Origin of the sequence: Reyranella sp., from assembly GCF_052439685.1 — a bacterium.
In the GTDB taxonomy this organism is placed as follows: Bacteria; Pseudomonadota; Alphaproteobacteria; order Reyranellales; family Reyranellaceae; genus Reyranella.
Map to the genome: position 1 here is coordinate 49,884 of NZ_JBQVQG010000008.1, position 110,516 is coordinate 160,399.

Genomic DNA, 110,516 nt, shown 5'->3' on the forward strand with positions numbered 1-110,516 from the left:
CCACTGGAGTGGCGCGCTCCTATGAGACTATTTCGACTGCGCGGTGACGTCGTGGGGCGGGGACGCGGAGGCCGGCGGGGCCTCCTTCGTGCCGCCCAACAGGTTCGTCAGATCGCGCTGGCGGCCGGTGTCGATCTTCACGGTCGCGGTCATGCCGGCGCGCAGCGGCGGTTCGCCGACATGGGGCAGCAACCGTAGTTTCACCGGCAGACGCTGCACGACCTTGACCCAGTTCCCGCTGGCGTTCTGCGGCGGCAGGATCGCGAACTCAGCTCCCGTTGCCGGACTCACGCTTTCCACCAGCGCCTCCCAGGTCACGTCGGGATAGGTGTCCAGCATTACGGTGGCCTTCTGGCCGACCCTCACATGGGTGAGCTCGGTCTCCTTGAAGTTCGCCTCGACCCAGGGCCGACTCAGGACGACCAGCGAGAAGAGCGGCGTCGCCGCCCTGACCAGCTCGCCCTGCTGCAGCCGCATGTTGACGACCACGCCATCGACCGGGGCACGTATCGTCGTGCGGGCGAGATCGAGCGCCGCCCGCTCGCGCGCCGCCGCCTTTTCCCGCACCAGCGGATGCGCCTCTACGGCAAGCTGCGGATCGCCGTTCAGCGCCGCCAGCACGCGCCGCAGCTTCTCCCGCGCCGTCGCCACGCGATCCGCTGCCGCGCTTGCATCGTTCTGCGATTCGTCGCGCTTGCTGGCGGAGGCCACGCCTTTCGATGCGAGCTCTTCCTGGCGCTGGGCCTGCCGCTGGAAATAATCGGCGCGGGCTTCGGCGGCGGCCAGTTCGGCGACCGCCTCCCGCCAGATGCCCCGCAGGTTCTCGACATGGGCGCGCGCGGAATCGAGTTCGGCCTCGGCACTGTCGAGCGCCAGCCGGAACGGCCGGGACTCGATGGTGAACAGCTGGGCGCCCGCCTCGACGGAGGCATGATCCCGGGCGAGGACTCGCCGGACCTGCCCGGAGACTTCCGGCGCGATCTGGACGATATGCGCCTTCACATAGGCATTGTCGGTGGAGACGTAGCGGCCACCCGAAAGCCACCACCAACCCGCCCCGCCGGCCGCCAGCAACGGTACCGCAAACAGCAGCACCAGCCGCAGGACGGGGACCGGGCGCCGGCTCATGTACCGTGGGCTCCCGCCATCGACTGGAGCTGGCCCTTCACCCGCGCCGCCAGGCGCGTGAACTGTTCGCGCTCGGTGGAAGAAAGCGGCGCCAGCGCGTCGTCAACCGTGGTCTCGGCGATCGTCCACATGTCCTTGTGGGCGCGGTGTGCGTCGGCCGTCAGATACAGGCGGTTGATGCGGCGGTCCTCGCTGTCGGCGCGCCGCTCGACCCAGCCGTTCTTCTGCATACGGTCGATCATGCGGCCGGCACTGGCGCGGTCGATCTCCAGCATGTCGGCGAGTTCGGTCTGGCTGGCGCCGGGACGGCGATAGAGCCGCGTCAGCACCAGCCACTGGGCGCGGGTCAGGCCGATGTCACGCACGCGCCGGTCGAACACGGTGCGGATCAGGCGCGCAACGTCCGATAGCACGTAGCCGATATATTCGTCGTCGTCCGGGCCCAAGGCTGCTCGCTCGAGATTGTTGTCTAGGCTACAATAGCCCAGGCCATGAGTTCAAGCGCGACCACCGCCGACGCCGCCCCGCCAGCCGCCGAGACCGAAACCTCGCTCGGCAGGCGAATCCTGATTCTCGTCATGGTGGTCCTGGGTTCGACCCTCTACGCGACCACCTTGCTCATTGCCTCGACCCTGCTGCCGCAGATGCAGGGCACCATGTCGGCCACTCAGGACGAGATCGCCTGGGCCATGACCTTCAACATCCTGGCAACCGCCGTCGCGACGCCCATGACCGGCTGGCTGACGGCGCGCTTCGGCCGCCGCGAGACCATGATCTGGTCGGTGCTGGCGTTCACGCTCACCACCCTGATGTGCGGCCTCGCCGATTCGCTCGAGAGCCTGATCCTGTGGCGGGTGCTGCAGGGCGCCCTGGGCGCACCGGTGATCCCGCTGTCGCAGACCATCCTGCTCGACACCTTTCCCAAGCGGCAGCAGGGGCTCGTGACCTCGATCTTCGGCATGGCCGTGGTCATCGGGCCGGTGATCGGTCCCACCGTCGGCAGCATGCTGTCGGAGATCTACAGCTGGCGCTGGGCCTTCTATATGATCGTGCCCGTCGGCGTGCTGTCGTTCGCCGGGCTGCGTCTCACCCTGCCCTATGACCGGCCGACCGGTCAGGCCCGGCTCGACTGGACCGGATTCCTCTCGCTCTCGATCGCCATCGCCTGCGTCCAGCTCGTCCTGTCGCGAGGCCAGCGCCTCGACTGGTTCGAGTCGGCCGAGATCCAGATCGAGGCTTTCGTCGCCGTCGTCTCGTTCTGGATCTTCCTCGCCCACAGCCTCACGGCCGAGCGGCCGTTTCTGAACCTGAAGCTCCTGCTCGACCGCAACTACGCGATCGGCCTCGTCCTCGTGCTGATCTACGGCATGCTGAACTTCACGCCGATGGTGCTGCTGCCGCCGCTCCTGCAGCAGCATGCCGGCTTCCCCGATTCCCTGATCGGCGAAGTCATCGCGGCGCGCGGCGTCGGCGCCACCATCGGCTTCTTCCTCGCGATCTTCGTGGGCCGCATGGATCCGCGCATCGGCCTGATCGCAGGCTTCCTGTTGCAGACCCTGTCCGGCGTCTGGCTGATGGCGATCGATCTCAACGTCGACATGAACACGCTGATGCTCAATAGTCTGCTGCAGGGCATTGCCGTGGGCGTCATCTGGGTGCCGCTCACCCTCGTCACCTTCTCGAACATGAGCGGGGCGAACCTGGCCGAGGGCACCGCGGTCTATCACCTGCTGCGCAACATCGGCTCCAGCTTCTTCATCTCGATCTGCGTCGCCGAAATCGTGCGGGCGACCAGCACCAACTACAGTCGCATGGTCGAGCTGGTGAACCCCTACAACAAGTCGCTCGCCCTGCCCTGGGTGACCGGCGGCTGGGACTACGAAACCGTATCGGGGCTTGCGAAACTGTCGAAGGAAATCAATCGGCAGGCGGCGATGATCGGCTACATCAACGCCTTCGGCCTCTATACGGCGGCCTCGGCGATGGCGATCCCGCTGATCCTGCTGATCGGCCGGCGCGCCAGAAAATAACGGAGGAAACGACGATGGCCATCAAGGTCTTGGAGATCCATCACACCGGCTACCGGCTCGATACCGGCGCGGAAAAGCTCGAGGATACGGCGAGTTTCTACAGCGACGTGCTGGGCCTGCATCGCGACCAGGGCCGCCCGACCATTCCCGGGATCCCGGGACTATGGATCAACGTCGGCGAAGTCGGCCAGATCCATCTGTTCGGAGGGAACCAGCCCTCGCCCGTGGCGAAGGGACCGGGCAAGGATCCGACCTTGCCACACATCGCCCTGGCCGGGGCCGACATCGTCGAGAGCCGCAAGGAGCTGGAGCGACTGGGCGTGCAGTACTGGGCGATCGAAGGCCTCACCAGTCCGGACTCGTTGCAGCTCTTCCTCAACGATCCGTGCGGCAACATGGTCGAACTGCATCAGGTCGACAAATGCCGCTGCACGGCGCGCAATCGCCTGTAGCCGCGCGCTGAAAGGTCCGGAATCCGGACGCCTAAACGAAATAAACGCAATAAACGAAACAACCGAAGCCGGTGTCGCACCCTCGAAGCAGATGCGGCCATCGCAACAATATTACGTATTGGTCTTTTCCTCCGACCTATTTGAACGATACGGGCGTGGCTTCCCGGCTCACGGGATCACCGTCCCGCTCGCGCCATCTCGCGGACCACGAGCCGCGCGGCCGGGCCGCTGCGCACTGCCGAATCCGGCTTCAGCAGATTGCCGATCTCGAAGCGCAGGAGATGAACTTCGGGATGCATCACCGCCGCCCGGCGCATTGCCTCGCTTCCCTGGACCATCTGCTCGAACCGGGCCGGGCGTTCGCCCACGGTGCGCGGATATTCGAGATCGGCCATCGCCGCCAGCGACCAGGCCTGGCGGCTGACCTCGGCGGCCCGCGGCAGGTAGACCGCGGCAATCGCGTCTAGGTCCGAGGTTTCCGCTAGAACATCGCGCAGGGCGACGGCATGTCCGGCGGCGACCGACATCCCCTGACCGAAGGTCGGGTTGAAGTTCGAGATACAGTCGCCGATCGGCAGCACCCGCGGCGGCAGTCCTGCTGCCCGGTCATAGTGCCGCCACCGCGCCTCGGCGATGCGGTAGCGATGCACCGGCGTCAGGGGCACGGCCTCGCGCAGCCGCTCGGCAATGTCGGGCACCGGCAGCGCCGCGGCATAGGCCCTGAAACCCTCCAGATCGTCCGGCACGCGGTTGTCGAAGCGACTGCTCAGGGTGATCAGCCACTCGTCATTCTCGACCGGACAGACCAGCCCGTAACGATCGTCCGGCGGCTTGGGGATGCAGGCGATGAAGCGCCCCTCGCCGCGGAAGCACGCTGGCTTGGCGAAGCGCGCCGAGCTGTAGTTCACCTCGAGGCCAAGCATGGTCTCCGGCACTTCGATACCCGCCAGCAGCCTGTCGCCCCGGCCGGTTGCGATCACCGTCAGGTCGGCATCGGACGGCAGCACCTCGACAGGGCTGCGATCGCGGATCGCGACATTGCCGAGCTTCAGCACCTGCTGCCGGAGCATGAACTCCAGAGCGGGGCGGCTCATCATGAGCTGGCTGTAGCCCAGGTCCCGCGTCGCCTGCCAGGAATCGCGCTCCCAGATCGAGACGTCCCGGCTCTGCCGCACCTCGGTGGCGCCCGCCTGCAGCAATGCTGCGCGTGTGCCGGGTATCAAACGCTCGAGACCGAGTTCACCGCCCTTCAGCAGAATATGCACCTGCAGGTCCTGCGGAATACCCTTTCGCGGACGCGGTCCGCGTGGCAGCTCGTCCTTGTCCCAGACTTCTACTGTTTCGAAGAACGATGCGAGCGCAGCCGCTGCCGCGAGGCCTGCAATACCGGCTCCGACGATGACGGCGCGTGCACCCAGCCTGCCCCCGGTTATCATGCGGCAACACTAGACGGTAACGGGAGGTTTCACGACATGAAGTCGGTCACGCGACGCACGACGATCACGATGCTGCTGGCGGCCTTGCCCGCCGGCCACGCCTTCGCGCAGGCCGCCTATCCCGACAAGCCCATCCGGCTCGTCGTGCCGTTCGCACCAGGAGGTAATGCAGATCTCACGGGCCGCCTCTTCGCCGAGGCGTTGGCCAAGCGGCTGGGTCAGCAGGTGATCGTCGAGAATCGCGGTGGGGCCGGCGGCGCGATCGGCGCCGAGGCGGTCGCGAAATCCGTGCCCGACGGATACTCGCTGGTCTTGGGCTCGACCGGCACCTTCCTCGTGAGCCCGCGTATGACCGGCGGCAAGCCGCCCTACACCTTGGCGAGCTTCGCGCCGGTCGCGTTGCTCAGCACGTCGCCGATGGATATCGTGGTCAACGCCAACAACCCGATCCGCGACTGGCCCGCAATGCTGGCCTACCTGCGCGCCAATCCGGGCAAGCTCACGATCGGTCATCCCGGCAACGGCAGTACAAATCATCTGGCATTGCTGCAGCTTCAGAAGGCACTCGACGTGCGCTTCAACATCATCCCGTACAAGAGCAACGGCCTGGCGTTGAACGACCTGCTGGCCGGCCAGATCGACGCCGTCATCGACCAGGTACCCGCCTCGATCGGTCATGTGCGCGGTGGACGCCTCCGGGTCATCGTCGTGACGACCGCCCGCCGCGCTGGCCAGCTTCCCGACACGCCGACCCTCCAGGAGATGGGCGTCAAGGATTACGCCAGCACGACCCCCATCGTCCTCATGGCGCCGGTGGGCACGCCGCCCGAGATCGTGAAGAAGCTGAACGATGCGGTGGCCGGCGCACTCTCCGACCCCGCCGTGAGAGAGAAGCTGAACGATCTAGGCGCCGAGACCGAGGCGCTCACGCCGCAGCAGCTCACCAGCTTCCTGCAAAAGGAAGATGCGGCGATCGACGAGCTGCAGAAGAGCGGCCTGCTGAAGGCCGAATAGGGCTATTCGCGGCGCAGCCACGCCGCCCGCATCGGCCGAAGCACGGCGATCCCCAGAAGAGCCGCGACCGCATTGGCGCCGACGGCGATCGCGAAAACCATTTGCCAGTCGCCCGTCGCACGCACTAGCGTGTCCGACAGCGGCACCAGCATGGCGGCGAAGCCTTTTGCCGTATGCAGCATGCCGGCATTGGTGGTGGCGTAGCCCGAGCCGAAATAGTCGGTGCAGGTGGCTGGAAAGAGGCTGGCCACCTCCCCCCAGGCGAAGAACACCAGGCTGGCCAGCAGCACGAACATCACCGGATCGTGTCCCCACCGGGCGAAGGCCAGGATGCTCAGGGCACCCATCGTGAAAGCGAGGAACATCGTGGTTTCGCGCCCGATATAATCCGAGAGCCAGCCGCAAAGCGGCCGCGCGATGCCGTTGGTCACCCTGTCGAGCGCAAGTGCGAAGGTGAGCGCCGGCAGGGTCAGGCCCATCATACTGACCGGCACGTCCGCCACCTGGAAGCTGCGGGCGATGCCGGCCAGGTTCGCAGTGAAGGTCAGCCCGGCCGAGGTCACCAGCAGCGACATCACGAACAGCACCCAGAAGAGCGGCGAGCGCAGCACTTCGCGCGGTGTGTGGTCGTGCCGGGCATGGGGCAGCCGTTCGTGGATCGTGGCCAGAGCGTCGGCCTCCGGCTTTCGCAGCGCCAGCGCCGCGAGACAGACCAGGATTCCCTGCCCCAGGCCGAACCAGAGAAAGGCCGCCTCGTAGCCATAGTGGTCGATCGTATGGTGCATCGGGATAATGGTGATCGCCGAGCCGATCCCGTAGCCCGCGACCGTGAGACCCGCAGCGAGGCCGCGGCGGTCGGGAAACCACTTCAAGGCGTTGCCGAGACACGTGCCGTAGACGCAGCCCGCACCGATGCCACCGAGCGCGGCGCCGAGATAGAGCAGCGGCAGGGAATCGGCGACCGAGTTCAGGCTCCAGGCGATGGCGACCAGCAGGCCGCCGGTGAGGGCCACCGGGAGCGGACCGAATCTGTCGACGACCCAGCCCTCGAACGGAACGAGCCAGGTTTCACTCAGGATGAAGATCGTGAAGGCGACCTGGATGGCCGCCCGGCCCCATTCGTACTTCACGTTGATGGGATGGACGAACAGCGTCCAGCCATGCTGGAGGCTCGAGATCATCACCATGCAGACGATGCCGGCCACGAGCTGCGCCCAGCGATTGGTTAGGGGAGCGGTCATGTTTTAAAATGCGCCGGTGCCCTGGTTTTCACTGGAAAGACAGGCCGGGATGGGCTGCATTGGACGCCTGCAATCATTTGCCGGAACCTAGATGACTAAGCGTCTCGCGTCGATCCTTGGACTTGCCCTGATGGCTGCACTCTGTCTGCCGTCACAACAATCTGCCGCCCAGACGCCCGCAGTCACGGGCACCTGGGCGAACGATCACGGCTCCGTGCTGGTGATCCAGTCGGTCGGCGCCGACGGAAGCGTCAGCGGGACCTACGCCAACAACGCCCCCGGCTACAAATGCGCCGGTGTGACGTTCCCCATCGTCGGCTGGATGGACGGCGCGCGCATCTCCTATACCGTGCGCTGGAAGAACGCGTCGGTGGATTGCGCGTCGATCACGTCGTGGACCGGCTACTTCAACGAGGGCCGCCTCGGGGTCGAGTGGGTTCTCGTCTACGAGGAAAATGGCACGCCCCGCCTACGCGCCGGTTCCGACTCGTATGCGCGGCGGTAGGCCGGGCTCCCCGTCCTTCGCAGGATCACCCCCAGCTTAGCGTAATGGCGACGTCGCCGGGCATGCCGCCCGGATAGTCCACGATGTGATAGCGGATGTGGTAGCCCAGCGGGCGCAGCTTGTTCTTCCAGTACTGGTAGATCTCCTTCGGAATACCGGTGAGGGTGTTCTCCCAGCCTTCTTCGACCTGGTTGATCGCCCGGCCGCCGTCGGTGCAGATGTGATTGGGGAAGCGAAGGACCTGGACCGAGGTGAGGCCATTGGCCATCGCGCGCTCGATCATGATCGAAGCCTTCTCGCTTGCCTGCTCCTCGGTCAGTCCCGACGGTCCCAGCAGATGGTCGATGAATGCCTTCTTCTCCGCTTCGGCTGTTTCATGCGCCTTCAGCGCGGCCGAGGCCTTGGCACTCTCGACCTCGGCCATCTTCATATGCAGTTCCCTGACGCTCAGCAGCTTCGACATTCTCGTCTCCTTCGATCCTGGGATTGGTGACGTGCCTAGAACTTCCGCGCGACGTGGCGACGGTCGGCGATCGAGGCCATGTCGTCATAGGCCCTCTTCTCCGAGCGCCGCGGCAGCCTCACCCTGGCGCGATCGACCTTCTCGTAGGGAATCTGCGCCAGGATATGCGCGATCGTATTCAGGCGCGCCCGTTTCTTGTCGTCCGAACGGACGATATGCCAGGGCGCATGATCGGTATCGGTGTGTTCGAACATCAGGTCGCGCGCCCGCGAGTAGTCGTACCAGCGCGAGTAGGACTGGATGTCCATCGGGCTCAGTTTCCACTGGCGGAGCGGGTCTTCGATCCGTGCCCTGAAGCGGCGGTCCTGTTCCTCCTGACCGACCTCGAGCCAGATCTTGATCAGCCGCAATCCCCCCTCGACGACGAACTTCTCGAAGACGGGGCAGAGTTCGAGGAAGCGCTGATGCTGCTCGGACGTGCAGAATCCCATCACGTATTCGACGCCGGCGCGGTTGTACCAGCTGCGGTCGAAGATCACGATTTCCCCGCCGGCCGGGAAATGCTCGACAAAGCGTTGGATGTACATCTGCGTCTTGTCCCGGTCCGACGGGGCCGGCAGCGCAACGACGCGGAACACGCGCGGACTTACGCGCTCGGTCAGAGCCTTGATCGTTCCGCCCTTGCCGGCCGCGTCACGCCCCTCCAGCACGATGACCACGCGCTCGCCGGAGGCCTTGATCCAGTCCTGCAACCGGCAGAGTTCGACCTGCAGGTCGCGCAGCTCCTTCTCGTAGATCTTGCGCTTGAGCCTTTCCGTTCCCGCGCCGCTTTCCTTCGTCGACATAAGGTCCCTCACTCGAATGGCGTCCTTCCCCGGATCTTCGCCGGCCACCGGGAGCAAGCCACCGCACCAGACTTGGTCAGGCAGAGACGCCTGTCTTTGACCGACATCAAACCGCCGCCGCGAGGGAATTGGCTAACTGGATGGAGGGCCGGCCGGGCGCTTGCGCCGCTTGGTCAACGCTTCGGGAGCTTGCTCGATTCGGCGGTGACGGCGCGATCGATCACGACGAAGAGATAGGCGTCGGGAGCGATCGTACAGCCGCCCTGAACGAGACGGGCGAGCTGGGCTCCCTGCTCGCCGTCGGGGATCGTCACGCCGCGATGCCCCGCGGCATGGTCGGCCAGGAACTCCGCCAGCGCGATGCGCTGGCCTCGGGGCATGGCATGGGCTTCCCGGCAGGTGACATAAGCGGCCCGGTCGAAGGTCAATCCCTGGGTTTGCGCGACGACCGCAGCGGCTCCACACATGAGAACGGCGATCGTGATCGACGCGGCAAACATTCCGGTTCTCATTTGATCGCTCCCCACTCGCTAATTGTTGCCGATGGCGCTGCCGCCGATATAGCCGACGGCGCCGCCGATCAGGCCGGCGCCCACCACCTGACCGAAGCTTCCGCCCGATACGAGGCCAATCCCTGTCCCGAGGGCAGCACCGGTCACGGCTCCCTTCTGGCCTGACGACATATTGTCGAACTGGTCACATCCGCAGGTCATGCCTGCCAGGGCAATCAAGAGGACGATCGTCCGCATCACACTGTCTCCCGTTGGCGGAACCATTGTGCGCGTTCCCATCGTCCCTCGTGTTGACTTAGGTCAAAGGACCTTGCCCGGACGCCTCTAGCGTGCCCACCGTTCAGATTCGAATCGTGGGTATAATGAGAATCGCGCTCTTCCCCGACACCCAAGATGAAAATGGAGCGGCGTCAGCGAGACGTGTTGGTCATCAATTTGAGAGCCTGGGCGGAGCACTCCGCCAGTTCCGCCGCACTGACAAACTGCGCGCAAAAATAGAGCCCGAGATGTTCCTCCAGCCCGGTATTCGGCACTTCGTAGGCGCTCAGGCCAGTGCGCATACGCGCCGCACGCCACGCATGCGAATATTCCGAGCGGAAATTATCGTTCAAGGCCAGGGAATAGAGCCGCGCGAGGCGGACAATGAAGTCGAATGAACATTGTTCGGTTTCGACGCCGCGCGATGTAACCATCCAGTTGATCGAGAGAACTCCAAAGATCAACCGATTGTTGGAGTTTGCAAATACCCCTTCGAGGAAATCCGGCGACGAGTAGCCCGGAACACCGAAGTTCCAGTCATATGTCGATGTCGCATCGTCCCCTCCTTGCCGCGCACTCATGAGTGCATCCAACGATGAATTCTTGATCCTGGGTTCCTGAAACGTGTCGCCGATCGCGACGACAACGGCCGCCTCGTCCACGTTGGTCGTCAATCGCAGACCGATGCGTGTCCGCGCCGCGAGCATCGTTAGTTGCTTTTCCAGCCCGGCCTTGAGGTCCGCGCCACATGTGGCAGTCGGAGGTCGAACGCCTCCTTCGAGAAAGACGAGGGCAACGGAGTTGTTGCGGCCGCGAGCGATCGGGGGCGGGTCGAGCCTGGCATAGAGCGCCGGAGAAATTTCATGGGCGACCTGCCGGAAGAATTTGTCAGCCACTGAAGCTGAGTCGTCGCGGGAACCGGGGGCGCACGACTGCAAGATCAGGCTCGCCGCCACGAGCCACAAGCCAAACCCAGGCCGCTGGAACGCTGGAGGGCTCAGCGAGAAACGAACTCTGCAAATTCGGATCAACGAACATCTCCGACAGAACCGCCAATCCCACTCCGTGCGGCGCAAAATAGCACGGCCCGGCGGGCAATAAGATGATTCGAGATCGATTGTCTTGTGGGGGTAGTCGGTCCAGCAGGCGCTGGCGTTCCCTACGGGATTCGAACCCGTGTCGCCGCCGTGAAAGGGCAGTGTCCTAGGCCTCTAGACGAAGGGAACGAAGCCGAAGAGCGGCTGAGATACCGGCTTGAACGCCAGAAATCAAGCGAGCACAGAGCCTGCGGTCGTCGCGGCATCGTCGATCTGCAGGCGGACCGTCTCACGGCCGCCGAACCGGTCGATTTTGAGCGCGCCGGCCACATGAAGCACGGGCCGCGCAGAATCGAGCAGGGCCGGTCCCAGGGCACTCTGGCCTGCCCGGAAGGCGATGGCGTCGACCCGGCCACGCTCGGCGCCGACCAGGGTGCAGCGAACATGCCCCTCCCCGACCGGCTGGGCGAAGCTCACCCGCACCCCGGTCAACGCGAAACGCGGCTGCGCATTGCCGGCGCCGAACGGACCGACGCGCTCGATCATCGAGACCAATTCCGACGTGGCTGCCGACGGCGCCAGCGCGGCATCGATCCCCAGTTCACGGACTGGCGGTGCGGCCCCCAGTTGCGGGGCGATCCGCTCGTCCAGGAAGCGCGCGAGCTCGGCCAGGGAATCGCGCGCCACCGTCAGACCGGCCGCCATCGCATGGCCGCCGCCGTTCACCAGTAGGCCCGCCTGGCGCGCCGCGATCACCGCCGCGCCGAGATCGACGCCGCGGACCGAGCGTCCCGACCCCTTGCCCATGGCGCCGTCCATGCCGATCACGAAGGCCGGGCGCGCATAGCGCTCGACGAGGCGGCTGGCCACGATGCCGATCACGCCGACATGCCAGCCCTCGCTCTCGACCACCAGCACCGACGGCAGGTCCTTCCCCTCCGGCCCGTAAAGACCGTCGATCCGCGTGATCGCCTGGTCCAGAACGTCGCGCTCGATGGCGCGGCGCTCGGCGTTGAACTCGTCGAGCCGCACCGCCAGCGCCCCGACTTCGTGCGGATCGTCGCTCGACAGCAGGCGTGCACCCAGGTCGGCCTGGCCGACCCGGCCGCCGGCATTGACCCGGGGCCCCAGCAGGAATCCGAGATGATAAGCCTCCGGCGCCTCCTTCATGCGCGCCACGTCGGCCAGCGCCGACAGCCCGGCATTGCGCCGCTGCGCCATCACCTGGAGGCCGGCCTTCACCAGGGCCCGATTGACGCCGAGCAAGGGGACAACGTCGCACACCGTACCCAGGGCCACGAGATCCAGCCATTGCCGCAGGTCGGGCTCGGGCCGCGAGCTGCCGTACCAGCCCGCCTGCCGCAGCGCGCGATTGACGCCCACGCAGAGCAGGAAGGCGACGCCCACGGCGGCGAGATGCTTGTGCGGGCTCTCGTCGTCGAGCCGGTTCGGATCGACCACGGCCACGGCGTCGGGCAGCGCAATCTCCGCCATATGATGGTCGATCACGATGAGATCGAGACCACAGCGCCGCGCCTCGCTCAGCGGCTCGAAGGCGGTGATGCCGCAATCGACCGTGACGACGACGGAGGCGCCCTCCTCCCTGATCCTCAGCAGCGCCGGTGCGTTGGGGCCGTAACCCTCCTTGCGGCGGTCCGGGATATAGACGCCGATAGTGCCGCCGACGGCGCGGAAGAAGCGCAGCAGCAGGGCCGACGAGGTGGCACCGTCTACGTCATAGTCCCCGAACACCACGATGCGCTCGCCCGTCCGGACGGCCCGCACGAGGCGGTCAACCGCGGCGTCCATGTCCATGAGATGCGACGGGTCGGGCAGGAACGTCCGCAGGGTCGGCTCGAGGAAGTCAGCGACCGATTCGAGGCCGACATCGCGCGCCGCCAGGAGGCGGCAGATCGCGTCGGGCAGGCCGTGGCGCTGGGCGATCGCCAGCGCCTGGCGCTCGTCGCCGAGCCGCGTGGCCCAGCGCTTTCCCGTCAGCGAGCGTTCGACGCCCAGAAATGCCGGGCGCTCGATCCTTGAAGAGTCGGACATGCGGCCATCCTAGCCCAAAGCGCGGTGGCCCCGCTTCGGGACGCCGGCCGGCAGTGCCGGGCTTACGCCCAGCTCGGCAGGCCGGTCTTCACCGAGAAATTGTGATGCGCCGACACCCAGCGCACGGTGCCGGTCTTCGACCGCATGACGATCGAATGCGTCTCGGCGCCGTTGTGGAAGCGGCGCACGCCCTTCAGCATCGACCCCGAGGTCACGCCCGTGGCCGCGAACATGACGTCGCCCTTGGCCATGTCGGTCATCGAGTATTTGCGGTTGAGGTCTGTGATGCCCCACTTCTTGGCGCGGGCCTTCTCGTCGTCGTTGCGGAACAGCAGCCGGCCCTGGATCTGGCCGCCGATGGCGCGCAGCGCCGCGGCCGCCAACACGCCTTCCGGCGCGCCGCCCGACCCCATGTAGATGTCGATGCCGGAATCGCCGGTCGAAGTGGCGATCACGCCCGACACGTCGCCGTCGCCGATCAGCATGATACGGGCGCCGGCGGCGCGCACCTTGGCGATCAGGTCGGAGTGACGCGGGCGATCGAGAATGCAGACGACGAGGTCGTTGACGTCGACCTTCTTGGCCTTCGCCAGGTCCTTCAGGTTCTCCGCCACGCTCTTGTCGAGATCGACGATGCCCTCGGGCAGGCCGCCGCCGACGGCGATCTTGTCCATGTAGACGTCGGGCGCATTGAGGAACCCGCCATGCTCGGCCATCGCCATGACGGCGAGCGAATTGGGCAGTCCCTTGGCGGTGATGGTCGTGCCTTCGAGCGGATCGAGGGCGATGTCGATCTTCGGACCACCGCCCATGCCGACCTTCTCGCCGATGTAGAGCATGGGCGCCTCGTCGCGCTCGCCCTCACCGATCACGACGGTGCCTTCGATGGCCAGCGAATTGAGCGTGGTCCGCATGGCGTCGACCGCGGCCTGGTCGGCCATCTTCTCGTCGCCGCGCCCCATCAGCTTGGAGGCCGCGAGGGCCGCCGCCTCTGTCACCCGCACCGCTTCCAGCGCGAGGTTGCGATCCATCTTTCCGGTCTGCTCTTTCGTGTCGGCCATTTTCCCTCCGCGGCGCCTACCGGCGCCCTCTAGAACGTCTCGATCCTGATGACGCAAGGCTCCTCGGCGACAGCACCGAGCTTCGTGATGCGCGCCAGGGCGCGCCGCATCGCAGCCTCTTCGGTCTCATGTGTGGTCAGCACCACCGGCACCTCGCCCGACTCCGAACGGCCACGCTGCAGCATCGATTCGAGAGAGATCCGTTCCTTGGCAAGCGCGCCGGACACGGCGGCAATCACGCCCGGCCGATCCTGTACCATCAGGCGCATGTAGTAGGCGCCGACATGGCGATCGATGGGCGATGCCTTCTTGATCGCAAGCCGGTCGGCTGGCACGACGAAAGCCGGCATATGCCGCCCGCGCGCCACGTCGACGAGATCAGCCACGACGGCGGAGGCTGTCGGCCCCTGGCCGGCGCCGCGGCCCTGGAACATCGTCGTGCCGACGAAATCGCCCTCGACCACGACGGCGTTGAACACGCCCTCGATATGCGCGATCGGCGTGTCGAGCGAAACCATGCAGGGATGCACGCGCTGCTCGATGCCGTGACGCGTCTCGCGCGCCAGTCCCAGCAGCTTGATGCGGTAGCCGAGTTCCTGCGCGAACTGGATGTCCATCGACGTGACACGGCGGATGCCCTCGACGTGCACGCCGGCAAAGTCGACTCGCGCGCCGAAGGCCGCTCCGGTGAGGACCGCGAGCTTGTGGGCGGCGTCGATGCCGTCGACGTCGAACGTGGGATCGGCCTCGGCATATCCCGCCGCCTGCGCCTCGGCCAGCACGACATCGAAGTCGCGGCCGGTCTCGCGCATGGTCGTCAGGATGTAGTTGCAGGTGCCGTTGAGGATTCCGTAGAGCCGCTTCACGCGATTGCCAACCAGGCCCTCGCGCAGCGCCTTGATGATCGGGATGCCGCCGGCCACCGCCGCTTCGAAGGCGAGGATGGATTGCTTCTTCTCGGCCGCCGCCGCGAGTTCCGCGCCGTGCAGCGCCAGCAGCGCCTTGTTGGCGGTGACGACGTGCTTGCCCGAGGCAAGCGCCTTCTGCACCAGCCGACGGGCCACGCCTCCCGAGCCGCCGATGAGCTCGACCACGACGTCGATGTCGGGCGCGGTCGCGAGCGCCATCGGATCCTTCTCCCAGCGCAGCCCGGTGAGATCGATGTCGCGCTTCTTCGCCTTGCTGCGGGCGCTGACGGCGACGACCTTGAGCGGCCGTCCACCACGCAACGCGAGAAGCCGGCCATGTTCGGCCAGCAGCTTCACCACGCCTGCACCCACGGTGCCGAGCCCGGCGATGCCGATCCTGAGAGGAGATTTCATGGGCGCCTGATACGACAGGATAGGGTCAGGCGCGAGCCTTGATCGGTGTGATGTTGTCCCCAACACCGCGCAGGTAGAGATCGATCGACCTCCCCGGATCGGCCAGCACCTGGCGGATATTGCGCACGGCCTGCCGGATACGGTGCTTGTTTTCGACGAGCGCGATGCGGACGTGCGCGTCGCCGTGCTCGCCGAAGCCGATGCCGGGCGACAGGGCCACGTTGGCCTGGGTCAGCAGCAGCTTCGAGAAGGCCAGCGAGCCCAGCTCGGCGAAGTCCTTGGGCAGCGGCGCCCAGGCAAACATGCTGGCCGACGGCGACGGCAGGTCCCAGCCCGCGCCCTTCAGCCCCTCGATCAGCACGTCGCGGCGCTCCCTGTAGGTGTTGCGCGCCTCCTCGATACAGTCCTGCGGCCCGTTCAGCGCCGCCGTCGCCGCCACCTGGATCGGCGTGAAGGCGCCGTAGTCGAGGTAGGACTTGATGCGGGTCAGCGCCTGGATGAGGGTCTTGTTGCCAGCCGCGAACCCCATGCGCCAGCCGGCCATCGAGTAGGTCTTGCTCATCGAGGTGAACTCGATGGCGATGTCGCGTGCGCCCGGTACCTGCAGCACTGACGGCGGCGGCACGCCGTCGAAATAGATCTCGGCATAGGCGAGATCGGACAGGATCCAGATGCCCTGGCGTTTGCAGAAATCGACGATGGCTGCATAGAAATCGAGATCGACGACCTGCGCCGTTGGGTTCGACGGATAGTTCAACACCAGTGCCAGGGGTTTCGGTACCGCATGCCGCACCGCACGTTCGAGCGCCGGCAGGAAATCGTCGATCGAGGTCGAGCCCGGCACCGGAATGTGGCGCACCGAACCTCCGGCGATGATGAAGCCGTAGGGATGGATCGGGTAGCTGGGGTTTGGTACCAGCACGGTGTCCCCGGGCGAGGTGATCGCCTGAGCCAGGTTGGCCAGCCCCTCCTTAGATCCCAAGGTGACGATGATCTCGCTTTCCGGATCCAGCTCAACCCCGAAGCGGCGCGCATAATAGGCCGCCTGCGCCTTGCGCAGGCCGGGAATGCCGCGCGAGGCCGAGTAGCCGTGGGCGCGCGGATTGGCAGCGGCCTCGGCGAGCTTGGCCACGATGTGCGGGGCGGTCGGCAGGTCGGGGTTGCCCATGCCGAGGTCGATGACGTCCTGACCGGCGCCGCGAGCTCGCGCCTTCATCGCGTTCACTTCCGCGAACACATAGGGCGGCAGGCGCTTCAGCCGGTGAAATTCGGAGTCGTCCATGTCGTTCTTCCTTGGGCACCTAGGAGGCGATGACACCGTCGGTGCGACGCAGCACCGTTTTCTTCAGGTATGCCGGCCCGCCCATCGGCGCCGTTTCCGCCTTGTTGGGATCGGCAGGTGAGGTCGGCGCCGCCGGCGGAGCCCAGTCCGGCGGTGGCGTGAAGGCCTTGTTCGGGTCGGCGGGCGTTGCCGGGGCCGCAGGTGGCGGAACGGTGGCAGGCGCTGCCACCGGCGCGACCGGTTCCGGCGCAGCGGACGGAGGCGCGATGGGGGCTGCGGTGACAGGGCCCGGCGGCGGTACCGGCGCGGAGACCGGCGGCTGATCGGAGGTGATCGTGCCGGCGCCGATCGGCGGTGCGCCGACTGGGGCGGAGGTCGGCGCGGGACCGTCGCGCGTTTCCTTGTCCTTCGCCTCCTTCTCGACGGCCTCGCGCTCCAGGCGCTCCTCGCGCGCCTTGCGGTCACGCTCCGCCTGCTCCTTCTCCATGGTCTCTTTTTGAGCCTTCTGCCCGCCCTTGCCCGCGACGACCGACCCGATTGCGGGCGCGTTGCGCTCCTCGACGGCAACGCCGGCATCGTATTGCTGGTTGGCGGGTGGCGGCGGAAGGCTGGCGGAGGGCGGCACGTTGCGTTCGACACCAGGCCGCGGCGGCGGACCGACCGGCGTGCCGCCGTCGATCCAGTCGCAGCCGGCCAGCAAGGCAAGTGCAGACACGCCAAGCAGGCCGAGCCAGCGACCGCTGCCGTTCGTGTCCTGGTGTCGCTGCATCGTCATCACCCGCTGTGTACGCTTGGCCCGATTTCCGCCTGTTTAGCGGAGACCGGGAGGAAATTTGACCCGTCAGTTGTCGCAGCCTACCTATCACAGTCAGGTAGCGGTCGAGTCTGGTACCATTTATGGTACCGTGACCGTGGATTTATCGCAAGAAACGCTAAAAAGGCAATGATTCAGAAGGGGAAAAGCATGTCCGATACGCCCGCCCCCGCAGCCCTCGGCGGCCTCTCTGCGGAGGAATCCGAGAAGCTCCAGGAGGCCTTCAAGGATATCGCGACGCGCAGCCAGAAACTCCTCCAGGATTTTTCCCAGCGCTACCAGTCCGAAGGCCAGTCGGTCGACCCGCTTCACCTCACCCAGACCTTCATGGACTTCACGGCCAAGATGCTGGCCGACCCGAACCGTCTGGTTCAGGCCCAGGTCGAACTCTGGCAGCAGTACATGAAGCTCTGGCAGGTCACCGCCCAGCGCATGATGGGCCAGACGGTCGAGCCGGTGGCCGAGCCCGCGCGCGGCGACAAGCGTTTCAACGCCCCGGCCTGGAAGGACGAGGTCGTCTTCGACTATTTGAAGCAATCCTATCTGCTCACGGCGCGCTGGCTGCAGGGCACGATCAAGCAGGTCGAGGGGGTCGACGACAAAACCGCGCGCAAGGTCGACTTCTACACGCGCCAGTTCATCGATGCCGTGTCGCCGTCGAATTTCGCGCTAACCAATCCGCAGGTGGTGAAGGCCACGGTCGAGTCCAAGGGGGAGAACCTGCTGAAGGGCCTCCAGAACCTGCTGGCCGACCTCGAGCGCGGCAAAGGCCAGCTCGCGATCCGCCAGACCGACATGGACGCCTTCAAGGTCGGCGAGAACATCGCCACCACGCCGGGCAAGGTCGTCTACCAGAACGAGATCATGCAGCTGATCCAGTATGCGCCGGCGACCGAGGAGGTCCACGAGGTGCCGCTGCTGATCGTGCCGCCCTGGATCAACAAGTTCTACATCCTCGACCTCAAGCCCGAGAACTCGTTCATCAAGTGGGCGACCGAGCAGGGCTACACGGTTTTCGTGATCTCCTGGGTCAACCCCGACGAACAGCTCGCTAAGATGGTGTTCGAGGACTACATGAAGCGCGGCCCGCTGGCGGCGCTGGACGCCATCGAGAAGGCCACCGGGCAGCCCAAGGCCTCGGCGATCGGCTACTGCATCGGCGGCACGCTGATGGCCGCGACGCTCGCCTACATGGCCGCCCGCAACGACGACCGGATTGTGGCCTGTACCTTCTTCACGGCCCAGGTGGACTTCAGCGAGCCCGGCGAACTCGGCGTGTTCATCGACGAGGACCAGCTCGCGAGCGTCGAGGATATGATGGGCAAGAAGGGCTATCTCGAGGGCAGTGAGATGGCGACGACCTTCAACATGCTGCGCGCCAACGATCTCATCTGGTCGTTCGTCGTGAACAACTACCTGATGGGCAAGGACCCGTTCCCCTTCGACCTGCTGTACTGGAACGCGGACGCCACGCGCATGCCGGCCGCCCTGCACAGCTACTATCTTCGCAACATGTATCAGAAGAACCTGCTCAGCCAGCAGGGCGGCATCGTGGTCGACGACGTGCCGATCGACCTTCGCAAGGTGACGATTCCGATCTACATCCAGGCCGGCAAGGAGGACCATATCGCGCCCTCACGCTCGGCGTACAAGGCAACGCAGATCTACAGTGGGCCCGTGCGCTTCATGCTGGCCGGATCCGGGCATATTGCGGGCGTGGTCAATCCGCCCCGCAACAAGAAGTACCAGCACTGGCTGAACGAGACCGACAAGAACCCGCCCACCCTCGCCGAATGGCAGGCGGGCGCCAAGGAATTCCCGGGCTCCTGGTGGCACGACTGGGACAAGTGGCTATCGGCCCTGTCCGGTCCGAAAGTTCCGGCGCGCGTGCCGGGTGCAGGCGGATTGCCGGCCATCGAGGATGCTCCCGGCAGTTACGTTAAGGTGCGGTCGGGCGCCTAGCGTTTCCAGTCAGGCCCGGGGATGCCCATCTTCTTGTCGCGAAGAAGTTTTTCCACGATCGCAATCCCGGTGCCATAGTCGCCCTTGTCGCAATCGCTGCGCGCGCCGATGCGGATCATGTTTCGCGCACCGTCGGTCGACCCTTCGCCGCGACTCTGGCCATAGTAGTCGAAGTATTTGATCAACTGATCGCAACGCGCCTTGCTGGGAGGAACCTGTGCAAATGCGGCAGACGCAGCCATCGCCGCGGCGATGAGCAGGAGGAAGATCGACGGGACTAGAAGTGAGTGCATGCGCGACGAACGCCCACGGAGCGCGCCGAGTTCCGCGACGCGCGCTCGTGCCGCGCCCTACTCCGCCGCTTTGGGGCGCTCCCCCCTGTAGGCCTGTCCGAGCCGGACGTAGGCAGCCGCAGACCGTCGGAAGGACTCGATATCCTTCTCGGTGATGTCCCTCATCTTCACGGCAGGATTTCCCGCCCACAGCTCACCCTTGCGGACGATCTTGCGCGGCGTCACCACCGCGCCGGCCGCGACCATGGCCCCCGTCTCGACCACTGCCTCGTCGAGCACCGTCGAGTGCATGCCGATGAAGGCGTCGTCCTGGACCTCGCAGGCATGCAGCAGCGCCAGGTGCCCGACCGTGACGTTGCGGCCAACCACCGTACCGACACCGCGCGCGGCAATGTGGATCACGGTGCCGTCCTGAATGTTGGAGTTCTCGCCGACCCTGATGCCCGGCCCGTCGCCGCGCAGCACGGCGCCGAACCAGATGCTGCAGTTAGCGGCGATCTCGACTTCGCCGATCAGTGTCGCGTTGGGCGCTACGAAAGCCGTGCTGTGGACCTGCGGCACGAAACCGTTGAAGGGCACGATGAGACCGGACATCGGATCGACACTCCAGACAAACGAAGGGCGCCCTGAGGCGCCCTTCGAAGATATCGGAAACGCGGGTTTAGCGCTTCGAGAACTGGAAGCGGCGACGCGCACCGGCGCGGCCGTACTTCTTGCGCTCGACCACGCGGCTGTCGCGGGTGAGGAAGCCGGCAGCCTTGACGCTGCCGCGCAGGCCGGGCTCGAACTTGGTGAGCGCCTGCGAGATGCCGTGACGCACGGCGCCCGCCTGGCCCGACAGACCACCGCCGGAAACCGTGGCGACGACGTCGAACTGGCCGTTACGCTGGGTCACGTCGAACGGCTGCTGGATCATCATCCGCTGCGTGGGACGCGCGAAGTAGATCGTCTGATCGCGGCCGTTGATGGTGATCTTGCCGGTGCCGGGCTTGACCCAGACGCGGGCGACCGCGTTCTTGCGGCGGCCCGTGGCATAGGCACGGCCCTGCGCATCGATTTCCTTCTCGCGCGGTGCGCCCGGGGCCTGGTCGACCGTCGGGGCCTTCTTCAGTTCGGCAAATGACGAAAGTTCGGTAGCCATGTTAGCCGATCCTCGAGTTCTTGCGGTTCATTGCGGCGATGTCGAGCTTCTCGGGCTGCTGGGCCTCCTGCTCGTGGTTCGGTCCGGCGTAGACGCGCAGGTTCTTCATCTGCGCCCGGCCGAGCGGGCCGCGGGTGATCATGCGCTCGACGGCCTTGATCAGGACGCGCTCCGGGAAGCGGCCTTCGAGGCGCTTGCCCAGGGTCTCGCCCTTGATTCCGCCGGGATGACCGGTGTGCCAGTAGAAGACTTCGCGCTCGGCCTTACGGCCCGTGAGGCGCACCTTCTCGGCGTTGATCACGACGATGTTGTCACCGCAATCGATGTGCGGCGTGAACATCGGCTTGTGCTTGCCGCGCAGGCGCATGGCGATGATCGAGGCGAGCCGGCCGAGGACCAGCCCGTCGGCGTCGATCAGAAACCACTTCTTCTGCACTTCGGCAGTCTTGATACTGGCAGTCTGGTGGGTGAGAGCTTGCATGAGTCTTTCTTCCAATGAGCGCGCGCTTATGGGGAGAGACTCGAAGCTTGTCAAATCGCCGGAAAAACTCTCATGATTTCAACAACTTACAATCGCGGTATTATAATACCTCCGGGCTAAACCTTGGGCGGTATGGCATATGTCACGGTGGCGTGTGCCACGGGGTCGGGCTTGCCGTCGCTCCAGATCGTGAAGTCGCCGACCGCCAGCGTCTTGCCGAGCTTCATCAGGCGCCCCTCCCCGATCAGATCGGCCGGCTCCGGCTTACGCATGAAGTTGATGTTGAGGTTGGTCGTGACCGCGAGCGCCACCGGCCCCAGTTGGCCCAGGATCAGGAGATAGAAGCCGCAATCGACCAGCCACATCAGCGTCGGGCCCGAGATCGTGCCGCCCGGCCGCAGATGCCGCTCGTGTGTCGGCAGGCGCAGCCGGATGGTCTTGTCGTCGAGATGCTCGATGGCCAGCCCGAGATGGGCGGCCTGCGGGAAGTGCTCGGCCAGGAAATCCATCAACTCGGCTGGCGACATCACCGGCATGACGCACCTGCCCTCTTCCCATAGACTGCCGCCATGACCGCCGCCTCCAACGAACCCGTCCTGCTGCGCCGCGACGAGGGCCGCGTCGCCTTCCTCACGCTCAATCGACCGCACGCCATGAACGCCCTCTCCGGCGATCTTATAGACGCGCTGCAAGCGGAACTCGACAGGCTGGCCAGGGACACCGGCATCCGCTGCGTGGTGATCGAGGCGCAGGGCGATCGCGCCTTCTCGACCGGCCACGACCTGCGCGAGGTCGCCGCGAGCCGCGACTATGCCGTTCATCACGATCTGATGACGCGCTGCTCGGCGATGATGCTGTCGATCGGCCGCCTCCCCCAGCCGGTGATCGCCAAGGTCAAGGCTGTCGCCACCGCCGCCGGCTGCCAGCTCGTCGCCGCCTGCGACCTCGCGGTCGCTTCGAACACGGCGACCTTCGCGACCTCCGGCATCATCAACGGGCTGTTCTGCGGCACGCCCTCGGTCGCGGTCGGCCGCACTATCGGCCCCAAGCGCGCGCTCGACATGCTGCTCACCGGCCAGTTCGTCGACGCCGCCACGGCGCTGCGCGACGGTCTGGTGAGCCGCGTCGTGCCGGCGGCCGACCTCGACCGCGAGACCAAGGCGCTGGCCGACCATATCGCCGCCCAGCCGCCGCAGCAGATCGCTTCCGGCAAGGCGATGTTCCGCAAGCACGTGGAGATGACCGTCGAGCAGGCCTACGCCTACGCGACGGACTTCATGGCGGGCGCCCTGCAGCGAGAGGACGCGCAGGCCGGCATTGATGCGTTCGTGAACAAGAAGCCGAAGCCGGAGTGGAAGGGGCGATAGGCACTACCATGCGTGGTTTTGCGAGCGGGTTGCTACTTTCCCTCGCTGCCTTTTGCCACTCGCCGGCCACGCTGGCGCTTGACTGCGTCGCCAAGCAAACCAAAGCCGACAGGATTCTTTGCGTTCCGGAGTTTGAGCGACCCGTTGGCAGGCTACTTTTCGAGCTCCGGCAGTTCGCCAATTTCGTTGACGAAGAAGGCTTCCAAGAGATGCGCGCCGAGCAGGATCGATGGCTCGATACCTTGGTAATGTCGTGCGAGCAGCATGAGTTGCAGCGCGACACGAAGAGTTGCCTGGAAACCGGGCTGTTGGAGCGGAGCAATCTGTTGAGTTCCCGGCTCCACGACTTAGCCGGTGCGCGTCAATACGAGCCCATGACTCTGGGCGGCCTGCCCCTCGCCATCGTGAAGCGTGACCACCTTTGTATCGGTGACCTCCTCATCGGTGACACGGTTGTGGCACGATGTGTATATCGCCTCGAACCACAAGCCATCTATCGTAACGCCAAAGTCGACGCTATGGCCCTCGTCGCCAACAGCGGCGGAACTGCCCACAGATGCGCTAACTTTCCCGTTTATGTTGTCTCCGTGACCAGAGACCGGAAAGTCGAGATCGTTGGTGTGCCGGCTCGATATCCCGCGACTGGCGGCGACGATGCCTGCCTCAAGGCGACGCGCTCAAAGAATGGATTCGTGTTCGAAGTCGCCCCTTCGCCGGATAGGGACGGGTGGCACCAGGAATGGAGCGTTCAAGCAGGCCTTTCATCTCCCTCGTTCACGAAATTCGTGCCTATTGCTGGAGCCACTGATCGCCCAACCAAGTAGCGCCCGTTTGATGGCCAGCGAAGCGCTTTAGCGAGCGATCCAACAGTTCGCCGATGGAGCGATGTTTCCCTGCGGGCGCGACAGGCGGTTCCTGTCGGCTGTGATCTGCCTCTCGGCAGCACCGAAACCCTGCCCTCGGACTCCGCCGAGATCGGACGCGAGAGAGAGATCTCGAAGCGGTAGCCTTTCGTCTCTTTCGGGGGACCCGGAACCCATTGACGGCCAAGCATGCGAGTCTGTTAATCCTTATCAGATAAAAAGAAGAGCATTGGGAGAGCGCTCATGAGAGTTTCGAAGTTGTCACGCCGTGCGGCAGTCGCGGCGGCCATGGCGAGCATTGGAGCGGCCGCTGTTCCGGCAGTCGCCCAGGACTTCCAGCCGGGCAAGCCCATCGTCATCGTCGCGCCGTTCGGGCCCGGCACCACCAACGACATCATCGCCCGACTGCTCGCCCAAGACATGACGACCACCCTGGGGCAAAGCGTCATCGTCGAGAACAGGCCTGGCGCCACCGGCAACATCGGGGCCGACTACACGGCCAAGGCACGGCCCGACGGCCATACGGTGGTGATCTCCTCCCTGAGCAACATCATCAACCAGGCCACAGGCAACAACACGGTCAATCTGCTGAACGACCTGACACCCGTCAGCTTCACGGGCGGCGTCTACTATTCGATGTTCGTGCCCAACGAACTGCCTGCAAAGAGCGTCGCCGAACTGGTCGAACTCGCGCGCAAGCAGCCCGGCAAGATCAACTTCTCGGGCTTCGCCGGCGGCGTGCCGCAGTTCTTGGGCGAGATGCTCAATCGCGCCGCCAAGATCGACATGGTGATGGTGCCCTACAAGAGCACCACCGATGCGCTGAACGACCTGCTCACCAACCGCATCCAGGTCTGGTTCACGCCCGTTGCCTCCGGCATTCCGATCCACAACGCAAAGCAGGCACGTTTGCTTGCCGTTACCGGCGAAAGACGCGCTGCAGCACTTCCCGATATCCCGACCTTCAAGGAACTCGGCTATCGCGACATCGTGGCCGATGTGTCGTTCTACATGATGGCGCCCAAGGGAACGCCGCAGCCGATCGTCGACAGGCTCTACCGCGCCGTCGACAAAGCGATGGAAAGTCCCAAGGTCAAGGAGTCCTTCCGCGTACAGGGCATCGAGGACCGGCGCGGTGGTCCCGCCGAGCTGGGCGCCTATATCGCCGCCGAACTCGGCCGCTGGACCGAGATCGTGAAGCTTTCGGCGCCGGTGAAGTAACGCCTGGCTCTCGAATCAGAAGAGCGCGCCTCTCGGCGCGCTCTTTTCGTGTGCACATCGACCAGAGGCTGGCGGATCACTGGCGCCAGTCAGTGCCCTTGCCCTCGATCTGTCGCAGGGCCGCCTTCCAGTAGGTCATGCCGTATTCCGGATTGGCGCGCTGCTGCCTGGCGCGCTCGCCGTACTGGCGGATCACGTCTTCCTCGATCGGCGCGGGTTCCTCGTCGAGGCTGCGGGCGATAACCTCGACCTCGCAGGCGCGCTCGAGCATGTACATGCGCCGCAATGCGCCCTGGATCGTCGAACCGACGGTCAGAAGGCCGTGATTGCGCAGCACCACCGAGTTGCCGCCCTGGCAGGAGACGCCGAGCGCATCGCACTCTTCCTGGGACGTCGGCATGCCGTACTCGTGATAGACGAGATCGTCATAGACCGAGAGCGCGTCCTGGCTGATCGGGCGGATACCCTTCTTCAGGACGGAGACGCCGGTGCCGGCGCGGGTGTGCGTATGCATCACGCAGTTTGCATCCGGCCGCGCCTTGTAGACGCCCGAATGAATGGTGAAGCCGGCGGCATTGAACTTGCCGTCCTTGGCGTAGACGTTGCCGTCGATGTCCATCTTCACGAGGCTCGAGGCAGTGATCTCGTCGAACAGGTCGCCGTAATTGTTGATCAGGAAGCACTTCGGCTCGCCCGGGATGCGCACAGTCATGTGGGTGTCGATCGTGTCGGTCCAGCCGAACTTGTCGGTGATCCGGTAAAGCGCCGCGAGGTCGCAACGGGCCTGCCATTCGGCTTCGGTCATATCGAGCTTGTCGGATTGCATCACCGTATCCATCTCGCGCTCCTGCTGTGTTTCGGCCACGCCGCAGGCTTCATCGTAACGCAACTCGCGTTGCGGTGCGATCCGCTCTTTCCCCTTGGGATGCAGAGCCGCCCTGCGAACGCTCGGCACAGTATTTGCGTCTCGTATGCCGGACAGGCGGCAGCGGAGGGCGTTCGTGGCGACCAACCCATTTCATCTCGCGTGGTTCTTGCAGGGCTCCAGTGTGCAGGCATGGGGCGAACCCTGGACCGGCCACATCGGGACGACCTGGGAGCAGCCTGAACTGTTCCTCGACATGGCGCGCAGCCTGGAACGCGCCTGCTTCGACTATATCCTGCTCGAGGACTCGTCTTACGTAGGAGAAAGCTTCGGCGGCTCGACCGAGATCTACCTGAAAAAGGCCATCGCCGTGCCGCGGCAGGACCCGTCCGTGGTCGCTGCGCTGATGACCCAGGTTACCTCGCGCATCGGGATCGTGCCGACCTTCGGCACCTATGCCTACCACCCGTACCTGCTGGCCCGCCTCATGGCGACGCTCGACCAAGTGTCGGCCGGTCGCGCCGGCTGGAACGCCGTCACCGGCAGCTCCGACTTCGCGGCGATGAACTTCGGCATGCCCGGCATGCCCGAGCATGACCTGCGCTACGACATGGCCGACGAATACATGGAGGTGGTGCGCGGCCTGTGGGGTTCGTGGCAGCCCGGCGCCATGATTGCCGACCGCAAGAGTGGCAACCTGATCGACCATACCAAGGTCCACGCCGTGAACTACGAGGGCAAGTACTTCAAGACCCGCGGGCCGCTCAACTCCGGTCCCAGCCCGCAGGGCCGGCCGGTGATTGCCCAGGCCGGGGGATCGCCGCGCGGTCGACGCTTTGCTGCCGCCCATGCCGACACGATCGTCGTCAACGCCAAGGGCATCGACGCCATGCGCGCCTATCGCGACGACGTGCACAAGCACATGATCGCGCAAGGCCGCAAGCCGAGCGACTGCAAGGTCCTCTACCTGATCAATCCGATCCTCGGCGAGACCATGGAAGAGGCACTGGAGCGCAAGAAGAAGCGCGAGTGCATGGCGCAGGCCAACATCCAGGAGCGCCTCGCCCACTTCGGCAAGGTGACCAACATCGACTTCGGCAGGTTCGACCTCGACAAGCCGCTGCCCGACGACGTGACGACCAACGGCCACCAGCTCAATCTCGAACAGTTCAGGGCCTTGGCCAACGGCCGCTCGATCCGCCAGACGATGGCCTCGTTCAACGCGGTCGACCTCTCGATCGACCTCTGCGGCACCTGCGATTCAGTGGCCGCGCGCATGGGCGAGGTCATGCAGGAGGTCGGCGGCGACGGGTTCCTCTTCTCCATGCCCAACGTCAGCCGCCGCACCCTGGCCGAGATCGAGGATGGCCTGGTGCCCGCCCTCCAGGACCGCGGCCTGGTGCGCAAAGCCTACGAGCACAAGCAGTTCAGGGACAATCTCCTCGCTTACTGATCCAGCCACCGGAAGGAACGCATCCATGGGCAAGAAGATCATCGGCCGGCGAACCACCTTCGGCCTCATCGGAGCCGGCCTCGTGGCAGCCCCGTTCATCCGGCCGAGCTATGGCCAGGCCGCCTGGCCCGAGCAGACGACGGTGCCCGATGTCCTGAAAGGCAGCGGTGAGGTCCGGATCGCCACCTTCGGGGGCACCATGCAGGAGGTTCAACAGAAGGCCTATTTCGAGCCGTTCGAGAAGATCACAGGCATCAAGGTACGCGCCTTCCCAGGCTCCGACGCGACCAAGATCAAGGCCATGGTCGATACGGGCAATGTCGAGTGGGACATGGCCCAGCTCAGCCGCGGTTCGATCATGAACCTCCAGAAGCGCGGCGACTATTTCGAGAAGATCGACTACGACATCGTCGACTCGGGCGTCGAGCCCCAGTACCGCTTCGAGTACGGCCTTGAGATGCTGGTCTGGGCGCAGGTTCTCGCCTACCGCACGGATGCCTTCAAGGGCGCCGTCCCCTCCGGCTGGGCCGACTTCTGGGATACCAAGAAGTTTCCCGGCGATCGCGCCATGTTCGGGACCAATAGCGGCGGCTGGCCTGAAATGGAATTCGCGCTGATGGCCGCCGGCGTGCCGGCCGACAAGCTCTATCCGATCGACGTCGACAAGGCGATGGCGAGCTACGGCAAGATCAAGAAGGACGTCTTCAAGTGGTGGGATACCGGCGCCGTACCGATCCAACTGCTGACCGACCGCGAAGTCACGATGACCACGGTCTGGAACGGCCGCATGGCGGCGCTGCAGGCGGCGGGCGTGCCGGCGGCGATCAGCTGGAACCAGGGCCTGCTGAAGCGCGATGCCTGGGGCATCCCGAAGGGGGCCAAAAACAAGGTCAACGCCATGAAATTCGTGGCCTATTCGACCATGGCCATTCCGCAGGCGCGCGTCTGCCTCGGCATCCCCTATGGCTCGGTGAATGCCAAGTCCAACGAGTACATTCCAGCCGAACGCCTGGCCGTGCTGCCCAGCGCGCCGGACATCAAGAAGCAGCTCGTCAACTACAATTACGATTGGTGGATCGCCAATCGCGAGACGGTCATTCCCAAGTTCAACAAATGGCTGCTGAGCTGAAGCCGTGGCCGGCGCTAGCATGAACGGAGCCGGCTCCGCCTCGGGCAGCGGTGCATCGGTGACGCTCTCCCACCTGGAGAAAACCTACGATCGCGCCAACGCCGCCGCCAAAGCCGTGGACGGCGTCTCGCTCGACATCCGCTCTGGCGAATTCCTGACGATGCTGGGGCCCAGCGGCTCGGGTAAGACCACGACCCTCATGATGATCGCCGGCTTCGAGACGCCCACCGCCGGCGACATCGCGATCGACGGCAAATCGGTCGTCGCCATGCCACCCTACCGCCGCAACATCGGCATGGTGTTCCAGAACTACGCCCTGTTCCCTCACCTGACCGTCGAGGAGAATGTGGGCTTCCCGCTGAAGCAGCGCGGCGTGCCGAAGGCGGAGCGCGCCAAGCTGGTCGCGGAGGCGCTGGACCTGGTGCACCTGCCGGGATACGGCTCGCGCTACCCGCGCCAGCTCTCGGGTGGCCAGCAGCAGAGGGTCGCCGTCGCGCGGGCCGTCGTCTTCAAACCGCGCCTGCTGCTGATGGACGAGCCGCTGGGCGCGCTCGACAAGCAGCTGCGCGAAAATCTCCAGCTCGAGATGCGGCGCCTGCACGCCGATCTCGGCATCACCTTCATCTATGTGACGCACGATCAGGAAGAGGCGCTGACCATGTCCGATCGCATCGCTGTCATGAACGACGGCAAGGTAGCGCAGGTCGGCAGCCCCGAGGATCTCTACGATCGACCCGACAACCGCTTCGTCGCCGGTTTCATCGGCGAATCGAACTTCCTGCCGGCGATCGTGCGCGGGCTGGAGAACGACGTCGTGGTCGCCGAATGCGAGGGCACGCTCATCCGCGCGCTCTGTCCCGCCCGCCCGGGAAGTGGCGACAAGGTTACGCTCACGACGCGGCCCGAGCGCTTGCGGTTTGCCGACGGAGCCTGGGTTGGGGCGGAGACGCAGCATAATCGTCTCAGCGTCACCGTGACCGAAGCCGTTTTCGCCGGCGAGCGCTGCCGTTACATGCTGCAGGCCGGCGACGGTACGTCGATCGTGCTCAAGGAACCATCGAGCGCCGCCATCCGCCGCCGTGCCGTCGGCGAGCGCGCGGAAATCGCGTGGTCCATCGCGGACACGATTCTTGTCTGAGGTGCGCCTTGTCTGAGGTCGTGCAGCCCGCTTCCATTGCCCTCGCGGTCAGCCGGCCCAAGACGGCGCCGTTCGACTGGCGCCGAGCGGTGCCCTTGCTGCTGGCGGCACCGCTGCTGATCTACATGCTGGTCTTCTACGCATTGCCGGTGGTGGCGATGCTGCTGCGCAGCGTGAATGACCCGACCTGGACGCTCGCCAACTACGCTACCCTGTTTGAGGATGTCGTTTTCCAGAAGACCTTCTGGATCACGCTCAACACCTCCGTCATCGTCACCCTGGGCTGCCTGATCCTGGGCTATCCGGTCGCCATGGGCCTCGTGCGCTCAAAGACAATGGCGCCGTTTATCCTGGTGATCATCCTGCTGCCCTTCTGGACCAGCGTTCTGGTCCGCAGCTACGCCTGGATGGTGCTGCTCGGACGCCACGGCCTGGTCAACGAAGCGTTGATGGCACTCGGCATGATCGACCGTCCGATCCGGATCCTGAACACGACGCTCGCGACGCAGATTGCGATGATCCACATCCTTCTTCCGTACATGATCCTGCCCATCGCCAACGCCCTGCGGCAGATCGATCCTTCCCTGATCCGCGCCGCCTCAGGCCTCGGCTCTACGCCGTTCATGACCTTCCGGCAGGTGATCCTGCCGCTCTCCATGTCGGGCGTGGCAGCGGGGACTCTCCTCACCTTCGTGCTGGCGCTGGGCTTCTACATCACGCCCGCCATGGTCGGCGGGCCGCGCGACATCACGCTCTCGATGCTGATTGCCCAGCAGGTCGACCAGCTCAACTGGGCCTATGCCGCGACCCTTTCCGCGATCCTGCTGGCGACGGCGCTGGCCATTCTCGCGGTTGCACGCAAGCTGCCGGGTGTCGGCAACGCCTTCAAGACGAGCCTGCGATGAGGTTGGCGAGCATCCTGCCGGCCAGCATCGTCGGGTTGATTCTGTTCTTCCTGGCCTTCCCCATCGTCGTGGTGGCGATCGCCTCCTTCTCGTCGGCGACCTATCTCACCTTTCCGCCGCCGGCCTTCGGCCTGCGCTGGTACGAAGCGTATTTCAGCAATCCCGACTGGCTGAAACCGACATGGGTCAGCATCTGGGTCGCGTCAGCCGTCGTCGTGCTGGCAACCTTCCTCGGCACCCTGGCCGCGCTCGGCATCGCGCGCCTGCCCAAGGGCATGCGCGTCGTCGCGGCCGGCCTCATCCTGTCGCCGCTGATCGTGCCCGGCATCGTCGTGGCGATCGGAATCTACTATGCCTATTCGCGCTATGGCCTGGTCGGCACGCCCATCGCGATGGTGCTGGCGCACACCTGTCTCGCCGTTCCCTTCGTCGTCACCAGCGTGACGGCGAGCCTCTCCGGCATCGATCCGCGGCTGGAGCAAGCCGCGCTCAGCCTCGGCGCGACGCCCGGCGCCACCTTCTTCCAGGTGACCTTGCCGCTGATCCGACCGGGCGTGCTGGTGGGCGCCCTGTTCGCCTTCATCACCTCGTTCGACGAGTTGATCGTGGCGCTGTTCATTTCAGGCACCGGCGCCGTCACCCTGCCGCGTCGCATGTGGGACGACCTGCGTTTCCAGATCGACCCGACCATTGCCGCCGTCTCCACCCTCACGATCGTGCTGACGGCCGCGCTGATGGGCGCCGCGCATCTCCTGCGCAAGCGCGCCGAGCAGAACCGGATGGCTACTTCTTCTGCAGCGCCTTGACCGCCGCCAAGGTGTTCTCGACATGCTTGTCGGGATTGCGATCGGAGAAGGCGTAAACGATCTTTCCATCCGGCGCGATCACGTAGGAAATGCGATCGGCGATACCGACGCTGCCTACCCGGATCAGGGCGGAGTCATAGGCCTTGATGACCTTGAGATCGGGATCGGCAGCGACCGGGAACTTGCCCGAGCAGGCCTGCGTTGAAAACTTGTGCAGCGTGCCGATGTCGTCAGCCGACATCCCGATCAGGGTCGCGCCCATGGCGTTGAACCGTTCCGCCGCCTCCGCGAACTCATGCGCCTCGGCGGTGCATCCGGTCGTGAAGGCCTTGGGGAAGAAATAGAGCACCACGGGCCCCTTCTTCAGCGCATCGGCCAGCGAGAACGTGTAGTCCTTGCCGTCGAGCGCCGCCTGCGCCGTGAAGACGGGCGCGGTGTCGCCGGGCTTCAAGGCTGCCCAGACCGGGGTCGCCGCGATACAGGCGAGCGCGAGAGCCGTTGCTGCAATCCGCTTCATGATCTTCTCCTTCAGGGGGCGGACCATAACGCGTGGCGGCACTCGCCGGTGTCACGTCCGAGTGAGGCAATGCTTCACTCGGCGTTCAATCCCTTCATGTAGGTCGAGGGTACGACCGACTTCACCGACTGTGCACGCTTGGCCAACCAATAGGCCTGTGCCGGCGGCACCGAGGCGAATTTCGGGTCGACGCCCAGCTTCTGCGCCGCATCCATCGGCCAGTTCGGATTGTAGAGGAGCTCACGCGCCAGGGCGATCAGGTCCGCGCGGCCCTCCTGCAGGATCTTCTCCGCCTGGTCGGCATGCACGATCAGGCCGACGGCCATGCTCAATATGTCGGCGTCGTTCTTCAGCCGATCTGCATAGGGCACCTGATAGCCGTAGGTCACGGGACCGGTGCCCACCACCGGCGCGCCGCGCATGCCGCCCGAGCTGCAGTCGATCACGTCGACGCCCTTGGGCTTCAGGATCTTCGCCAGCGCGACGCTCTGGTCCGGCCCCCACCCGGCATCGTCCTCGACAGAAAAGCGCACGAACAACGGCTTGGAAGCAGGCCAGTGTGCACGCACGCTCTCCACCACCTCGATGGCGAAGCGCATGCGATTGAGCTCGCTGCCGCCATACTGGTCGTTGCGCACATTCGAAAACGGCGAAAGGAACTGATGGATCAGGTAGCCATGCGCCATGTGGATGTCGAGCACGTCGAACCCGGCCTCGCGCGCGCGCCGCGCCGCCTGCCCCCAGCGCTCGACTGCCTCCGGGATCTCCGCCAAGGTGAGCGCCCGCGGCGTCGGATCGGTGCCGGGCGAGTTGATGCCGCTCGAGGAGACGAGCTCCCACTGGTCCCAGTCGTCGATCTCGGGGGACGGCTTCAGCGGCCCGCCGCCTTCCCAAGGCCGGAAGCGCCGTGCTTTGCGTCCCGAGTGTCCGAGTTGGATGCCTGGCACGGAATTGTGCAGCCGGATGAAGTCGACGCAGCGCTTCAGGCCGGGAATGAACGCATCGTCCCACAGGCCGAGGTCGCCGACCGTGCCGCAGCCACGCCGCTCGACCTTGGTAGACTCCATGATCACGAGGCCGGCGCCGCCCGCGGCATAGCGGCCGGCATTCATCAGGTGCCAGTCGGTCGCGAAGCCCCTCTCCGCCGCATATTGGTGCATCGGCGCCACGACCACCCGGTTCTTCAGGGTGACGTCGCGAATGGAAATCGGCTCGAACAGCATCGGACCGGCCATGTATAATCCCCCCATGAAAGCCGCCTTCAGCGACCGTTACGACGATCTCTATCTGCGCAAGATCCTGCGCGACACCCGGACCATCGCCATGGTGGGCGCCTCGGCCAACTGGAATCGTCCCAGCTATTTCGCCATGAAATATCTGCTGGACCGCGGCTACAAGGTCATTCCGGTCAATCCCGCCGCCAAGGGCCAGGAAATCCTCGGCCAGAAGGTCTACGGCTCGCTCGACGAGCTGCCGGTGAAGGTCGACATGGTAGACATCTTCCGCAATTCCGAGGCCGCCGGCGCGATCACCGACGAAGCGATCAAACATGGCGCCAAGGTGGTCTGGATGCAGCTCGGCGTGGTCAACATGGACGCCGCGGCCCGCGCCGAAAAGGCCGGTCTCAAGGTGGTCATGAACCGCTGCCCCAAGATCGAGCACTCCCGCCTTGCGGGCACGATCGAATGGCACGGAATCGCCAGCGGCGTCATTTCCTCGAGGAAGCGCGCGCTCTGAGGCTGGGAGCGCACCACCAGAAAACAGAAGGCCGGCTTGGGCCGGCGGCTCGAAAGGGTTGGGAGGTCCGCAGTACCCACACCTGGCTGCGGACCTCCGCTCCCCCTCATGATCGCGTCTTTCCGGTCTTCGCCTGAAATGACGCGGCCCCCCTGAGAGATGCTGTCGGATGCAGGAAAGCCGGCGATGGTGGGGCCACCGCCGGCTCCTTACTGAGGTCTTGCTAACCGCCCGGGGAGAGATAGCGGCTTCGCTTCAACCTCGAAGACTGACTCGATATCCGGAGAGAAGGCTTCGGTCGGAGCCCGAGGGCTCCGACCGATCGAGAGGTTTGCTAGGCCGCCCGGGGAGAGATAGCGACAAAGCGCGTCATCCCCTCTCGAAACACCTTCATCAGCACCGGCTTGCCGGTGGTCTTCGCTTCCTTGAGCTTCTCGACGGCCGCCTTCGGGCTGTCGACGGCGTCCTTGCCGACCTGCTGGAGGACGTCGCCGGCCTTGAGGCCCTGGTCGTCGGCCGGGCTGCCCGGCTCGACCGTGGCAACGACCACACCCTTCACGTCACCATCCAGACCGAGCTGCTTGCGGGCCTCCGCAGAGAGCGGCGCCAGGGAGACACCGTAGGAGAGCGGCGCCGCCTTGGCGGCTCCGTCCTTGCCATCGGCGCTGGCCTTGACGATCGCGTCGTCCTTCTGGCCACCGACCTTGGCGGTGAGCGTCGTCTCCTTGCCGTCGCGCCACACACCCAGCTTGACCGAGGTGCCCGGCTTGACCGCGGAGATCGTGCGGGTCAGCTCCTTGATGCCGTCGACCTTCTTGCCGTCGACACTGACGATCACGTCACCCGACTGGACACCGGCTGCGAGCGCCGCGCTGTCCGGCTGGACCACCGCCACCAGGGCGCCCTTCTCGCTCTTCAGCGACAGGCTCTCCGCGATCTCCTTGGAGACCGGCTGGATCTGGACACCGAGCAGGCCACGCTCGACCCGGCCGCTGTCCTTCAGCTCCGCGACCACCGGCTGCGCCAGCGACGACGGGATGGCAAAGCCCAGGCCGATGCTGCCGCCGGTCGGCGAGTAGATGGCTGTGTTGATGCCGATCACGTTGCCGTCCATGTCGAACAGCGGGCCGCCGGAGTTGCCGCGGTTGATGGCGGCGTCGGTCTGGATGTAGTCGTCGAACGGCCCGGAGTGGATGTCACGGCCGCGCGCCGACACGATGCCCGTGGTCACGGTGCCACCCAGGCCGAACGGGTTGCCCACCGCCATGACCGGCTGGCCGACGCGCACCTTGGTGGCGTCGCCGAACGAAACAAACGGCAGGGCCTTGTCGCTCTCGACCTTCAGCACGGCCAGGTCGGTCTTCTCGTCGCCGCCCAGCATCTTGGCCGGCAGTTTGGTGCCGTCCGCCATGGTGATGGTGATCGAGTCGGCCTTGCCGACGACGTGGAAGTTAGTGACGATCACGCCCTTCGGGTCGACGATGAAGCCCGTACCCACAGCCTGGGCCTTCTCCTTCGACTGCGGGCGGCCCTTGCCGTCCGGACGACCCGGCTGGTTCGGCTGCATCGGCTGGCCGAAGCGCTCCGCGAAGCGCTTCATGAATTCTTCCATCTGCTTCTGCTGCGAGTCCGACGTGCGGGTCTCGTCTTCGTCGTCCGCGCCAGCCTTCATGGTCACGGCGACATTGACGACCGCAGGGCTTACCTTGGCAGCCAGGTCCGAGAAGTCCTGAACGGGCATGGTCTGGCCGGCGATGGCCGCCGGAGCGGTGAACATCGGGGCGATCAGGGCAGGCGCCGTCAGGGCAGTGGTGAGCGCCAGGGCGGTCAGGATACGGGACTTGGTCTTGGTCATGATCTACAGCCTCCTCCTTGGGGGGTGACCGCAATATGGGGGACGACCCGTAGCGCCCTGATGGCCGCAGGATTGAATGTTTGTATAGTTGGGGAACGTTGCGCCGCGGTCCGGCGCCGGATAGACGGGCCACGTGAAAATCCTCCTCGTTGAAGACGACAAGCAAACCGCCGACTACATCGCCAAGGGCCTGCGCGAGCACGGCCACGTGGTCGACCATGCCGACAACGGACGCGACGGCCTCTACCTCGCCACCGGCGAGAAGTACGACGTGCTGATCGTCGACCGCATGCTGCCGCAGATGGACGGGCTGTCGCTCGTCAAGGCGGCGCGCGCCTCCGGCATGAAGGCGCCGGTCCTGTTCCTCACCACGATGGGCGGCGTCGACGACCGTGTCGCCGGTCTCGAGGCCGGCGGCGACGACTACCTCACCAAGCCCTTCGCCTTCGCCGAACTCAGGGCCCGCATCGGCGCCCTCTCCCGCCGCCCGCCGATCGTCGCGGCGACGTCCCTCGTCGCCGGCGATCTCGAAATGGACCTGCTGGCGCGCACCGTGACGCGCGGCGGCAAGCGCATCGAGCTGCTCGCCCAGGAATTCAAGGTCCTCGAATACCTGCTGCGCCATGCCGGCGAGGTGGTGACGCGCACCATGCTGCTCGAAAAGGTCTGGGACTTCCATTTCGATCCCAAGACCAACATCGTCGAGACGCATATCAGCCGGCTGCGTTCCAAGATCGACAAGGGCTTCGACAAGCCGCTGCTCCATACGATCAGGGGGGCGGGCTATGTCATTCGTGCGCCTGACTAGGATCCTGCGCTCGGCGAGCTTCCGCCTGCCGCTGATCTACGCCGTCCTGTTCATCCTCTCCGCCGGCGTCCTGTTCGCCAGCGTCTACTGGACCGCGACCGCAGCGATGCAGAACGACATGGCGGCCGTCCTGCGCTCCGAGGCCTATCAGCTGGCCGAGATCCACCGCCGCAGCGGTCTCGCGGGCCTGGCCGAGCAGATCACGCGGCGAATCAACTTCCGCACCAAAGGCCCGATCTTCTACCTGCTGCAGGCGCCCAACCGGCGCGTCGTCGTCGGCAACCTGCCGGGCATGCCGCCAGTCAACGGCGCCATCGACTTCGAGCCGGACCAGCCCCAGCCGGAAATCGACCCCGAACGCCCCGGCGAGCGACCCAAGCTGACCGGCTTCGGCCTCACCCTACCCGACGGCTCGTTCCTGCTGGTAGCCCAGGATGCCAACCGCCTGGTCGACATGCAGCGCGCCATCATCCGCGCCTTTGCCTGGTCGGGCGGCCTCACCCTCCTTCTGGCCATCGCCGGCGGTGTCCTGCTCGGCAGCAACTTCCTGCGCCGCATCGATACGATCACGCGCACCAGCCGCGCCATCATGGAAGGCGACCTGTCGGCCCGCATCCCCGTGCGCGGGACACACGACGAGATCGACCAGCTGGTGGCCAGCCTCAACGCGATGCTGGCGCGCATCCAGCAGCTCATGGACGGCCTGCGACAGGTGTCGAGCGACATCGCCCACGACCTGCGCACGTCCCTCGGCCGCCTGCGGCAGCGGCTGGAGGATGCCCGCGAGCGCGCGACGACGACCGAGGATTACAGCGCCGCCACCGACGCCGCCATCGAGGAAGCCGACGCCCTGCTCGAGACCTTCTCGGCCCTGCTGCGCATCGCCCAGGTCGAGGCCGGTGCGCAGAAGAGTGCCTTCGCCCCGTTCGACGTCTCCGCCCTGCTGAAGAGCCTGGGCGAAACCTACCAGCCCGTCGCCGAGGATTCGGACCGCACTCTGGCGGTCCAGATCGAGCCCGGCGCCACCTTGACGGGCGACCGCCAACTGATGGCCCAGCTCGTGTCCAACCTGCTGGAGAACGCGCTGCGGCACACGCCCGAAGGGACGAAGATGCGCCTCGGCCTGCGCCGCCAGGGAGCCGGGTTCGAGATCGAGGTCGCAGACAACGGCCCGGGCATTCCCGCCTCCGAGCACGACAAGGTGTTCGACCGCTTTTACCGGCTCGACCGCAGCCGCTCGACATCGGGCAGCGGCCTCGGCCTCGCGATGGTCAAGGCGATCGCCGGCCTGCACGGGCTCACGATCCGTCTCGAGGACGCCAGGCCAGGACTACGCGTCGTCCTTCAGACGGCCAAGTAGCGCCTCTTCACCTCGTCGTTGGCGCGCAGCTCGTCGATCGAGCCGCGGTAGACGATATGGCCCTTGTCGATCACTGCCGCGTGGCTGGCGATGTCGAGGCAGAAGTGCATGTTCTGCTCGGCCACGATCAGGGTCGTGCCCATGTCGCGCAGGCGCTGAATCAGCTCGCCGATCTTCTCGACGATGATCGGCGCCAGCCCCTCGCTGGGCTCGTCGAGCAGGACGACGTCCGGATTGCCCATCAGCGTGCGGGCGATGGTGAGCATCTGCTGCTCACCGCCCGACAGCCGCCCGCCCATGCGGCCGCGCATCGAGGCCAGGATAGGAAAGACATCGTAGATCTTCTCGAGCGTCCAGTCGATGCGGCCGCCCACGCCGGGCTTGATCGCGATCCTGAGATTGTCGTCGACCGAGTGCTCCGGGAATATCTGGCGATCCTCCGGCACGAAGCCCACGCCCTCGCGGGCGATGCGGTCGGGCGTGAACTTCTGCACCGGCGTGCCGCGCACCGACACTGTGCCGCGCCTCGCGGGCGCGATGCCGATGATGGACTTCATGGTCGTGCTCTTGCCCGCGCCGTTGCGGCCGAGCAGGGCCAGCGATTGGCCCTTCTCCACGGCGAAGGACACGCCGAACAGGATCTGGCTGGCGCCGTAGAACACATCGACGTCTTCGACCCTCAGGATCTCGGCGCCGCTCATACCGCTGCTCCCTGTCCGGAACTTCCATGTGCAGACTTGCCGAGATAGGCCTCGATCACCTTGGGATTGGTCCGCACCTCGTCGGGCGTCCCTTCGGCCAGAACCGAGCCGTAGGACAGCACGCGGACCGTCTGGGCGACCTTGAAGACGATGTCCATGTCGTGCTCGATGAAGATCAGGGTCATGCGCCGCGCCCGCCACAGGCGCTGGACCGTCTCGATCATGCGCCAGCGCTCCTCGGGACCCATCCCGGCGGTCGGCTCATCGAGCAGCAGCACCCGCGGCTCCAATGCCAGGGCGAGGCCGATATCGAGCAGCTTCTGGTCTCCGTGGCTCAGGTTGCGGCTCAGGATGCCGGCGACCCGGGTCAGGCCGAGAAGCTCCATGATCTCGTCGCCCTGCGCCATCGTCGCCGGCAGCGGGAACGGCGAACGCAACAGCGTCTCCCGCCTCTGATGGGCCTGCGCGGCGGCGGCCAACGCCTCCGCAACGGTCAGCGTCGGGAACAGGCTCGCGACCTGGAAGGCGCGGCCTATTCCAAGGCGCACGATGCGGCGCTGCGAGAGACCGGCGATATTCTCGCCCGCCAGCAGGATGCGGCCGGTATCGGGCGGGAAACGGCCGGTGATGAGGTTGAACAGGGTCGTCTTCCCGGCTCCGTTGGGCCCGATGATGGCGCTGAGCGAGCCGTCGGCGAAGTCCAGTGTAACGTCGCGCGTGGCGGACACGCCGCCGAAGGACTTCTTGAGGTTTTCGAGCTTCAGCATGTCAGGCATCCCTGCCCGTCTGCGCGTCCTTGTCGGCGGCGTCGCGCACCGCCTGGGCCTTCGCCTGGCGCCGGTTCTCCCAGCGTTCAGCCAGCAGATCGAGCGGACCTTTGCGCAGGCCGAGCACCAGCACGAGGATGACGATACCCAGCACCAGCTCGGTGTGGCTGGTGTAGGTGACCGTGATGTCGTTCAGCAGGCGCAGGATCACGGTGCCAACCAGCGGCCCCAGGAAGACGTTCGATCCGCCCAGCAGGATCATGAAGATCGCCTCGCCCGAGGTCGTCCAGAAGCCGAAGTTGGGATAGGCGCCTGATACGAACAGAGTAAGCAGGATGCCGCCCACGGCCGCAACGCAGGCCGACATCACGAAGCAGGCCAGCTTGACCATTGTCACGTTGATGCCGAGGAAGGCCGCGCGCTCCTGATTGTCGCGGATCATGCGGAGCGTGTAGCCGAAGGGCGACGTCACGATCTGGCGCAGGACGGCGATGCAGGCGACGAACGCGACGGAACAGAAGACGTAGAGCTGCGTCCGGTCGGCGAGATCGATGCCCAGGAACTTCGGCCGCGGAATGCCGCCCATCAGCCCCTGGTCGCCGCCCGTGAACGACACCCAGCCCAGGATGATGTTGTAGAACAGCATCTGGAAGGCAAGCGTGAGGAAGGCGAAGTAGATTTCGTTCAGCCGCACGCAGATGGCGCCGATGATCAGGGCCATGAGCGCCGTGAAACCGATCGCCAGCACGAAGGCGCCGGGGATCGAAAACTTGCCCGACTGCATCGCGAGCCCGAACGCGTAGGCGCCGGCAGCGAAGAACATCGCGTGCCCGAACGACACCAGCCCCGTGTACCCGATCAGCAGGTTGAGCGACATGGCGAGCAGGCCGTAGGCCATGCCGAACATGATGAAGTCGCGGATGGCGGGCGGTGCGCCGAACACCGGCACCAGCAGCAGCAGGACCAATCCCAGCCCGGCGAGACCCAGATCTCTCCAACGTGAGGTCATGGCCGCCTACCGGTGCGCACGGCCGAACAGGCCGCTGGGCTTGAAGATCAGGACCAGCGCCATGATCAGGAACATCACGCCGTCGACGAACAGCGGAAAGCCGATGCTGCCGAAGGAACGCGTGAGGCCGATGATGATCGAGGCGGCGAACGCCCCCACGATCGAGCCCATGCCGCCAATCACCGTCACGATGAAGGACTCGATCAGGATCGAGAAGCCCATGCCCGGCGTCAGAGAGCGCACGGGCGCCGCGAGCGCGCCCGCCGCCCCTGCCAGCGCGCTGCCGATGCCGAAAACGGCGGCATAGTAGAGGTTCACGCGGATGCCCAGTGCCGACACCATTGGCCCGTTGATGGCCGCGGCCCGCACGATGCTGCCGAAGCGCGTGCGCCCGATGACCAGCCACAGCAGCAGCCCGATCGCCATCGCGGCCAGGATCATGAAGATGTAGAAAGGTGGAATGACGCCGCCCATGAAGCGGACCGGTGGCAGCCGGAACTCCGGCGGCATGCCCATCGACAGCGGCACCGGTCCCCAGATGATCTTGATGAGATCGTCCGAGATCAGCACCACGGCGTAGCAGACCAGGAGCTGCATCAGCACGTTGGAGCCGTAGACCTTGCTCATCAACACGCGTTCGAAGAGTACGCCCAGTACGCCGACCGCCACCGCCGCGCCGAGAGCAGAGACGAAATAGCTGCCGGTGAGCTGGTAGAAGGTCCACGCCGCGTAAGCCCCGATCATGTAGAGCGAGCCATGGGCGAAGTTGATGACGTTCAGAACGCCGAAGATCAGCGTCACGCCCGACGCGATCAGGAAAAGCAGCATGCCGATGATCATGCCGCTGGTGAGCTGCGTCACGACACAGGAGGTCATGCCGACGCAGCGCAACAACGCGTCGAGGTCCACGTGGATGTCCTATCCTAAGGTGAAGACGATCAGGTCGCGTAGCCCTGCTTCTTCTTCCACTGCTTCTCGAGTTCGAGGATCGGCTCCCAGGGCGACATCTTGAAGTCCGAGATGTACGGCTCCTTCGACAGCGAGAGACCGTAGCCGATGATGTAGTTGATGGTCGTATTGTCCTCGGCGCGCATGGTGATCGAACCGCGGTCACCGAACGGCGTCTTGATCGTGGCGCCCTTGATCGCCTCCGCGAGCTTCTTGCCGTTGGTGTCGCCGTTGGTCTTCTTCAGCGCCTCGATGAGGAACTGCGCGCCGACCGCGTTCTCCCACGACCAGTTGGTGGGCTTGCTCTTCTGCGTCTTGACGTATTCCTGGTACCAGGCCTCGTTCTCGGGCGTCGGCGGAACGGTGCGGTTGTAGCGGCCACCCGAATAGACACCCTGCGGGAACTGCTTCACCTGGTCGACGACACCGTAATCGCCGAGATTGACCATGAAGGAGGCCTGTTTCTCGAACAGGGCATAGAGGTTCGCCTGGTCGATGAAGGCCACCAGGTCGCCGCCCCACAGGGCGGAATACATCGCGTCGGCCTTGGCATTGAGCAGCTTGGTGACGACCTCGGTATAGTCCGGCTGGAAGAGCTTGGGCCAGGTCTCCTCGACAACCGTGATGTTGCCGTCAAAGTACTTGGCATACTCCATGAACTCGCCCGTGTTGGAGCGGCCATAGGCGTAGTCGGGCGAGCAGGTCGCCCACTTCTTCAGGCCCTTCGCCTTGGCGACCTTGGCGGCATAGTCACCGCCGCCGATCGCATCGTGAATGCCCTGGCGGGCCGTGCGGAAGGCCGTCGGCACATAGAGCTTGGGATCGGCGGTGAGCGACGACGTCTCCGAGTTGGTGTGGATGCAGAGCACGCCGACCTCGCGGATGACCTCCTGCACCGCGAAGGCCGCGCTCGACGCTTCGGCATCGATGATGATCTGGCAGCCGTCGTTGTTGATGAGGTCGCGCGTGACCTTGGCGGCTTCCTGGGGTGCGCCCTTGGAGTCGCGCACGACCATCTCGATCTTGCGGCCGTTGATGCCGCCCTCGGCATTGAGCTTGTCGAAGGACATCTTGAGCGCGCCGACGCTGCTCTGGCCGAGGATGGCGACGCGACCCGACAGGATCGTCGGCACACCGATCTTGATGGCGCCCGTCTGCGCCCTGCTGATTGCCGGCGCACCGACCAGCCCGGCCGCGGCCAAGGCTCCTGCACCCTTCAGAACTTGACGACGGCTCGCTCGCCGCGACTCGGTGGACGTCATGGTGTTCACTCCCGGAATAGTTCTTGCGGTCTTCGACCGATTGCCGCGATCCTATGAGTAATTGTTCGACATGGTCAAACGACAACCCACTTGTGAGCCGGGAATATGATGCCCGTGTCCTGGCTCTGGATTCCCCTCACCGTCTTTGCCGCCGCCGCCCAGACCGTTCGCAACACCGCGCAGCGACATCTGACCGTCGAGCTGGGCACGCTCGGCGCGACGCTGGTCCGCTTTCTCTACGGCATGCCCGTCCTAGCCGTGTGGCTTTGCCTCGTGCTCCTGGTCGGCGGCTCGCCTCAACCGGCTCTCACCTGGGTCTTCGGCGGCTGGGTCTTGATAGCGGCGTTGAGCCAGATGGCGGGCACGGCGCTGCTGTTGCGCGCGATGGAAGAACGCAGCTTCGCGATCGGGCTCGTCTATTCCAAGAGCGAGGTCATCCAGGTCGCGCTCTTCTCTGTTCTGTTCCTCGGCGAGACGTTGTCGGCCATAGCGGTCGGCGCCATCGTGGTCGCCACCTTGGGCGTCGTGTTGTTGACGCCGCGTCCCCCGTCATGCGAAGGCACCAGACAAAGCTGGGCTGACCCCGCTGCCTTCTACGGGCTCGCATCGGGTTCGGCCTTTGCGATTTCGGTCGTGGGCTATCGCGGTGCCAACCTGGCGCTCCATACCGGCTCGCCCTTCCTTGCAGCGGCCGAGACGCTCTTCTGGAGCCAGCTCCTGCAGGCGGTCCTGCTCTGTGCCTGGCTGTTGGCGCACAACCCGGCCATCGTGCTGGGCGCCCTGCGCCAATGGCGTGTCTCGATGTTCGCCGGCATTGCCGGCGCCTCGGCGTCGCTGGCCAACGTGACGGCCCTGGCCCTCGCGCCGGCCTCGCAGGTTCGAACGCTGATCCTGATCGAGGTCGTGTTCAGCTACTTCGTCTCCCGCCGCGTCTTCCACGAAACGATGAACCGCCGGGAGTTCACCGGCATCGCCCTGGTCATGGTGGGCGTCGTCCTGATCGTTTCCAACGCAAGGTGATCTCTAGATCCACGGGTGCGGCTGGCGGTGGCGCACGAGCACGCCATAGGGCTCCTGCGCTCGGGCCGGTAGAGTGGCCAGCCAGACGAGATCCTGCGCCGCCTCGTCCGGCGTTGCCGCCTTCGACATGTCCGCGAACCACGGTCGTGATGCTTCGGTGTCCACGAGGCCGGGGCAGGCCGCGTTCACGAGGATGCCACGCCGACGGAACTCGGCTTCGTTGGCACGCGCCAGCACACGAACCGACGCAACCTGCCCGATCTTGGACGGCACGTTGATCCAGTCCGGCCAACCTTCCTGCTGGGCCGTGCCGGCGCGCACCGCTGTCGTGAACTCGTCCATCGAGACCTCGATATCATGCAGGGTGAGCCCCGGCGCATCGAACTTCGAATGCAGGCGCGGGTCGAGATTGCGCAAGGAGCCGAACGAACTCGCCACCACGATTAAGCGTGCATTGTCCCGCAGCAGCGGCACGAAAGCCTCGATGACCCTCAGGGTGCCGTGATTGTTGGTGTCGACGAAACCGGCGACCTGGTCGGCCTGCGGCGTGTCCCTGGTGATCCGCGCCGCCGCGTTCTGGATCACGATGTCGATGCCGCCCTGCCGAGCGCCGATCTTGTCGGCCGCCGCGGCCACGCTCGCGGCATCGGTGATGTCGAGCTGGATGAAGTCGGGCGCCAGCCCCTCGCGTTGCAACAGCGCGCAGGCAGCCTCTCCGCGATCGGTATCACGGGACGCGAGGTAGACGACGCCCTCCTCGCCAAGGGCACGGCACAGGCCCCGAACCAGCGCCAGGCCCAACCCCTGGTTGGCGCCGGTGACGAGGGCGATCTTTCGCGTGGTGTCCTGCATCGTTGACCTCGCTTCGCGACAGTGCCGAGAATGGCACCATGAAAACTCATCCGCTCTTCGCCTATGTCGGCAGCTACACTTCGCCCGAGCGCAACGGCCACGGTAACGGCATCAACACCTATCGAGTCGATCCGCAGACCGGCGCCTTTCGCCACATCCAGCATCTTGGCGGACTGGAGAATCCGTCTTTCCTGGCGCTGGACGAAGCGGGCACGCGGCTTTATTCCGTGCACGGCGATCGCAGCGAAGCCACCTCCTACGCTGTCGATCGCGAGACCGGACGCCTCGCCATCCTGAACCGCCAGCCGACGGGCGGCTACAATCCCATCCACCTCGCCTTCGACGCCAGGCAGCGATTTCTGGTCGTGAGCAACTATGGCTCGGACTCATTGGTGGCGCTGCCGATCGCAAAGGACGGTAGCCTCGCCCCCTACTCGACCCTGGCTGCCGTTTCCGCACCGCTCGGGCCTCACCGCACCGAGCAGAAGAATGTGCGGCCGCATCACAATCCGCTCGATCGCGTCGGCAAGACTTTCTATCTGCCCTGCAAGGGTTCGGACTGCGTGATCGGCTACCGGCTCGATTCACGACGTGGCGTGCTGGTCGAGACCAGCCGCGTCGCCAGCCGGCCAGGCGCCGGGCCCCGCCACATCGACTTCCATCCGCGCAGGCCGTTCGCCTACGTGATCAACGAGCTCGATTCGACGATCACGACCTATCGGCAGAACCCTGACAATGGCGGGCTGACGCCCTTGCAGACCGTACCGTCGACACCGTCGGACTTCACGGGATACAGCACCGGCGCCGAGATCTGGATCGATGGCGCGGGACGCAACGTCTATGTCTCGAACCGTGGCCACGACAGTATCGGCGTGTTCGGCATCGATGCCACCAGGGGCACCTTGGCGCCGCGCCAGTGGGTGCCGACCAAGGGTGGCGTGCCGCGCTTCTTTGCCTTCGATCCGGCTGAGCGCTTTATCTACGTCGCCAACCAGGGTGGCGATTCGATCATCGCCTACAAGGTCGGTCGCAACGGGCTTCTGGCCCCCACCAGGCTGCGGACCAAGGTCGGCAGCCCGGCGTGTATCGTCTTCTCCCGCTAGAGGGTCAGCCTTCCTCCTGGAAGGCCTCCTCGCGGGCTTTCTTGATGCTCGGCAGCGCCATCAGGACAAGCAGCAGCGCCGTCGTGATGAGCAGGCCCAGGCTGATCGGCCGTTCGATGAAGACCATGGCGTCGCCGCGCGAGAGCAGCATGGCGCGCCGGAAGTATTCCTCCATCTGAGGCCCCAGAACGAGCCCCAGAAGGAACGGCGCTCCTTCGCAGCCCAGCTTGACGAACACGTAGCCCAGCACGCCGAAGATCGCGACCTGCATGACGTGGAACGTACTGTTTTGCAGACTGTAGGCGCCGATGCAGCAGAAGAGCAGGATGGCCGGTGCCAGGTAGCGGTACGGCACCGTCAGCAGCTTCACCCACATGCCGATCATCGGCAGGTTGATGATGACCAGCATCGCGTTGCCGATCCACATCGAGACGATCATGCCCCAGAACAGGTCGGGCTTCTTGGTCATGACCTCGGGGCCCGGCTGAATGCCCTGGATGATCATGGCGCCGACCATCAGCGCCATGACGGCGTTGGACGGGATGCCCAGCGTCAGCATCGGGATGAACGAGGTCTGGGCCGCGGCGTTGTTGGCCGCTTCCGGGGCCGCGACGCCCTCGACCGCGCCCTTGCCGAACTGGCCGGGTGTCTTCGACAACTTCTTCTCGAGCGTGTAGGCCGAGAAGGCGCCGAGGGTCGGCCCACCGCCCGGCAGCACGCCGAGCAGCGATCCCAGCAAAGTGCCGCGCAGGATGGCCGGAATGGAGCGCCTGATCTCTTCGCGGGTCGGCCACAGCGACCCGACTTTGATCGCGCCTCCACGTTCAAGATGTCGTTCGAGGTTGACCACGATTTCGGCAATACCGAACAGGCCCATGGCGATCGGCGCGAAGTCGATGCCGTCGCTCAGCTCCGGGATGTCGAAGGTGAAGCGCTGCGCGCCGGTGTTCACGTCGGTGCCGATCAGGCCGAACAACAGCCCGAGGAACACCATCGAGATCGCCTTGGTGATCGAGCCGCTGGCCAGGACGACGGCGGCGACCAGGCCGAGCGCCATCAGGGAGCAGTAGTCGGCCGGGCCGAACTTCTGCGCCATGCGCGTCAGCGGCTCGGCAAAGATGACGATGATGATGGTGCCGATCGTGCCGGCGAAGAACGAGCCGACGGCGGAGATCGACAGCGCCGCACCGGCACGCCCGTTGCGCGCCATCTGGTAGCCATCGAGACAGGTCACGACCGAGGAAGCCTCGCCCGGCAGGTTCACCAGGATCGAAGTCGTCGAACCGCCATACTGCGCACCGTAATAGATGCCCGCCAGCATGATCAGCGAGGCGGTCGGCGGCAGGTGGAAGGTGATGGGCAGCAGCATGGCGATGGTCGCCACCGGGCCGATGCCGGGAAGAACGCCGATCAGCGTGCCGACCATGCAACCCAGCAGCGCATAGGTCAGGTTCTGGAAGGTGAAGGCGACACTGATGCCGAGGACGAGATTGTCTAGGAGATCCATTTTACCAAATCCCCTGCACGACAGAGATATTCATGCCCAGCCCGACCTTGAAGACGACCGTGCAGAGGATGGAGAGGACGACGATGTTGCCGAGCACTTCGGTCAGCTTGAATTCTTCGCCGGCCAGCGAAGAGATCATGACCAGTACGACCAGCGATGGGATCAGTCCCGCACGTTCGAACAGGAGCGCGAAGCAGACGATACCGAGGGTCACCAGCGTGATCGGCTTCCACTTCGGCCGTTCGACCGGTTCGCTGCCACTCACCAGCGCCACGATGCAGACCACGACGCCCAGAGCCAAAAGGATCAGCGAGAGCATCCGCGGCACATAGCCAGGTCCCATTCGGACCGGCGTCCCGACCGCCAGGTGCTGGCCGAAATAGAGAGCCGCCAGACCGAAGGCGACAAACATCAACCCGGACAGGAAGTCCTTGGTCAGAAACCGATTCACGGTGTTTCGCTCCCCAAACGTTTACGCTGTGCTGCGACGGCCATAATCGCGAAACACAGCGCCAGACCCTACGCCGCGATCCTTACGCCAAGCTGACGCCGGGTGCGGTCACCCCCGCTCTCCGGAATGAAGGAGCATTCGCGTCGCCCAAGACAGTTCCGCCCCGCAGCATTTCCGTCGATGGATTTGACGGATCCGGCGGGTGATGTGCGGAATGGAGCTGTGAATTGCCGGCCAGGGAGAGCTTCGTGAGCGACAAGACCTATGGGTTCGAAACATTGGCACTGCATGCCGGCGCCGCGCCCGATCCGACAACGGGCGCCCGGGCCCAGCCGATCTATCAGACGACCGCCTACGTCTTCGAAGACGCCGACCATGCAGCCGCCCTCTTCAATTTGCAGACGGTGGGATTCATCTATTCGCGGCTGACCAACCCGACGAATGCCGCGCTCGAGACGCGTCTGGCGACGCTGGAGGGCGGGCGTGGCTGCACCGTCGCGTCCTCGGGACACGCCGCGCAAGTCCTCGCCCTCTTCCCCCTGATGGCGCCCGGCGCCGAGATCGTCGCTGCCTCGCGCCTCTACGGCGGCTCTCTGCAGCAGATGAAGAACACCTATCCCAAGTTCGGCTGGACCGCGAACATCGTCGATGCGGACACGCCGGACAATTTCAAGCGCGCCGTCACCGACAAGACCAAGGCGTTCTTCATCGAGAGCCTCGCCAACCCGGGCGGCGTGATCAGCGACATCGAGGCGATCGCGCGCATCGCGGAGGATGCGGGCGTACCGCTGCTGGTCGACAACACGCTGGCCACGCCCTGGCTCTGCAAGCCGATCGACTACGGCGCGACACTGGTCGTGCATTCCACGACGAAATTCCTGAGCGGCACCGGCACGTCGATGGGCGGCGCGGTCGTCGATTCCGGCAAGTTCGACTGGTCCCGCGGCGGAAGATTCCCGAGCCTGGCCGGCCCGGAGCCGGCCTATCACGGGCTGAACTTCTACGAGACGTTCGGTGACATGGCCTACACGTTCCATAGTCATGCCGTCGGCCTGCGCGATCTCGGCCCCACCCAGGCACCGTTCAATGCCTGGCTCACCATGCTCGGCATGGAGACGCTCGGCCTGCGCATGGAGCGTCATTGCGCCAATGCGCTGGCCGTGGCGCAGCATCTCGAGAAGCATCCGGCCGTGGCCTGGGTGAACTATGCCGGCCTGCCCTCCAACAAGTACAACGGCCTTGCGAAGAAGTACCTGCCCAAGGGTGCGGGCTCGGTCTTCACCTTCGGGGTCAAGGGCGGCTACGACGTCGGTGTCAAGGTCGTCGACAGCGTCGAACTCTTCTCGCACCTCGCCAACATCGGCGACGCCAAGAGCCTGATCATCCACCCCGCCTCGACCACGCACCGCCAGCTCTCCGAGGAGCAGCGGGTAGCCGCCGGGGCCGGCCCCGACGTGCTGCGCCTGTCGATCGGCATCGAAACGGTTGCAGACATCATCGCCGATCTGGATCAGGCTCTGGAAAAGGCGACGCGCCCCTAGCCCGTCGCCGCCCTACGCCGGGAACACGGCGAGGCAGGAGGATGGAATGCTCAGCAAGGCGGACAACGAGTTCCTGACCCGTGCCGGCAAGGGCACGCCCATGGGCGAAATGCTGCGGCGGTTCTGGATGCCGGCGCTGCTATCGGAAGAGCTGCCCGAACGCGACGGACCGCCGAAGAAGATCAGGATCATGGGCGAGGACCTGCTGGCCTTCCGCCAGACCGACGGGCGGGTGGGAATCGTCGAGCCACACTGCCCGCATCGCGGCGCCAACCTCTACTATGGCCGCAACGAGAATTGCGGCCTGCGCTGTTCGTTTCACGGCTGGAAGTTCGACATCGACGGCAACTGTGTCGACCTACCGACCTCGCCGCCTGAGTCTGCCTACAAGGACACGATCAAGCTCCTCGCCTATCCGACGCGCGAATGGGCCGACCTGATCTGGGTCTACATGGGCCCGCGCGAGACGATGCCCGAGCTGCCCCAGCTCGAGCTGGGGCTGGTCCCCGCCGGCCATCGCTTCGTCACCAAGAAGTGGCAGGACTGCAACTGGGTCCAGAGTCTCGAAGGCGCGATAGACACCTCGCACTTCTCCTTCCTGCACAAGGTGCTGGCGACGGACGACGAGGCGGCGCGACGCGCCATGAGTCGCGCGGCGCTGAGCGACCAGGCAAAACCCGACGATCGCGTACGCTGGGTGCAGAATGACCCGCGGCCTCGTTTCAGCGTGCTGGGCCACGATACAGGACTGGTGATCGCCGGCGGCCGCAAGACCGATTCCACCGACCTCTACTGGCGCATCGCGCAGTTCCTGATGCCCAACCACGCCTACACGCCCGCCGCCTTCCCAGGCGAAATCTACTACGGGCAATCGTGGGTACCGGTCGATGACGTGAACTGCTGGATCTACAGCTACTGCTGGCAGCCGGACCGGCCGCTCAGTAACTCGGAGCGCGCCAAGTATCGGGGCGGCTTCAACGTCCATTCCGAGGTCGACGCCGACTATCGCCCCCTGCGCAACAGAGACAACGATTACCTGCGCGACCGCAGCGTCCAGCTCACCGAGAACTTCACCGGCATCACCGGCGTTTCCGAGCAGGACGCCGCCATCCAGGACAGTCAGGGGCCGATTCAGGATCGCACCAAGGAGCATCTCGGACCGACCGATATCGGCATCGTCGAATTCCGCAAGCTGGTGATGGGCACGGCGCGCCGCCTCGTCTCCGGCGAGCCGCCCGCCGCGGCCCAGAAAGCGCATCGCTATGCCGTCCGCTCCGGCGGCTGGATCGCGGCGCCGGACAAGGATCTCGCCACCGTCATGACCGAGCGGTTCGGCCACGACCGCGGCTATATCGGCAACCAGTACGGATTGGGTGACTGATGCTCTCAGCCGACAATGAATTCCTGACGCAGAGCGGCCCCGGCACGCCGATGGGCGACCTGCTGCGCCGCTTCTGGATGCCCGCCCTGCTCTCCGAGGAACTGCCCGAACGCGACGGGCCACCGAAGAAGATTCGCATCCTCGGCGAGGACCTACTGGCCTTCCGTCAGACCGACGGCCGTGTCGGTATCGTCGAGCCGCACTGTCCGCATCGTGGCGCCAACCTCTATTTTGGTCGCAACGAAGAGTGCGGCCTCCGTTGTGCCTTTCACGGCTGGAAGTTCGACATCGACGGCAACTGCGTCGACCTGCCGACATCGCCTCCCGAATCCTCCTACAAAGACACGATCAAGCTCCTGTCCTACCCGGTGCGCGAATGGGCGGACATGGTCTGGGTCTATATGGGTCCGCCCGATGATACGCCGGAATTGCCGCAGCTCGAGCTTGGCCTCGTTCCGTCGGCGCACCGCTACGTCTCCAAGAAATGGCAGGACTGCAGCTGGGTGCAGAGCCTGGAGGGCGCCATCGACACCGCGCACTTCTCGTTCCTGCACGCCATCCCGACCAAGGACGAGGCCACGCGGCTCGACATCCTGCGCAAGACGTCGGCGATCGGCCAGGAAGGCGGCCTCGCCGATCGCAGCCGCTGGGTGACCGACGATCCGCGGCCGAAATTCAGGATCCAGGGGCACGACGCGGGACTGGTCATCGCCGCCGGCCGCAAGACCGATACGACCGACATCTATTGGCGCATCGCGCAATATCTCGCGCCCAATCACGCGCTGGTGCCGGTCGCCTTTCCCGGCGAGGTCTATCACGGCCAGACCTGGGTGCCAGTCGATGACTCGAGCTGCTGGATCTACACCTACAGCTGGGTGCCCGACCGGCCCCTCACCAACGCCGAGCGCGCCAAGTATTCGTCCGGCCTCAGTCTTCACGCCGAGATCGACGAGGACTATGTGCCGAAGCGCAACATGCGCAACGACTACCTGATCGATCGTGAACTGCAAAAGACGCTGAGTTACACCGGCATTAGCGGCGTCTCCGACCAGGACGCGGCGATCCAGGACAGCCAGGGAGCCGTCCAGGACCGTACCCGCGAGCATCTCGGGCCCACGGATGTCGGCATCATCGAATTCCGCAAGCTGGTGATGGCGGCCGCCCGTGCACTCCAACAGGGCGAGCCGCCGCGCGCGGCCGCCGCATCGGCACGTTATGCCGTGCGGGCCGGCGGGTGGATCGCCTCGGCGGAGAAGGATCTGAGCACGGTGATGACGGAGCGCTTCGGTCACCGGCACGGCTATGTCGGCAGCGAATACGGCCTTCCGGAATAGAGGGTTAGACCGGCGTGGAGCGCTGCACTATCGTCCGCGGCGATATCGGCTTGGGGAGATTTTACGTGACCATCAAGATTTACGGACCGACGGCCTCGCGCGCGGCACGCGCCCTCTGGATCGCGCATGAGCTCGACACTCCGTACGAGCACATCGCCGTCGAGATGAAGGATCTGAAGAATCCCGACTATCTCAAGGTCAATCCGAACGGCAAGGTGCCGGCGCTGGTCGATGGCGAGTTCAAGCTCTTCGAATCGATGGCGATCAACCTCTATCTCGCCGCAAAGCACGGCAAGGACGGCTTCATGCCGGCCAGCCTCGAGGATCAGGCCCTGTGCAACCAGTGGAGCTTCTGGGGCATGACCGAGCTCGAGAAGCCGCTGCTGACGATCCTGATCGACATGTTCATGACCGCCCCCGACAAGCGCAAGCCGGAGGCCGTTGCCGAGGCGCAGAAGGCGTTGCCGAAGCCGTTGGCGGTGCTCAACAGCGCTCTGGAAGGCCGCGACTACCTGCTCGGCTCGACCTTCACCGTGGCCGACCTCAACCTCGCCTCAATCATGAGCTGGGCCAAGCCGATCAAGGTCGACTTCAGCCAGTTCCCCAATGTCAGCGCCTGGCTCGACCGCTGCCTGTCGCGCCCCTCCTTCAAGGCGGCGCGCGGCTCGAAGTAGCCGCTACTCTGCGGGGGCGACCCGCGGCGCCGGCAGCGCGGCATCTCGCTCGCGGCCGGGCAACAGCAGCGCCACCAGGGTGATCACGACCGAGGTGGCGGCGAGGCCGAGGAACAGCAGCTCTAGACTTCCCGTCGTCTCGCGCACCCAGGCGATCAGCAGGATCGCGAGCGGCCCCGCCCCGAAGGCGACCACGAACTTCGCGCCGAAGCCCAGCCCGTGATAGCGGCTGGGCGTATAGCGGGCGATCAGGATGTTCTCGATCGGCCCGGCTGCCGCGCTCAGCACCGCCGAGCCAATGGCGCCCAGCAGGGCGACATAGCCGTTGCCCATCGCCAGTGCCAGCATGGAGATCACCTGCAGCCCTGAGGCCACGACATAGGTCGCCTTCAGCGGATAGCGGTCGATGATGCGCCGGCCCATCGCATACTGGGCCACGCCCGACACGACGTAGATCATCGAGGTGGCGAGGCCGACCCACAGCACGACCTGGGTGGCAATACCCCACGAGGCCAGCCCGTCGCGCAGGGCGGAGATTTCGGGCGCCAGCTTCACCTCGAAAACCATCGCGGCGCCGAACATCAACGCCTGCCAGATGACCCCTTCCAGCGCCATGGTGACGGAGAGAACCGAGAAGACCCGCCAGAATTCCCGACGGCCCACCTGTGTGCCTTTTGTCTGCGGCATCGGGCGGTCGCCGACCTTACCCTGACGGATCTGGATCCAGAGGACGACACCGACGACCAAACAGACGATGCCCGGAACGATGAAGGCGGCGCGCCACGAGGCCAGCGTGATCAGCACGCCCGGCACTATTCCATAGAGTGCCAGGCCCGCACTGCCCCATAGGCCGTTGACGCCCATGGCATGCCCCTGCTCTTTGGCCGTGCGGATCACCCAGCCGATGCCGACCGAGTGGTAGAACGCGCCGAAGGCGCCGATGCCGCATAGGGTCAGCGACAGCGCCAGCGTGTCGCCGGTCGGCACGAGGCCGCAGGCGATCGACGACAGGCCGAGACCGAGGAACATCACCACCATCATCGCGGGCGCACCGAACCGATCGGACGCCCAGCCGGCCGGCAGCGACACCACGCCCAGCAGGATGGTGGCCGGCGCATAGAGACGCAGCAGATCCTCGACCGGCAGGTTCCAGGATACCGCCAGGGTGAGGACGATCACGGCATAGAACGCCGTCATCATGTGCATCAGCGCGTGGCCGATGGAGGAGAAGAGCAGGACGCGCCGGCCGGGATCGATCATGCAGCCTGTATCCTTTGTCGCTCCCTGGGCTGCAAGCGCAGCTTGCGGCAATGCTGCCATTCGCGCTAAAGCCCCCGTGCCGCGGGCTCACCGCCCGGCGGCACCGGTCGGGGCGTAGCGCAGCCTGGTAGCGCATCAGTCTGGGGGACTGGGGGTCGCAGGTTCAAATCCTGTCGCCCCGACCATTTATCTCCCCCGCAAGCGTCGTCATGAACACGCGGCACGCGCTTGTCTTCATCTTCTGCACCGTGGCGCTCGATGTGCTCGCGTCCTTCCTACATCGCCGGCGTGACCACGCCCGAGGAAGGGCGAAAGCATTCGGTTCTCGTCGGGATGGCCTTCGGGCTGGGCTTCGTGGTCGGCCCGGCGATCGGCTGGTTCGTCCTGCCGGAATCCCTGCCGCCGGAAAAGCGCATGGGGTTCTCATGGAAGCGCGCCAATCCGGTCGGATCGCTACTGCCATCGTGCAGGGCGCGCTGGTCGGGCCGACCTTCTCGGGTATCGCCGGTTTGATCGCACCCAAGTTTTCGCGGTGCTCTTCGCGAGGAGGGTCGAGAGCGCGCCCGGTACCGCTTTCCTCGCGGCCGGGGCACTCCCCGCCGCTGCTGCGGCGGCGACGGTGGTCGTTACGTCGCGGAGGCGACCTGCCGCCCGAGTTCTGTGAGCTTGCAGACCAGCCAATCCGGTTTCAGCGGATTCTTGAACCAAGGCTGAGCCCAACCGGCGTTCAAGCATTTCCTGACAACGGAAAGATTCACTTCCTGCCCGTCAAGATCGAACAACGGCAGCTTACCGCCCGGCTGGGTCAAGCCCCGCCGCAGATAAACCAGTTCGCTTATTGTTGGAAGATCGACTTCCAATCCATTATCATTAAACGAATTTAATTCGAACGAGCGCGCGTAATGGCGCGCGAAATCGCGATTCACAAGCACGGTCACGTCCCCCTTTGACGATTCCGTTGAAGGCCCCTCGCCGGGCACGATACGCTTGCCCGGGCTAAAACCAAATAAAATCAGTTACTTGATACACTTTCTTACAAAGACCACCCGATCTGGTGGTCTTTGGACGCGCAACCTGCAAGCTCTAGAACACCGCCCCCCGGCGATGTTCCAGGCTCGAAGGCCTAGTTCTGCGTCTTCAGGGTGCTGCGCAGTTGCGTCAGCGCCTGTTCGAGGTCTTCCAGCACCGCCTCGATCTCGCGCCGCTTGTGAAGGTCGAGGACCGCGGCGCGTGGCGTAGTCGTCGAAGGCTGGGGCCCGGTGCGTGGCAGCGGCTGGCGCGTACCTCCTGCCATGGCCTCGGCGCGCGCCGAGACGATGCGCAGGCTCTCCAAGGCGCTCTCGGCCGCCAGGTCGAGGCGCTGGGCCGGCAGGCGGCCGCGGCCCTCCTTCAGGAGGCGCTGCACGCCCTTGATCGTGTAACCATCTTCATAGAGCAGCGCGCGGATGCGGCGCAGCAGATCGATATCTTCCGGCCGGTAGTAGCGACGGCCCCCGCCCCGCTTCAGTGGCCGCACCTGAGAGAATTTGCTCTCCCAGAACCGCAGCACGTGCTGCGGCACATCGAGCTCGGTCGCGACCTCGCTGATCGTTCGAAACGCCTGCGCCGACTTCTCGACCCGTCTTTCGACGGTCTGAACCGAAACGGCCATCTCTGATCCCCTCGTGTTCCCAACTACCCCTTGTTCTCGCCGGGCGCCCCGTTGATCAGTGTTTTCAGGACATTCGACGCTCGAAAGACGAGGACTCGCCGCGGCAGGATGGGAACTTCCTGCCCGGTCTTCGGGTTGCGGCCGACCCTTTGCCCCTTGTCGCGAACCGTGAAACTCCCGAACGAGGAGATTTTCACCGATTCGCCGCGCGCCAGCGCTTCCACAACCTCGGAGAGAATCGTCTCCACGAGATCGCTGGATTCATTGCGAGACAGTCCCACCTCTTGGAACACTGACTCGCTCAAATCGGCGCGCGTAATAGTCCGGCCGTCCACTCCGGTACCTCTTCTTCCCCCAGTTAATCCTTACTCTAAGGTGGGAAAGCGGTCAATATCAGTGGGATAGCGGCAGGACTTGAATCGCCGCCTGTTCACGTTCCGTTGGCGTTTATCTCGCCTACCAGCGAACGAGGCTGGCGCCCCAGGACAGGCCGCCGCCGATCCCCTCGAGCAGCAGCAGGTCGCCCTTCTTGATGCGGCCGTCCTTGACCGCGACGTCGAGCGCCAGCGGGATGGAAGCGGCGGACGTGTTGGCATGCTTGTCGACGGTGACGACGACGCGCTCCGGCGGCAGACCGAGCTTGCGGCCGGTGCCGTCGATGATGCGTTTGTTGGCCTGGTGCGGGACCAGCCAGTCGATGTCCTTGGCTTCGAGCCCAGCTTTCTCAAGCACTTCGCCCACGACCGCCGCCATGTTGACAACGGCATGTTTGAAGACCTCCTTGCCTTCCATGCGGAGGAAGCCGGTGGTGCGGGTCGAGGACGGTCCGCCGTCGACATAGAGGATGTCGTGATGGCGGCCGTCGGAATGCAGTGCGTTAGCGAGGATGCCCCGGTCGGCCGGGGTGCCGGCGCCCCGCTCTCCCCTGAGCACGATCGCGCCGGCGCCGTCGCCGAACAGCACGCAGGTGCCGCGATCGTCCCAGTCGAGGATGCGCGAGAAGGTCTCCGCGCCAATCACCAGCGCGGTCGAGGCGAGGCCGCTCTTGATGAGACTGTCGGCGACCGAGACGCCGTATACGAAGCCCGCACACACGGCCTGGACGTCGAACGCCGCGCCCCTGGTCATGCCAAGAGCGGCCTGCACGCGCGTCGCCGTGGCGGGAAAGGTCTGGTCAGGCGTCGCCGTCGCCAGGACGATCAGGTCGAGGTCCGACGCCTTGATACCGGCATGGTCGAGCGCCCGCTGCGAGGCCTTGATTGCCAGATGGGAAGTGAACTCGCCCTCGGCCGCGATGTGGCGCTGGCCGATACCGGTGCGCTGGCGGATCCACTCGTCGGTGGTCTCGACCGTCTTCGACAATTCTTCGTTGGTGACGACGCGCTCGGGAAGGTACGAACCGCAGCCCAGGACGACAGAACGAATCACGCAGTTCCTCCGGTGGTCTGCAGCGATGCGGCCGGCGTTTCGGCGCTCGCGCTGATCTCGCGCAGCCGGGCCAGCCCCTCGACAAGCTTGCTCTTGTATTCGTATCGCACGAGGTCGACCGCCACACCGATCGCATAGGCGAAGCCCAGCGCGTCCGTGCCGCCGTGACTCTTCACGCAGACTCCGTCGAGCCCGAGAAAGACGCCGCCATTGTAGCGGCGCGGATCGACCCGCTTGCGAAGCTTCTTCCAGGCTCCGGACGCGAAGAGATAGCCGATCTTGGCGAATGTCGAAGTCCGGAAGGCGTCGCCGACGAACTGGAACGTCAGCTTGGCGGTACCCTCGATCGCCTTCAGCGCGACGTTGCCGGTGAAACCGTCGGTGACCACGACATCGGTCACCCCGGCGCCGATGTCATTGCCTTCCACGAAGCCATGAAAGTTGACCGGCGAGCCCGGGCGCCGCAACAGCGCAGCCGCCTGGCGCAGCTCCTCATGGCCCTTGAGTTCCTCCGAGCCGACGTTCAGCAGGCCGACCTTTGGCGCATCGAGCCCGAGCAGCGCCTGAGCGAACACGCTTCCCATCACCGCGAACTGCGCGAGATTGTCCGCGTCGCATTCGAGGTTGGCGCCGAGATCCAACATCACGGTCTCGCCGCGCGAGGTCGGCATGAAGGACGCCAGCGCCGGGCGGTCGGCACCCTCGAGCATACGCATGGCGAACATCGAGATGGCGAGAAGTGCGCCGGTGTTGCCGGCCGAGACGATCGTGTCGGCGCGGCCCTGCGCGGCGGCCTCCACCGCCATCCACATGCTCGACTTGCGCCGACGTCGCAAGGCGAAGGACGGCTTGTCGTCCGCCTTGACCGCATCTTCCGAAGGCACGATCTCGAGCACTTGCGCGAGGCCCTTGCGCTTGTCGACGAGCGCCTTCAGGCGCGCTTCGTCGCCGAACAGGAGAAAGGACGTTCCGGGATAGCGCTCGCGGGCAATGTCCGCGCCGTTCACGATGACGTCGGGGGCGTGATCGCCACCCATGCCGTCGAGGGCGAGTACGATCTTCTTCGCACCCACCGTCACGCTCCGCCTGTCGACTGCCAGCGCATTGCCGGCGGCGTGCTTCTGACTACTTCTCGGCCGACGCGGCGTCGGCCAGGACCGGCATGTCCTCGCGGTAGTAGCCGCAATGCGAGCAAACCATGTGCGGGCGCTTCAGCTCGCCACAGTTCTTGCACTCCATATACGCCATGGTCGGCAGCGCGTGGTGCGAGCGACGCATGTTGCGACGGGACTTCGAAACCTTTTTCTTGGGAACTGCCATGACGATCTCCAGAGCGAGGGCCGCTCCCGCCTATCCAAGGCAGGGCATGCCCCCAGAAATGCTGCAGCCGCGCTCTATAGGCGCGGCGGGCGGCCTTCTCTAGCCAAAACGTCTAACCGCCGCAACAAATTACCGGCCGCGACGCGGCTTGTCCTTCAGCGCCGCCAGACCGGCGAACGGATGCCGGCGCGGTTCGGGGGCCGAACGCCGCGCACCGCCCTTCTGTTTGGGCAGGACGTCTTCCAATTTTACCCCCGGCCGCCGCGGATAGGGATCCGCCGTCAAAGACAATTGTTCGGCGACGATTTCACCGACATCGAGCATGTTTCCCTCCAGCGGCTCCGGCGCATCGCCCTGGGAATTCAGAAGCGCCTCCCCGCTCTCCGGATCGCTCTCTTCCTTCACGTTCTCAGCGAAAACCAGGCGGAAGGCGTCGTCCAGTTCCTGCGTCACCGGGTCGAGGCTCAGAATACAGGCTTGAACGATACGCCCCCTCAGACGCCCTTCGACCACGATCTGTCCGCCCGGCCTGCGGTCCACAGAGACGCGCGCCGAGAGAGCTGGCAGGCTGAGGAACCCAAAGCGCTTGGCCAGCGCGGCCCTCTCGCTCTCCGACGCCGAGATTTCCACGGCGATGCCGCTATTGCCGATCTTCTCAAGATCGATAATTCTTTCGATCTCAGATTTTATTGTTTTTTCAGTGGCTTGTGTCATTTTATTAATTCACTTTATCAAATCGTTGCGAGCGGTTACATCGAGTGAGCGGGCATAGGCTCTGACATACGCTTCCAGTCGAGCGACCATCTCGGAATCCTCGGGCGACCTACCGCCATAGGCGTTGCGGCGCAACACTTCCGTGAGCGGCGTGGCCCCCTCGTTCAGGGCCTCGCGATAGGCCAGGGCACGGCCGTGCAGACCCTCGGCCATGATCTTGATACGCCGACCGACACCCAGATCCTGGATGCCGATCTCGCGGAGGGTGAGATCGAGGTGCTTGAACATGGCATCGAAGAAGGCCTGCGCAAGAGTCTCCCCATCGGGTTCGCGGCGCAGCCGGTCGATCATCAGCGCGGCATGAAGCGCCAGCGAATCGAAACGGCCGTCCAAAGTATCGGGAATGCCGCAGGCCTCGAAGAGCTCCGGCGCGCGCGCCTGCTCGGCCACATGGCGATAAACCGCCATGGCAAATTCGTCCTCTGGCTTGCGGCGACGGAACACGACCGGCATCCTCCCCAACTCTCGGCGGCCCAGCGGTTGACCGGGGCCCTTCATCACGACATCTTGCGGTCCCTCTTCCCCGAAAGCCAAGAAGCAGTCCATGCGTCGCACCGCCCCGCTCGCCCTTGCCAGCGTCCTCGCCCTCTCGGCAGTCGTCACCCTCGGCGGCTGTGAGAACACCGTCGACCTGCGTGGCTTTGCCGCGACGCCTGGGTCGGTCGAAAAGCTCGAAGTCGGCGCCCAGAGCCGCGAGGACGTGGTCCGCCTGATCGGATCGCCCTCGGCCGTGGCGACATTCAATCCAAACGTCTGGTACTACATCAGCGAGACTCAAGAATACTGGGCTTATACCAAGCCCAAGATCAGCGCCCAGCGGGTCATCCAGATCACGTTCAACGAATCCGGCCGCCTCGAAGCCATCAAGAACTATGACCTCAAGGACGCCCAGAACATCCAGATGGTGTCCCGCGTCACCCCGACCTCGGGCAAGGAACTCACGATCCTCGAACAGGTGCTGGGCAATGTCGGCCGCTTCAGCGGTCCGAAGGGCCAGGGTACCAACCCCGGGGCACCGACCAGCGGCGGCGGAATCTGACGCTTCGGCAAGCGTCTGCCCCGGCCGCAGCCGCACCTCAAAGAAAAAGCCCCGGTCTTTCGACCGGGGCTTTTCCGTTTTGATTCCGCGAGGCTCAGTGCGCCAGGACGGCCAGGAGCAGCAGCGCCACGATGTTGGTGATCTTGATCATCGGGTTCACGGCCGGACCGGCCGTATCCTTGTACGGGTCGCCGACGGTGTCGCCGGTCACCGCCGCCTTGTGGGCGTCGGATCCCTTACCGCCGAAATGGCCTTCCTCGATGTACTTCTTGGCGTTGTCCCAGGCACCGCCGCCCGCCGTCATCGAGATGGCGACGAAGATGCCGGTGACGATCACGCCGAGCAGCATGGCGCCGACCGCCGCGAAGGCATCGGAGCGGCCCGCGATCCACGAGATCACGAAGAACAGCACGATCGGCGAGAGCACCGGCAGCAGCGACGGGATCATCATCTCCTTGATCGCGGCCTTGGTCAGCATGTCGACGGCGCGACCGTAATCCGGCCGATCCGTGCCCGCCATGATGCCGGGCTTCTCCTTGAACTGGCGGCGCACTTCCTCGACCACCGCCTGCGCTGCGCGGCCGACGGCCAGCATCGACATACCGCCGAACAGGTAAGGCAGCAGGCCGCCCACCAGGAGACCGACCACGACGTACGGGTTCTTGAGCGAGAAATCGACCACCTTCACGCCCAGCTTGCCCGCGGCGATGAAGTAGTCGAGGTCCGACGTGTAAGCCGCGAACAGCACGAGTGCGCCGAGGCCGGCCGAGGCGATGGCGTAGCCCTTGGTGACGGCTTTGGTGGTGTTGCCGACCGCGTCGAGCGCGTCCGTGTTCTTGCGAACTTCCTTCGGCAGGCCGGCCATTTCGGCAATGCCGCCGGCATTGTCGGTAACCGGGCCGTAGGCGTCGAGGGCAACGATCATTCCCGCGAGCGCCAGCATGGCGGTCGTGGCGATGGCGATGCCGAACAGGCCAGCCAGGATGTAGCAGGTCACGATGCCGGCGCAGATCAGCAGCGCCGGGCCCGCCGTGGCCTCCATCGACATCGCGAGGCCGGCGATGACGTTGGTGCCGTGGCCGGTGACCGAGGCCTGCGCCACGGCCTTCACGGGGCGATAGTCGGTGCCGGTATAGTATTCGGTGACCCAGACGATCAGGCCGGTAATGGCCAGACCGACCAGCGAACACCAGAACAGCGACATGCCGGTGAACGAACGGTCGCCCACGGTCATGACCGTGCCCATGCCGACCAGGCGGTCGGTGGCGACGTAAATCGCCGGGATCGAAAGAACGGCCGCGGCGATCACGCCCTTGTACATCGCCCACATGATGTTGCCGTCGGAGCCGAGGCGGACGAAGTAGGTGCCGATGATCGAGGTGATGATGCAGGCGCCGCCGATGACCAGCGGATAGGCCATCAGCTTGCCGACGAGCACCGGGTCGGCCGCGAAGAAGATCGAGGCCAGGACCATGGTGGCGACGGTCGTCACCGCATAGGTCTCGAACAGGTCGGCAGCCATGCCGGCGCAGTCGCCGACATTGTCGCCGACGTTGTCGGCGATGGTCGCCGGGTTGCGGGGATCATCTTCGGGAATTCCCGCCTCGACCTTGCCGACCATGTCGCCGCCGACGTCCGCGCCCTTGGTGAAGATGCCGCCGCCGAGGCGGGCGAAGATCGAGATCAGCGAGGCGCCGAAGCCGAGCGAGACGAGCGCATCGATCATGTCGCGGCTGCCGCCGGGGATGCCCATGTTGAGCAGGACCGCGTAGTAGCCGCCGACGCCGATCAGGGCGAGGCCGGCCACCAGCATGCCGGTCACCGCGCCCGCCTTGAAGGCGAGATCGAGGCCCGAGGCGAGGCTCTTCTGGGCGGCGACGGCAGTACGCACGTTGGCGCGGACCGACACGTTCATGCCGATGAAGCCGGTGACGCCCGACAGGATGGCGCCGATCAGGAAGCCGATAGCAGCGAACTTGCCGAGCAAGGCCGCCAGAACGACGAGGACGACGATGCCCACGATCCCGATGGTGGTGTACTGACGGCGCAGGTAGGCAGCCGCACCCTCCTGGATGGCTTGTGCTATTTCCTGCATGCGTGGCGTGCCGGCGTCGGCCGCCATGACCCGTGACGCAGTAACGACGCCATACAGCACGGCAATCAAGCCGCAGCCGATGACGCCCCAAAGAACCGTGGACATGTTTCCCTAACCTATTGTTTTTTCGTCTGCTTTACGCACATCGCGACCTGAAGCACGCGAACTCCCCCCGGGCGCGAGGTAACGGGAAAAATGACAGATGGCCCGTGGGCGCGCAACCGCAGTCGCGGAAAAGCCACGCTGCCTCAAGGGCTTGGCTTCAGGCGCGTGACGGATTCCGCAACCGATAGACGCCGATGACGAGCAAGGCGATCAGAACCAGGACGAGCGCCACGTAGTTCAACGCGGCCCACCCCCGGAGTTCGAGCACGACGCTCGCCATCAGGCTGGCCACGGTCGTGACTCCGAACACCATGAAATCGTTGAAAGCCTGGGCCTTGCCGCGCTCGGCCGGCCGGTAGGTCGTAGTCAGGAGGGTCGTCGCGCCGACGAACAGGAAGTTCCAGCCCACACCGTTCAGGGTGAGAGCCCCGCGGAAGTGCCATTCCGTGATGCCCATCAGCGCGACGATCACGCCCGCCACCAGCAGCACGATGCCCGCGATCATGACGTTGAAGATGCCAAAGCGCGCGATCAGATGACCGGTGAAGAAGGACGGGATGAACATGCCCATGACGTGGACGAAGATCGTCACCGGCGCCTCGGTCGCCTTGAGACCGCATTGCACGATGGCCAGCGGAGAGGCCGCCATCACGAAGGACATCACTCCGAAAGCGATCATCGCCCCGGCGCAGGCGACCATATAGGTCGGCTGGGTCACGATCTGGGAGAGCGGACGCTGCGGCCCGGCCGTGTCCTCCACCCTGACCTGGGGAAACTCGATGAAGCCCAGGACGATGAAGACGAGGACGTGGATGAAGATGACGGCGACGAAGCTCGCCTGGAATAGCGGCTGCCACAGGTCCGGCGTGAAACGTGCCAGGGACGGGCCGAGGATGCCGGCCAGCACGCCGCCGGCCGTGACGTAGGAGATCGCCTGCGCACGATGCGGTGCCGGCGCCAGCTCGACGGCGGCAAACCGGTAGAGCTGCATGTTGGCGATGGCGTAACCCAGGAACAGGCCGCCCAGGCACATGACCGGGAAGCTGCCGAGGCCGAGCCCGATGGCAGCCAATGACGAGCCGATCATGCCCATCACCGAACCGCTGCGGAAACCGACCTTGCGCCCGCGCCGCATCATCAGCAGCGACGCCGGGAACACCGACAGCATGACGCCGAGATGCTGCATGGTGACCGGCAGATTGGCCCACATGCGCATGTCCGGCGAGACGATGGTGAGAACCGCCAGCGCCGAGGAGGCGAACATGAGCGTATTGCTGCTCTGCGTCAGCGCCTGGCACATGGCCAGCAGGGCGATGTTTCGCATCGACCGGCGCGGCATGCGCCCGTCCGAGGCCGCGGGCATTTCCTGCACCTTCGATGATCCGTCCATTGGGCGGCACTCTAGTCGGGCGACCCGCCCGCGTCATGGTGCGCGGCGCAGTGCAGCTATGAGGCGGTGGAATTCACTAGAAGTGAACGTATCCCTTGCGCGGGGCGTCGATCGCTCGGCCGCCTGATGTGACCGCGACCCCGCTGCCGCGATCGAAGCGGCCGATGCGCGTGATCCGCAGGCCCGCCACCTGCGCGGCTGCCTGCAACGCCGCCCGACGGCGCACCGGCACGGCCATCACGAGTTCATAGTCGTCCCCGCCCCCCAGGATATTCGCCCACAGGCGCGGGTCCACCGCCAGCGCCGCCCGTGCGCCCGGCGAGAGGGGCACCTCCCCGCGTTCGATGCTGACGGACAGTCGGGACGCGTCGGCAATGTGACCCGCATCGGCCAGCAGCCCGTCGGAGACGTCGGCCATCGCCGTCACGACACCCGGCAAAAGCGGGCCAAGCGTGCATCGTGGCTGCGGCAGGCGATAACGATCCTCGAGATGCGCGCGCTGCCTCGCCGTCAGCGGCGCGAAGGCGCCTTGTGCCGCGAGCAGGCCGAGCGCCCCGTCGCCGATCGTGCCGCTCACCCAAAGCTCGTCCCCTGCCCGCGCCCCTGCGCGGGTCACGCCCTTGCCGCGAGCGACCCGGCCGAAGGCCGTGATGGTGATCGTGAGCGGCCCGGGCGTCACGACCGTGTCGCCGCCACAGAGAACGATCCCGAAACGGCGCTGGTCGGCAGCCAGCCCTTTGGCGAAGGCCGCGACCCAGGCCTCCTGCCAGGTCGACGGCAAGGCCAGCGAGAGCTGATAGACGAAGGGCGTCGCGCCCCCGGCCGCCAGATCGGAGAGGCAGACCCGCAGCGCCTTGGCGGCAATGCGACCGGGCCGATCGTCGGCCAGGAAATGAACGCCGGCCACGATCGTGTCGGTCTTGACCACGAGATCGTGCCGCGAGTCCGCCGGCAGGAAGGCATTGTCGCTCTGGAGACCGCCTGCCCCCTCGAAGTCACGGGCGAGCGGCGCGAAGTAGCGGGCGATCAGTTCGAACTCGCCGATCCGCCGCGCCCGCGCCATGAGCGCCTACTTCCGGTCGGACGGCCGCGCCTGGCGCGCCACGCGATCGAGAACGGAGTTGATGAAGCTCGGCTCGCCCTTGTCGTAGAAGGCATGGGCGATCTCGACATATTCGTTGATGACGACGCGCAGCGGCACGTCGGGACGGTGCGCGAGTTCATAGGCGCCGGCGAGCAGAATGGCGCGCACGAGCCGGTCCACACGCGCCCAGGTCCAATCCTCCGCCAGCGAGGCCGAGACGAGCGCCTCCAGCTCGTCGCGCTTGCTCGCGGTGCCCTCGACCACGTCCTTGAACAGCGGCTTGTCGGCATCGCGTCGCATGCCGCCTTCGCCGGTTTCGCCGGTGCGGACCTTGAGGAACTGCTCGACGATTTCGGCCGGGGCGTCCTGCCCCTCCTGCCACTGATACAGCGCCTGCACCGCCGCCAGCCGTGCGGCCTGGCGACGGCTGGGCCCGGCTGGCTTGGTGTCGCTCACGATTTTTTCCAGCGACGGCCGAGTGCCACCATGGCGAGGCAGGCATGGGCTGCATCGCCGCCCTTGTCGCCGCGGTCGGTATAGGCGCGGGCGCGCGCCTGCTCGACGTTCTCGACCGTGACGATGCCATAGCCGATGGCGAGCTTCTTCTGGATCGCGAGGTCCATCAGCCCGCGTGCGCTCTCACCGCAGACATAGTCGTAGTGCGTAGTCTCGCCCCGGATCACGCAGCCCAGCGCCACGTAGCCGTCGTAGGGCTTGCCCTTCTTGGCCGCCGCCAGGGCGATCGCGCCCGGGATTTCGAAGGCACCCGGCACGACGACCCGCTCCGACTTCGCGCCGTTCCTGGCGATCTCTCGCTCGGCACCCTCGATGAGCGCATCGGCAATGTCGGCGTAATAGCGCGACTCCACGATCAGGATGCGCGCACCCTTGACCCCGGCGACCGCCGCCCGTGCGGTCGGATTCTCCGTCCGTGTCGACATGATCAGACCTTTGCGCGGCCGGGGACCGGCTTCTGCGCGACGATTTTCAGGCCGAAGCCCTCGAGGGCGACGACGCTCTTCTGCGAATTGCTGAGCAGCACCATTTCCTTCACGCCGAGATCGATGAGCATCTGGGCGCCGACGCCATAATCGCGCAGCTCCTGTCCCGCCGGCTCGATCGGCTCGCCGGCACGGCGCCGCTGCTCGGCCAGCACGACGGTGAGCGGCTCTCGGATCAGGACGATGACACCGCGGCCTTCCTTGGCGATCTCGCGCATCGAGGCCTCGATCTCGCCGCCCCGGCCGCCGCTGCGCTGCCCCAGCGTGTCGGTGAAGAGGTTGACCGCATGCATGCGCACCATGACGGGGCCACCAGCCGCAGGGTCGCCCTTCACCAGGGCGACATGCTGCGCCATCGTCACCTTGTTCACGTAGACGACGCAGCGGAAGTCGCCACCCCAGGTACTGTCGAGCGTGGTCTCGCTGATGCGCTTGACGATCGAATCGTAGCGGCGGCGATAGGCGATCAGGTCGGCGATGGTGCCGATCTTCAGCGCATGACGCTGCGCGAAGGTGATGAGGTCGTTGCGACGGGCCATCGTGCCGTCGTCGTTCATGATCTCGCAGATCACGCCCGCCGGGTTGAGGCCCGCCAGACGCGCGATGTCGACCGCGGCCTCGGTGTGACCAGTGCGCTCCAGCGTGCCGCCGTCGCGGGCCACCAGCGGAAAGACATGGCCGGGCGTCACGATGTCCTGCGGCCCGCAGGACGGGTCGATCGCCACCGAGACGGTGCGGGCGCGGTCTGCCGCCGAGATTCCGGTCGTCACGCCCTCGCGTGCCTCGATCGAGACGGTGAAGGCCGTCGAGTGGCGGGTGCGATTGTTCTGCGACATCAACGGCAGGCCGAGCTGCTCGACCCGTTCCCGCGTCAGCGCCAGGCAGATCAGGCCACGCGCATGCCGTGCCATGAAGTTGATGGCTTCGGCCGTCGCCCACTGGGCCGGGATCACCAGGTCGCCTTCGTTCTCGCGATCCTCGTCGTCGACGAGGATGAACATCCGACCCTTGCGGGCCTCCTCGATGATGTCCTCGGCGGCGGCCTTCACTTCGCTGAAGGTGATCCGCCAAGCGTCCTTTTCGAGCGCACTCATGTTTTCTGATGCTCCAACAGTCGCGCAACGTAACGCGCGAGCATATCCACCTCAAGGTTGACCCTCTGGCCGACTTTAGCGTGTCCCAGCGTGGTGACCGCCTGCGTGTGTGAAATCACGTTCACGCCGAAGCGATTGCCGTCGACCTCGTTGACCGTGAGCGAGATCCCGTCGATCGCGATGGAGCCCTTGGCCGCAACGAAGCGCGCGAGATCCGGCGGCGCCTCGAACACGAAACGCACGCTGCCGCCCTCCGGCGTCATTGAGGCGATGCTGCCCACGCCGTCGACATGGCCGTAGACGAGGTGCCCACCCAGCTCGTCCCCGAGCTTCAGTGACAATTCGAGGTTGAGATGGCTGCCGACCGTCCAGTCCCCCAGATGTGTCTTGTCGAGACTTTCGGCCGAGACCTCGACGGCGAACCGACCGGTATCCTTCTCGATCACGGTCAGGCAGCAGCCCGAACAGGCGATCGAGGCGCCGATGGCGATCGGCGTCATATCGTGTTTCGTCGCGATGACGAACCGGCGGTCGCCCTCCTTGCCGCCGGGATCGACGGAGACGATCTCGCCGATGTCGGATACAATACCTGTGAACATGGCCGCTACTTAATCCTCCCGCCGCCAGGTTTCCAGCGTATCGCCCTGCAGGTGCCGCGCGGAGACCAACCTGAACCGGGGCGCGGAACCGAGCCGTGCAAGATTCAGTCCGCCGACCGCAGAGCGGCTGTCTCCGCCGAGCACGAGGCCTGCCCGGTAACTCGAAATGCGGTCGACGAGCCCCGCCTTCAGGAAAGACGCGGCGACCTGGCCACCGCCTTCCACCAGCACCCGGGTGAGCCCGCGCGTGCCGAGCGTCCGGGCCGCGGCCGAAACATCGATGCGGCCGTCGCTGCCGCCATCGACCTCGACGACCTCAACTCCCAGCGCGCTCAGCGTGTCCCGGCGGTCGGCCGGGGCAGACTTCGTACAGACCAGCCACACGGGTGTTACCCGCGCAGAGGCCGCGAGCTTGGAGCCGGGCGACAGGCGCGCCTGCGAATCCAGAACGATGCGGACGGGCGAGCGGACGCCGAGACCCGGCAGGCGACAGGTGAGCTCCGGGTCGTCGGCGGCCGCCGTTGTCGCGCCGACCAGGATCGCGTCGTGGATCGCCCGCAGCCTGTGGCCGTCGCGGCGCGCCGCCTCTCCGGTGATCCATTTGCTCTCGCCGGACGCCGTGGCAATGCGGCCGTCGAGCGATCCCGCCATCTTGAGATGGAAGAGCGGCCGGCCTTCATGAACCCGCAGCAGGAATCCCGCATTGATTTCCGCCGCCTCAGCGCCCCCCTCCCCGATCTCGACCGCAAGGCCGGCAGCTTTCAGCCGCGCATGCCCCTGCCCCTTCACCCGTGGATCGGGATCTTCCAGAGCCGACACGATTCGGGAGACCCCGGCCGCCACGAGCGCGTCCGCACACGGCGGCGTACGGCCATGATGCGAACAGGGTTCCAGGGTGACGTAGGCCGTGGCGCCCTTCAGCGACTGTCCTGCCTCGGCCGCCTGCGCAATCGCATCGGCCTCGGCGTGCGGGCGCCCGCCCTCCCGTGTGCGGCCCCGCGCGAGCACCAGGCCATCGCGCACCATAACGCAGCCGACGGCGGGGTTGGGCCAGGTGGTCCCCAGGGACCGACGCGCCAGCGCGAGCGCCGCGCGCATCATCGCCGTCAGTCCTTGAAGTGGGCGGTATCGGCGAGGTCGGAGATGAACTCCTCGAAGTCGCGGGCCTCGCGGAAGTTGCGATAGACCGACGCGAACCGCACGTACGCCACCGGGTCGAGCGCGCGCAACGCGTCCATCACCAGTTCGCCGATCTGCGTCGAGGGAATCTCGCTTTCGCCGGAGCTCTCGAGCCGGCGAACTATTCCGTTCACCACCCGCTCCATCCTCTCCGGATCGACCGGCCGTTTGCGGCACGCGACCTGTATGGAACGCGCCAGCTTGTCACGGTCGAACTGGACCCGCTGTCCGTTCTTCTTCACGACCGTCAGCTCGCGCAGCTGCACGCGCTCGAAGGTCGTGAAGCGCGACCCGCAGGACGGGCAGTAGCGCCGCCGGCGGATCGCCGAATTGTCGTCGGTCGGTCGCGAGTCCTTAACTTGTGTGTCCTCGTGACCGCAGAATGGACAGCGCATCTCGTTCCCCCGTTCGTTCCGGCTTTGCGCCTTGTCAGTCGCGGTAGATCGGGAAGCGCGCGCACAGGACATGGACCTTGGCGCGAACCTGGGCCTCGACCTGGGCGTCGCCGTCCGGACCGTTCTTGGCGATGCCGTCGAGCACGTCGGCGATGAGATGGCCGATCTGCTGGAACTCCGCCACGCCGAAGCCGCGCGTCGTTCCCGCGGGCGTGCCGAGCCGCACGCCGGACGTGATCGTGTATTTCTCCGGGTCGCCCGGGATGCTGTTCTTGTTGGTCGTAATCCCGGCGCGATCGAGCACCTTCTCCGCCGACACGCCGGTCGCCTTCTTAGGCCGCAGGTCGACCAGCATGACGTGGCTGTCGGTGCCGCCGGAGACGATCTTCAGGCCGCGCTCGGTCAGCGTGGCCGCGAGCGCCCGTGCATTGTCGATCACGTTCTGGGCATAGACCTTGAAGTCAGGCTGCAGTGCCTCGCCGAACGCCACGGCCTTGGCGGCAATGATGTGCATCAGCGGGCCGCCCTGCAGACCGGGGAACACGGCGGAATTGATCTTCTTTCCGAGATCGGCGTCGTTCGACAGGATCATGCCGCCGCGCGGGCCGCGCAGCGTCTTGTGAGTCGTCGTCGTGACGACATGGGCGTGCGGAAGCGGGCTCGGATAGACGCCCGCCGCCACGAGACCGGCATAGTGCGCCATGTCGACCATGAAGTAGGCACCGACCTCGTCGGCCACCTTGCGGAAGCGCGCCCAGTCGATGTGACGCGAATAGGCCGAGGCGCCGGCGATGATCACCTTGGGCTTGTCGCGCCGGGCGGCCTCTTCCATCTGCTCGTAGTCGATCAGGTGTGTGTCGGGCTTCAGCCCGTAGGACACGACCTTGAACCACTTGCCCGACTGGTTGGCCGGCGAGCCGTGCGTAAGGTGCCCACCCTGGTCGAGCGCCATGCCGAGGAATGTGTCGCCCGGCTGCAGCAGCGCCATGAACACGGCCTGGTTGGCTTGCGCGCCCGAGTGCGGCTGGACGTTGGCGAAGGAGCAGTCGAAGAGCTTCTTCGCGCGCTCGATCGCCAGATCCTCGGCCTTGTCGACTTCCTCGCAGCCGCCGTAGTAGCGGCGGCGCGGATAACCCTCGGCATACTTGTTGGTCAGCACCGATCCGGCGGCCTCGAGAACGGCGCGCGAGACGATGTTCTCGGAGGCGATCAACTCGATCTGCTCACGCTGGCGATGCAGTTCGCCCTTCAGAACGGCTTCGATCGCGGGATCGGCGTCGGCCAGATTCCTGGTGAACATCGGCAACGGCGACAGGACCGTGCTGGCAGCGGCTTGACTCATGATTACTCAACCCTTCGAAAGCTTGTCGACGCGGCCGGCATGGCGGCCGCCCTCGAACTTGGTCGCCAGGAAGACCTTCAGCGCCTCGCGCGCGACCTCGATGCCGGTCAGGCGCTGGCCGAAGGCGATGACGTTCGCGTCGTTGTGCTCGCGCGACAGGCGTGCCGACGTCACATCGTGCGCGAGAACTGCGCGAACCTTGGGATTGCGGTTTGCCGCAATGGAAATGCCGATCCCGCTGCCGCATACGAGCACGCCGCGCTCGGCCTTGCCGGAGGCAATGGCGTCGCCCATCGCCTTTCCGAAGTCCGGATAGTCGACGGATGCAGTCGAATGGGTGCCGAGATCCAGCACTTCGTGACCCGCTTCCTGCAGGTCTCGTTTCAGACTTTCCTTTAGGTCGAAGCCGGCATGATCCGACGCGACCGCGATGGCGCCCCCCGGCATATCGACGATCGACCCCCTCTAGCTATTGAGCCCCCCGATACCATATCCGGGGCCGCGATGTCACCGTTTCGCAAAATCGTGGAAAGTGACCCACAAGACACTGAGAAAGCTCAGGAATATCGTCGTCCAAGTGCGATGATCGCGGCCGCGAGGGCCTGGACGGCCGCCGCCACCAGAAATGACACCACATAACTGCCCGTCAAATCCCGCAGACCACCGAATATGGCTGGCGCGAAGGCAAAGACCGCCTGGTTGATGGCAGTGATGAGAGCGACGACTGTCCCGACATCGGCAGGCCGGAATTCGCGCTGCGCGATCAGCGGCGGCAGCGAGACCAGGTTGCCGACTCCCAATCCGAACAGGATACAGCCCGCCGTCAGCAGGATACTGCCCTCGCCCAGTGCCAACAGCAGCGAGCCACTTGTCTGCATGAGCAGGTTGGCGCCCGAGACAAGCCTGCGATCATGGTCGCGCAGGAACTTCCCCAGCAAGGTGCGCCCGACGACCGCGCAGACGGTGATCAGACTGATGGCACCCGCCGCCAAGCCTGGCCCGAGTACGGGTTCGAGCCTCGCGATCAAATGGGCGAAAAGCCCGATCTGGGCGAACAGGCCGAGAGCAAAGGCCAGTGCGATCGTCCGGAAGCGCGGCTGCCGCAGAAGGGCAAATCGCGGCAGGGGCCGCATCGTCGCCACTACGACCGCGGGCTGACGCCGCAGGATGCGGCTTGCGAGCGGGCAGACGATCGTAACCATGGCCACGCTTATCACGACGGCTGCCGACGCCAGGCCGAAACAGCGCCCCAGTACCATCCAGAGCGGCACGAACACGATGCCACCGACACTTGCGCCATTGAACGCCATGCTGAGGGCTTTGGGCCGATCGCACTCGAACCAGGGCGACACCATCGCGTTGATCGCCGCCCCGCTCATTGCAGCCCATCCGGTGCCGCTCAGCAGCAGAGCGGGCACCAGCTGCCACGTCTGCTGCGCACTTGCCCACGCGATTGCGCCGGCAGCGCCAAACAGTGTGCCGCCCAGCGTGACGCGTCCCACGCCGAAGCGACGGTAGGCATCCGGCAAGGCAACGATCAGGAAGGCACTCACGAGGTAATGTGCCGTCACCGCAGCGGAGAGGGTCGCGATCGACCAGCCCCGTGTCTGATGCAGCACCGCCAGGTAGGTGGCGGGCCCGTAGAATCCCACGCCCCAGCCGAACACGGCCACGATGAAGGCGATCCAGACGACGCGCGCCCGGTGACGGTCGGCCGCTTCGCTCATTCCGGCCGGCGCCACAGCACCACGAGTTTGCGCCGGACCTCGAAGCCGAGATGACGGTAGAGGTCGATCGCGGGCTTGTTGTCGGGTCGCACATGCAGGAACGGCACTTCGCCGTTATCGAAGGCCAGCCGCATCAGCCGCCGCACCAGCGCGGCCGCATATCCCCGTCCCCGCGCCTCCGGATGGACGCAGATGGCGCTCAGCTCGACATGACCCGGCAGGCGCAGCCGCTCGCCTGCCATGGCGACGAGCCGACTCCCGTCCCGAACGCCGAGGTAGCGGCCCAGAAGCGGCGTGCGCTCACCGAATGGACCCGGCTGGGCTTCCGCGACGAGATCCCGCATGGCGACCCCGTCGGCGGACAAAAGCGTGGAAACCACACCATCCTCTCTGTCCGGAATACGCGTCGCCACCATCTGCAGCATGGGGAAGCGGCCGACCTCCTCCCAACCGGGTGGAAGCGGCTCCTCCTCCCGGCGAAACAGCCGCGCCTCCGTACCCAGGGGGAGATCGGCGGCAAGGTCGGCATACGCTTGCTCGGTCGGTTCGAGAATCGCAGAGAAGGGTGCGATGTCGCGCGGATAGTGGCGGGCCGCTCCACGACCGATCGCGTGATGCCGGTGCAGTCCGGCAAGAGCGTGCCACACAGGGTTGTCGAGAACATTGATCGTCATACCGGGCGACGTAACATGGGCTAAGAGAATCGACTGGCCGGAATCGGACTCCATCGTCTTGCTCGACCATCAGATCTGCGAACGTGCTCGCGTCGGCCGCGACCGCCGCTATGACGGCCGCTTTTTCTCCGGTGTACGCACCACGCACATCTACTGCCGGCCGGTCTGTCCGGTGCGACCCGCTCAGGGAAAGAACGTCCAGTTCTATCCGTCGGCCGCCGCAGCCGAGGCTGCGGGCTTCCGACCGTGCCTGCGTTGCCGTCCCGAGACGGCCCCCTTCTCGCCCGCGTGGCTGGGCTCGCGCACGACTGTGCAGCGCGCCATGCGGCCGCTCCTCGACGGTGCGCTCGACCGTGCGGGGATCGACGATCTCGCCGAACGACTGGGCATCGGGTCGCGCCATCTCGGCCGGCTGTTCCAGCGCCACATCGGCGCCAGCCCGATGCAGGTCGCGCGGACCCTGCGGGTGCAGCGGGCCAAGCGGCTGCTCGATCAGACGAGCCTGCCGATGTTGGAGGTCGCGGCACGCGCAGGCTTCACCAGCCTGCGCCGCTTCAACGCGGTCTTTGCAGAAGTCTACGGGCGCCCGCCCAGCGACCTGCGGCGGCGCCCGCAAAAGAAAAGGCCCGGCTGACGCCGGGCCTTAACCGCGCAAAGGTCGTTTGCCCTACTTCTTCATCGGTGCCGACTTGCCGTCCTTCCAGACGTAAATGTCGTAGACCGCATCCTTGATGTCGCCCTTGGCGTCGAACTCCAGCACGCCGACCGCGGACTCGTATTTGCCCGAGCGCAGAGCCGCGGCGACCTTGGCAGCCTCGACCGACTTCGCCTTGTTGGCGGCATCGGCCCAGGCCTTCACGGCGGCATAGCTGAACAGCGTGTAGCCCTCCGGATTGTACTTGGCGTCGCGGAACTTCTTCACGAGGGCGGCATTCTTGGGGTCGTCCTCGGCCTTGGGCGGGAACGACATCATCACGCCGTTGGTCGCGGCGCCGCCCAGCTGGGCGAACTCGGCCGTCTCCAGCGCATCGAAGCCCATCATGTTCGCCGCCAGGCCCTGCTCACGCGCCTGCTTGATGATCAGCGCGCCCGCGGTGTGGTAGCCGCCCAGCACGATGATATCGATCTTCGCCTGCTTCATCTTGTTGATCAGCGCAGCGAAGTCCTTGTCGGTGTCGTTGTAGGCCTCGTACATCGTCTCGCGCAGGCCGCCCTTGTTCAGGGCCTTCTTGGTCTCGTCGGCCACGCCCTTGCCGTAGGGCGACTTGTCGTGAAGGATCGCGACCTTGGCGGTCTTGTTGTTCTTCAGGATGTAGTTGCCGACCGTCGTGCCCTGCACGTCGTCGCGGCCGCAGGTACGGAACACCGTGGTGTTGCCCTTGCCGGCCGCATCGTCCGTCAGCTTCGGGTTGGTCGAGGCCGGCGTGATCTGCAGGATCTTGCCTTCCTTGTAGATGTCCGAAGCCGGGATCGACGAGCCCGAACAGAAATGCCCGGCCACGAACACGACCTTGTCCGACACCATCTTGTTGGCAACCGCGGTCGCCTGCTTGGGATCGCAGGCATCGTCGCCGATCACCAGTTCCAGCTTCTGGCCGTTGACGCCGCCGGCGGCATTGATGTCCGCAACCGCCATCTCGGCGCCACGCCGGAGCTGCTCGCCGAAGGCCGCGTTCGAGCCGGTCATCGGGCCGGCCGAGCCGATCTTGATCTGGGCAAACGCGGGCGTCGCCATCAGCGCGACGGCTGCGACGGCCAGCGTGCCGTACATCTTCTTCATCCGGGTCTCCCTTGTTGGTTGAGCCTCCTCCGCACGCGCGGAGCATGCCGGTACATTAGGGCCGCTCGTCCCAGCCCAGCAAGCCTTTGCGCCGATAGAGCCAGGGATATTGGCGCACCATCTGGCGCGCCCGCGTAAGCCTGAAAGCGAAGGCTGCGATCGCCAGTTGCACCACCCAGCCCAGCCCGAAGCCCGCCAGCGACAAGAGCTCGCCGCCGGCCAGCGCATAGTCGAGGAAGCGCAGCGTCGCCGACAGGAGCGCCGTGTAGAACACGATCTGCGGCCAAGACCGCCAGGTCAGGGCCACCGCATGTCCCGCCGCGAACGAAGCCGGCCCGATCAGGACGAGATTGAACAGCACCACGTTGAAAAGCGTGTCGCCGAACCAGTCGAACATGAAGGTGTCGAACGGGCTCATGCATGCCCGCCTTCGAGATAGGCCGCCCGGATCTCCTGGTTGGCCAAGAGCTCCTTGCCGCTGCCGCTGAGGCGCACCCGGCCGTTGGCCAGCACGTAGCCGCGGTCGGCGAGGCGCAGCGCATGGAAGGCGTTCTGCTCGACGAGGAAGATCGTCACTCCCTCCTCCCGTGCGATGCGGCCGATCGAGTCGAAGATCTGGCGCACGATCAGGGGCGCCAGACCGAGTGACGGCTCGTCGAGCAGCAGGAGCCGCGGCCGGCTCATCAGGGCGCGGCCGATCGCGAGCATCTGCTGCTCGCCGCCCGACAGGGTGCCGCCGCGCTGGTCGCGCCGCTCGGCCAGTCGCGGGAACATGGCGAAGACCCGGTCGATGTCCGACTTGAAGTTCGCCGGGTCGCCTAGGATCGCGCCCATCTGCAGGTTCTCGTAGACGCTCATGCGCGCGAAGATGCGGCGCCCTTCCGGCACCTGCGCCACGCCGCGCCGCACGATCTGATGGGTCGGCAGGGCCGTGATGTCCTCGCCGTCGAAGGTGATCCTGCCGGCCCGCGCGCGGGGATTGCCGCAGATCGTCATCAGCAGGGTCGACTTGCCCGCTCCGTTGGCGCCGATCAGCGTCACGATCTCGCCGCGCGCCACCTCGAGGTCGACTCCGTGCAGGGCCTGGATGGCGCCGTAGAAAGTCTGAACGCCCTTCACCGACAGGATCGACGGCTCAGGCATCGAGCGCCTCCTCGTCGGTGCCGAGATAGGCGCGGATCACGGCCGGGTCGTTGCGAACCGTCAGGGGAGCCCCCTCGGCGATCTTGCGGCCATAGTCGAGCACGACGATGTGGTCTGAGATGTTCATCACCACGCTCATGTCGTGCTCGATCAGCAGCACGCCGATCCCGTCACGATCGCGGATCGAGACCAGGAGCTGATTGAGTTCGGCCGACTCGCGCGGGTTCAGGCCCGCGGCCGGCTCGTCGAGGCAGAGCAGCACCGGCTCGGTGCACATCGCGCGGGCGATCTCGAGCCGCCGTTGGGCGCCATACGGCAGTTCCCCGGCCGGCCGGTCGGCATCGGCCACAAGGTCGATGCGCTCCAGCCAGAGCCGCGCCAGTTCCACCGCCGCCGCCTCGGCACGCTGGAAGCTCGCGGCACCGACGAGGCCGAGGAGACTCCATCCAGAGGCGCGCATCAGCTTGTTGTGCTGCGCCACCATCAGGTTCTCCAGCACCGTCATGCCGGGAAACAGGCGGATGTTCTGAAAGGTGCGCGCCACCCTCGCCTTCTGACCGATCTCGTGGCCGCGCATGCGCTCGAGCAGGAATTCGCCGCCGGCGCTGCGCAAGGTCAGCCGCCCGACCGTCGGCTTGTAGAAGCCCGTGATGCAGTTGAAGACCGTCGTCTTGCCGGCGCCGTTGGGGCCGATGACGGCGGTTATGGCCTGCGACCGGGCCGTGAAGGAAACGTCGTCGATCGCGACCAGGCCGCCGAAGCGCATGGTGAGATGCTCGACTTCGATCAGCGGTGCCGTCATCCACCGCCTCCAGGATGCAGCCTTATCGACGGCTCGCGATGGGAGATGAGACCACGCGGCTTGAACACCATGATGAGCACCATGGCGAGGCCGAAAGCCAGCATGCGGTAGTTGCCGAGGTCGCGGAACCATTCGGGCAGGCCGATCAGCAGCACCGCCGCCAGCACGACGCCGATCTGGCTGCCCATGCCGCCCAGCACGACGATGGCCAGGATGATCGCCGATTCGATGAACACGAAGCTCTCGGGGCTGATGAAGCGCTGCTTGGCGGCGAAGAAGGAACCGGCAAAGCCCGCGAACATGGCGCCGATCGCGAAGGCCGTGAGCTTGGTATTGGTCGGGTTGATGCCGAGCGCCTGGCAGGCCGTCTCGTCCTCGCGCAACGCCTCCCAGGCGCGGCCGACCGGCAGGCGTCGCATGCGCTGGGTGAACAGGTTGGTGATCAGCGCCAGGCCGAGGATGATGTAGTAGAGGAAGATCAGCCGGTGATTGCCGTCGAAGGCGATGCCCAGCATTTCCGACACGGTCTGCTTGCCTGGCGGCGGCGTCTCGGCGAACACCGCCCCGAACAGGGTGGGACCGGGAATCGAGCCGATACCGGCCGGCCCGTTCGTCAGGTCGAACCAGTTGAGCAGGACGAGGCGGATGATCTCGCCGAAGCCCAGGGTCACGATGGCGAGATAGTCGCCCCGCAGGCGGAGCACCGGGAAGCCAAGCATGATGCCGAACAACGCCGCCATCATCCCCGCCAGCGGCAGGACGGTCCAGAAACCCAGCCCGTACTGGGTGCTCAGCAACGCATAGGCGTAGGCGCCCACGGCGTAGAAAGCCACGTATCCGAGATCGAGCAGGCCCGCGAGTCCGACCACGATGTTGAGCCCCCAGCCGAGCATCACGTAGGTCAGGATCAGCACGCCGAGATCCATCGTCTTCTGGTCGGCAAACGGCGTGGCCGGCAGCAGGACCGCGCCGGCCAGCAGGAGCCAGCCGAACCATTTGGCGCCGGCCTTGCCCAGCGCGACGCCCGAGGGCGTCCGCGCCGCCGCGCCCATGGCGTCATTGGCCCACGGCCAGACCGCCCGAATCACCAGCAGCACGCCGCCCAGGGCCACGAACCAGTGCAGGAAGCCCGACGGCAGTTTCATCGGCGAGGCGCCGGCCAGGATCATGGCGACGCCAAGGAGGATGGCGGGCCAACGCAGGCCATACGCCGCCATCGAGAGACCGAGTCGCCCGACGAAGATCGCGACGACCGCCACGGCGAGGTCGACCAGGTGGTAGTCGAAGCCCAGCCCCTTGCCGCCGCCCAGGTCGACGGTGCGGAAGCCGACGACGAAGATGCCGAGAGCCGCGGCAACGAAGGCGGTGAGACCCGCATCCTTCAGCATGAGAGGGAGACGCGGGCTCATGCGGTCAGACCTTCTCGATCTCCGGTTTGCCGAGCAGGCCGCTCGGCCGGAAGATCAGCACCAGGACGAGAATCGCGAAGGCGGCGACGTCCTTGTATTCGCTCGAAAAGTAGCCGGCCCAGAAGACTTCGATCAGTCCGATCAACAGCCCGCCCAGCATCGCGCCCGGCAGCGAGCCGATGCCGCCCAGTACCGCCGCCGTGAAGGCCTTGATGCCGGCCAGGAAGCCGATGAAGAAGTCGATCACGCCGTAGTACATGAGGAAGAGCATGCCGGCGACCGCGGCCAGCGCCGCGCCCAGCACGAAGGTGAGCGAGATGGTGCGGTCGACGTTGACCCCCAGCAAAGAGGCCATCTTCATGTCCTGCTCGCAGGCGCGCTGCTGGCGTCCCAGCGAGGTTTTGGCGATCACCCAAGTGAAGCCGGCCATTAGCACGACCGTCACCAGCACGATGATGATCTGCAGCCAGGTGACGCGGACGTCGAAGCCGTCGGCGGTAAAGAGGTTGAAGCCACCCGACACGATCTGCCCGCCCGGTTTCGGACGCGCGCCCTGCGCCAGCTGCACGTAGTTCTGCAGCGCTATCGAAACGCCGATCGCCGAGATCAGCGGCGCCAGCCGAAACGAGCCCCGCAACGGTCGATAGGCGGTTCGTTCTATCGCCCAGCCGTAGACCGCGGAGAAGGACATGGCCAGCAGCAGGACCAGCACGATGGCGATGGGAGCCGAGCTGATGCCCAGGCTGCCGCAGATGACGAAGCCGATGAGAGAGATGAAGGCGCCGATCATGAACACCTCGCCATGCGCGAAGTTGATCATGCCGATGATGCCGTAGACCATCGTGTATCCGATGGCGATCAGCCCGTAGATGGCGCCCAGCGTGATTGCGTTGATCAGCTGTTGCGTGAAATACGCCATGCCTTGTTCTGTCTCCCTGCCCTTGCGACCTACGATGCTTTCTCGGGCACTGGCAAGCTCAAGATGGTGGCCTGCAAATCGCGGACCACACCGGCATGTCGGCGACGGCCCGAACCGTCCAGCGGCAGCCGGACGGCCGAAAAGCTGCTTGCGCTCCCTCGCCCGACCACCGATTAAATATGACCATGCTTACCCCCTCCTACGACGTGATCGTCATCGGCGCCGGTCCGGCCGGACTGACCGCCGCCACCGAAATCGCCCGCGCCGGCCTGAAGGCCCTGTGCCTCGACAAGCTCGCCCCCGGCGGCGAAATCATCAACCTCGGTGCGCTCCACGATTTCGAGGAGATATTCGATGGCACGACGATGGCCGCCCGTCTCACCGACGATGCCGCGGTGGCGGGCGTCGAGATCGGCTTCGGCGAGGTCTCGGCAATTTCCGGAACCGGCCCCTTCGAGATCGAGACGACCGACGGCGAACGCCACAGCGCGCGTTCCCTCGTCGTGGCGACCGGCGTGAACAAGGGCAGGCTCGGCATTCCCGGCGAAGAGGAGTACGAAGGCCGCGGCCTGTCGCACTGCGCGAACTGCGACGGCCCGCTCTATGCTGGCCAGTCCGTGATCGTCGCCGGGGCCACTGGCTGGGCGCCCTACGAAGCCGCCGTCCTGGTCGGCATCGCCGGCGACATCACCATGCTCGGGACGCCGACCAGCCCGGTTCCCGAGGGCGTCACCGCCCGACCCGGGCGCATCGTCGGCCTGGAGGGCAGTAACGGCCTCGAGGCGGTGACGATCGAAAATGACGGCCAGCGAAACCGCGTTTCGACGAATGCCGTGTTCGTTTACGAAGGCCGGTCTCCCGCTGCGGAATTCCTGCCGGATTCGCTTGCACGCGACGCCACGGGGCATATCGTTGTCGACGCTCAGGGCCAGACTGCCCAGCCGCTGGTGTTCGCCGCCGGCGACGTGCGGTCCGGCTCCCAGGAATATCTGGCCAACGCCATCGCGGACGGTCAGCGCGTCGCCAAGTCGGTCGTCGCGGCGTTGAACAAGTAGCGTGGAGGAGAACGAACATGCGCATCTTCAATCCGAGCTTCGGCATGGCCGCCGCCGGCCCCGCGAAGGTCACCCTGCAGCCCGTCAACTGGGCGACGGACGCCATTGCGCTGATCTCCAACTCCAAGCCGAACGCGCGTGAGCTGCTGGAAGGCGTCCGTGCCATGCTGGGCGCGCACAGGCCAATCGACAACATCCACTTCCACGCCAAGAACAGTGCCAGCCAGCCTGCGCCCAAGGAACTGATCGAGAAGGTCGCGAAGAACTACAAGGCGGCGCTTCTTGCCTTAGGGGATTGAGGAAGCTGTTCATCGTGGAGTTTCCACGACAGCCTCGAACTCGAGAAGCTCGGCATCACCGCTTTTGTGATCGCCACTGAGACCTTCAAGCCGCTGGTCCTTGCCCAGGCGAAAGCCCGCAAGGTTGAGCCGCGTCTGATCGTCGTGAAGCACCCCGTCGGCGGCCTGAATGCCGAGGAACTGCGGGAACGCATCGAAGCAGCGACCAAGGGACTGACCGAGGCGACGAGCAAATGAAGGACATCGCCGAACAGGAAGTGATCGACATCGGTGACATGGATGTCGATGCCTTCAACGAACTCGCCATCGAGCAGGGCTGGAGCGACGGCATGCCGGTCTTCGTCCCCACCGAGGCCAAGGTGGCGAAGTTCGTCGAGACCGTCCGCGGCGACAACCGGCCCTACCCTCCAGTGCCGCCGCGCCAGATCGTTCCGACGCTGCAGGCGCTGGCCGCCAACGCCGTGATGGCAGGCTGCAAGCCGGAATACTTCCCCGTCGTGACCGCCGCCCTGCGCGGCGTGCTCGACCCGGAGTACAATCTCCACGGCACGCTCGCGACCACGCACTCGTGCGCGCCGATGGTCATGGTGAGCGGTCCGATCCGGCACGAACTCAACATCAACTGCGGCACCAATTGCTTCGGCCAGGGCCGCCAGTCCAATGCCACGATCGGCCGCGCGCTTGGCCTGATGCTGCTGAACGTGGCCGGCGCCAAGCCCGGTGAGATGGACCGCTCGACCCAGGGCAACCCCGCCAAGTACACCTTCTGCTTTGGCGAGAATGAGGAAGAGAACCCTTGGATGCCCTATCACGTGCAGCGCGGCTTCGCGCCCACGGACTCGGTCGTGACGGTGATGTCGGGCGAAGGCCCGCATAATCTCAACGACCACGGCTCGACCACGGGCGACGGGCTGCTGACCACCTTCGCCGGCGGCATGTCGAACCCCGGCGCCAACACGGTGTACGGCAAGGGCCCGATGTTCCTCATCATCGGCCCGGAGCATGCGGCGACCCTGAAGCGCGATGGCTTCACGATCGAGAGCATCCGCGACGAACTGTGGAAGCGCTCGCGCATCCACCTGTCCCGCATCTCCCGGGAGAACCTCGACACCTACGAGAGCACCGGCCACAAGCCGGACGGCGACTGGCTGGCGATCGGCCGCGATCCGAGCGACATCCACATCACCGTGGCGGGCGGGCCGGGCAAGCATTCGGCGTTCATTCCGTCGTTCGGCGGCACCACCGTCGCCTGCACGCGCATCGCCCGATGAACGAGTGGTGCGGCTGGCCGGTCGTCGAAGAGTCGACGGCCTGGGAAAGCGCACAGCAGATCCTGGTGGAGGCCGAGCTTTCCGACGGCCTCCCTCTGGTGCCCCCCACCCAAAAGCGGCTCGACGCCATGATTGCCGGCGTCGCCGGGCGCGCAGAATCGCTCGGGATGATGCCGCCGATGTTCGGCGACATCACGCCCGAGTCCGTCACCTATCAGTGCGTAGTCGCGGGCTGCGTCCCCGCCGAACTGCCGGTCGTGCTGGCGGCGGCGCAGGCCCTGCTCGAGCCCGACTTCAATCTTCTCGGCATCGCCACGACCACCGGCAGCGCCGCGGTCGCGCTCTGCCTCCACGGCCCGATCGCACAGCAACTCGGCGTCAACGCGCTGACCAACGCCATCGGCCCCGGCACCCGGGCCAATGCCTGCATCGGCCGAGCCCTGCAGCTCTGCCTGCGCAACATCGGCGGCGCCCGCTCGGACACGGGTGACATGGCGACGATGGGCCAGCCGGCCAAGTTCACGCTGTGCTTCGCCGAAAGGACCGAAGGTCCCTTCCCGACTTTCACCGAACGTCACGGGCTTGCGAAGGACGAGAGCGCCATTACGGTGATGGGCATTTCCGGCACCGCCGAGGTGCTGCCGGGCGATGGCGAAGGCGCCACGCCCGAGGCGATCCTCGACCCGGTCGTCGCTGGCATGCGCGCCGAGATCGTGATGTCGGGCCAGAGCCGCAAGAGCCAGCGCGGCGAACAGGTCCTTCTTCTGCCGCTCGAACTGGCCGAGAAGATCGCACGCCACGAAGGCTGGGACATCAAGCGGGTCCAGCAGTACCTGTTCGACGAGGGCAAGGACGTCGCGGCCTCTCCCGAGGCGATCCATCCGATCGTCACTGGCGGTGCCGGCTACAAGATGGCCTATCTGCCGATCTGGGGCGGCGGCTCGCAGATGGTGATGCGCAAGCTCTGAGCGGTTTGGCGATCGGCGGCCCCACCTATTTCAGCAGCTTGCGGACGAGTCCGTAGAACAGCCACATACCGAAGCCCCAGAGAGCATAGACGATCGGCACGACGATCACGCCCGGCAGGCGCCATCCGCCGCCGACCGGCGCTCCCTTGATCGGCAGGACGACGAACCAGTTCACGGCCAATACCAGCGTGACCGCGAACAGTGTCCAGCCCAGCGCCCCATTCAGGAGGCCGGACAAGCGCGCGACGACGAAGGCGCCGAGCACGCCCCATAGACCGCCCCAGAAAGCCAGCGAGACGATGGCCGGCACGCCCCACGGCGGAACCGGCCGCATGCTGTAGAGACTGGGTCGGCCGAAGCCGAGTTCAGCGGCGAAGTAAAACCCCCACTGATGGAACACCAGCACGCTCAGCGCACCGGCGACGAAGCCTGCTAGCACCATGCGCCAGAAATTACCTGTCACGTCACTTCACCCCGGAGGCCGCCGATCGCACCACGGATGCGCCCCTTCGAGCTGGGCGGCCAGTGACAACAAAGTGGCTTCGGCGCCGTAGCCGGCAACGAAATGCATGCCGATCGGCAGGCCGTCTTCCGTCCACTCCAGCGGCACCGACATGGCCGGCACGCCGGCGGCATTGCAGACGGACGTGAAGGCCACCATCGGCGCGAGCTCCTCCTCGTAGCGCTCCAGACTTCCATCCATGCGCACGCTCCCCAACGGCAGCGACGTGCGCGCGATGGTCGGCGAAAGAAGAATGTCGAATCTTTCGAAGAAGGCGCCGAGCTGTCGCCCGGTGCGATGGAACATCTGCACGGCTCGAATGTAGTCGTGAGCGCTGATCCCTCGGCCCTTCTCGGCATAAAGACGGGTCACCGGCTCAAGATCGCCCGGTCCCGGCACCCGGCCATTGGCGCGTACCTGGATGTTGGTGAAGGTGTTGGCGCACATCACCGTGCCGAACGCCTCGCCCGCCGCAGCGGCATCATACGCGGGCGTCGCCTCTTCCACTTGATGGCCGAGCGCTTCCAGTCGCTTCGCCGTGCACTCGACAGCGGCGACCAGCGCCGGATCCATCGCCTCCCACCCGACGGGCTTGCGCAGGAAGGCGATACGGAGCTTGCCCGGCCCCCGCTTGGTCGCGTCGAGAAAGGAACCCTCGGTTTCAGGTGCCCGATAGGGATCGCCGGCTTCACCACCCGCCAGCGCATCGAGCAGCGCCGCGCTGTCGCGCACGGAGATCGAGACGCAGAGCTGGGCGCCGGCGCCCGCCAGCGTCTCGCCGATCGGCGCCAGGCTGATGCGGCCGCGCGACGGCTTCAGTCCGAACAGGCCGCACAGGGAGGCCGGGATACGGATCGATCCGCCGCCGTCGGTCGCATGCGCCATCGGCAGCGCCCGCGCTGCCACGACGGCTGCAGAGCCTCCCGAGGAGCCGCCTGGCGACAGGTCGGCGCGCCACGGATTGACCGTCGCGCCGCCGAAGGCAGGCTCCGTGGTCGGCGCGAGGCCAAACTCGCTGGTGTTGCTGCGGCCGACGATCACCAGGCCGGCACGGCGCATGCGTGCGACCGCCGCGCTGTCGTTCGCCGCGACCGGTTCCCTGGCGAAGAAGCGCGAGCCCACTGTGGTCGGCGTGCCGGCACAGTCGGCCATGAGCTGCTTCACGACGAAGGGAATACCTTGGAAGGGTCCGTCGCCCGCCGCCACGACCGACCTTTCGAGCAGCTCGCCCGCATAGAAATCCGTGATCGCGTTCAGTCGCCCATTCGTCTCGCGCAGCCGAGCCAGTGTGGCGTGGAGCAATTCCCGGGCGCCGATCTGGCGGCCGCGGACCAGCTCCGCGACAGCCAGCGCATCATGTGTCGCGAACAGGTCTTCCAACGGGTCAGTTCCGCCAGCGCTCGAGGTTTGCCGCCACGAAGGCATCGTCGTGCAGCTCGGGATAGGTCGCGTAGAGCCGGTCGATCCCCTCCGCTTGACCGGGGCTCAACTTCTCGTGGGGATCGAGGCATTCGATCGACTGCAGCAGTCCCTGCCGCCGCAGAATCTCGTGGCAGCCCGGAATGCAGCCCGCGAAATCGTGGTCGACGTCGAACACGACGCTGTTGCAGTCCGTGACGAAGGAATCCAGCGCGAGGATTTCGGGCGCGATGGCACCGTTCGAGACCGAGAGCTTCAGCCGTTCCAGCATCTTCACCGCACCACGTGTCCACACGCTCCAGTGGCCGAGCAGCCCGCCCTGGAAGCGCAGCGTCACCTCGCGGTTGCCAGTGCGAACGACCATCGGCGTCACGAGATCGGCCACGATATGGTCGTCGTTGCCGGTATAGAGGGTGATGCGATCCTCGGCATGGGCGGCCGCAATGCCGAAACAGACGTCGAGCGTGCGGTAGCGGTTGAACGGCGCCACCTTGATCGCCACGACATTGTCGATCGCAGCAAAGCGGGCCCAGAATTCGCGCGACAGCTTGATGCCGCCCACGGCCGTCTGCAGGTAGAAACCGATCAGCGGCATCTCCTTGGCGACCGCCGCGCAATGCTCGATCAGCTCATCCTCGCTGGCGCCTTTCAGCGCGGCCAGCGACAGCAGCACGGCGTGATAGCCGAGCGAACGCGCCGTACGTGCTTCCTCGACCGCCTGCGCCGTCTTGCCGACGGCGCCCGCGATCATCACCAGTGGCCGATCGGTCCAGTCGCGCGCCGTCTCGATGGCGAGTTCCAGGACCGGTCGATAGAGACCGACCTCGCGAATCGCGAACTGCGTCGAATGCACGCCCACCGCCAGGCCACCCGAGCCGGCATCGAGGTAGTAGCGGCCCAAGGCGCGCTGCGACTGCCTGTCGAAGTTGCGCCCGGCATCGAGCGCCAGCGGATGCGCGGGGATGACGGTGCCCTGCCGCAGCAGGGACAGGACCGGCGCCGGAAGGTCGCGCCAGTGGAGGGCCTTGTCGGTGCTCATGCCTGCATCCTATCCCAGTTCCGGGCCCGCGAGGGCAAAGACATGCGAAGGATCGTCCAGTCCCTTTGCCGTGCCCATGGTCATCCGCATGTAGCCGCGCGGCGAGGTCGCGCCTTGCTCCCCGAGCCAGGTGCGGACGGCCTGATGCGCCTCCGGCACGTCGATGATGAATGGCCCCGGCGCGGCGGATGCCGCACGCGAGATCAGCGACAGGGCAACGGCCTCGCGGTCGGCCACGACCGGTCCCAGCGACGTCGCCACCCGGCCCTCGCGGCCCAGCACGAAGCCCACGATCTTGCCGCCCACGTCCTCGGCCAGCCAGGCCCGACCCGACTGGCGCAGGGCCAGATGCATGAGGATCGCGGGCCGCTCCATGCCGGTCAGCGGCCGGTCATAGACGGCGAGTCGCGGCAGGTCGGCCGGTCTAATGGGTCGAATCGAGACGCCGGGCGGCGGTGCGACGGCCGCGCCCTTCACGCCGTCGAAGTGCCAGCGTGCGATCGGGTAGAGGTCGCGAAATCCCAGCGCCAGGTAGATCGGCCGTCCCTGCTCCGTCGCGTCGAGCCCCGCGACGGCATCCGCCGAACGGACCTCGTCGATGCAACGCTTGAGCAGCCCCGTACCGACGCCACCGCGGCGGCGCTCCCTGGTCACCAGGACCATGCTGATCCAGGCAAGCTTCTGGCCGAGCGGCAGCACCAGCGAACTGGCCTGCCACGTCCCGTCCGGCGCCGTGCAGCCGAAGCCTCGTCCTGCGCCCAGCATGAAACGCCAGTCGGCGACGTTCTGGTTCCAGCCCGCCTCGATCGACAGCGGCCACACCGCGTCGCTCTGCTCGGGCTCGATCGGCCGGACGTCCAGCAAATCAGTATTTGCCATCGCGCACCTCGTAGTGCGTGGGCTTGTTCAGCGTGGCCATGTCCCGCACGAGCCAGTCGGTCGTCCACTCGATCATCTTCGACAGCGGCACGCTGGGCGGACCGAACTCCTTCTCCATGCGGCTCGCATCGTTCAGCCACCCGGTCGGCGCTTCCTTGCCGGTGAGGATCGGCGCCCCGCCCAGCAGCTTGCCGAACTCCGCCGCCAGCCCGCGGATCTCGATCGTCTCCAGGCCCGTCACGTTGATCGGCGTTGTGGGTGTGGTCGCGCGCGCGAGACAGCGCAGCGCGACCGAGTTGGCATCGCCCTGCCAGATCACGTTGACGTGGCCCATCGACAGGTCGATCGGCTCGCCGTCCCTCACCTTGCGGCCGACGTCGTGCAGCACGCCGTAACGCATGTCGATCGCGTAGTTCAGGCGAAACAGCCGGCCGGGCGTGCCGTGGCGCGCCGAGAAATACTCGAACATGCGCTCGCGGCCGACACAGGAATTCGCATAATCGCCGGAGGGCGGTACCGGCGGCACCTCCTCCGTCGCCCCGCCGCTGTCGACCGGCACGAACGGATAGACGCAGCCGGTCGAGAAGGCGACGATGCGCGACTCCTTGAAAACCTCCGCGACCATCGCCGGGACCTGCACGTTCATCGCCCAGGTGAGCGGCACGTCGCCCGTCGCGCCGAACTTGCGGCCCGCCATGAAGACGACGTTGGCGGCCTTCGGGAGGCCCTCCAGCGCCGCCCGATCGAGCAGGTCCGTGGAGATCGGCTCGACTCCCGCCTTCTCCAGCGCTTCCCTCACGCCCGGCTCGCTGAATCGGGCCACGCCCATCACGCGCTTGGTCGGCGCAGCGCGCTTGGCCATGCGGGCCAGGGTCGGTCCCATCTTGCCGCCGACGCCCAGGACGAGAATGTCGCCCGGCGTCGCCGCCAGATCGGCCACCAGCTCGGCGGACGGGGCGGTCATGAAGTCCTCGACGGCCTCGATGCTGTCGAAGCGGGCCGGAAGGTTGGTGCTCATTTCTTGCCTCCAGGATGGGCGGGCGTCAGCCGTTCGTGCGGTGCGTCGGGCATCGACCGGAGCGCGGCGAAGTCGAGGTCGATGCCCACGGCAAAACCCGGGCATCCCAGAGATCCCAGCGCCAGCGCGCCGGCCCGCACCTTGAGCCGTGCCGGCTTGCCCGGCTGCCGCTCGTAGAGATCGGGGTGCGCGGCCACGAAGGCATCTTGTTCAGCATCCGAGGCGGACGACATGCCGTCGATGAAGTGATGGGCGTTGCGCTCGACATGGGTGAGGCCCAGCAGCGAGACCAGCGCCAGGTCCTGCTGGACGCTGACGCCCGGCTGGGTCGTCAGATCCTCGGCCGACATGAAATAGCCCGGCCCGAGCTTCGCAACGCGCGCGGCGTTCAGGATCGACTTGTAGAAACCCTTGCAGTTCTTGCTCGAAACACCGGCGTAACCGAGCTTGAGCGCCTCGGGGAAGGTCGACAGCTCGCCGTCGGATTCGTCGATGATGACCGGACGGTACTTCGCAAGCGCCGTCACCGGCCGGCTGAGCGCCGCCTGTCGCTTGATCGGCTGCTCGATGAACAGCGTCGCCTTGACCATTCTCGCGAGTGCCGGCGTCTCCTCGACCTTCCGCCACAGCTCGACGATACCGTCGACATCGTCGTATTGCTCGTTGCCGTCGAAAGTGACCTTGTAGTCGCCCGCGCCGGCATCGAGCACCGAGGCAATGCGCGTGAGCCGGTCGAGGTCGGCCTCGATGTCGCCGCCGACCTTCAGCTTGTAGTAACGGCCACGATAGTGCGAGACGACCTCTTCCAGCGTCTCCGGCAATCCGTCGTTCACCCTCTCCGACTCCGGCCGCTCGGCTTTCGTCAGCGGATCGACCAGCCCCACCGTGTGGCGCAGATCGATCGAGGGGCGTGGCTTCAGGCCCTTCAGGAAACCCGCGAGATGACCGGCGTCGATATCGGGCGTCAGATCGGTCGCGGCGATGCCCGGCACATTGGCCGTGATCATCTGCGCAAAGGACTGGCCGGTCGCCTTCCCGAGCGCGTCGATGATCGCGCGGTCGAGCAGCGCCGGTCCATACGAGGCGACCAGGGGATTGAGCCCCAGCTCGGCGCCGCGCGCGATCTGCTGGCGATAGCTGCCGGCATAGAGGCCGAAGGGCGTGTCGAAGCCCCGCGCGCCGTAGTGGTCGATGGCGAGCTGCAGGGCCTGGCGGAGTTGGTCGAGATTTTGGGCGTCGGAGAAGTCCGGACTCTTCTCGAACCACTTGGCGCCCAGGGCCTCGGCGGCGACGCCCTCGCTGGTGCGGCCATCCTCCAGCGCGATTCGCACGCGGATGATCGCCTGGATGCCCTGCGTCACGGTAATGACGCCGAAGCGGAACGGCAGGCGCAGGCGGTGGTCGCGCTCGAAGCGGTCGACCGCCTCAACCTTCACTTTCATGCAGTTTGCTCCAGCAGACCTTGAACATAGCCGATCATGCGCGCCGCGCAGGTCGGACCGTCGGGTTCGTAGACGAAGGGTTCCATGGCGACCCAGCCATCATAACCGGTGTCGCGCAGCGCCTCGACCACGGGCGCGAACCTGTCGGCGCCCTCGCCCGGCCCTCGCTTGTTGCGGTCGTTGAACTGGATATGGGCCATCAGTCCGGTCGGCATCCACCGACGAATGACATCGGCGACCGGCTCCTTCTCCTCCAGGCTGGAGGCCAGCGTGTCGACCATCAGCCTGAAGGCCGGGCTGCCGATACGCCGTACGACCCCTTCGGCCTCCGCCAGCGTGTTGATGAAACTGCAATCCGGTCGGGCCAGCGGCTCCAGGCAATAGACCACGCCGGCTTTCTCCGCAGCGGCGGCGGCTGAGGCCCAGGCTTCCTCGACGCGCTTGGCGTCATCCGGGTGGGCCACGCGGCGCTGGCCGGGCGAGCCATGAACGAGATAGGCACCGCCCAGCTCGGCGCACAGTTCCACGGATGACAACAGCACATCGACGCTGCGCTGCCACACCGCCCGATCTTCCGTCGCGATCGACAGCCCCGCCGGCGCCGCCAGGAGCCAATGGAGGCCGCTGACCTCGACGCCCGCATCGGCACAGGCCCGCCGGACAGCACCGCGCTTCGCGGCTGGCATGCGCCATGCATCGTCGCCCAGGGTGAAGGGGGCAACTTCCAACCCCTTGTAGCCGAGCGCCGCTGCCAGAGCGCATTGGCGCTCGAACGACAACTCGCGGATGACTTCATTGCACAGGGAAAGCTTCACGGACGAACCTCGCCTTGACGGGCAAATGCGCGTTCGCCAGTCTCATCGCATGGGGGCACATGATATCAGCGGGACGAAAGCGATGAACAGTTTCATCGCACCGCGCGCATGACGAAATTCGGCACCCTGGCCAATCGTTACTGGCCGACGCTCGTCCTCTTCGCCTTCCTGCTGGCAAGCTGGCAGGCTGCCGTCACCTTCGGCAACATCCGCGAATATCTCCTCCCCGCCCCGCTCTCGGTCTGGAACGCGCTCTGGCACGGCGACACGGCCTGGTGGCCCCACCTCTGGACCACGACCTTCGAGATCATCGGCGCCTTCCTGATGGCCGCGGTGGTCGGCGTCGCGCTGGGGGTGGCGATCGCCTGGTCACCGGTGCTCGCCAACGCGCTGGTGCCGTTCCTGGTGTTCGTGAACACCCTGCCCAAGGTGGCGATCGCGCCCCTGTTCCTGATCTGGATGGGTTACGGCATCTTCCCCAACATGCTGATGGGCGCGCTCATCGGCTTCTTCCCGGTGGTGATCAACACCGCCGTCGGCCTGTCGCAAGTCGAGCCGGACATGCTCGACCTCGGCCGCGTCTTCAACGCGCCGAAATGGAAGATCTTCGTCAAGATCCGCATTCCCAACGCCCTGCCCTATATCCTGAGCGCGCTGAAGATCACGGCGACCGCCGCCGTGGTCGGCGCGATCGTCGGCGAGTTCGTCGCCTCCCAGCGCGGTCTGGGCTACGTCATCGTCACCACGCAGAGCAGCATGAACACCTCCGTGGCGTTTGCCGCCCTGGTCTGGATTTCCGTCGTGGGCCTCGTGCTCTACGGCGCCGTCGTATTGCTGGCGCATCTCTGGGCCCCCTGGGCCGAGGGCGTCGACTGAGTTCGGGGATGGGAAAAGGGAAACCGCAATGACTCGCACACTGTCGCTTGCGCTGGCCGCGCTGCTGGCCACATCCGGCGCCGCATCGGCGCAGGAGAAGTTCACCTTCGCACTCAACTGGTTCGCGGTCGGCGACCACGCCGCCTACTGGGTCGCCCTCGACAAGGGCTACTACAAGGCCAAGGGCCTCGACGTGACCCTGGAGAACTCCAAGGGCTCCGGTGATTCGATCGCCAAGGTCGACACCGGTCGCGCCGATGCCGGCCTCGCCGACGCCGCCGTCGTGATCGCCTCGGTGGGCCGGGGCACGACGGTGAAGACGGTCGGCATGGTGTTCGACAAGACGCCGCTCAACATCTTCAGCCTCAAGGAAAAGCCGCTTGCCAAGCCCAAGGACCTGGAAGGTAAGACGCTGGCCGCCCCTCCGGGCGATTCGCAGCGCCAGATGTTCCCGGCTTTCGCCAAGGCCAACGGCATCGATCCGACCAAGGTCTCCTGGGTGAACATCGAGCCCGCCGCCAAGATCGCGGCGCTGGCCGAGAAGCGCGTCGACGGCGTCGGCGACTACAGCACCGGCCTGCCGCTCTACGAGAAGGCCGCCGGCAAGGGCAGCATCGTCATGATGCCGTGGGCGGATTTCGGCTTCGACATGTACTCGATGTCGATCATCGCCAGCGCCAAGACGATGAAGGACAAGCCGAAGGCCCTGAAGGACTTCCTGGAGGCCTCCTACATGGGTTGGCGCGACGTCATGGCGGATCCGAAGGCTGCCATGGAAATCCTGAAGAAGCGTGTGCCCGAGGTCGACGTCGAGGTTATGACGCCCAACATGCTGATCGGCCTCGGCCTGATGAAGACCGACCGCTACGCCAAGAACGGTATCGGCTGGATCGACGAGAAGAAGATGTGCGATTCGGTCGATCTGGTGAACACCTACATGGGCCTGCCGAAGAAGGTCGCCTGCAAGGACGTCTACTCGACCGAGTTCTTCACCAAGGTCGCGATGCCGAATTGATCCAGGGCAGTCGCGTCGCGTGGCAAAGGGACTGATCGACCTCGACCGGGTCGGCATGACGTATCAGGCGGCGAGCGGCCCGGTCGAGGCCCTCGCCGGCATTTCCGCGTCGATCGGGGCTGGCGAGTTCGTCTCGCTGGTCGGCCCGAGCGGTTGCGGAAAATCGACCCTGCTGCGCATCGTGGCCGGGCTGCGTCCCGCCACGAGCGGCGCCATCATGGTCGCCGGCCGCGCTGTGACGCAGCCGATCACTGACATCGGCATGGTGTTCCAGGCGCCGATCCTGCTGAAGTGGCGCTCCATCCTCGACAACGTGCTGCTGCCGGCCGAGCTTGCGGGCAAGGATCCGCGCGCGCTGCGGTCGCGCGCCGAGCAGCTCCTCGACATGGCCGGGCTCAGCGGCTTCGGCGCCAAGCTGCCGCGCGAACTTTCGGGCGGCATGCAGCAGCGCGCCGCCCTCTGCCGCGCCCTGCTCCTCGACCCGCCGCTCCTCCTCATGGACGAGCCGTTCGGCGCACTCGACGCCATGACGCGGGACGACATGGCGCTCGAACTGCTGCGGATCTGGGGCGAGACGGACGTCGCCCGCGAGGCCCGCAAGACCGTGCTGTTCGTCACCCATTCGATCCCCGAAGCGGTTTTCCTGTCCGATCGCGTGATCGTCATGTCGGCCCGTCCCGGGCGCATCGCGGCGGACTTCCGCATCGACCTGCCGCGCCCCCGCACCGTGGAACTGCGGGCGTCCGAGGCCTTCGGCAAGCTCAACCTCGAGATTTTCCGCGCCCTGACGGGCAAGACCATGCTCGGCGCGGCCCTTTAGGGCGTTGGCGCGGCCTGCCCTCCCTGATAAGACGCGGGCGAAATAGCAGGAGCAGACATGGCCAACGCCGCCACCCCGATCAAGAGCGCCGCCAAGGGCATCAGCGCAGACGCCAGGGCCTTCGACTGGGAGGACCCGTTCTTCCTCGACGACCAGCTGACCGAGGACGAGATCGCCATCCGCGACGTCGCGCGCGACTACTGCCAGGACAAGCTGATGCCGCGCGTCCTGATGGCCAACCGCAACGAGAAGTTCGATCGCGAGATCATGACCGAGTTCGGCGCGCTCGGTCTCCTCGGCTCGACGCTTCCGGAGAAGTATGGCTGCGCCGGCGCCAACTACACGACCTACGGGCTGGTCGCGCGTGAAGTCGAGCGCGTCGATTCCGGCTACCGTTCGGCGATGAGCGTGCAGTCCTCGCTGGTCATGCATCCGATCTACGCCTACGGCAGCGAAGAGCAGCGCATGAAGTACCTGCCCAAGCTCGCCACCGGCGAGTGGGTCGGCTGCTTCGGCCTCACCGAGCCCGATCACGGTTCCGATCCCGGCGGCATGAAGACCCGCGCCACGACCGTTCCCGGCGGCTTCAGCCTGTCGGGCTCGAAGATGTGGATCACCAACTCGCCGATCGCCGACGTGCTGGTGATCTGGGCCAAGCTCGACGGCGGCGCGATCCGCGGCTTCATCCTCGAGCGCGGCTGGAAGGGCATCGAGACTCCGAAGATCGAAGGCAAGTTCAGCCTGCGCGCCTCGGTGACCGGCGCCATCATGCTCGAAGAGGTCTTCGTGCCGGTCGAGAACCTGATGCCCAACGTCGCCGGCCTCGGCGGCCCGTTCGGCTGCCTGAATAACGCCCGCTACGGCATCGCCTGGGGCGCCATGGGCGCCGCCGAGTTCTGCTGGAAGCAGGCGCGCAACTACACGATGGAGCGCAAGCAGTTCGGCCGGCCGCTGGCCGCCACCCAGCTCATCCAGAAGAAGCTCGCCGACATGCAGACCGAGATCGCGCTCGGCCTCCAGGCCTGCCTGCGGGTCGGTCGCCTCAAGGACAAGGGCCATGCCCAGCCGGAGATGATCTCGCTGATCAAGCGCAACAATTGCGGCAAGGCGCTCGACATCGCCCGCGTCGCCCGCGACATGCACGGCGGCAACGGCGTCTCGGACGAGTATCACGTGATCCGTCACGCGATGAACCTCGAGGCCGTGAACACCTATGAAGGCACGCACGACGTCCATGCGCTGATCCTCGGCCGTGCCATCACCGGCATGCAGGCGTTCAGCTCGGGAGCCTAGTCACCGTGGCCCTGCCACCCCCCGGCGACATCGCGATCGTCGTCGCCGGGGCGCTGGCGGCCGGCTTCGTCAATGGATTGAGCGGCACCGGCTACGCGCTGGTGGCGCTGGGCTTCTGGCTGCAGGCGATGTCGCCGCTCACGGCCGCGCCGCTGACCGCCCTGTGCGGCGTCGCCGGCCACGTCCAGTCCCTTCCCCGCATCTGGAGCGGCGTGCGTTGGTCGCGCCTGTGGCCTATGCTGTCGGCCGGCATCGTCGGCGTGCCGTTGGGCACGCTCATGCTCAACCATCTCGAACCTCGCCCCCTCAAGGCCGGCGTCGGCATCCTGCTGATCGTCTACAGCACCTGGATGGCCCTCGTCCGGCGGCCGCCGATCGTCACCGGCGGCGGCCGGGCCGCCGACGCCGCGGTGGGCCTGATCGGCGGCGTGATGGGCGGCATGGCGAGCCTCAGCGGCCCGGCGCCGGCGATCTGGGCGCAGCTGCGCGGCTTCGGCAAGGACGAACAGCGCGGCGTCAACCAGCCGTTCAACATGAGCGTGCTGTTCCTGGCCCTGGTGTCGGCGGGGATCGCGGGCTTCCTCGACCGGACGTTCCTGATCTGGGCGGCGATCACCGTGCCGACGACCCTGGTCGGCGCGCGCATCGGCCTCGCCCTCTACGGCCGCATCAACGATGTCCAATTCCGGCACATCCTGCTCGGCCTGCTCTGCCTGTCCGGTCTGACGCTCGTGGCGACAAGCCTGCTCTAACGAGCTGTTGGAATAAGTCCTTCAGAAGAACCCGAGAGCAATATTATTGCGCGCCGGCAGAGAATTCAGGGGTGCGACATTGGATTCGTTCGTTTCGTTTATTGCGTTTATTTCGTTTACTTGCCGTGAGCCCGACGTGTTGCGTGCGTTCGCCGGGCTCCTCTCCGGTCAAAGCGGTGTCGGGTCGAGGAACCGCTTCAGGACGTTTCCGGTGAGCTGGCTCACATTGTTCTCGTAGCCCGCGTGCGACAGGGCACAGACCCAGGCGATCGACCCGGTCGAGAAGACCGCGCCGCCGTTGGCGGTCGGGAAATAAACCAGATCGGCCCTCACCTGCGCATTCTGGTCTCCCATCACGCCACGATGAAGCGTGCGTATCTCCTCCGGTGCGGGAGTGCCGCCATAGCCCAGCCGATCGGCCGTCGCGAGCCATACCGTGCCGGGGGGCGACCCCAGCGAGGGGTCCACGCGATCGATCTCTACCCCCGCGGCGCCATTGCCGCGCAGGCCGAAATCCCCGAGCGGCGCGGCAAGATCGATGCCTTCGGTCAGCCACGACAAAGCCGGATCCTTCGCGCCGTCGAGCCAGCGGTACGGCGAGGAATGGGTGAAGACCTGTCCATCGAAGCCGACACCGACCAGTCGCTGGGGTGGACGGCCATTGCTACGCCAGGTCGAGGACGGTTCGCCGGTGAAGGCCAGCGCGGTCTCGCCCGCCTCGCCTTCCCAGGTGCGCAGGCCAGTCATGCCGCGTCGCATCTCGATCGTGTGCGGCACCGTCGGATGATAGGCGATACGCCAGTAGAAGCCGTTGCCCCCGAGATACATGTGACGCCCGCCGCCGCGCTGATAAGCGTCGAACGCGTCCCAGACCTCGCGGCTGATATATTCCGGGTGCGACCCCGTGACGACGCAGGTGTACGGCGCCAGCACCTGGACACCGTGGCGGTGGATGTCGTCGTCGGTGATGACGTCGTAATCCTGCCCCGTCTCCTCGAGCCAGTCGATGAAGTGCGTGTCGTTGCCGTAGTTGAACACATTGCCGCGCGGTCGCATGTTGAGAATGGGTCGGCGCGCGCTGCTGATGCTCCACCCGCTGCCATCGGCATGCGTATCGTAGGTCGAGAGGCCGACCTCGCGATGCTCCTGGATGTAGACATCGTCCCGTGACAGCGTCAGCACGCCCTCGAGCATCGCCTCGGCATGGACCTGATCCAACCGTAGCGCGCTGTTGGCATAAGCGAGAAAGGTGCCGGTGCTGGCCACGAAGGCGAGCCTGGAACGCGGCTTGCCCAGTTCGGCGCGCACGAAGAACGCGACGAAACTCTCGACCGGCTCGTCACCCGCGTCTGCACGCAGTCGAAGCGCATAGAAACCGCTGCGCCACTCCGCCGGGACGGTGAAGCGCACGGTGGGCTCCCACTCCGCGTCGGCCATGTCGTCGCTGTGGAAGTGGATGGCGCCATACTGCTCCGGACAGTCGGTCCAGCGGTCCGTACTGCCGTCCCAGTTGGCGCCGGTCATGCCCCGCGTCGGCATCTGGCGCAGCCTGCCATGGAGGTGATGGGCCGAAAGGTCGGTAACACTTTCGCCCGCCATCCCGCGCGAGAAATCCCACGCAGCGATCAGTCGCGCATCGGCCATCGGAAAGTTCACGCTCTCGCAAAGCCGGTGCAGCCCGTCGATCGCCTGCACGCTGGCATGGAGCCGAGGCCGGTCTATCTTGCCGTCATAGAATCCGTCGAACAGCTCGCCGCCAGCGTCACCGGCGTGGGCCGCAATCACCAGCGGCACGGCGGCAGGCCATTCCAGAGCTGTCGGCCCGTCCGCCTCCACGCGTTGGGAGCGGTCGCGGCCGCCCTGCGAGTCGACGCTGCGGACCATGACCGCGAGGCGGCCGGCTTCAGCGTCCCAACTCGCGCCCGCCAACACCCACTCGCGCGACAACAGGGCCGCGCCAGTCGCAACCCGCCAAGTCCGGCCACCGGCTGCCACGGCGAACTCCAGATGGCCATCCGCGTCGAGGCCGAGCCGCCAGCCCTCCTGCACATCTGCCCGCCAGCGCGACAGGATGGTCTGCGCGCGGTCTCCCGGCATCGTCGGCCAGACGAAGGCGCCGATGGTGAACGACTGGAAGGACGTGAGCGCCGGCGTGTCGGCCACGATGGCGCACGAGCCCGGCCGAATGGGCTGATGGACGAGAGACACCGTGCGCTCGAACGGTGCGGCCATCTCCTGCACGCGGATTCCGGGGCCCGCGGGATCCGGATCGCCACAGCGCACGCGCACCAGGACGGCATCGGCTTTCGACACCGAAGGGCTGGAGAGATGAAAAGCTACTTCTTCGCCGGGCGAGACCACCATCGGCCACGCGTATCCCAGAACGGACGTTGTATCGGTCATGCCAGTTTTTCACTCAGATGCGGCGGCAGGGTGCGGCCGGTGACGGCTTCCCAGCGCAGTTTGAAGACCTCCCATTCCGCCTCGGCGATGGAGGTGAAGACGTGATTGCGCATGAGCTCGATCGGCCTGCCCCGCTGGCGCGGCAGGCGACCCAGCATCCATTCCTTGCCGGGCTGCGTGACGATCAGCACATAGCGGCCGGGCTGGTCGGGATCGCCCGCCCAGCGCAGGCGATGCAGGAGCTTCTGCAGCTCATCGCCGTGCGGTCCGCGCGGTTGCCGCCGGAATTCCTCGACCAGGTCGAGCCGGTCGGGGTCGATCGGCCAGTGTGCAGCCTCGGGATAGGTGACGAGCACGGGCGACCTACTTGGTGAGCCAGCTGATCCAGCGCTCGCGCAGCTTGGCGCGATCGGCGGCAATCCACGCATAGTCGGCGATGATCAGCTTGTCGTAGTTCTCGGGGTAGCTCGGCCGAAAGCGCCGCTCCTCGGCCGGCACCTTGGCGGCCGCTTCCTTGTTGTTCGAATCGAAGCTCACCTCGTTGCTGAACGGTAGGTGCTCCGACGGGTCCTGGACGAAGAAATCGAGGAACTTGATGGCGTTCGCGGTATTCGGTCCGCCCTTCAGCACCGCCCAGTTTCCGGTGTCGCGGATGGCGCCGTTCCAGGTGAAATCGAACTCGCCGCTCTTGGCGAGGGGAACGGCACGGCTCGAATAGAGCATGCTCATGACGGCGTCGCCGCCGCGCAGGATCTGCATGGAATTGTCGCCGCTCTTCCACCAGGCCGCGACGTGCTTTTTGATCGTGTCGAGCTTGCGGTAGGCGCGATCCAAGTCCATCGGGAACAGCTTGTCGCGCGGCACGCCGTCGGCCATCAGGGCGGCCAGCGGCACCCACCAATCGCGGTCGCCGGTGTCGGGCAGCGAGCGCGGACCGGGAAACTTGGCCACGTCGAAGAAATCGGCCCACGATTGCGGCCCGCCCGCCGGGAAGGCTTTCTTGCTCCAGGTCAACGCCATGCCGCCCACCGTCCGGATGATTCCGGTCGGCATGCAGCTCCCGGGCAGGGCATTGGCGACGATGCCGGGCATGGCGGCGCAATCGAGCGGCTGCAGCAGGCTCGCGTGCTGGATCAGGTCGGGCGGTGTCGCGGTCACCACGTCGAACGGCACGTTGCCGCTGCGCGCGCCTGCGATCGCCCGCGCCCACTGGTCGGGAAGCTCGATGGCGATGGCGCGAACCTTGATGCCGGTCTGGCTTTCGAAGCGCTTGTAGAAGTGGGCCTGCAGGCTGTTCGTCATCAGGCCACCGGTGGTGGCGATGATCACCTCGCCGCCGGCGGCACGGGCCGTCGAGATGAAGGGAAAGGTTGCGGTGGCTCCGAGGATCGTGCGGCGCGTCAATTTCATGCTGCTCTCCTGTTCAGTTCCCGGAAGTCGGCCTGCGCGCGACGGGCGAGGCCTGCCGGCCGCGGCCAGCGAAATGACCGACGACCAGAGCCAGTACGGTAAGCCCGGTCAGGACCGTGGCCACGGCGGCCAGGGTCGGCGAGACATTGTAGTCGATGTCCTCGAACATCTTGCGCGGTAGCGAGCGATGATCGAGGTCCGAAATGAAGAACGAGATCACCGGCTCGTCGAAAGAGATGATGAAGGCGAAAAGCGCTGCCGAGACGATGCCTGGCGATATCTGAGGCAGCGTGACCCAGGTGAAGGCCTGCAGCGGACTGGCACCGCACGACAGCGCAGCACGCTCGAGGTCGGCGTCGTAGCGATGCAGCGACGCCAGGATCGTGAACACGACAAACGGCATCGCGAGCGCGGTATGGGCCGCAACGAAGCCAAGCGTCGTGCCCGTGAGCTTCAGCCCGTCGAACACCAGGTAGGTGGCGATGGCGATCGCTATGTTGGGCACGATCACCGGGCCCACCACCAGCAACTCGAACACAGGCTTGCCGGGAAGCCGGCCGCGCACCAGGGCCAGCGACACAAGCGCGCCAACGACCGTGGCGACGATCGACGTCAGCACCGCGATGCGCAGGCTGAAGAAGGTGGCGTCAAGCCAGTCCCGGTCGGAGAAGTAGGCCGCGTACCATTCGAGCGTGAAACCCGAGGGCGGGAACTTGAGGTAGCGATCGGGGCCGAACGACATCGGCACGATCAACGCCGTCGGCACGAGCAGGAAGATGGCGACGCCGTAGGCAATGGCGTTTGCCGCCAGCCGTCCTGCCGTCAGTTCGGACCGCCGTCTCACGCCTGCCCCACGAACCGGTCGAGCCGGATGACGCGATGGAAAACAATCATCAGCCCGAGCACGGCGAGCAGCAGAACACCGATGATGGCGCCGGCAAAGGGCCAGTTCAGCAGTTCGGTGACCTGCTGCTGAACGAGCGTGGCCAGCATCATCTGCTGCGGGCCGCCGATCAGCGCGGGCGTTACGAAGAAGCCCAGCGCCAGCAGGAACACCATCACGCACCCGGACGTGATGCCGGGCATCGACAGCGGCAGGGTGACGTGGCGGAACACGGCGAAGCCGTTGGCGCCCAGCATCCGGGCGGCCCGCGCATAATCGTCCGGTATGGCGCGCAGGGTGGCATAGAGCGGCAGCACCACGAACGGCAGCAGCACATGGCTCATCGCCAGCACGACGGCGCCCTCGGTGCGCAGGAGCTGCATGGGCGCGTCCACGAGGCCGAGGCCGGTCAGCAGGTCGTTGACGACGCCGTTGCGCTGCAGCAACACGAGCCAAGCATAGGTGCGCACCAGCACCGAGGTCCAGAGCGGCAGCAGAACAGCGACCAGCAGCAGGTTGAGCACCAGCCCGCGCGTGCGCGCCATCATGGCCGCCAAGGGATAGCCGAGCAGCAGGCTGATCAGCGTCACCAGCGCCGATATCCTGATCGTGCGGTACATCACCCGGAGATAGACGGGCTCGTCGAACACCCGGCGATAATGTTCGACCGTGAAGGACGGCACGAACAGGCTCTCGCGCAACAGCATGCCCAGTGGCAGCAGGAACGCGAGCATCAGGACCAGCAGGAACGGCGTCGCAAGCAACAGGCTTGCGGCGGGACTGTAGGTCCGGCCCCCCAGCATGAAGCGTGACGGCCGGGCCGTCATGCGGCGTAGGCGCGGGCGTGGCGCGTCTGCCAGCCCAAGGCGAAGGGAGTGCCCGGCTGCGGCTCGCCGAGCGAACCGTCGAGCCCGACCCGCACGCGCAGCGTCGGGCCCTTGCTGCGCAGCAGAAGCGTCGTGACGCTGCCGGCATAGATGGCCTCTTCGACCGTGGCCTGCAGACCGGCACCGTCACCGGCGAGGCGGATGTTCTCGGGGCGGATCGCCACCTTGACCTTCTGCCCGGCCCGCAGGGCATCCGCGGCCGTGACGCTCGCTCGCTCCCCTCCCTCGAGGGTGACGCCGACCTCGGCTCCGGCCGGGGCGTCGCCCGAAGCGACCGCCGGCCAGAAATTTGTCTCGCCGATGAACCCTGCGACGAAGGCGGAGGTGGGCTGTTCGTACAGTGCCTTGGGCGTATCGAGTTGCTGCAGTTTGCCGAGATCGAGCACGGCGATGCGGTCGGCCATGGTGAGGGCCTCGGTCTGGTCGTGGGTGACGAATATCACCGTCACGCCCAGTTCGCGCTGCAGATGCTTGATCTCGATCTGCATTTCCTCCCGCAGATTCTTGTCGAGCGCGGAGAGCGGCTCGTCCATCAGCAGCACTTCGGGATTGTACACCACGGCCCTCGCCATCGCGACGCGCTGCTGCTGGCCGCCCGACAGCTGGGCGGGCTTGCGCTCGCCATACCCATCGAGGCGCACCGTCCTCAGCGCCGCGCGCGCCCGCTCCTCGCGCTCGGCCCGACCGATCTTCCTCATGCGGAGCGGAAAGGCGATGTTGTCCAGCACCGTCATGTGCGGGAACAGGGTGTAGCGCTGGAACACCATCCCCAGGTTGCGCTTGTGGGACGGCGTCCAGGTTACGTCCTGCCCGCCGATCTCGATGCGCCCGGAGTCCGGAAAGTCGAAGCCAGCAATGTTCATGAGGATTGTCGTCTTGCCGGACCCCGAGGGTCCCAGCAGAGCGAGGAATTCTCCGGCACGGACACCGAACGTCACCCCGTCCACGGCGGCGACATCGCCGTAGCGCTTTACCAGCTCGTGAACGCCGACATGCTCGCCATTTCCGGTGCCTGTACGCAACTCTGCCCCGCCTTCTGTCGCACGCATCCTAATGAGCGGCCGACGTCGCGCACAACCTCATATTTACAGGGCAGAGTAAGCGCGACTGCTTGAGCGCTTGAGATCCCGCCAGGCCTGCGGCCCAGGTTGTCGGCTAACCGGCGAGAACTTTCAGGCACCCGGTCTCTGCCAACAGCGGCTCGAGGCCCGCCGCGCCCGTCGCTGTCACATACTTGCGCCGGATCTCGGCCAGCGAGCGTGCATGGTACTTCTGCGGCTCCTGCGTCCACTCCGCGCCGCAGAGGCTCAGGGTGAAGTTCTTCTCGCCGCCTGCGATCGCGCCCGCATTGGCTGCCGACCAGGGCAGGAACAGCGCGCCGACCTCCTCGCGCAGAAGCGGCATCAGCGTCGGCACGAGGGCCGACAGCGACTCGAACTCCCCTTCCGCCCGGGGTGACAGCATGCGCTGTATCCAAGCCATCACGTTCGGCGCAGATGCCCGCATGATCGCGCCCGGCGTCGGATCGGTCGCCGCTTCATAGAACTGTGCCCACAGGCCGAAATCGGCCATCGCCGGCCGGCCGCCCAGCAGGTAGGGCCGCGACGCGAGATGTGCCTCGATCAGAGCCAGTGACGCCGCGAACGACGCTTCGATCACAGGCTGCGTCCGTTCGTTCGAGCCCACGAATCCCAGCCGGCCCATCATGCGCTCGGCCACGGCCGCGCGGGCCTGCGCCACGGCAAGCGTGCCCTGCGCACCCATCATCTGCTGGGCAATTCGCTCCGCCGTCGACCAGACGTCGGGCTGGTAGCGCCAGCGGTAGTGGAACATCCATTTATTGCCCCACTCGTCGCCATACTCCTCGAGAAGCGCCGAGACGAAGGCGAGCGCGGGATCTGCGGGCGTTGCGGACGGTTCGGGATGCGATGCCTCGAAGCGTTCGAGGATCGGCGTCGAATCCTGGATGCCCTCTCCTTCCGGCGTCACCACCAGCGGCACGAGCGGCAGCTTGGCGTATTTCTGGAACTCGGCCTGGACCGACGGTGACCTTGGGATCCATTCGTGATCGAGGTTCTTGTAACGGAAGAAGGACCGCACCTTCACCGAGTAGGGCGACAGTTCGGAACCGTAGATCCGGTAGGTCATGGCAGTCTCAAATCCAGCGTTTGCGCTTCAGCCACAGGAAGATGGACGTCACGATGACCACGACCATCACCCAGAATAAATCATAGCCGTATTTCCACCCGAGCTCCGGCATGTTGCCGGTGTCGCGGTCGAAATTCATGCCGTAGATGCCGGCGAGGAAGCTGAGCGGCATGAAGAACACGGTGATCACCGCCATGGTCTTCATGACCTCGGACATCCGGTTGGACGAGTCCATGAGGTAGACTTCCATCAGGCTGTTCGCCATTTCGCGGTAGCTCTCGACCAGGTCGAGCACCGCCACGGCATGGTCGAAGCAATCGCGCAGATAGGTCCGAGTCTCGGGCATGATGAAGGGCACATCCGGCCGCATCACCGCCAGCACCGTCTCGCGCTCCGCCCACTGGATGCGGTGGAAAGCCACGAGCGCCCGCCGGGCCTGATGGATATGCGCCAGCGTGTCCTTGGTCGGATGATCGAGCGCCTCCTCTTCCAGTTCCTCGAGATGCGTCGACAGGGCCTCGATCAACGGGAACTTGCGGTCGACCACGAGATCGATCAGCGCATAGACGAGGTAGTCGATGCCGAACATGCGAAGCCGCGAACCCGCGGTTTGGATGCGGTCACGGACCGGCTTGAAGATATCGGCCTTCACGTCGTGGAAGGAGATGACGTAGTTGTCGCCGAAGAAGATGCTGACCTGACGGCCCTTCAGCATGCAGTCTTCGTAGGCCGGGTCGTTCAGGACGATGAAGCCCTGCCCCTCGTAAAGGTCGAGCTTGCTGCGCTGGTTCGAATGGAACACGTCCTCCAGCGCCAGCGGATGCAGGTTGAACGCCATGCCGAGATTGCGCAGCATTTCCGAGCTGGGCCGCCCACCGACGTCGATCCACGTGTGCCCGGGCGTGCCGAGATGAAAGCGGCACTGGTCCACTTCCACCTCGTGCAGCACTTCGAGCTCGTCCGCCGTGTACTCGACCAAGGTAAAGTCGAGCGCTTCGTCTGGAATCGGCGCGCGCCCGGACAGCGTGCCGGGAGCCGTGCCTGGCTTGGTATGGCGGCGGAAAAAGCCCTCCATGCGCTCACTCGTCCCTTAAGTCGTTCAGACTTCTTCCATCGCCTGAACGTCGGGACGGCCGGCGAGATAGTCGCCGAGCTTGCGGCCGAGTTCCTTGAAGTGCGGCGCCGCGCGATGGGCCTCCAGCGCCGCCTGATCCTCGTAGCGCTCCAGCATGACATAGACGTTAACGTCCGCGGTCTTGTGCAGCGCATAGAGCTTGTTGCCAGGCTCGTCGGCGTGAACCTTGGCCTGAAGCGCCTTCATGGTCGCTTCGAAGTCGCCGTTGGTGCCGGGCTTGATGGTCAGTTTCGCGATGACGCCGATCATACTCTCTCCTCCTGCCGTCTCTATTGCGGCTTCTTCTTCAAAAGATACTTGTGCTCGCCGTCGCACACCAGTTCGCCCTTCTGGTTGTGGATGGTGAGTTTCAGCACGGCCACACCGGTCGTGCGCCCGGGCTTCAGCTCGGTGACCTGAAGCATCGGGTAGAGCGTGTCGCCAACATAGACCGGCTTCAGGAACCGCGACGACTGCTCGAGGAAGCCGATCAGCGACTCGCCCACGAAATGCGGGAAGATGCCGCCCCCGGCCGCGCCCTGGATGGCGACCTGCAGACCATGCGCCAGCATCTCCCGGTGGCCCAGTGCCTTGCAGTATTCGCGATCGTAGTGGATCGGATGATTGTCGCCGCTGGCGAGTTGGAAGGCCGAGAACAGCGCCTCGGTCTGGGTACGCGAGTTGATGTAGAATTTCTGGCCGACCTCGAGATCCTCGAACCAGTGGGCCGGGCCGAAACGATGCTCGGCAGGATCGAACGGCTTCGTATCAGTGTCCGGCATCAGGCAGCCTTGGCCTTGCGGGCCATCCCGTCGAAGAGATCGAGCATGCGCTCGCGCCACGCATGGACCGGATCGTCCTTCTCCAGCAGTTCGATCGGACTGACGGTGCGCGGCCACATGAAGGTGCCGGCGAGGATGTAGTCCGGGTACGCGGCCTCGGCGCCCGACAGGAACTTCTGTTCACGCAACGCCCGGCGTGCAGGCTCGAGCGCGGCACGGAAGGCCGCCAGCCCCTTCTCACGGGCCTTCGTCTGGAAGGACGCGAAGTCCGTCGTGCCCAGGCGCGCCCCGCGCGATTGGGCGATGTACTCCTTGTCCTCGGGCCGCACGCGATCGTACAGGTCGCCGATGATCAGCGGGAAAATCCCGGCATTGACCACCGTGTCCGTCCAGCCGTTGATGAAGCGCGCATAGGAGCGGCCCATCTCGCTCTTCAGCAGCAGCCTCTCCGGGTACATGTCGTCGAGATAGACCGCGATGGCCCAGCTGTCCTTGACCGGCTTCTCACCGTCCTTGATCACCGGCACGGTCTTGGAATCAGCGAAGGCGATCTTCTCCTTCTCCGTGAAGCCCACCGGCACGCTGGTGAAGTCGAGCCCCTTGTGGGCCAGGGAGAACTTGGTGCGCCAGCAGAAGGGACTGGGACGCCGATCGTCCTCGAACGCAAGGTCATAGAGGGTGATCATGCGGGCCTCACTTGCCGTCCAGCATCTTGATGATGCCGGAGAAGTCTTTGGCGCCGTTGCCGGAGTTCACGAACAGGTTGAAGAGCTGGGCGGCTTCCGCACCCAGCGGCGTGCTGGCGCCGGCGGCGTTGGCCGCCTGCTGGGCCAGCATCAGGTCCTTCAGCATCATCGCCGCCGTGAAGCCCGCCTGGTAGTCACGGTTTGCGGGCGAGGCTGGCACCGGGCCCGGCACCGGGCAGTAGTTGGTCAGCGACCAGCACTGGCCCGACGCGGTGGAGGCTACGTCGAACAGCTTCTGCGCGTCGAGACCCAACCGCTTGGCCAGCATGAAGGCCTCGCTGACGGCGATCATGGAGACACCGAGGATCATATTGTTGCAGATCTTCGCCGCCTGGCCGCCGCCGCTCGTGCCGGCGAGAACGATGTTCTTGCCCATCTTCTCGAGGATCGGCTTCGCCTTGGCGAACGACGCCTCGCTGCCGCCGACCATGAAGGTGAGCGTGCCCGCAGTGGCGCCGCCGACACCGCCGGAGACCGGTGCGTCAACCATGTCCATCCCGGCCTTGTCCGCCAGTGCCGCGACGTGGCGCGCGCTTTCCACGTCGATGGTCGAACAGTCGATCAGCAAGGTGCCCCTGGCGACGTTGGGCAGGACGTCCTTCTCATAGACCTCGCGGACATGCTTGCCGGCCGGCAGCATGGTGACGACGATTTCCGCGCCTTTCACCGCTTCCGCCGCGGAGGAAGCCTTGTGCGCCCCCTTCTCGACCGCGCTTGCCACGGCCGCGTCCGACAGGTCGAACGCTACGACGTGGTGCTGCGCCTTTGCCAGGTTGGCGGCCATCGGGCCGCCCATGTTGCCGAGACCGATGAAGGCGATTTTCGCCATGGCTTCCTCCGTTTGGTTTGTTTCGGGCTTAGTCGAAGAACAGGTCGTTCGACACCGGCCTGAAATGCTCCTCGACCATCGCCGCCGTCACGCCGTCGATCGTCGGCGGATTCCATTGGGGCTTCTGGTCCTTGTCGATCAGCAGGGCGCGCACGCCCTCGAAGAAATCGTGGCCCTTCTGCATGCAACGCTGCGACATGCGGTACTCGATCGTCATCGTGTCCTCGAACGAGCGGTTGGCGCAGGCCTTGAGCTGCGCCAGCGTGATCGCCATCGAGAGCGGCGAGAGCTTCATGAGCGCGGCAAGCTGCTTCTGCGCGAACTCGCTGTTCGACTTCTTCAGCTTGGCGACGATCTCCTGGAGCGTCTCGGCTGAGAAGCAGCGGTCGATCTCCGGCATCAGCGCCGGCAGCGTCTGCTCGCCGGCATCCGCCTGGAAGCGGGCGATCACGGCATCGACCTTCTCGTCGGCGCGCGGGCCAGACAGGTCCGCCGCGCCAAGGGCGGCCTGCAGCTCGTCGATCTTCGCGCTGGGCACAAAGGCGTTGGCAATGCCCGCCCACACCGCGTCCGCTGCCTTGAGGCGATAGCTGGTGAGTGCGAGGAACGTGCCCAGGGCGCCCGGCAGGCGTGTCAGGAAATAGCCGCCGCCGACATCGGGGAAGAGGCCGATCGTCGTCTCGGGCATGGCGAACAGGTACTTCTCCGTCACCACCGAGTGCGAGCCGTGCGCCGAAAGGCCGACACCGCCGCCCATGTTGATGCCGTCGATCAACGAGATCCACGGCTTGGCGTAGCGGTAGATGCGACGGTTTACGATGTACTCGTCGCGGAAGAAGTCGCGCCGCAGCGTGCCCGACGGATTGTCTCGCATCTCGCGATAGAGGCCCGCCACGTCGCCGCCGGCAGAAAAGGCCCGGTCGCCGGCGCCGCGCAGCACCACCGCCTTGACGGAAGGATCCTTCTCCCACTCCGGCATGACCCTTTCCATCTCGAGGATGATGCCGTGCGACAGGGAGTTGAGGACCTTCGGGCGGTTGAGCGTCATGACGCCCAGCCCATCCTTCACATCGAACAGAATTTCAGCTTCGGACATGCTTTCAACTCATCAACAGACGGCGGGAAATGATCACGCGCATGATCTCGTTGGTGCCTTCGAGGATCTGGTGCACGCGCAGGTCGCGGAGATAGCGCTCCAGCGGGAAATCCTTCAAGTAGCCGTATCCGCCATGCAATTGCAGCGCCTCGTTGACCACGCGGAAGCCCACATCCGTCGCGAAGCGCTTGCCCATGGCCGCGGCCTGCGTCGCCTCGGGCGACTTGGCGTCCAGCAGCGAGGCCGCCCGCCAGATCAGGAGCCGCGCGGCGTCGAGCTCGGTCGCCATATCGGCGAGCTTGAATTGCGTGGCCTGGAAGTCGGCCAGCGGCTTGCCGAACTGCTTGCGCTCCACCACGTAGCGCGAGGCCGTCTCGAGGCAGGCGCGCGCGCCGCCCAGCGAGCAGGCGCCGATATTGATGCGTCCGCCGTCGAGACCCATCATCGCGATCTTGAAGCCGTGGCCTTCCGGCCCGAGCCGGTTGGCCACTGGCACCCGGCAATTCTCGAAGATCACCGAGGCCGTCGGCTGGCTGTTCCAGCCGAGCTTGTTCTCCTGCTTGCCGAACGAGAGGCCGGGCGTCCCCGCTTCGACCACCAGGGTCGAGACGCCGCTGGCGCCCGGGCCGCCGGTGCGCAGCATCACCACGTAGATGTCGCTGCGCCCACCGCCCGAAATGAAGGCCTTGCTGCCGTTCAGCACATAGTGATCGCCTTGCAGCTCCGCCCTTGTCGCCAACGCTGCCGCGTCGGAGCCGGCGCCCGGTTCGGTCAGACAGTAGCTGGCGAAATGCTCCATGGAGCAGAGCCTGGGCAGGAAGCGCCGGCGCTGGTCGTCGTCGCCGAAGGCGTCGATCATCCACGCCGCCATGTTGTGGATGGAGATGTAGGCCGCCGTGCTGGGGCAGGCCGCCGAAAGCTCCTCCATGATGAGGGCCGCATCGAACCGGCCGAGGCCGCTGCCGCCGACATCGTCGCGCACGTAGATGCCGCCGAAGCCGAGGGAAGCGGCCTCCCGCAGCACCTCCTCCGGAAAAATCTTCTCGGCATCCCAGCGCGCGGCGTGCGGCAGCATGCGGTCGGTCGCGAACTGCCGGGCCGTATCGCGGAAGGCCTGCTGGTCTTCTGAAAGCGTGAAATCCATCGACGGGACCGTATCAACTCTGGCGCCGGCTTTCTGCAGGAAAAGGAGCCGCATTGCGGCCCCTACCCGTTCGCGCGATAAGGCCATTCATGTCTGCCCGTTTCACGACCCTCGGCCGCTATCCCACGACCCGCCTGCGCCGCAACCGCGGCGAGGAATGGTCCCGTCGCCTGGTCGCCGAGAACAAGCTCTCGGTCGACGACCTGATCTGGCCGGTCTTCGTCCAGGAGGGCCAGAACAGCCGCACGCCGGTCGCCTCCATGCCGGGCGTCGATCGTCTTTCGATCGACCTGTTCGCGGAAGCGGCCAGGGAAGCCCGCGACCTCGGCATTCCCGCCGTCGCGATCTTCCCGGAGACCGACCCGAAGGCGAAAACGCCGGACGCGCGCGAGGCCTACAATCCGGGCAATCTCGTCTGCCGCGCCATTACGGCGGTCAGAAAGGCGGTTCCGGACATCGGGATCGTCTGCGACGTGGCGCTCGACCCGTTCAACAGCGATGGCCATGACGGCATCGTGCGCGACGGTCGCATCCTGAACGATGAATCGGTCGAGGCGCTGGTCAAGCAGGCGATCGTCCAGACCGAGGCCGGCGCCGACATCCAGGCGCCCTCGGACATGATGGACGGCCGCATCGGCGCCATTCGCGCGGCCCTCGACGCCAGGGGCTTCCAGCGCGAGCAGATCATGTCCTATGCCGCCAAGTATGCGTCGGCCTTCTACAATCCGTTCCGCGATGCCATCGGCAGCTCCGGCGCGCTGAAGGGCGACAAGAAGACCTACCAGATGGACTATGCCAACTCGGACGAGGCCCTGCGCGAAGTGGGCTTCGACATCGAGGAAGGCGCCGACATGGTGATGGTGAAGCCTGGCCTCCCCTACCTCGACATCGTGCGGCGCGTGAAGGACACGTTCGGCGTGCCGACCTACGCCTATCAGGTGAGCGGCGAGTACGCGATGCTGAGAGGTGCCGCCGATCGCGGTTGGCTCGACTGGAACAAGGTGCTGATCGAGACGCTGACCGGCTTCAAGCGGGCCGGCTGCGACGGCATCCTGACCTATGGCGCGATCGACGCGGCACGGCTGCTCAAATCCAAATGATTGAGCGTCCCTCGGCCCGGCTGATCCTGCTCGATCCGCAGGACCGGCTGTTCCTGTTCAACGTCCACGATCCCCAGGTCTTCGATCCGGCCAAACCCTTCTTCGATCCCTTCTGGGTGATGATCGGCGGCATGGTCGATCCGGGCGAGGACTATGCGCAGGCCGCGGTGCGAGAGGCGGGCGAAGAGACCAAGCTGCCGGTGATCGACACGCCCCGCTGGATTTGGAAGCGCGAGCGGATCATGAGCTGGCGCGGCAAGGAGGTTCTGCACCGGGAGCGTTTCTTCCTGGCCCGCACCGACCGCAGCGAGATCGACACGTCGGGGCTCGACGAGAAGGAACGAAGCTGGACGCTCGGCCATCGCTGGTGGACGGCCGACGAGATCGCCGCTTCGACCGAGCGCTTCGAACCTACCGACCTCGGCACCCGCTTCGCTGCCCTTCTGCACGACGGGCCGCCCACCGAACCGCTGGTCCTGTCCTAGCGCTGGTCGCGATCCTCGCGCTCGCGCCTGCGGCGTTCCTGCTCTTCCGACGCGCCGCGGTAGGCTCGCCATGCCAGGACGAGTGCGACCAGCGAACAGGCCACGCCCACGATCATCACCATTGGCTCCGCCTCACCCATCTCGCATTTTCCTCACGACGGCCTCGCCTGCCCGATGATCACCGCCGCATCATGTCCTGAATGAGGCCTGGTTTCGGGCATGGAGGCGGCATAGATCAGCAGGCCGATGCCCGCGATCCCGGCCAGGGCGAGGAACGCCGCCGAGTAGCCGGCCGTCACGACGATCAGTCCGGCAAAAGTCGCACTGAGCGCCGCCCCGAGCCCCAGCGCCGTCGCGATGGCGCCCTGGCTGACGTTGAATCGGCCGGTACCACGCGTCAGGTCTGCGACCACAACCGGAAACAGCGCACCGAAAATGCCGGCGCCAACGCCATCCAGCGCCTGGACGCCCACCAGCCAGTAGGGATCGTCCGAGAGCGGGTAGAGCGCCCCCCGCAGCGTCAGAATCAGGAAGCCGGCGAGGAACAGCGGCTTGCGTCCCCAATCGTCGGCCTTGGCACCGACAATCAAGGCGGCAGGTATCATGACGAGCTGGGCGATGACGACGCAGGCCGCCATCAGCGTCGTTCCCAGTCCCTCATTGGCCAGGGCGAGCTTCTGGCCGACGAGCGGCAACATCGCCGCATTGGCGAAGTGGAACAGCACGACGCAGCCGGCAAAGATCAGCAGCGGCCGGTTCTCCAGCAGGACCGACAGGCCGGCAGGCCTGGCATGACCATGATGGCTGCCGTCATCCAGACCACGGGCCACGTCGTGATCGATGGAACTGCCAGGCACGGCGAGGGTCGCGGCGACACTGGCGATGGCCATGCCGGCCATCAGATAGAAGACTGCGATCGGACCCATGACGTAGGCGCCCGCCCCCGCAATGACGGCGGCGACCGCGTTGCCCGCGTGGTTGAAAGCCTCGTTGCGGCCCGTGCGCCGCGTGAATGCCCGTGGCCCCATGATGCCCAGCGTGATCGCCGCGATCGCCGGCGCGAAGATCGAACTCGCAACACCGGCCAGAGACTGGGCGATCGCGACGGGCAGGAAACCGGGAGCGATCGGCAGGGCGAGGCAACAGGCGGTCACGAGGAGCGCCGCGACGATGATTGCGGCGCGCTTGTAGCGGGTGACGTCGATGAAGTTGCCCGCCGGCGTCTGGGCCAGGATCGTCGCGACGCCGCCGATCGACATGACGAGGCCGATGCTGGCGGCGTCCCACTTCTGGACCGTGAGAAGATAGATGGCGAGATAGGGTCCCAGCCCGTCACGGACGTCGGCCAGAAAGAAGTTCAAGGCGTCCAGTCCGCCCTCTTGTCGCGTCATGCGGACTTGACCTCGAAAAACTGTGCTGCGGCCCGGTCGCTCCAGGGAAGCCGGCAGCCCGTGCCGTGGAAGCCGACATGCCCACCCTGCTTCGGCAGCAAAGGTACCAGTGCCTTGTTGCTCATCCAATCGTAGCGGCTGTAGAGCACGCCCGGAATCCACGGATCGTCCAGCGCCGCCAGCACCAGGGTTGGCACGCGGATCCTTCCCATGAAGCGAACCGGCTTGCAGCGCTCGTAGTAATCGTCCGCCCCGGCGAACCCGTGACGCGGCGCGATGAAGACGTCGTCGTACTCCCGGATGGTGCGGGATCCGAGAATGGCGGACCTCTCGCTTTCCTCCAGGCGCGCACCCGGTGCCGTGGCCTCGACCTTCATCTGTCGAAGGAGGTGGCGATGATAGACAGCGTTGCGCCGTTGAAGCATCCGGCTGCAGGTCGCAGACAGGTCGATCGGTGCCGAGATCGCCGCCGCGGCGAGGACGGGAGCGGCCTCGCCCTCCTCACCCAGATATTTAAGCAGC

General features: G+C 65.8%; 119 protein-coding genes and 2 tRNA genes (1 of these 121 only partly in view). 37 read left to right on the top strand and 84 right to left on the bottom strand.

Going from position 1 to position 110,516, the window contains the following annotated elements; translation table 11 throughout:
- Positions 1–27 precede the first annotated feature (27 nt).
- Together ACT6UX_RS12730 and ACT6UX_RS12735 are read right to left on the bottom strand one after the other, a co-directional pair.
- Positions 28–1,128 (bottom strand): HlyD family secretion protein, encoded by a 1,101-nt coding sequence (locus ACT6UX_RS12730; RefSeq protein ID WP_444775533.1) that lies wholly within the window; start codon positions 1,126–1,128, stop codon positions 28–30.
- A complete protein-coding gene (locus ACT6UX_RS12735) occupies positions 1,125–1,574 on the bottom strand; it encodes a MarR family winged helix-turn-helix transcriptional regulator (RefSeq protein WP_444775534.1) in 450 nt (149 codons plus the stop codon). The genes ACT6UX_RS12730 and ACT6UX_RS12735 overlap by 4 nt, the downstream gene beginning before the upstream one ends.
- Positions 1,575–1,619: 45 nt before the next feature.
- Between ACT6UX_RS12735 and ACT6UX_RS12740 the strand changes: the two genes are divergently transcribed.
- Both ACT6UX_RS12740 and ACT6UX_RS12745 read left to right on the top strand, forming a co-directional pair.
- Positions 1,620–3,158 carry a DHA2 family efflux MFS transporter permease subunit gene (locus ACT6UX_RS12740; protein ID WP_444775535.1) on the top strand — a complete coding sequence of 513 codons (1,539 nt, stop codon included), beginning with the start codon at positions 1,620–1,622 and terminating at the stop codon, positions 3,156–3,158.
- Between the two features lie 14 nt (positions 3,159–3,172).
- A complete protein-coding gene (locus ACT6UX_RS12745) occupies positions 3,173–3,610 on the top strand; it encodes a VOC family protein (RefSeq protein WP_444775536.1) in 438 nt (145 codons plus the stop codon).
- Between the two features lie 176 nt (positions 3,611–3,786).
- On the opposite strand, the gene ACT6UX_RS12750 is transcribed toward ACT6UX_RS12745, so the two are convergent.
- Positions 3,787–5,046, bottom strand: a complete 1,260-nt coding sequence (locus tag ACT6UX_RS12750) for an NAD(P)-binding protein (RefSeq protein ID WP_444775537.1) — start codon at positions 5,044–5,046, stop codon at positions 3,787–3,789.
- Between the two features lie 36 nt (positions 5,047–5,082).
- On the opposite strand from ACT6UX_RS12750, the gene ACT6UX_RS12755 reads away from it, so the two are divergent.
- Positions 5,083–6,060, top strand: a complete 978-nt coding sequence (locus tag ACT6UX_RS12755) for a Bug family tripartite tricarboxylate transporter substrate binding protein (RefSeq protein ID WP_444775538.1) — start codon at positions 5,083–5,085, stop codon at positions 6,058–6,060.
- Between the two features lie 2 nt (positions 6,061–6,062).
- On the opposite strand, the gene oxlT is transcribed toward ACT6UX_RS12755, so the two are convergent.
- A complete protein-coding gene (gene oxlT / locus ACT6UX_RS12760; RefSeq protein ID WP_444775539.1) occupies positions 6,063–7,301 on the bottom strand; it encodes an oxalate/formate MFS antiporter in 1,239 nt (412 codons plus the stop codon).
- Between the two features lie 91 nt (positions 7,302–7,392).
- Between oxlT and ACT6UX_RS12765 the strand changes: the two genes are divergently transcribed.
- Entirely contained in the window at positions 7,393–7,806 is a 414-nt protein-coding gene (locus ACT6UX_RS12765) for an avidin/streptavidin family protein (protein ID WP_444775540.1), read from the top strand.
- Between the two features lie 25 nt (positions 7,807–7,831).
- Here ACT6UX_RS12765 and ACT6UX_RS12770 read toward each other — a convergent pair whose 3' ends face one another.
- From ACT6UX_RS12770 to ACT6UX_RS12820, 11 genes are all read right to left on the bottom strand, one after another.
- Positions 7,832–8,269 carry a hypothetical protein gene (locus ACT6UX_RS12770; RefSeq protein ID WP_444775541.1) on the bottom strand — a complete coding sequence of 146 codons (438 nt, stop codon included), beginning with the start codon at positions 8,267–8,269 and terminating at the stop codon, positions 7,832–7,834.
- 35 nt (positions 8,270–8,304) lie between these two features.
- Positions 8,305–9,114 (bottom strand): polyphosphate kinase 2, encoded by an 810-nt coding sequence (gene ppk2 / locus ACT6UX_RS12775; protein ID WP_444775542.1) that lies wholly within the window; start codon positions 9,112–9,114, stop codon positions 8,305–8,307.
- Between the two features lie 173 nt (positions 9,115–9,287).
- Positions 9,288–9,626 (bottom strand): hypothetical protein, encoded by a 339-nt coding sequence (locus tag ACT6UX_RS12780; protein WP_444775543.1) that lies wholly within the window; start codon positions 9,624–9,626, stop codon positions 9,288–9,290.
- An 18-nt stretch (positions 9,627–9,644) separates the two neighbouring features.
- On the bottom strand, positions 9,645–9,863 hold the full coding sequence (locus ACT6UX_RS12785) for a hypothetical protein (RefSeq protein ID WP_444775544.1): 219 nt from the start codon (positions 9,861–9,863) through the stop codon (positions 9,645–9,647).
- Positions 9,864–10,036: 173 nt separating this feature from the next.
- Entirely contained in the window at positions 10,037–10,780 is a 744-nt protein-coding gene (locus tag ACT6UX_RS12790; RefSeq protein WP_444775545.1) for a hypothetical protein, read from the bottom strand.
- A 254-nt stretch (positions 10,781–11,034) separates the two neighbouring features.
- Positions 11,035–11,110 (bottom strand) — tRNA-Glu (locus tag ACT6UX_RS12795).
- Positions 11,111–11,152: 42 nt separating this feature from the next.
- Positions 11,153–12,973, bottom strand: coding sequence for a single-stranded-DNA-specific exonuclease RecJ (gene recJ / locus ACT6UX_RS12800; protein ID WP_444775546.1), 1,821 nt, complete (start codon positions 12,971–12,973; stop codon positions 11,153–11,155).
- A gap of 62 nt (positions 12,974–13,035) precedes the next feature.
- Positions 13,036–14,034 (bottom strand): class II fructose-bisphosphatase, encoded by a 999-nt coding sequence (glpX, locus tag ACT6UX_RS12805; protein WP_428682747.1) that lies wholly within the window; start codon positions 14,032–14,034, stop codon positions 13,036–13,038.
- Positions 14,035–14,063: 29 nt separating this feature from the next.
- Complete coding sequence (locus ACT6UX_RS12810; RefSeq protein ID WP_444775547.1) at positions 14,064–15,356, bottom strand: homoserine dehydrogenase; 1,293 nt, start codon at positions 15,354–15,356, stop codon at positions 14,064–14,066.
- A gap of 25 nt (positions 15,357–15,381) precedes the next feature.
- Positions 15,382–16,638 (bottom strand): LL-diaminopimelate aminotransferase, encoded by a 1,257-nt coding sequence (locus tag ACT6UX_RS12815; RefSeq protein ID WP_444775548.1) that lies wholly within the window; start codon positions 16,636–16,638, stop codon positions 15,382–15,384.
- Between the two features lie 19 nt (positions 16,639–16,657).
- Positions 16,658–17,407, bottom strand: coding sequence for a hypothetical protein (locus ACT6UX_RS12820; RefSeq protein ID WP_444775549.1), 750 nt, complete (start codon positions 17,405–17,407; stop codon positions 16,658–16,660).
- Between the two features lie 195 nt (positions 17,408–17,602).
- On the opposite strand from ACT6UX_RS12820, the gene ACT6UX_RS12825 reads away from it, so the two are divergent.
- Positions 17,603–19,414: a PHA/PHB synthase family protein gene (locus ACT6UX_RS12825; protein ID WP_444775550.1), complete on the top strand. Its 1,812-nt coding sequence runs from the start codon at positions 17,603–17,605 to the stop codon at positions 19,412–19,414.
- On the opposite strand, the gene ACT6UX_RS12830 is transcribed toward ACT6UX_RS12825, so the two are convergent.
- The 5 genes from ACT6UX_RS12830 to ACT6UX_RS12850 form a co-directional block, all read right to left on the bottom strand.
- Positions 19,411–19,707 (bottom strand): hypothetical protein, encoded by a 297-nt coding sequence (locus ACT6UX_RS12830; protein WP_444775551.1) that lies wholly within the window; start codon positions 19,705–19,707, stop codon positions 19,411–19,413. The two genes, ACT6UX_RS12825 and ACT6UX_RS12830, sit on opposite strands and share 4 nt — an antisense overlap.
- A gap of 57 nt (positions 19,708–19,764) precedes the next feature.
- Positions 19,765–20,301 carry a gamma carbonic anhydrase family protein gene (locus ACT6UX_RS12835; RefSeq protein WP_444775552.1) on the bottom strand — a complete coding sequence of 179 codons (537 nt, stop codon included), beginning with the start codon at positions 20,299–20,301 and terminating at the stop codon, positions 19,765–19,767.
- Between the two features lie 67 nt (positions 20,302–20,368).
- Positions 20,369–20,848, bottom strand: coding sequence for a 30S ribosomal protein S9 (gene rpsI, locus ACT6UX_RS12840; protein ID WP_298305312.1), 480 nt, complete (start codon positions 20,846–20,848; stop codon positions 20,369–20,371).
- A 1-nt stretch (position 20,849) separates the two neighbouring features.
- Positions 20,850–21,329, bottom strand: a complete 480-nt coding sequence (gene rplM, locus ACT6UX_RS12845) for a 50S ribosomal protein L13 (protein WP_298305309.1) — start codon at positions 21,327–21,329, stop codon at positions 20,850–20,852.
- A 116-nt stretch (positions 21,330–21,445) separates the two neighbouring features.
- Positions 21,446–21,865: a PaaI family thioesterase gene (locus tag ACT6UX_RS12850; protein WP_444775553.1), complete on the bottom strand. Its 420-nt coding sequence runs from the start codon at positions 21,863–21,865 to the stop codon at positions 21,446–21,448.
- Between the two features lie 33 nt (positions 21,866–21,898).
- Between ACT6UX_RS12850 and ACT6UX_RS12855 the strand changes: the two genes are divergently transcribed.
- From ACT6UX_RS12855 to ACT6UX_RS12865, 3 genes are all read left to right on the top strand, one after another.
- The gene (locus ACT6UX_RS12855; protein WP_444775554.1) at positions 21,899–22,696 is read left to right on the top strand and encodes an enoyl-CoA hydratase; all 798 of its coding nucleotides are present in this window, start codon (positions 21,899–21,901) and stop codon (positions 22,694–22,696) included.
- An 8-nt stretch (positions 22,697–22,704) separates the two neighbouring features.
- Positions 22,705–23,520 (top strand): hypothetical protein, encoded by an 816-nt coding sequence (locus tag ACT6UX_RS12860; RefSeq protein ID WP_444775555.1) that lies wholly within the window; start codon positions 22,705–22,707, stop codon positions 23,518–23,520.
- Positions 23,521–23,802: 282 nt separating this feature from the next.
- On the top strand, positions 23,803–24,780 hold the full coding sequence (locus tag ACT6UX_RS12865) for a Bug family tripartite tricarboxylate transporter substrate binding protein (RefSeq protein ID WP_444775556.1): 978 nt from the start codon (positions 23,803–23,805) through the stop codon (positions 24,778–24,780).
- 76 nt (positions 24,781–24,856) lie between these two features.
- Here ACT6UX_RS12865 and ACT6UX_RS12870 read toward each other — a convergent pair whose 3' ends face one another.
- Complete coding sequence (locus ACT6UX_RS12870; protein ID WP_444775557.1) at positions 24,857–25,645, bottom strand: class II aldolase/adducin family protein; 789 nt, start codon at positions 25,643–25,645, stop codon at positions 24,857–24,859.
- A 136-nt stretch (positions 25,646–25,781) separates the two neighbouring features.
- Here ACT6UX_RS12870 and ACT6UX_RS12875 point away from each other — a divergent pair, with 136 nt between their 5' ends.
- Genes ACT6UX_RS12875 through ACT6UX_RS12895 form a run of 5 tightly spaced genes read left to right on the top strand, consistent with a single transcriptional unit; the run spans position 25,782 to position 31,076 of the window.
- Positions 25,782–27,098 (top strand): NtaA/DmoA family FMN-dependent monooxygenase, encoded by a 1,317-nt coding sequence (locus ACT6UX_RS12875; RefSeq protein WP_444775558.1) that lies wholly within the window; start codon positions 25,782–25,784, stop codon positions 27,096–27,098.
- Between the two features lie 25 nt (positions 27,099–27,123).
- The gene (locus ACT6UX_RS12880) at positions 27,124–28,227 is read left to right on the top strand and encodes an ABC transporter substrate-binding protein (RefSeq protein WP_444775559.1); all 1,104 of its coding nucleotides are present in this window, start codon (positions 27,124–27,126) and stop codon (positions 28,225–28,227) included.
- 19 nt (positions 28,228–28,246) lie between these two features.
- Positions 28,247–29,365: an ABC transporter ATP-binding protein gene (locus ACT6UX_RS12885; RefSeq protein WP_444775560.1), complete on the top strand. Its 1,119-nt coding sequence runs from the start codon at positions 28,247–28,249 to the stop codon at positions 29,363–29,365.
- A gap of 8 nt (positions 29,366–29,373) precedes the next feature.
- Positions 29,374–30,270, top strand: coding sequence for an ABC transporter permease (locus ACT6UX_RS12890; protein ID WP_444775561.1), 897 nt, complete (start codon positions 29,374–29,376; stop codon positions 30,268–30,270).
- A complete protein-coding gene (locus tag ACT6UX_RS12895; RefSeq protein WP_444775562.1) occupies positions 30,267–31,076 on the top strand; it encodes an ABC transporter permease in 810 nt (269 codons plus the stop codon). Before ACT6UX_RS12890 ends, ACT6UX_RS12895 begins: the two co-directional genes overlap by 4 nt.
- On the opposite strand, the gene ACT6UX_RS12900 is transcribed toward ACT6UX_RS12895, so the two are convergent.
- Together ACT6UX_RS12900 and ACT6UX_RS12905 are read right to left on the bottom strand one after the other, a co-directional pair.
- The gene (locus ACT6UX_RS12900) at positions 31,054–31,593 is read right to left on the bottom strand and encodes a peroxiredoxin (RefSeq protein WP_444775563.1); all 540 of its coding nucleotides are present in this window, start codon (positions 31,591–31,593) and stop codon (positions 31,054–31,056) included. The two genes, ACT6UX_RS12895 and ACT6UX_RS12900, sit on opposite strands and share 23 nt — an antisense overlap.
- A gap of 74 nt (positions 31,594–31,667) precedes the next feature.
- Positions 31,668–32,828, bottom strand: coding sequence for an NADH:flavin oxidoreductase/NADH oxidase (locus tag ACT6UX_RS12905; RefSeq protein WP_444775564.1), 1,161 nt, complete (start codon positions 32,826–32,828; stop codon positions 31,668–31,670).
- A gap of 13 nt (positions 32,829–32,841) precedes the next feature.
- On the opposite strand from ACT6UX_RS12905, the gene ACT6UX_RS12910 reads away from it, so the two are divergent.
- Positions 32,842–33,330 carry a CoA-binding protein gene (locus ACT6UX_RS12910; protein WP_444775565.1) on the top strand — a complete coding sequence of 163 codons (489 nt, stop codon included), beginning with the start codon at positions 32,842–32,844 and terminating at the stop codon, positions 33,328–33,330.
- A gap of 334 nt (positions 33,331–33,664) precedes the next feature.
- On the opposite strand, the gene ACT6UX_RS12915 is transcribed toward ACT6UX_RS12910, so the two are convergent.
- Positions 33,665–35,185, bottom strand: coding sequence for a Do family serine endopeptidase (locus ACT6UX_RS12915; RefSeq protein ID WP_444775566.1), 1,521 nt, complete (start codon positions 35,183–35,185; stop codon positions 33,665–33,667).
- Between the two features lie 133 nt (positions 35,186–35,318).
- Between ACT6UX_RS12915 and ACT6UX_RS12920 the strand changes: the two genes are divergently transcribed.
- Complete coding sequence (locus tag ACT6UX_RS12920) at positions 35,319–35,993, top strand: winged helix-turn-helix domain-containing protein (protein ID WP_298313053.1); 675 nt, start codon at positions 35,319–35,321, stop codon at positions 35,991–35,993.
- Positions 35,971–37,353 carry a sensor histidine kinase gene (locus ACT6UX_RS12925; protein ID WP_444775567.1) on the top strand — a complete coding sequence of 461 codons (1,383 nt, stop codon included), beginning with the start codon at positions 35,971–35,973 and terminating at the stop codon, positions 37,351–37,353. The genes ACT6UX_RS12920 and ACT6UX_RS12925 overlap by 23 nt, the downstream gene beginning before the upstream one ends.
- Here the strand turns inward: ACT6UX_RS12925 and ACT6UX_RS12930 are convergent.
- The 5 genes from ACT6UX_RS12930 to ACT6UX_RS12950 are packed head-to-tail and all read right to left on the bottom strand — an operon-like array spanning position 37,338 to position 42,040.
- Positions 37,338–38,054 carry an ABC transporter ATP-binding protein gene (locus ACT6UX_RS12930; protein WP_444775568.1) on the bottom strand — a complete coding sequence of 239 codons (717 nt, stop codon included), beginning with the start codon at positions 38,052–38,054 and terminating at the stop codon, positions 37,338–37,340. The two genes, ACT6UX_RS12925 and ACT6UX_RS12930, sit on opposite strands and share 16 nt — an antisense overlap.
- A complete protein-coding gene (locus ACT6UX_RS12935) occupies positions 38,051–38,821 on the bottom strand; it encodes an ABC transporter ATP-binding protein (RefSeq protein WP_444775569.1) in 771 nt (256 codons plus the stop codon). Before ACT6UX_RS12935 ends, ACT6UX_RS12930 begins: the two co-directional genes overlap by 4 nt.
- Before the next feature lies 1 nt (position 38,822).
- Entirely contained in the window at positions 38,823–39,830 is a 1,008-nt protein-coding gene (locus ACT6UX_RS12940; protein WP_444775570.1) for a branched-chain amino acid ABC transporter permease, read from the bottom strand.
- Positions 39,831–39,836: 6 nt separating this feature from the next.
- Entirely contained in the window at positions 39,837–40,739 is a 903-nt protein-coding gene (locus tag ACT6UX_RS12945) for a branched-chain amino acid ABC transporter permease (RefSeq protein ID WP_444775571.1), read from the bottom strand.
- 29 nt (positions 40,740–40,768) lie between these two features.
- Positions 40,769–42,040: an ABC transporter substrate-binding protein gene (locus tag ACT6UX_RS12950; RefSeq protein ID WP_444775572.1), complete on the bottom strand. Its 1,272-nt coding sequence runs from the start codon at positions 42,038–42,040 to the stop codon at positions 40,769–40,771.
- A gap of 114 nt (positions 42,041–42,154) precedes the next feature.
- On the opposite strand from ACT6UX_RS12950, the gene ACT6UX_RS12955 reads away from it, so the two are divergent.
- On the top strand, positions 42,155–43,060 hold the full coding sequence (locus tag ACT6UX_RS12955) for a DMT family transporter (protein ID WP_444775573.1): 906 nt from the start codon (positions 42,155–42,157) through the stop codon (positions 43,058–43,060).
- 3 nt (positions 43,061–43,063) lie between these two features.
- Here the strand turns inward: ACT6UX_RS12955 and ACT6UX_RS12960 are convergent, their stop codons facing one another.
- Positions 43,064–43,912 (bottom strand): SDR family NAD(P)-dependent oxidoreductase, encoded by an 849-nt coding sequence (locus tag ACT6UX_RS12960; protein WP_444775574.1) that lies wholly within the window; start codon positions 43,910–43,912, stop codon positions 43,064–43,066.
- 38 nt (positions 43,913–43,950) lie between these two features.
- On the opposite strand from ACT6UX_RS12960, the gene ACT6UX_RS12965 reads away from it, so the two are divergent.
- Positions 43,951–45,015: a lactonase family protein gene (locus tag ACT6UX_RS12965; RefSeq protein ID WP_444775575.1), complete on the top strand. Its 1,065-nt coding sequence runs from the start codon at positions 43,951–43,953 to the stop codon at positions 45,013–45,015.
- Positions 45,016–45,019: 4 nt separating this feature from the next.
- On the opposite strand, the gene ACT6UX_RS12970 is transcribed toward ACT6UX_RS12965, so the two are convergent.
- On the bottom strand, positions 45,020–46,522 hold the full coding sequence (locus ACT6UX_RS12970) for a tripartite tricarboxylate transporter permease (protein ID WP_444775576.1): 1,503 nt from the start codon (positions 46,520–46,522) through the stop codon (positions 45,020–45,022).
- Between the two features lies 1 nt (position 46,523).
- On the bottom strand, positions 46,524–46,973 hold the full coding sequence (locus ACT6UX_RS12975; protein ID WP_444775577.1) for a tripartite tricarboxylate transporter TctB family protein: 450 nt from the start codon (positions 46,971–46,973) through the stop codon (positions 46,524–46,526).
- Positions 46,974–47,221: 248 nt separating this feature from the next.
- Between ACT6UX_RS12975 and ACT6UX_RS12980 the strand changes: the two genes are divergently transcribed.
- From ACT6UX_RS12980 to ACT6UX_RS12995, 4 genes are all read left to right on the top strand, one after another.
- Entirely contained in the window at positions 47,222–48,514 is a 1,293-nt protein-coding gene (locus tag ACT6UX_RS12980; protein WP_444775578.1) for an O-acetylhomoserine aminocarboxypropyltransferase, read from the top strand.
- Positions 48,515–48,560: 46 nt separating this feature from the next.
- A complete protein-coding gene (locus ACT6UX_RS12985; protein WP_444775579.1) occupies positions 48,561–49,895 on the top strand; it encodes a Rieske 2Fe-2S domain-containing protein in 1,335 nt (444 codons plus the stop codon).
- Positions 49,895–51,229 carry a Rieske 2Fe-2S domain-containing protein gene (locus tag ACT6UX_RS12990; protein WP_444775580.1) on the top strand — a complete coding sequence of 445 codons (1,335 nt, stop codon included), beginning with the start codon at positions 49,895–49,897 and terminating at the stop codon, positions 51,227–51,229. The genes ACT6UX_RS12985 and ACT6UX_RS12990 overlap by 1 nt, the downstream gene beginning before the upstream one ends.
- Before the next feature lie 65 nt (positions 51,230–51,294).
- Positions 51,295–51,903 (top strand): glutathione S-transferase family protein, encoded by a 609-nt coding sequence (locus ACT6UX_RS12995; protein ID WP_444775581.1) that lies wholly within the window; start codon positions 51,295–51,297, stop codon positions 51,901–51,903.
- Between the two features lie 3 nt (positions 51,904–51,906).
- Here the strand turns inward: ACT6UX_RS12995 and ACT6UX_RS13000 are convergent, their stop codons facing one another.
- Positions 51,907–53,163, bottom strand: coding sequence for an MFS transporter (locus ACT6UX_RS13000; protein ID WP_444775582.1), 1,257 nt, complete (start codon positions 53,161–53,163; stop codon positions 51,907–51,909).
- Between the two features lie 108 nt (positions 53,164–53,271).
- Here ACT6UX_RS13000 and ACT6UX_RS13005 point away from each other — a divergent pair.
- A tRNA-Pro gene (locus ACT6UX_RS13005) sits at positions 53,272–53,348 on the top strand.
- Between the two features lie 73 nt (positions 53,349–53,421).
- Entirely contained in the window at positions 53,422–53,676 is a 255-nt protein-coding gene (locus tag ACT6UX_RS13010) for a hypothetical protein (protein ID WP_444775583.1), read from the top strand.
- A gap of 113 nt (positions 53,677–53,789) precedes the next feature.
- Here the strand turns inward: ACT6UX_RS13010 and ACT6UX_RS13015 are convergent, their stop codons facing one another.
- From ACT6UX_RS13015 to ACT6UX_RS13050, 8 genes are all read right to left on the bottom strand, one after another.
- The gene (locus ACT6UX_RS13015) at positions 53,790–54,101 is read right to left on the bottom strand and encodes a hypothetical protein (RefSeq protein WP_444775584.1); all 312 of its coding nucleotides are present in this window, start codon (positions 54,099–54,101) and stop codon (positions 53,790–53,792) included.
- Positions 54,102–54,286: 185 nt separating this feature from the next.
- Positions 54,287–54,814: a MerR family transcriptional regulator gene (locus ACT6UX_RS13020; protein WP_444775585.1), complete on the bottom strand. Its 528-nt coding sequence runs from the start codon at positions 54,812–54,814 to the stop codon at positions 54,287–54,289.
- Between the two features lie 23 nt (positions 54,815–54,837).
- Positions 54,838–55,149, bottom strand: a complete 312-nt coding sequence (locus ACT6UX_RS13025; RefSeq protein ID WP_295136311.1) for an integration host factor subunit alpha — start codon at positions 55,147–55,149, stop codon at positions 54,838–54,840.
- A 121-nt stretch (positions 55,150–55,270) separates the two neighbouring features.
- On the bottom strand, positions 55,271–56,242 hold the full coding sequence (locus ACT6UX_RS13030) for a beta-ketoacyl-ACP synthase III (protein ID WP_444775586.1): 972 nt from the start codon (positions 56,240–56,242) through the stop codon (positions 55,271–55,273).
- The gene (plsX, locus tag ACT6UX_RS13035) at positions 56,239–57,315 is read right to left on the bottom strand and encodes a phosphate acyltransferase PlsX (protein WP_444775587.1); all 1,077 of its coding nucleotides are present in this window, start codon (positions 57,313–57,315) and stop codon (positions 56,239–56,241) included. Before plsX ends, ACT6UX_RS13030 begins: the two co-directional genes overlap by 4 nt.
- Before the next feature lie 52 nt (positions 57,316–57,367).
- Positions 57,368–57,562, bottom strand: coding sequence for a 50S ribosomal protein L32 (gene rpmF / locus ACT6UX_RS13040; protein ID WP_422013539.1), 195 nt, complete (start codon positions 57,560–57,562; stop codon positions 57,368–57,370).
- A 129-nt stretch (positions 57,563–57,691) separates the two neighbouring features.
- Positions 57,692–58,276, bottom strand: coding sequence for a YceD family protein (locus tag ACT6UX_RS13045; RefSeq protein WP_444775588.1), 585 nt, complete (start codon positions 58,274–58,276; stop codon positions 57,692–57,694).
- Positions 58,277–58,285: 9 nt separating this feature from the next.
- Entirely contained in the window at positions 58,286–58,789 is a 504-nt protein-coding gene (locus tag ACT6UX_RS13050) for a ubiquinol-cytochrome C chaperone family protein (RefSeq protein ID WP_444775589.1), read from the bottom strand.
- Between the two features lie 91 nt (positions 58,790–58,880).
- Between ACT6UX_RS13050 and ACT6UX_RS13055 the strand changes: the two genes are divergently transcribed.
- Positions 58,881–59,375, top strand: coding sequence for an outer membrane protein assembly factor BamE (locus ACT6UX_RS13055; RefSeq protein ID WP_444775590.1), 495 nt, complete (start codon positions 58,881–58,883; stop codon positions 59,373–59,375).
- A gap of 94 nt (positions 59,376–59,469) precedes the next feature.
- Here ACT6UX_RS13055 and ACT6UX_RS13060 read toward each other — a convergent pair whose 3' ends face one another.
- The 13 genes from ACT6UX_RS13060 to ACT6UX_RS13120 form a co-directional block, all read right to left on the bottom strand.
- Entirely contained in the window at positions 59,470–61,575 is a 2,106-nt protein-coding gene (locus tag ACT6UX_RS13060; RefSeq protein WP_444775591.1) for a sodium-translocating pyrophosphatase, read from the bottom strand.
- A gap of 157 nt (positions 61,576–61,732) precedes the next feature.
- Positions 61,733–62,965 carry an MFS transporter gene (locus ACT6UX_RS13065; protein WP_444775592.1) on the bottom strand — a complete coding sequence of 411 codons (1,233 nt, stop codon included), beginning with the start codon at positions 62,963–62,965 and terminating at the stop codon, positions 61,733–61,735.
- A gap of 76 nt (positions 62,966–63,041) precedes the next feature.
- Positions 63,042–64,028 (bottom strand): thiamine-phosphate kinase, encoded by a 987-nt coding sequence (thiL, locus tag ACT6UX_RS13070; protein WP_444775593.1) that lies wholly within the window; start codon positions 64,026–64,028, stop codon positions 63,042–63,044.
- A gap of 6 nt (positions 64,029–64,034) precedes the next feature.
- Positions 64,035–64,505, bottom strand: a complete 471-nt coding sequence (gene nusB / locus ACT6UX_RS13075; RefSeq protein ID WP_444775594.1) for a transcription antitermination factor NusB — start codon at positions 64,503–64,505, stop codon at positions 64,035–64,037.
- Positions 64,502–64,993, bottom strand: coding sequence for a 6,7-dimethyl-8-ribityllumazine synthase (locus ACT6UX_RS13080; protein WP_444775698.1), 492 nt, complete (start codon positions 64,991–64,993; stop codon positions 64,502–64,504). The genes nusB and ACT6UX_RS13080 overlap by 4 nt, the downstream gene beginning before the upstream one ends.
- On the bottom strand, positions 64,993–66,144 hold the full coding sequence (gene ribB / locus ACT6UX_RS13085) for a 3,4-dihydroxy-2-butanone-4-phosphate synthase (RefSeq protein ID WP_444775595.1): 1,152 nt from the start codon (positions 66,142–66,144) through the stop codon (positions 64,993–64,995). Before ribB ends, ACT6UX_RS13080 begins: the two co-directional genes overlap by 1 nt.
- Positions 66,141–66,743 (bottom strand): riboflavin synthase, encoded by a 603-nt coding sequence (locus ACT6UX_RS13090; protein ID WP_444775596.1) that lies wholly within the window; start codon positions 66,741–66,743, stop codon positions 66,141–66,143. The genes ribB and ACT6UX_RS13090 overlap by 4 nt, the downstream gene beginning before the upstream one ends.
- A gap of 9 nt (positions 66,744–66,752) precedes the next feature.
- A complete protein-coding gene (ribD, locus tag ACT6UX_RS13095; RefSeq protein ID WP_444775597.1) occupies positions 66,753–67,844 on the bottom strand; it encodes a bifunctional diaminohydroxyphosphoribosylaminopyrimidine deaminase/5-amino-6-(5-phosphoribosylamino)uracil reductase RibD in 1,092 nt (363 codons plus the stop codon).
- Positions 67,845–67,849: 5 nt separating this feature from the next.
- Complete coding sequence (nrdR, locus tag ACT6UX_RS13100; protein WP_304850666.1) at positions 67,850–68,317, bottom strand: transcriptional regulator NrdR; 468 nt, start codon at positions 68,315–68,317, stop codon at positions 67,850–67,852.
- 34 nt (positions 68,318–68,351) lie between these two features.
- Entirely contained in the window at positions 68,352–69,659 is a 1,308-nt protein-coding gene (gene glyA, locus ACT6UX_RS13105) for a serine hydroxymethyltransferase (RefSeq protein ID WP_444775598.1), read from the bottom strand.
- A gap of 6 nt (positions 69,660–69,665) precedes the next feature.
- Positions 69,666–70,106, bottom strand: a complete 441-nt coding sequence (gene rpiB, locus ACT6UX_RS13110; RefSeq protein WP_444775599.1) for a ribose 5-phosphate isomerase B — start codon at positions 70,104–70,106, stop codon at positions 69,666–69,668.
- A 110-nt stretch (positions 70,107–70,216) separates the two neighbouring features.
- Positions 70,217–71,386 (bottom strand): MFS transporter, encoded by a 1,170-nt coding sequence (locus ACT6UX_RS13115; RefSeq protein WP_444775600.1) that lies wholly within the window; start codon positions 71,384–71,386, stop codon positions 70,217–70,219.
- On the bottom strand, positions 71,383–72,114 hold the full coding sequence (locus tag ACT6UX_RS13120; protein ID WP_444775601.1) for a GNAT family N-acetyltransferase: 732 nt from the start codon (positions 72,112–72,114) through the stop codon (positions 71,383–71,385). The genes ACT6UX_RS13115 and ACT6UX_RS13120 overlap by 4 nt, the downstream gene beginning before the upstream one ends.
- Before the next feature lie 4 nt (positions 72,115–72,118).
- Between ACT6UX_RS13120 and ACT6UX_RS13125 the strand changes: the two genes are divergently transcribed.
- Positions 72,119–72,694 (top strand): bifunctional transcriptional activator/DNA repair enzyme AdaA, encoded by a 576-nt coding sequence (locus ACT6UX_RS13125; RefSeq protein WP_444775602.1) that lies wholly within the window; start codon positions 72,119–72,121, stop codon positions 72,692–72,694.
- Positions 72,695–72,727: 33 nt separating this feature from the next.
- On the opposite strand, the gene ACT6UX_RS13130 is transcribed toward ACT6UX_RS13125, so the two are convergent.
- From ACT6UX_RS13130 to ACT6UX_RS13155, 6 genes are read right to left on the bottom strand one after another with little or no spacing between them, the layout of a single operon-like run.
- Complete coding sequence (locus tag ACT6UX_RS13130; protein ID WP_444775603.1) at positions 72,728–73,840, bottom strand: branched-chain amino acid ABC transporter substrate-binding protein; 1,113 nt, start codon at positions 73,838–73,840, stop codon at positions 72,728–72,730.
- 55 nt (positions 73,841–73,895) lie between these two features.
- Positions 73,896–74,258, bottom strand: a complete 363-nt coding sequence (locus ACT6UX_RS13135) for a DUF6867 family protein (RefSeq protein ID WP_444775604.1) — start codon at positions 74,256–74,258, stop codon at positions 73,896–73,898.
- On the bottom strand, positions 74,255–74,983 hold the full coding sequence (locus tag ACT6UX_RS13140) for an ABC transporter ATP-binding protein (protein WP_444775605.1): 729 nt from the start codon (positions 74,981–74,983) through the stop codon (positions 74,255–74,257). The genes ACT6UX_RS13135 and ACT6UX_RS13140 overlap by 4 nt, the downstream gene beginning before the upstream one ends.
- Entirely contained in the window at positions 74,976–75,785 is an 810-nt protein-coding gene (locus tag ACT6UX_RS13145; protein ID WP_444775606.1) for an ABC transporter ATP-binding protein, read from the bottom strand. Before ACT6UX_RS13145 ends, ACT6UX_RS13140 begins: the two co-directional genes overlap by 8 nt.
- Positions 75,782–77,194, bottom strand: a complete 1,413-nt coding sequence (gene livM / locus ACT6UX_RS13150) for a high-affinity branched-chain amino acid ABC transporter permease LivM (RefSeq protein ID WP_444775607.1) — start codon at positions 77,192–77,194, stop codon at positions 75,782–75,784. The genes ACT6UX_RS13145 and livM overlap by 4 nt, the downstream gene beginning before the upstream one ends.
- A gap of 4 nt (positions 77,195–77,198) precedes the next feature.
- Positions 77,199–78,113 carry an ABC transporter permease subunit gene (locus tag ACT6UX_RS13155; protein ID WP_444775608.1) on the bottom strand — a complete coding sequence of 305 codons (915 nt, stop codon included), beginning with the start codon at positions 78,111–78,113 and terminating at the stop codon, positions 77,199–77,201.
- 179 nt (positions 78,114–78,292) lie between these two features.
- On the opposite strand from ACT6UX_RS13155, the gene ACT6UX_RS13160 reads away from it, so the two are divergent.
- Genes ACT6UX_RS13160 through ACT6UX_RS13175 form a run of 4 tightly spaced genes read left to right on the top strand, consistent with a single transcriptional unit; the run spans position 78,293 to position 81,706 of the window.
- The gene (locus ACT6UX_RS13160; RefSeq protein ID WP_444775609.1) at positions 78,293–79,168 is read left to right on the top strand and encodes an NAD(P)/FAD-dependent oxidoreductase; all 876 of its coding nucleotides are present in this window, start codon (positions 78,293–78,295) and stop codon (positions 79,166–79,168) included.
- A gap of 17 nt (positions 79,169–79,185) precedes the next feature.
- Complete coding sequence (locus tag ACT6UX_RS13165) at positions 79,186–79,704, top strand: UGSC family (seleno)protein (protein ID WP_444775610.1); 519 nt, start codon at positions 79,186–79,188, stop codon at positions 79,702–79,704.
- Positions 79,701–80,738 (top strand): hypothetical protein, encoded by a 1,038-nt coding sequence (locus ACT6UX_RS13170; RefSeq protein ID WP_444775611.1) that lies wholly within the window; start codon positions 79,701–79,703, stop codon positions 80,736–80,738. The genes ACT6UX_RS13165 and ACT6UX_RS13170 overlap by 4 nt, the downstream gene beginning before the upstream one ends.
- On the top strand, positions 80,735–81,706 hold the full coding sequence (locus ACT6UX_RS13175) for a hypothetical protein (protein ID WP_444775612.1): 972 nt from the start codon (positions 80,735–80,737) through the stop codon (positions 81,704–81,706). The genes ACT6UX_RS13170 and ACT6UX_RS13175 overlap by 4 nt, the downstream gene beginning before the upstream one ends.
- 25 nt (positions 81,707–81,731) lie before the next feature.
- Here the strand turns inward: ACT6UX_RS13175 and ACT6UX_RS13180 are convergent, their stop codons facing one another.
- Genes ACT6UX_RS13180 through ACT6UX_RS13210 form a run of 7 tightly spaced genes read right to left on the bottom strand, consistent with a single transcriptional unit; the run spans position 81,732 to position 88,820 of the window.
- Positions 81,732–82,169: a hypothetical protein gene (locus ACT6UX_RS13180; protein WP_444775613.1), complete on the bottom strand. Its 438-nt coding sequence runs from the start codon at positions 82,167–82,169 to the stop codon at positions 81,732–81,734.
- Between the two features lie 6 nt (positions 82,170–82,175).
- Positions 82,176–83,588, bottom strand: a complete 1,413-nt coding sequence (locus ACT6UX_RS13185; protein WP_444775614.1) for an amidase — start codon at positions 83,586–83,588, stop codon at positions 82,176–82,178.
- 4 nt (positions 83,589–83,592) lie between these two features.
- Positions 83,593–84,666 carry a dihydrodipicolinate synthase family protein gene (locus ACT6UX_RS13190; RefSeq protein ID WP_444775615.1) on the bottom strand — a complete coding sequence of 358 codons (1,074 nt, stop codon included), beginning with the start codon at positions 84,664–84,666 and terminating at the stop codon, positions 83,593–83,595.
- Between the two features lie 9 nt (positions 84,667–84,675).
- Positions 84,676–85,545 carry a hypothetical protein gene (locus tag ACT6UX_RS13195; protein ID WP_444775616.1) on the bottom strand — a complete coding sequence of 290 codons (870 nt, stop codon included), beginning with the start codon at positions 85,543–85,545 and terminating at the stop codon, positions 84,676–84,678.
- Positions 85,532–86,563 carry an NAD-dependent epimerase/dehydratase family protein gene (locus ACT6UX_RS13200; protein WP_444775617.1) on the bottom strand — a complete coding sequence of 344 codons (1,032 nt, stop codon included), beginning with the start codon at positions 86,561–86,563 and terminating at the stop codon, positions 85,532–85,534. The genes ACT6UX_RS13195 and ACT6UX_RS13200 overlap by 14 nt, the downstream gene beginning before the upstream one ends.
- A complete protein-coding gene (locus ACT6UX_RS13205; protein ID WP_444775618.1) occupies positions 86,560–88,005 on the bottom strand; it encodes a mandelate racemase in 1,446 nt (481 codons plus the stop codon). Before ACT6UX_RS13205 ends, ACT6UX_RS13200 begins: the two co-directional genes overlap by 4 nt.
- Complete coding sequence (locus ACT6UX_RS13210) at positions 88,002–88,820, bottom strand: sugar phosphate isomerase/epimerase family protein (RefSeq protein WP_444775619.1); 819 nt, start codon at positions 88,818–88,820, stop codon at positions 88,002–88,004. Before ACT6UX_RS13210 ends, ACT6UX_RS13205 begins: the two co-directional genes overlap by 4 nt.
- Before the next feature lie 108 nt (positions 88,821–88,928).
- On the opposite strand from ACT6UX_RS13210, the gene ACT6UX_RS13215 reads away from it, so the two are divergent.
- Genes ACT6UX_RS13215 through ACT6UX_RS13235 form a run of 5 tightly spaced genes read left to right on the top strand, consistent with a single transcriptional unit; the run spans position 88,929 to position 93,576 of the window.
- Positions 88,929–89,696 carry an ABC transporter permease gene (locus tag ACT6UX_RS13215; RefSeq protein WP_428682887.1) on the top strand — a complete coding sequence of 256 codons (768 nt, stop codon included), beginning with the start codon at positions 88,929–88,931 and terminating at the stop codon, positions 89,694–89,696.
- A gap of 28 nt (positions 89,697–89,724) precedes the next feature.
- Positions 89,725–90,711 (top strand): ABC transporter substrate-binding protein, encoded by a 987-nt coding sequence (locus ACT6UX_RS13220; RefSeq protein ID WP_444775620.1) that lies wholly within the window; start codon positions 89,725–89,727, stop codon positions 90,709–90,711.
- A 19-nt stretch (positions 90,712–90,730) separates the two neighbouring features.
- On the top strand, positions 90,731–91,531 hold the full coding sequence (locus ACT6UX_RS13225; protein WP_444775621.1) for an ABC transporter ATP-binding protein: 801 nt from the start codon (positions 90,731–90,733) through the stop codon (positions 91,529–91,531).
- 57 nt (positions 91,532–91,588) lie between these two features.
- On the top strand, positions 91,589–92,824 hold the full coding sequence (locus ACT6UX_RS13230; protein ID WP_444775622.1) for an acyl-CoA dehydrogenase: 1,236 nt from the start codon (positions 91,589–91,591) through the stop codon (positions 92,822–92,824).
- A gap of 5 nt (positions 92,825–92,829) precedes the next feature.
- On the top strand, positions 92,830–93,576 hold the full coding sequence (locus ACT6UX_RS13235; protein WP_444775623.1) for a sulfite exporter TauE/SafE family protein: 747 nt from the start codon (positions 92,830–92,832) through the stop codon (positions 93,574–93,576).
- A 168-nt stretch (positions 93,577–93,744) separates the two neighbouring features.
- Here ACT6UX_RS13235 and ACT6UX_RS13240 read toward each other — a convergent pair whose 3' ends face one another.
- From ACT6UX_RS13240 to ACT6UX_RS13305, 14 genes are all read right to left on the bottom strand, one after another.
- Positions 93,745–95,979, bottom strand: a complete 2,235-nt coding sequence (locus tag ACT6UX_RS13240; RefSeq protein WP_444775624.1) for a N,N-dimethylformamidase beta subunit family domain-containing protein — start codon at positions 95,977–95,979, stop codon at positions 93,745–93,747.
- Complete coding sequence (locus ACT6UX_RS13245) at positions 95,976–96,335, bottom strand: hypothetical protein (RefSeq protein ID WP_444775625.1); 360 nt, start codon at positions 96,333–96,335, stop codon at positions 95,976–95,978. The genes ACT6UX_RS13240 and ACT6UX_RS13245 overlap by 4 nt, the downstream gene beginning before the upstream one ends.
- 7 nt (positions 96,336–96,342) lie before the next feature.
- Complete coding sequence (locus tag ACT6UX_RS13250) at positions 96,343–97,389, bottom strand: extracellular solute-binding protein (protein WP_444775626.1); 1,047 nt, start codon at positions 97,387–97,389, stop codon at positions 96,343–96,345.
- 13 nt (positions 97,390–97,402) lie between these two features.
- Positions 97,403–98,233: an ABC transporter permease gene (locus ACT6UX_RS13255; RefSeq protein WP_444775627.1), complete on the bottom strand. Its 831-nt coding sequence runs from the start codon at positions 98,231–98,233 to the stop codon at positions 97,403–97,405.
- Positions 98,230–99,099: an ABC transporter permease gene (locus ACT6UX_RS13260; protein ID WP_444775628.1), complete on the bottom strand. Its 870-nt coding sequence runs from the start codon at positions 99,097–99,099 to the stop codon at positions 98,230–98,232. Before ACT6UX_RS13260 ends, ACT6UX_RS13255 begins: the two co-directional genes overlap by 4 nt.
- Entirely contained in the window at positions 99,096–100,208 is a 1,113-nt protein-coding gene (locus ACT6UX_RS13265) for an ABC transporter ATP-binding protein (RefSeq protein WP_444775629.1), read from the bottom strand. Before ACT6UX_RS13265 ends, ACT6UX_RS13260 begins: the two co-directional genes overlap by 4 nt.
- 106 nt (positions 100,209–100,314) lie before the next feature.
- On the bottom strand, positions 100,315–101,307 hold the full coding sequence (locus tag ACT6UX_RS13270; protein ID WP_444775630.1) for a glutathione S-transferase family protein: 993 nt from the start codon (positions 101,305–101,307) through the stop codon (positions 100,315–100,317).
- A gap of 7 nt (positions 101,308–101,314) precedes the next feature.
- Positions 101,315–102,382, bottom strand: coding sequence for a magnesium/cobalt transporter CorA (gene corA, locus ACT6UX_RS13275; RefSeq protein WP_444775631.1), 1,068 nt, complete (start codon positions 102,380–102,382; stop codon positions 101,315–101,317).
- A 24-nt stretch (positions 102,383–102,406) separates the two neighbouring features.
- Complete coding sequence (locus tag ACT6UX_RS13280) at positions 102,407–102,691, bottom strand: putative quinol monooxygenase (RefSeq protein ID WP_444775632.1); 285 nt, start codon at positions 102,689–102,691, stop codon at positions 102,407–102,409.
- Between the two features lie 20 nt (positions 102,692–102,711).
- Entirely contained in the window at positions 102,712–103,203 is a 492-nt protein-coding gene (locus ACT6UX_RS13285) for a MaoC family dehydratase (protein WP_444775633.1), read from the bottom strand.
- Positions 103,203–103,889 (bottom strand): glutathione S-transferase N-terminal domain-containing protein, encoded by a 687-nt coding sequence (locus tag ACT6UX_RS13290; protein ID WP_444775634.1) that lies wholly within the window; start codon positions 103,887–103,889, stop codon positions 103,203–103,205. The genes ACT6UX_RS13285 and ACT6UX_RS13290 overlap by 1 nt, the downstream gene beginning before the upstream one ends.
- Before the next feature lie 7 nt (positions 103,890–103,896).
- A complete protein-coding gene (gene mmsB / locus ACT6UX_RS13295) occupies positions 103,897–104,778 on the bottom strand; it encodes a 3-hydroxyisobutyrate dehydrogenase (protein ID WP_444775635.1) in 882 nt (293 codons plus the stop codon).
- 28 nt (positions 104,779–104,806) lie between these two features.
- Positions 104,807–105,874, bottom strand: coding sequence for an enoyl-CoA hydratase/isomerase family protein (locus ACT6UX_RS13300; protein ID WP_444775636.1), 1,068 nt, complete (start codon positions 105,872–105,874; stop codon positions 104,807–104,809).
- 4 nt (positions 105,875–105,878) lie between these two features.
- On the bottom strand, positions 105,879–107,018 hold the full coding sequence (locus ACT6UX_RS13305; RefSeq protein WP_444775699.1) for an isobutyryl-CoA dehydrogenase: 1,140 nt from the start codon (positions 107,016–107,018) through the stop codon (positions 105,879–105,881).
- A gap of 89 nt (positions 107,019–107,107) precedes the next feature.
- Between ACT6UX_RS13305 and hemB the strand changes: the two genes are divergently transcribed.
- Positions 107,108–108,118 (top strand): porphobilinogen synthase, encoded by a 1,011-nt coding sequence (gene hemB / locus ACT6UX_RS13310; RefSeq protein ID WP_444775637.1) that lies wholly within the window; start codon positions 107,108–107,110, stop codon positions 108,116–108,118.
- Positions 108,115–108,603: an NUDIX hydrolase gene (locus tag ACT6UX_RS13315; RefSeq protein WP_444775638.1), complete on the top strand. Its 489-nt coding sequence runs from the start codon at positions 108,115–108,117 to the stop codon at positions 108,601–108,603. Before hemB ends, ACT6UX_RS13315 begins: the two co-directional genes overlap by 4 nt.
- Here the strand turns inward: ACT6UX_RS13315 and ACT6UX_RS13320 are convergent.
- The 3 genes in view from ACT6UX_RS13320 to ACT6UX_RS13330 are tightly spaced (at most 12 nt apart) and all read right to left on the bottom strand, a layout consistent with a single transcriptional unit that may run on beyond the window.
- On the bottom strand, positions 108,600–108,743 hold the full coding sequence (locus tag ACT6UX_RS13320) for a hypothetical protein (protein ID WP_444775639.1): 144 nt from the start codon (positions 108,741–108,743) through the stop codon (positions 108,600–108,602). The genes ACT6UX_RS13315 and ACT6UX_RS13320 overlap by 4 nt on opposite strands.
- A gap of 12 nt (positions 108,744–108,755) precedes the next feature.
- Entirely contained in the window at positions 108,756–109,994 is a 1,239-nt protein-coding gene (locus ACT6UX_RS13325) for an MFS transporter (RefSeq protein WP_444775640.1), read from the bottom strand.
- A protein-coding gene (locus ACT6UX_RS13330) for a YheT family hydrolase (protein WP_444775641.1) crosses the window boundary here: on the bottom strand, positions 109,991–110,516 show its 3' portion. It continues 458 nt past the right edge of the window; only the last 526 of its 984 coding nucleotides appear in the window; its start codon lies off the right edge, out of view; it ends in the stop codon at positions 109,991–109,993. The genes ACT6UX_RS13325 and ACT6UX_RS13330 overlap by 4 nt, the downstream gene beginning before the upstream one ends.

Coding starts and splice junctions, on each gene's coding strand:
- ACT6UX_RS13170 (WP_444775611.1), top strand. CDS start 79,701: ATGAAGGACATCGCCGAACAGGAAGTGATCGACATCGGTGACATGGAT.
- ACT6UX_RS12740 (WP_444775535.1), top strand. CDS start 1,620: ATGAGTTCAAGCGCGACCACCGCCGACGCCGCCCCGCCAGCCGCCGAG.
- ACT6UX_RS12860 (WP_444775555.1), top strand. CDS start 22,705: ATGCGTGGTTTTGCGAGCGGGTTGCTACTTTCCCTCGCTGCCTTTTGC.
- ACT6UX_RS13155 (WP_444775608.1), bottom strand. CDS start 78,113: ATGGCGTATTTCACGCAACAGCTGATCAACGCAATCACGCTGGGCGCC.
- ACT6UX_RS12960 (WP_444775574.1), bottom strand. CDS start 43,912: ATGCAGGACACCACGCGAAAGATCGCCCTCGTCACCGGCGCCAACCAG.
- ACT6UX_RS13280 (WP_444775632.1), bottom strand. CDS start 102,691: ATGATCGGCGTCATCGCGAAACTGACCATCAAGCCCGGCACCAACGGC.
- ACT6UX_RS13010 (WP_444775583.1), top strand. CDS start 53,422: ATGTGCTCGCGTCCTTCCTACATCGCCGGCGTGACCACGCCCGAGGAA.
- ACT6UX_RS12750 (WP_444775537.1), bottom strand. CDS start 5,046: ATGATAACCGGGGGCAGGCTGGGTGCACGCGCCGTCATCGTCGGAGCC.
- ACT6UX_RS12940 (WP_444775570.1), bottom strand. CDS start 39,830: ATGACCTCACGTTGGAGAGATCTGGGTCTCGCCGGGCTGGGATTGGTC.
- ACT6UX_RS13285 (WP_444775633.1), bottom strand. CDS start 103,203: ATGCCGGACACTGATACGAAGCCGTTCGATCCTGCCGAGCATCGTTTC.
- ACT6UX_RS12855 (WP_444775554.1), top strand. CDS start 21,899: ATGACCGCCGCCTCCAACGAACCCGTCCTGCTGCGCCGCGACGAGGGC.
- ACT6UX_RS12970 (WP_444775576.1), bottom strand. CDS start 46,522: ATGGATCTCCTAGACAATCTCGTCCTCGGCATCAGTGTCGCCTTCACC.
- ACT6UX_RS12835 (WP_444775552.1), bottom strand. CDS start 20,301: ATGTCCGGTCTCATCGTGCCCTTCAACGGTTTCGTGCCGCAGGTCCAC.
- ACT6UX_RS12880 (WP_444775559.1), top strand. CDS start 27,124: ATGGGCAAGAAGATCATCGGCCGGCGAACCACCTTCGGCCTCATCGGA.
- ACT6UX_RS13000 (WP_444775582.1), bottom strand. CDS start 53,163: ATGATCGATCCCGGCCGGCGCGTCCTGCTCTTCTCCTCCATCGGCCAC.
- ACT6UX_RS13120 (WP_444775601.1), bottom strand. CDS start 72,114: ATGGAGTCCGATTCCGGCCAGTCGATTCTCTTAGCCCATGTTACGTCG.
- ACT6UX_RS12850 (WP_444775553.1), bottom strand. CDS start 21,865: ATGCCGGTGATGTCGCCAGCCGAGTTGATGGATTTCCTGGCCGAGCAC.
- ACT6UX_RS13115 (WP_444775600.1), bottom strand. CDS start 71,386: ATGAGCGAAGCGGCCGACCGTCACCGGGCGCGCGTCGTCTGGATCGCC.
- ACT6UX_RS12730 (WP_444775533.1), bottom strand. CDS start 1,128: ATGAGCCGGCGCCCGGTCCCCGTCCTGCGGCTGGTGCTGCTGTTTGCG.
- rpsI (WP_298305312.1), bottom strand. CDS start 20,848: ATGGCTACCGAACTTTCGTCATTTGCCGAACTGAAGAAGGCCCCGACG.
- ACT6UX_RS13215 (WP_428682887.1), top strand. CDS start 88,929: ATGACGAAATTCGGCACCCTGGCCAATCGTTACTGGCCGACGCTCGTC.
- ACT6UX_RS13135 (WP_444775604.1), bottom strand. CDS start 74,258: ATGAGCCCGTTCGACACCTTCATGTTCGACTGGTTCGGCGACACGCTT.
- hemB (WP_444775637.1), top strand. CDS start 107,108: ATGTCTGCCCGTTTCACGACCCTCGGCCGCTATCCCACGACCCGCCTG.
- ACT6UX_RS13220 (WP_444775620.1), top strand. CDS start 89,725: ATGACTCGCACACTGTCGCTTGCGCTGGCCGCGCTGCTGGCCACATCC.
- ACT6UX_RS13055 (WP_444775590.1), top strand. CDS start 58,881: ATGCGTCGCACCGCCCCGCTCGCCCTTGCCAGCGTCCTCGCCCTCTCG.
- ACT6UX_RS13140 (WP_444775605.1), bottom strand. CDS start 74,983: ATGCCTGAGCCGTCGATCCTGTCGGTGAAGGGCGTTCAGACTTTCTAC.
- ACT6UX_RS13320 (WP_444775639.1), bottom strand. CDS start 108,743: ATGGGTGAGGCGGAGCCAATGGTGATGATCGTGGGCGTGGCCTGTTCG.
- ACT6UX_RS13175 (WP_444775612.1), top strand. CDS start 80,735: ATGAACGAGTGGTGCGGCTGGCCGGTCGTCGAAGAGTCGACGGCCTGG.
- ACT6UX_RS13195 (WP_444775616.1), bottom strand. CDS start 85,545: ATGGCAAATACTGATTTGCTGGACGTCCGGCCGATCGAGCCCGAGCAG.
- ACT6UX_RS12865 (WP_444775556.1), top strand. CDS start 23,803: ATGAGAGTTTCGAAGTTGTCACGCCGTGCGGCAGTCGCGGCGGCCATG.
- nrdR (WP_304850666.1), bottom strand. CDS start 68,317: ATGCGCTGTCCATTCTGCGGTCACGAGGACACACAAGTTAAGGACTCG.
- ACT6UX_RS12810 (WP_444775547.1), bottom strand. CDS start 15,356: ATGAAATCTCCTCTCAGGATCGGCATCGCCGGGCTCGGCACCGTGGGT.
- ACT6UX_RS12990 (WP_444775580.1), top strand. CDS start 49,895: ATGCTCTCAGCCGACAATGAATTCCTGACGCAGAGCGGCCCCGGCACG.
- ACT6UX_RS13290 (WP_444775634.1), bottom strand. CDS start 103,889: ATGATCACCCTCTATGACCTTGCGTTCGAGGACGATCGGCGTCCCAGT.
- ACT6UX_RS13300 (WP_444775636.1), bottom strand. CDS start 105,874: ATGTCCGAAGCTGAAATTCTGTTCGATGTGAAGGATGGGCTGGGCGTC.
- ACT6UX_RS12895 (WP_444775562.1), top strand. CDS start 30,267: ATGAGGTTGGCGAGCATCCTGCCGGCCAGCATCGTCGGGTTGATTCTG.
- recJ (WP_444775546.1), bottom strand. CDS start 12,973: ATGTCCGACTCTTCAAGGATCGAGCGCCCGGCATTTCTGGGCGTCGAA.
- ribB (WP_444775595.1), bottom strand. CDS start 66,144: ATGAGTGCGCTCGAAAAGGACGCTTGGCGGATCACCTTCAGCGAAGTG.
- ACT6UX_RS13305 (WP_444775699.1), bottom strand. CDS start 107,018: ATGGATTTCACGCTTTCAGAAGACCAGCAGGCCTTCCGCGATACGGCC.
- ACT6UX_RS12785 (WP_444775544.1), bottom strand. CDS start 9,863: ATGCGGACGATCGTCCTCTTGATTGCCCTGGCAGGCATGACCTGCGGA.
- ACT6UX_RS13020 (WP_444775585.1), bottom strand. CDS start 54,814: ATGGCCGTTTCGGTTCAGACCGTCGAAAGACGGGTCGAGAAGTCGGCG.
- ACT6UX_RS12755 (WP_444775538.1), top strand. CDS start 5,083: ATGAAGTCGGTCACGCGACGCACGACGATCACGATGCTGCTGGCGGCC.
- ribD (WP_444775597.1), bottom strand. CDS start 67,844: ATGATGCGCGCGGCGCTCGCGCTGGCGCGTCGGTCCCTGGGGACCACC.
- rplM (WP_298305309.1), bottom strand. CDS start 21,329: ATGCAAGCTCTCACCCACCAGACTGCCAGTATCAAGACTGCCGAAGTG.
- ACT6UX_RS13190 (WP_444775615.1), bottom strand. CDS start 84,666: ATGAGCACCGACAAGGCCCTCCACTGGCGCGACCTTCCGGCGCCGGTC.
- glyA (WP_444775598.1), bottom strand. CDS start 69,659: ATGAGTCAAGCCGCTGCCAGCACGGTCCTGTCGCCGTTGCCGATGTTC.
- ACT6UX_RS12905 (WP_444775564.1), bottom strand. CDS start 32,828: ATGGCCGGTCCGATGCTGTTCGAGCCGATTTCCATTCGCGACGTCACC.
- ACT6UX_RS12820 (WP_444775549.1), bottom strand. CDS start 17,407: ATGCAGCGACACCAGGACACGAACGGCAGCGGTCGCTGGCTCGGCCTG.
- ACT6UX_RS12935 (WP_444775569.1), bottom strand. CDS start 38,821: ATGCTGAAGCTCGAAAACCTCAAGAAGTCCTTCGGCGGCGTGTCCGCC.
- ACT6UX_RS12965 (WP_444775575.1), top strand. CDS start 43,951: ATGAAAACTCATCCGCTCTTCGCCTATGTCGGCAGCTACACTTCGCCC.
- ppk2 (WP_444775542.1), bottom strand. CDS start 9,114: ATGTCGACGAAGGAAAGCGGCGCGGGAACGGAAAGGCTCAAGCGCAAG.
- ACT6UX_RS12780 (WP_444775543.1), bottom strand. CDS start 9,626: ATGAGAACCGGAATGTTTGCCGCGTCGATCACGATCGCCGTTCTCATG.
- ACT6UX_RS13230 (WP_444775622.1), top strand. CDS start 91,589: ATGGCCAACGCCGCCACCCCGATCAAGAGCGCCGCCAAGGGCATCAGC.
- ACT6UX_RS13260 (WP_444775628.1), bottom strand. CDS start 99,099: ATGACGGCCCGGCCGTCACGCTTCATGCTGGGGGGCCGGACCTACAGT.
- ACT6UX_RS12825 (WP_444775550.1), top strand. CDS start 17,603: ATGTCCGATACGCCCGCCCCCGCAGCCCTCGGCGGCCTCTCTGCGGAG.
- thiL (WP_444775593.1), bottom strand. CDS start 64,028: ATGGCGCGGGCGCGGCGGATCGGCGAGTTCGAACTGATCGCCCGCTAC.
- mmsB (WP_444775635.1), bottom strand. CDS start 104,778: ATGGCGAAAATCGCCTTCATCGGTCTCGGCAACATGGGCGGCCCGATG.
- rpmF (WP_422013539.1), bottom strand. CDS start 57,562: ATGGCAGTTCCCAAGAAAAAGGTTTCGAAGTCCCGTCGCAACATGCGT.
- ACT6UX_RS12885 (WP_444775560.1), top strand. CDS start 28,247: ATGAACGGAGCCGGCTCCGCCTCGGGCAGCGGTGCATCGGTGACGCTC.
- ACT6UX_RS13250 (WP_444775626.1), bottom strand. CDS start 97,389: ATGAAATTGACGCGCCGCACGATCCTCGGAGCCACCGCAACCTTTCCC.
- ACT6UX_RS12930 (WP_444775568.1), bottom strand. CDS start 38,054: ATGAGCGGCGCCGAGATCCTGAGGGTCGAAGACGTCGATGTGTTCTAC.
- oxlT (WP_444775539.1), bottom strand. CDS start 7,301: ATGACCGCTCCCCTAACCAATCGCTGGGCGCAGCTCGTGGCCGGCATC.
- livM (WP_444775607.1), bottom strand. CDS start 77,194: ATGAGCCCGCGTCTCCCTCTCATGCTGAAGGATGCGGGTCTCACCGCC.
- ACT6UX_RS13205 (WP_444775618.1), bottom strand. CDS start 88,005: ATGAAAGTGAAGGTTGAGGCGGTCGACCGCTTCGAGCGCGACCACCGC.
- ACT6UX_RS13240 (WP_444775624.1), bottom strand. CDS start 95,979: ATGACCGATACAACGTCCGTTCTGGGATACGCGTGGCCGATGGTGGTC.
- ACT6UX_RS13045 (WP_444775588.1), bottom strand. CDS start 58,276: ATGACACAAGCCACTGAAAAAACAATAAAATCTGAGATCGAAAGAATT.
- ACT6UX_RS13200 (WP_444775617.1), bottom strand. CDS start 86,563: ATGAGCACCAACCTTCCGGCCCGCTTCGACAGCATCGAGGCCGTCGAG.
- ACT6UX_RS12910 (WP_444775565.1), top strand. CDS start 32,842: ATGAAAGCCGCCTTCAGCGACCGTTACGACGATCTCTATCTGCGCAAG.
- ACT6UX_RS13145 (WP_444775606.1), bottom strand. CDS start 75,785: ATGACGGCACCGCTGATCGAAGTCGAGCATCTCACCATGCGCTTCGGC.
- ACT6UX_RS12915 (WP_444775566.1), bottom strand. CDS start 35,185: ATGACCAAGACCAAGTCCCGTATCCTGACCGCCCTGGCGCTCACCACT.
- ACT6UX_RS13065 (WP_444775592.1), bottom strand. CDS start 62,965: ATGGACGGATCATCGAAGGTGCAGGAAATGCCCGCGGCCTCGGACGGG.
- ACT6UX_RS12745 (WP_444775536.1), top strand. CDS start 3,173: ATGGCCATCAAGGTCTTGGAGATCCATCACACCGGCTACCGGCTCGAT.
- rpiB (WP_444775599.1), bottom strand. CDS start 70,106: ATGCCGGGGGGCGCCATCGCGGTCGCGTCGGATCATGCCGGCTTCGAC.
- ACT6UX_RS13050 (WP_444775589.1), bottom strand. CDS start 58,789: ATGCCGGTCGTGTTCCGTCGCCGCAAGCCAGAGGACGAATTTGCCATG.
- ACT6UX_RS13160 (WP_444775609.1), top strand. CDS start 78,293: ATGACCATGCTTACCCCCTCCTACGACGTGATCGTCATCGGCGCCGGT.
- ACT6UX_RS12765 (WP_444775540.1), top strand. CDS start 7,393: ATGACTAAGCGTCTCGCGTCGATCCTTGGACTTGCCCTGATGGCTGCA.
- ACT6UX_RS12985 (WP_444775579.1), top strand. CDS start 48,561: ATGCTCAGCAAGGCGGACAACGAGTTCCTGACCCGTGCCGGCAAGGGC.
- ACT6UX_RS12925 (WP_444775567.1), top strand. CDS start 35,971: ATGTCATTCGTGCGCCTGACTAGGATCCTGCGCTCGGCGAGCTTCCGC.
- ACT6UX_RS13315 (WP_444775638.1), top strand. CDS start 108,115: ATGATTGAGCGTCCCTCGGCCCGGCTGATCCTGCTCGATCCGCAGGAC.
- ACT6UX_RS13130 (WP_444775603.1), bottom strand. CDS start 73,840: ATGAAGAAGATGTACGGCACGCTGGCCGTCGCAGCCGTCGCGCTGATG.
- ACT6UX_RS13270 (WP_444775630.1), bottom strand. CDS start 101,307: ATGACCTACCGGATCTACGGTTCCGAACTGTCGCCCTACTCGGTGAAG.
- ACT6UX_RS13265 (WP_444775629.1), bottom strand. CDS start 100,208: ATGCGTGCGACAGAAGGCGGGGCAGAGTTGCGTACAGGCACCGGAAAT.
- ACT6UX_RS12950 (WP_444775572.1), bottom strand. CDS start 42,040: ATGACGTCCACCGAGTCGCGGCGAGCGAGCCGTCGTCAAGTTCTGAAG.
- glpX (WP_428682747.1), bottom strand. CDS start 14,034: ATGGCCGACACGAAAGAGCAGACCGGAAAGATGGATCGCAACCTCGCG.
- ACT6UX_RS12770 (WP_444775541.1), bottom strand. CDS start 8,269: ATGTCGAAGCTGCTGAGCGTCAGGGAACTGCATATGAAGATGGCCGAG.
- ACT6UX_RS12900 (WP_444775563.1), bottom strand. CDS start 31,593: ATGAAGCGGATTGCAGCAACGGCTCTCGCGCTCGCCTGTATCGCGGCG.
- ACT6UX_RS13325 (WP_444775640.1), bottom strand. CDS start 109,994: ATGACGCGACAAGAGGGCGGACTGGACGCCTTGAACTTCTTTCTGGCC.
- ACT6UX_RS12830 (WP_444775551.1), bottom strand. CDS start 19,707: ATGCACTCACTTCTAGTCCCGTCGATCTTCCTCCTGCTCATCGCCGCG.
- ACT6UX_RS13060 (WP_444775591.1), bottom strand. CDS start 61,575: ATGTCCACGGTTCTTTGGGGCGTCATCGGCTGCGGCTTGATTGCCGTG.
- ACT6UX_RS13090 (WP_444775596.1), bottom strand. CDS start 66,743: ATGTTCACAGGTATTGTATCCGACATCGGCGAGATCGTCTCCGTCGAT.
- ACT6UX_RS12815 (WP_444775548.1), bottom strand. CDS start 16,638: ATGGACGACTCCGAATTTCACCGGCTGAAGCGCCTGCCGCCCTATGTG.
- corA (WP_444775631.1), bottom strand. CDS start 102,382: ATGGAGGGCTTTTTCCGCCGCCATACCAAGCCAGGCACGGCTCCCGGC.